General features: G+C 63.3%; 99 protein-coding genes and 2 tRNA genes (2 of these 101 only partly in view). 53 read left to right on the top strand and 48 right to left on the bottom strand.

The features are described 5' to 3' along the window. Positions 1–313: the final stretch of an alpha/beta hydrolase gene (locus BLQ92_RS04885; protein WP_090682208.1), read on the top strand. It extends 728 nt beyond the left edge of the window; only the last 313 of its 1041 coding nucleotides appear in the window; its start codon lies off the left edge, out of view; the stop codon is at positions 311–313. A 160-nt stretch (positions 314–473) separates the two neighbouring features. Further along, the gene (locus BLQ92_RS04880; protein WP_090682206.1) at positions 474–1943 is read left to right on the top strand and encodes an ATP-binding protein; all 1470 of its coding nucleotides are present in this window, start codon (positions 474–476) and stop codon (positions 1941–1943) included. Between the two features lie 85 nt (positions 1944–2028). Here BLQ92_RS04880 and BLQ92_RS04875 read toward each other — a convergent pair whose 3' ends face one another. Next, positions 2029–3837 (bottom strand): ATP-binding protein, encoded by a 1809-nt coding sequence (locus BLQ92_RS04875; protein ID WP_244106315.1) that lies wholly within the window; start codon positions 3835–3837, stop codon positions 2029–2031. Positions 3838–4147: 310 nt separating this feature from the next. Between BLQ92_RS04875 and BLQ92_RS04870 the strand changes: the two genes are divergently transcribed. Beyond that, complete coding sequence (locus tag BLQ92_RS04870; RefSeq protein ID WP_090682205.1) at positions 4148–5077, top strand: LysR family transcriptional regulator; 930 nt, start codon at positions 4148–4150, stop codon at positions 5075–5077. A gap of 124 nt (positions 5078–5201) precedes the next feature. Here BLQ92_RS04870 and BLQ92_RS04865 read toward each other — a convergent pair. The 7 genes from BLQ92_RS04865 to fdnG all read right to left on the bottom strand — a co-directional run bounded on the left by BLQ92_RS04865 (position 5202) and on the right by fdnG (position 14521). Next, positions 5202–5297 (bottom strand) — tRNA-Sec (locus BLQ92_RS04865). A gap of 42 nt (positions 5298–5339) precedes the next feature. Beyond that, positions 5340–7262 (bottom strand): selenocysteine-specific translation elongation factor, encoded by a 1923-nt coding sequence (gene selB / locus BLQ92_RS04860; protein WP_090682203.1) that lies wholly within the window; start codon positions 7260–7262, stop codon positions 5340–5342. Next, entirely contained in the window at positions 7259–8797 is a 1539-nt protein-coding gene (gene selA, locus BLQ92_RS04855) for an L-seryl-tRNA(Sec) selenium transferase (protein WP_090682202.1), read from the bottom strand. The genes selB and selA overlap by 4 nt, the downstream gene beginning before the upstream one ends. Before the next feature lie 16 nt (positions 8798–8813). Then, positions 8814–9746: a formate dehydrogenase accessory protein FdhE gene (fdhE, locus tag BLQ92_RS04850; protein WP_090682200.1), complete on the bottom strand. Its 933-nt coding sequence runs from the start codon at positions 9744–9746 to the stop codon at positions 8814–8816. A 137-nt stretch (positions 9747–9883) separates the two neighbouring features. Next, positions 9884–10510: a formate dehydrogenase subunit gamma gene (locus tag BLQ92_RS04845; protein ID WP_090682198.1), complete on the bottom strand. Its 627-nt coding sequence runs from the start codon at positions 10508–10510 to the stop codon at positions 9884–9886. Beyond that, positions 10497–11432 (bottom strand): formate dehydrogenase subunit beta, encoded by a 936-nt coding sequence (gene fdxH / locus BLQ92_RS04840; RefSeq protein ID WP_090682197.1) that lies wholly within the window; start codon positions 11430–11432, stop codon positions 10497–10499. The genes BLQ92_RS04845 and fdxH overlap by 14 nt, the downstream gene beginning before the upstream one ends. A gap of 17 nt (positions 11433–11449) precedes the next feature. Continuing rightward, entirely contained in the window at positions 11450–14521 is a 3072-nt protein-coding gene (gene fdnG / locus BLQ92_RS04835; RefSeq protein WP_143016510.1) for a formate dehydrogenase-N subunit alpha, read from the bottom strand. Positions 14522–14746: 225 nt separating this feature from the next. Between fdnG and BLQ92_RS04825 the strand changes: the two genes are divergently transcribed. Together BLQ92_RS04825 and BLQ92_RS04820 are read left to right on the top strand one after the other, a co-directional pair. Continuing rightward, complete coding sequence (locus BLQ92_RS04825; RefSeq protein ID WP_090682192.1) at positions 14747–16132, top strand: YhjD/YihY/BrkB family envelope integrity protein; 1386 nt, start codon at positions 14747–14749, stop codon at positions 16130–16132. 383 nt (positions 16133–16515) lie between these two features. Continuing rightward, a complete protein-coding gene (locus BLQ92_RS04820; protein WP_090682191.1) occupies positions 16516–17652 on the top strand; it encodes a porin in 1137 nt (378 codons plus the stop codon). 154 nt (positions 17653–17806) lie between these two features. Here the strand turns inward: BLQ92_RS04820 and BLQ92_RS04815 are convergent, their stop codons facing one another. The 6 genes from BLQ92_RS04815 to BLQ92_RS04790 form a co-directional block, all read right to left on the bottom strand. Further along, entirely contained in the window at positions 17807–18688 is an 882-nt protein-coding gene (locus tag BLQ92_RS04815; protein ID WP_090682189.1) for a proteasome-type protease, read from the bottom strand. Between the two features lie 73 nt (positions 18689–18761). Continuing rightward, positions 18762–19562: a transglutaminase family protein gene (locus tag BLQ92_RS04810; RefSeq protein ID WP_090682187.1), complete on the bottom strand. Its 801-nt coding sequence runs from the start codon at positions 19560–19562 to the stop codon at positions 18762–18764. Positions 19563–19574: 12 nt separating this feature from the next. Continuing rightward, entirely contained in the window at positions 19575–20525 is a 951-nt protein-coding gene (locus BLQ92_RS04805) for an alpha-E domain-containing protein (RefSeq protein ID WP_090682186.1), read from the bottom strand. 182 nt (positions 20526–20707) lie between these two features. Beyond that, a complete protein-coding gene (locus BLQ92_RS04800; RefSeq protein ID WP_090682931.1) occupies positions 20708–22117 on the bottom strand; it encodes a circularly permuted type 2 ATP-grasp protein in 1410 nt (469 codons plus the stop codon). Between the two features lie 406 nt (positions 22118–22523). Next, positions 22524–22973: an HU family DNA-binding protein gene (locus BLQ92_RS04795; RefSeq protein ID WP_074296156.1), complete on the bottom strand. Its 450-nt coding sequence runs from the start codon at positions 22971–22973 to the stop codon at positions 22524–22526. 375 nt (positions 22974–23348) lie between these two features. Continuing rightward, positions 23349–24872, bottom strand: a complete 1524-nt coding sequence (locus BLQ92_RS04790) for a peptide MFS transporter (protein WP_175772621.1) — start codon at positions 24870–24872, stop codon at positions 23349–23351. Between the two features lie 719 nt (positions 24873–25591). Between BLQ92_RS04790 and BLQ92_RS04785 the strand changes: the two genes are divergently transcribed. Next, positions 25592–26164 carry a helix-turn-helix domain-containing protein gene (locus tag BLQ92_RS04785; protein ID WP_090682928.1) on the top strand — a complete coding sequence of 191 codons (573 nt, stop codon included), beginning with the start codon at positions 25592–25594 and terminating at the stop codon, positions 26162–26164. Between the two features lie 97 nt (positions 26165–26261). On the opposite strand, the gene BLQ92_RS04780 is transcribed toward BLQ92_RS04785, so the two are convergent. After that, complete coding sequence (locus BLQ92_RS04780; protein WP_090682184.1) at positions 26262–27143, bottom strand: IclR family transcriptional regulator; 882 nt, start codon at positions 27141–27143, stop codon at positions 26262–26264. 305 nt (positions 27144–27448) lie between these two features. Between BLQ92_RS04780 and BLQ92_RS04775 the strand changes: the two genes are divergently transcribed. From BLQ92_RS04775 to BLQ92_RS04745, 7 genes are read left to right on the top strand one after another with little or no spacing between them, the layout of a single operon-like run. Then, positions 27449–28540, top strand: a complete 1092-nt coding sequence (locus tag BLQ92_RS04775; protein ID WP_090682182.1) for an ABC transporter ATP-binding protein — start codon at positions 27449–27451, stop codon at positions 28538–28540. Next, positions 28533–29480 carry an ABC transporter permease gene (locus BLQ92_RS04770; RefSeq protein ID WP_090682181.1) on the top strand — a complete coding sequence of 316 codons (948 nt, stop codon included), beginning with the start codon at positions 28533–28535 and terminating at the stop codon, positions 29478–29480. Before BLQ92_RS04775 ends, BLQ92_RS04770 begins: the two co-directional genes overlap by 8 nt. Before the next feature lie 23 nt (positions 29481–29503). Continuing rightward, positions 29504–30298: an ABC transporter permease gene (locus BLQ92_RS04765; protein ID WP_074296163.1), complete on the top strand. Its 795-nt coding sequence runs from the start codon at positions 29504–29506 to the stop codon at positions 30296–30298. A gap of 23 nt (positions 30299–30321) precedes the next feature. Continuing rightward, positions 30322–30726, top strand: a complete 405-nt coding sequence (locus BLQ92_RS04760) for a (2Fe-2S)-binding protein (protein ID WP_244106320.1) — start codon at positions 30322–30324, stop codon at positions 30724–30726. Then, complete coding sequence (locus BLQ92_RS04755; RefSeq protein WP_090682178.1) at positions 30723–32156, top strand: NAD(P)/FAD-dependent oxidoreductase; 1434 nt, start codon at positions 30723–30725, stop codon at positions 32154–32156. The genes BLQ92_RS04760 and BLQ92_RS04755 overlap by 4 nt, the downstream gene beginning before the upstream one ends. Beyond that, positions 32149–33282, top strand: coding sequence for an NAD(P)/FAD-dependent oxidoreductase (locus BLQ92_RS04750; RefSeq protein WP_090682176.1), 1134 nt, complete (start codon positions 32149–32151; stop codon positions 33280–33282). Before BLQ92_RS04755 ends, BLQ92_RS04750 begins: the two co-directional genes overlap by 8 nt. 20 nt (positions 33283–33302) lie before the next feature. Then, positions 33303–34349 carry an ABC transporter substrate-binding protein gene (locus tag BLQ92_RS04745; RefSeq protein WP_090682174.1) on the top strand — a complete coding sequence of 349 codons (1047 nt, stop codon included), beginning with the start codon at positions 33303–33305 and terminating at the stop codon, positions 34347–34349. 15 nt (positions 34350–34364) lie between these two features. Here BLQ92_RS04745 and BLQ92_RS04740 read toward each other — a convergent pair whose 3' ends face one another. From BLQ92_RS04740 to BLQ92_RS04705, 8 genes are all read right to left on the bottom strand, one after another. Continuing rightward, positions 34365–34664, bottom strand: a complete 300-nt coding sequence (locus BLQ92_RS04740; protein WP_090682172.1) for a hypothetical protein — start codon at positions 34662–34664, stop codon at positions 34365–34367. 124 nt (positions 34665–34788) lie between these two features. Continuing rightward, on the bottom strand, positions 34789–35724 hold the full coding sequence (gene panE / locus BLQ92_RS04735) for a 2-dehydropantoate 2-reductase (RefSeq protein WP_090682171.1): 936 nt from the start codon (positions 35722–35724) through the stop codon (positions 34789–34791). Between the two features lie 220 nt (positions 35725–35944). Further along, positions 35945–37129: a thiolase family protein gene (locus BLQ92_RS04730; protein WP_090682927.1), complete on the bottom strand. Its 1185-nt coding sequence runs from the start codon at positions 37127–37129 to the stop codon at positions 35945–35947. Between the two features lie 34 nt (positions 37130–37163). After that, positions 37164–38585: an efflux transporter outer membrane subunit gene (locus BLQ92_RS04725; RefSeq protein WP_090682169.1), complete on the bottom strand. Its 1422-nt coding sequence runs from the start codon at positions 38583–38585 to the stop codon at positions 37164–37166. Between the two features lie 20 nt (positions 38586–38605). Beyond that, a complete protein-coding gene (locus tag BLQ92_RS04720) occupies positions 38606–40177 on the bottom strand; it encodes a DHA2 family efflux MFS transporter permease subunit (protein ID WP_090682167.1) in 1572 nt (523 codons plus the stop codon). A gap of 34 nt (positions 40178–40211) precedes the next feature. After that, positions 40212–41336 (bottom strand): HlyD family secretion protein, encoded by a 1125-nt coding sequence (locus BLQ92_RS04715; RefSeq protein ID WP_175772620.1) that lies wholly within the window; start codon positions 41334–41336, stop codon positions 40212–40214. Between the two features lie 124 nt (positions 41337–41460). After that, positions 41461–41877 carry a MarR family winged helix-turn-helix transcriptional regulator gene (locus tag BLQ92_RS04710; protein ID WP_090682925.1) on the bottom strand — a complete coding sequence of 139 codons (417 nt, stop codon included), beginning with the start codon at positions 41875–41877 and terminating at the stop codon, positions 41461–41463. A 136-nt stretch (positions 41878–42013) separates the two neighbouring features. Next, the gene (locus tag BLQ92_RS04705; RefSeq protein ID WP_090682163.1) at positions 42014–42439 is read right to left on the bottom strand and encodes a MarR family winged helix-turn-helix transcriptional regulator; all 426 of its coding nucleotides are present in this window, start codon (positions 42437–42439) and stop codon (positions 42014–42016) included. Between the two features lie 213 nt (positions 42440–42652). Here BLQ92_RS04705 and fliD point away from each other — a divergent pair, with 213 nt between their 5' ends. Further along, positions 42653–44143 carry a flagellar filament capping protein FliD gene (fliD, locus tag BLQ92_RS04700; protein ID WP_090682161.1) on the top strand — a complete coding sequence of 497 codons (1491 nt, stop codon included), beginning with the start codon at positions 42653–42655 and terminating at the stop codon, positions 44141–44143. A 114-nt stretch (positions 44144–44257) separates the two neighbouring features. Here the strand turns inward: fliD and BLQ92_RS40550 are convergent, their stop codons facing one another. The 9 genes from BLQ92_RS40550 to BLQ92_RS04655 all read right to left on the bottom strand — a co-directional run bounded on the left by BLQ92_RS40550 (position 44258) and on the right by BLQ92_RS04655 (position 57902). Continuing rightward, positions 44258–46219 (bottom strand): S10 family peptidase, encoded by a 1962-nt coding sequence (locus tag BLQ92_RS40550; protein WP_425194940.1) that lies wholly within the window; start codon positions 46217–46219, stop codon positions 44258–44260. A 379-nt stretch (positions 46220–46598) separates the two neighbouring features. Beyond that, the gene (gene hutG, locus BLQ92_RS04690; RefSeq protein ID WP_090682159.1) at positions 46599–47567 is read right to left on the bottom strand and encodes a formimidoylglutamase; all 969 of its coding nucleotides are present in this window, start codon (positions 47565–47567) and stop codon (positions 46599–46601) included. Continuing rightward, complete coding sequence (locus BLQ92_RS04685; protein ID WP_090682157.1) at positions 47564–48331, bottom strand: amino acid ABC transporter ATP-binding protein; 768 nt, start codon at positions 48329–48331, stop codon at positions 47564–47566. Before BLQ92_RS04685 ends, hutG begins: the two co-directional genes overlap by 4 nt. After that, entirely contained in the window at positions 48328–48996 is a 669-nt protein-coding gene (locus tag BLQ92_RS04680; RefSeq protein ID WP_090682155.1) for an amino acid ABC transporter permease, read from the bottom strand. The genes BLQ92_RS04685 and BLQ92_RS04680 overlap by 4 nt, the downstream gene beginning before the upstream one ends. A 17-nt stretch (positions 48997–49013) precedes the next feature. Continuing rightward, positions 49014–49769: a transporter substrate-binding domain-containing protein gene (locus BLQ92_RS04675; protein ID WP_090682153.1), complete on the bottom strand. Its 756-nt coding sequence runs from the start codon at positions 49767–49769 to the stop codon at positions 49014–49016. Between the two features lie 82 nt (positions 49770–49851). Next, a complete protein-coding gene (locus BLQ92_RS04670; RefSeq protein WP_090682152.1) occupies positions 49852–50601 on the bottom strand; it encodes an IclR family transcriptional regulator in 750 nt (249 codons plus the stop codon). Between the two features lie 236 nt (positions 50602–50837). Continuing rightward, complete coding sequence (locus tag BLQ92_RS04665) at positions 50838–51728, bottom strand: transglutaminase family protein (RefSeq protein WP_090682150.1); 891 nt, start codon at positions 51726–51728, stop codon at positions 50838–50840. Continuing rightward, on the bottom strand, positions 51725–54367 hold the full coding sequence (locus BLQ92_RS04660) for a circularly permuted type 2 ATP-grasp protein (protein WP_090682148.1): 2643 nt from the start codon (positions 54365–54367) through the stop codon (positions 51725–51727). The genes BLQ92_RS04665 and BLQ92_RS04660 overlap by 4 nt, the downstream gene beginning before the upstream one ends. A gap of 28 nt (positions 54368–54395) precedes the next feature. Then, positions 54396–57902, bottom strand: a complete 3507-nt coding sequence (locus BLQ92_RS04655; RefSeq protein ID WP_090682147.1) for a transglutaminase family protein — start codon at positions 57900–57902, stop codon at positions 54396–54398. A 272-nt stretch (positions 57903–58174) separates the two neighbouring features. On the opposite strand from BLQ92_RS04655, the gene BLQ92_RS04650 reads away from it, so the two are divergent. The 3 genes from BLQ92_RS04650 to BLQ92_RS04640 all read left to right on the top strand — a co-directional run bounded on the left by BLQ92_RS04650 (position 58175) and on the right by BLQ92_RS04640 (position 63360). Beyond that, positions 58175–59440 carry a zinc-binding metallopeptidase family protein gene (locus BLQ92_RS04650; RefSeq protein ID WP_090682924.1) on the top strand — a complete coding sequence of 422 codons (1266 nt, stop codon included), beginning with the start codon at positions 58175–58177 and terminating at the stop codon, positions 59438–59440. 126 nt (positions 59441–59566) lie between these two features. After that, on the top strand, positions 59567–61960 hold the full coding sequence (locus tag BLQ92_RS04645; RefSeq protein ID WP_090682145.1) for a tetratricopeptide repeat protein: 2394 nt from the start codon (positions 59567–59569) through the stop codon (positions 61958–61960). A 176-nt stretch (positions 61961–62136) separates the two neighbouring features. Then, positions 62137–63360 carry an autotransporter strand-loop-strand O-heptosyltransferase gene (locus BLQ92_RS04640; RefSeq protein ID WP_090682143.1) on the top strand — a complete coding sequence of 408 codons (1224 nt, stop codon included), beginning with the start codon at positions 62137–62139 and terminating at the stop codon, positions 63358–63360. 39 nt (positions 63361–63399) lie between these two features. On the opposite strand, the gene BLQ92_RS04635 is transcribed toward BLQ92_RS04640, so the two are convergent. From BLQ92_RS04635 to phaP, 3 genes are all read right to left on the bottom strand, one after another. Further along, on the bottom strand, positions 63400–64674 hold the full coding sequence (locus BLQ92_RS04635) for a DUF3443 domain-containing protein (protein WP_090682142.1): 1275 nt from the start codon (positions 64672–64674) through the stop codon (positions 63400–63402). 10 nt (positions 64675–64684) lie between these two features. Continuing rightward, positions 64685–65134, bottom strand: coding sequence for a DUF2844 domain-containing protein (locus BLQ92_RS04630; protein ID WP_090682922.1), 450 nt, complete (start codon positions 65132–65134; stop codon positions 64685–64687). Positions 65135–65781: 647 nt separating this feature from the next. Then, on the bottom strand, positions 65782–66201 hold the full coding sequence (gene phaP, locus BLQ92_RS04625; protein WP_090682140.1) for a phasin family protein: 420 nt from the start codon (positions 66199–66201) through the stop codon (positions 65782–65784). Positions 66202–66585: 384 nt separating this feature from the next. Between phaP and BLQ92_RS41050 the strand changes: the two genes are divergently transcribed. From BLQ92_RS41050 to BLQ92_RS04595, 6 genes are all read left to right on the top strand, one after another. After that, positions 66586–68289: a methyl-accepting chemotaxis protein gene (locus BLQ92_RS41050; RefSeq protein WP_090682139.1), complete on the top strand. Its 1704-nt coding sequence runs from the start codon at positions 66586–66588 to the stop codon at positions 68287–68289. A 209-nt stretch (positions 68290–68498) separates the two neighbouring features. Continuing rightward, complete coding sequence (locus BLQ92_RS04615) at positions 68499–70064, top strand: sensor domain-containing diguanylate cyclase (RefSeq protein ID WP_090682136.1); 1566 nt, start codon at positions 68499–68501, stop codon at positions 70062–70064. Positions 70065–70219: 155 nt separating this feature from the next. Beyond that, positions 70220–70690: a hypothetical protein gene (locus BLQ92_RS04610; protein ID WP_090682134.1), complete on the top strand. Its 471-nt coding sequence runs from the start codon at positions 70220–70222 to the stop codon at positions 70688–70690. Positions 70691–70751: 61 nt separating this feature from the next. Then, the gene (locus BLQ92_RS04605; RefSeq protein ID WP_090682132.1) at positions 70752–71126 is read left to right on the top strand and encodes a DUF2784 domain-containing protein; all 375 of its coding nucleotides are present in this window, start codon (positions 70752–70754) and stop codon (positions 71124–71126) included. Between the two features lie 62 nt (positions 71127–71188). Further along, on the top strand, positions 71189–72775 hold the full coding sequence (locus tag BLQ92_RS04600) for an SH3 domain-containing C40 family peptidase (RefSeq protein WP_090682131.1): 1587 nt from the start codon (positions 71189–71191) through the stop codon (positions 72773–72775). A gap of 89 nt (positions 72776–72864) precedes the next feature. Next, positions 72865–73020: a DUF3309 family protein gene (locus BLQ92_RS04595; protein WP_090682129.1), complete on the top strand. Its 156-nt coding sequence runs from the start codon at positions 72865–72867 to the stop codon at positions 73018–73020. A gap of 133 nt (positions 73021–73153) precedes the next feature. On the opposite strand, the gene BLQ92_RS04590 is transcribed toward BLQ92_RS04595, so the two are convergent. Together BLQ92_RS04590 and BLQ92_RS04585 are read right to left on the bottom strand one after the other, a co-directional pair. After that, on the bottom strand, positions 73154–74047 hold the full coding sequence (locus tag BLQ92_RS04590) for a glycosyltransferase family 9 protein (protein WP_090682128.1): 894 nt from the start codon (positions 74045–74047) through the stop codon (positions 73154–73156). Next, on the bottom strand, positions 74044–75042 hold the full coding sequence (locus BLQ92_RS04585) for a glycosyltransferase family 9 protein (protein ID WP_244106314.1): 999 nt from the start codon (positions 75040–75042) through the stop codon (positions 74044–74046). The genes BLQ92_RS04590 and BLQ92_RS04585 overlap by 4 nt, the downstream gene beginning before the upstream one ends. Positions 75043–75400: 358 nt before the next feature. Between BLQ92_RS04585 and BLQ92_RS04580 the strand changes: the two genes are divergently transcribed. Next, positions 75401–76273, top strand: coding sequence for a hypothetical protein (locus BLQ92_RS04580; protein WP_090682126.1), 873 nt, complete (start codon positions 75401–75403; stop codon positions 76271–76273). A 10-nt stretch (positions 76274–76283) separates the two neighbouring features. On the opposite strand, the gene BLQ92_RS04575 is transcribed toward BLQ92_RS04580, so the two are convergent. The 3 genes from BLQ92_RS04575 to BLQ92_RS04565 form a co-directional block, all read right to left on the bottom strand. Next, positions 76284–76466 (bottom strand): hypothetical protein, encoded by a 183-nt coding sequence (locus tag BLQ92_RS04575; RefSeq protein ID WP_090682124.1) that lies wholly within the window; start codon positions 76464–76466, stop codon positions 76284–76286. Between the two features lie 70 nt (positions 76467–76536). Beyond that, a complete protein-coding gene (locus BLQ92_RS04570; RefSeq protein ID WP_090682123.1) occupies positions 76537–77502 on the bottom strand; it encodes a serine hydrolase domain-containing protein in 966 nt (321 codons plus the stop codon). 190 nt (positions 77503–77692) lie between these two features. Then, positions 77693–78121: a GNAT family N-acetyltransferase gene (locus tag BLQ92_RS04565; protein WP_090682121.1), complete on the bottom strand. Its 429-nt coding sequence runs from the start codon at positions 78119–78121 to the stop codon at positions 77693–77695. Positions 78122–78324: 203 nt separating this feature from the next. Here BLQ92_RS04565 and BLQ92_RS04560 point away from each other — a divergent pair, with 203 nt between their 5' ends. Both BLQ92_RS04560 and BLQ92_RS04555 read left to right on the top strand, forming a co-directional pair. Then, positions 78325–78741 (top strand): MarR family winged helix-turn-helix transcriptional regulator, encoded by a 417-nt coding sequence (locus tag BLQ92_RS04560; protein ID WP_090682918.1) that lies wholly within the window; start codon positions 78325–78327, stop codon positions 78739–78741. 68 nt (positions 78742–78809) lie between these two features. Further along, complete coding sequence (locus BLQ92_RS04555) at positions 78810–79094, top strand: hypothetical protein (protein WP_143016509.1); 285 nt, start codon at positions 78810–78812, stop codon at positions 79092–79094. 104 nt (positions 79095–79198) lie between these two features. Here BLQ92_RS04555 and BLQ92_RS04550 read toward each other — a convergent pair whose 3' ends face one another. Next, positions 79199–80746: an MFS transporter gene (locus tag BLQ92_RS04550; RefSeq protein WP_090682118.1), complete on the bottom strand. Its 1548-nt coding sequence runs from the start codon at positions 80744–80746 to the stop codon at positions 79199–79201. A gap of 163 nt (positions 80747–80909) precedes the next feature. On the opposite strand from BLQ92_RS04550, the gene BLQ92_RS04545 reads away from it, so the two are divergent. After that, entirely contained in the window at positions 80910–81815 is a 906-nt protein-coding gene (locus BLQ92_RS04545) for a LysR family transcriptional regulator (RefSeq protein ID WP_090682116.1), read from the top strand. A gap of 32 nt (positions 81816–81847) precedes the next feature. Here BLQ92_RS04545 and dhaL read toward each other — a convergent pair whose 3' ends face one another. The 3 genes from dhaL to BLQ92_RS04525 all read right to left on the bottom strand — a co-directional run bounded on the left by dhaL (position 81848) and on the right by BLQ92_RS04525 (position 84839). After that, entirely contained in the window at positions 81848–83551 is a 1704-nt protein-coding gene (gene dhaL, locus BLQ92_RS04540) for a dihydroxyacetone kinase subunit DhaL (RefSeq protein ID WP_090682115.1), read from the bottom strand. Between the two features lie 352 nt (positions 83552–83903). Further along, positions 83904–83980, bottom strand: a tRNA-Val gene (locus BLQ92_RS04530). Positions 83981–84206: 226 nt separating this feature from the next. Continuing rightward, positions 84207–84839 (bottom strand): hypothetical protein, encoded by a 633-nt coding sequence (locus BLQ92_RS04525; RefSeq protein WP_143016508.1) that lies wholly within the window; start codon positions 84837–84839, stop codon positions 84207–84209. A gap of 460 nt (positions 84840–85299) precedes the next feature. Here BLQ92_RS04525 and BLQ92_RS04520 point away from each other — a divergent pair, with 460 nt between their 5' ends. After that, a complete protein-coding gene (locus BLQ92_RS04520; protein WP_425194941.1) occupies positions 85300–85911 on the top strand; it encodes a hypothetical protein in 612 nt (203 codons plus the stop codon). Positions 85912–86083: 172 nt separating this feature from the next. Next, positions 86084–87781 (top strand): methyl-accepting chemotaxis protein, encoded by a 1698-nt coding sequence (locus tag BLQ92_RS04515; RefSeq protein ID WP_090682108.1) that lies wholly within the window; start codon positions 86084–86086, stop codon positions 87779–87781. 41 nt (positions 87782–87822) lie between these two features. Here BLQ92_RS04515 and BLQ92_RS04510 read toward each other — a convergent pair whose 3' ends face one another. Beyond that, positions 87823–88440 (bottom strand): TetR/AcrR family transcriptional regulator, encoded by a 618-nt coding sequence (locus tag BLQ92_RS04510; RefSeq protein ID WP_090682107.1) that lies wholly within the window; start codon positions 88438–88440, stop codon positions 87823–87825. An 83-nt stretch (positions 88441–88523) separates the two neighbouring features. Here BLQ92_RS04510 and BLQ92_RS04505 point away from each other — a divergent pair, with 83 nt between their 5' ends. From BLQ92_RS04505 to BLQ92_RS04435, 15 genes are all read left to right on the top strand, one after another. Continuing rightward, positions 88524–89651, top strand: a complete 1128-nt coding sequence (locus BLQ92_RS04505) for an MBL fold metallo-hydrolase (protein WP_090682105.1) — start codon at positions 88524–88526, stop codon at positions 89649–89651. 572 nt (positions 89652–90223) lie between these two features. Continuing rightward, positions 90224–91303: a hybrid sensor histidine kinase/response regulator gene (locus tag BLQ92_RS04500; protein ID WP_090682103.1), complete on the top strand. Its 1080-nt coding sequence runs from the start codon at positions 90224–90226 to the stop codon at positions 91301–91303. Positions 91304–91420: 117 nt separating this feature from the next. Beyond that, complete coding sequence (locus BLQ92_RS04495; RefSeq protein WP_090682101.1) at positions 91421–93217, top strand: PHA/PHB synthase family protein; 1797 nt, start codon at positions 91421–91423, stop codon at positions 93215–93217. A 10-nt stretch (positions 93218–93227) separates the two neighbouring features. After that, positions 93228–94631: a bifunctional enoyl-CoA hydratase/phosphate acetyltransferase gene (locus tag BLQ92_RS04490; protein ID WP_090682100.1), complete on the top strand. Its 1404-nt coding sequence runs from the start codon at positions 93228–93230 to the stop codon at positions 94629–94631. After that, positions 94628–95821, top strand: coding sequence for an acetate/propionate family kinase (locus BLQ92_RS04485; protein WP_090682098.1), 1194 nt, complete (start codon positions 94628–94630; stop codon positions 95819–95821). Before BLQ92_RS04490 ends, BLQ92_RS04485 begins: the two co-directional genes overlap by 4 nt. A gap of 8 nt (positions 95822–95829) precedes the next feature. Then, positions 95830–96591, top strand: a complete 762-nt coding sequence (fabI, locus tag BLQ92_RS04480; protein WP_208449375.1) for an enoyl-ACP reductase FabI — start codon at positions 95830–95832, stop codon at positions 96589–96591. 2 nt (positions 96592–96593) lie between these two features. After that, the gene (atpD, locus tag BLQ92_RS04475; protein WP_090682095.1) at positions 96594–98114 is read left to right on the top strand and encodes a F0F1 ATP synthase subunit beta; all 1521 of its coding nucleotides are present in this window, start codon (positions 96594–96596) and stop codon (positions 98112–98114) included. After that, complete coding sequence (locus BLQ92_RS04470; RefSeq protein WP_090682093.1) at positions 98111–98572, top strand: F0F1 ATP synthase subunit epsilon; 462 nt, start codon at positions 98111–98113, stop codon at positions 98570–98572. Before atpD ends, BLQ92_RS04470 begins: the two co-directional genes overlap by 4 nt. Beyond that, positions 98569–98949: an AtpZ/AtpI family protein gene (locus tag BLQ92_RS04465; RefSeq protein WP_090682091.1), complete on the top strand. Its 381-nt coding sequence runs from the start codon at positions 98569–98571 to the stop codon at positions 98947–98949. Before BLQ92_RS04470 ends, BLQ92_RS04465 begins: the two co-directional genes overlap by 4 nt. A 2-nt stretch (positions 98950–98951) precedes the next feature. Beyond that, positions 98952–99251, top strand: coding sequence for an N-ATPase subunit AtpR (locus BLQ92_RS04460; RefSeq protein WP_090682089.1), 300 nt, complete (start codon positions 98952–98954; stop codon positions 99249–99251). After that, the gene (locus BLQ92_RS04455) at positions 99251–99937 is read left to right on the top strand and encodes a F0F1 ATP synthase subunit A (protein ID WP_090682086.1); all 687 of its coding nucleotides are present in this window, start codon (positions 99251–99253) and stop codon (positions 99935–99937) included. Before BLQ92_RS04460 ends, BLQ92_RS04455 begins: the two co-directional genes overlap by 1 nt. Before the next feature lie 7 nt (positions 99938–99944). After that, on the top strand, positions 99945–100193 hold the full coding sequence (locus tag BLQ92_RS04450; protein WP_046564982.1) for a F0F1 ATP synthase subunit C: 249 nt from the start codon (positions 99945–99947) through the stop codon (positions 100191–100193). A 13-nt stretch (positions 100194–100206) separates the two neighbouring features. Further along, on the top strand, positions 100207–100956 hold the full coding sequence (locus BLQ92_RS04445; protein ID WP_090682084.1) for a F0F1 ATP synthase subunit B: 750 nt from the start codon (positions 100207–100209) through the stop codon (positions 100954–100956). Then, positions 100937–102490, top strand: a complete 1554-nt coding sequence (locus BLQ92_RS04440) for a F0F1 ATP synthase subunit alpha (RefSeq protein WP_090682083.1) — start codon at positions 100937–100939, stop codon at positions 102488–102490. The genes BLQ92_RS04445 and BLQ92_RS04440 overlap by 20 nt, the downstream gene beginning before the upstream one ends. Further along, the gene (locus tag BLQ92_RS04435) at positions 102487–103398 is read left to right on the top strand and encodes a F0F1 ATP synthase subunit gamma (RefSeq protein WP_090682081.1); all 912 of its coding nucleotides are present in this window, start codon (positions 102487–102489) and stop codon (positions 103396–103398) included. The genes BLQ92_RS04440 and BLQ92_RS04435 overlap by 4 nt, the downstream gene beginning before the upstream one ends. A 33-nt stretch (positions 103399–103431) precedes the next feature. Here the strand turns inward: BLQ92_RS04435 and BLQ92_RS04430 are convergent, their stop codons facing one another. After that, entirely contained in the window at positions 103432–104178 is a 747-nt protein-coding gene (locus tag BLQ92_RS04430) for a beta-ketoacyl-ACP reductase (RefSeq protein WP_090682080.1), read from the bottom strand. 96 nt (positions 104179–104274) lie between these two features. Further along, entirely contained in the window at positions 104275–104829 is a 555-nt protein-coding gene (locus BLQ92_RS04425) for an HPF/RaiA family ribosome-associated protein (RefSeq protein ID WP_341806950.1), read from the bottom strand. Positions 104830–104999: 170 nt separating this feature from the next. Between BLQ92_RS04425 and BLQ92_RS04420 the strand changes: the two genes are divergently transcribed. The 9 genes from BLQ92_RS04420 to BLQ92_RS04380 all read left to right on the top strand — a co-directional run bounded on the left by BLQ92_RS04420 (position 105000) and on the right by BLQ92_RS04380 (position 114295). After that, positions 105000–106631 (top strand): oleate hydratase, encoded by a 1632-nt coding sequence (locus tag BLQ92_RS04420; RefSeq protein ID WP_090682077.1) that lies wholly within the window; start codon positions 105000–105002, stop codon positions 106629–106631. A 116-nt stretch (positions 106632–106747) separates the two neighbouring features. Continuing rightward, positions 106748–107572 (top strand): universal stress protein, encoded by an 825-nt coding sequence (locus tag BLQ92_RS04415; RefSeq protein ID WP_090682075.1) that lies wholly within the window; start codon positions 106748–106750, stop codon positions 107570–107572. A gap of 260 nt (positions 107573–107832) precedes the next feature. Next, positions 107833–109173: a PAS domain-containing sensor histidine kinase gene (locus tag BLQ92_RS04410; RefSeq protein WP_090682074.1), complete on the top strand. Its 1341-nt coding sequence runs from the start codon at positions 107833–107835 to the stop codon at positions 109171–109173. Continuing rightward, entirely contained in the window at positions 109170–109817 is a 648-nt protein-coding gene (locus tag BLQ92_RS04405) for a response regulator (protein WP_090682072.1), read from the top strand. The genes BLQ92_RS04410 and BLQ92_RS04405 overlap by 4 nt, the downstream gene beginning before the upstream one ends. 192 nt (positions 109818–110009) lie before the next feature. After that, the gene (locus BLQ92_RS04400) at positions 110010–110441 is read left to right on the top strand and encodes a response regulator (protein ID WP_090682070.1); all 432 of its coding nucleotides are present in this window, start codon (positions 110010–110012) and stop codon (positions 110439–110441) included. Next, the gene (gene fnr, locus BLQ92_RS04395) at positions 110434–111222 is read left to right on the top strand and encodes a fumarate/nitrate reduction transcriptional regulator Fnr (RefSeq protein ID WP_090682068.1); all 789 of its coding nucleotides are present in this window, start codon (positions 110434–110436) and stop codon (positions 111220–111222) included. The genes BLQ92_RS04400 and fnr overlap by 8 nt, the downstream gene beginning before the upstream one ends. A gap of 28 nt (positions 111223–111250) precedes the next feature. After that, on the top strand, positions 111251–111625 hold the full coding sequence (locus BLQ92_RS04390) for a DUF3564 domain-containing protein (protein ID WP_090682066.1): 375 nt from the start codon (positions 111251–111253) through the stop codon (positions 111623–111625). A 120-nt stretch (positions 111626–111745) separates the two neighbouring features. After that, on the top strand, positions 111746–113680 hold the full coding sequence (locus BLQ92_RS04385; RefSeq protein WP_090682065.1) for an SMP-30/gluconolactonase/LRE family protein: 1935 nt from the start codon (positions 111746–111748) through the stop codon (positions 113678–113680). Between the two features lie 300 nt (positions 113681–113980). Next, positions 113981–114295, top strand: a complete 315-nt coding sequence (locus tag BLQ92_RS04380; protein ID WP_090682063.1) for a monooxygenase — start codon at positions 113981–113983, stop codon at positions 114293–114295. 153 nt (positions 114296–114448) lie between these two features. On the opposite strand, the gene BLQ92_RS04375 is transcribed toward BLQ92_RS04380, so the two are convergent. Beyond that, a protein-coding gene (locus tag BLQ92_RS04375; protein WP_244106313.1) for a putative bifunctional diguanylate cyclase/phosphodiesterase crosses the window boundary here: on the bottom strand, positions 114449–114667 show its final stretch. 2043 nt of this gene lie beyond the right edge of the window; 219 of the gene's 2262 nt are visible here — the last part of the coding sequence; the start codon falls outside the window, past its right edge; the stop codon is at positions 114449–114451.

The following is a 114667-nucleotide window of genomic DNA, read 5'->3' as shown; positions in this document are numbered from 1 at the left end:
GTTCCCCACCGAACGCCTGACCGACAAGACGGCGATGCCCCTCCATGCTACGACCGCCGATCTTGAAGGCCTCCCGGCTGCCCTGATCATCACGGCCGAACACGACGTGGTACGGGACGACGCCGAGGCCTACGCACGCAACCTGATGCGCGCCGGTGTTCAGGTCAACGCGACCCGCTATCTCGGCACGATCCATGACTTTGTCGTCCTCGAGGGACTCGCCGACACGTTCCTCACGGACGCCGCGCTCACGCAAGCGTGCACCACGTTAAAAAGGTCGCTGCGACTTGCAGCGAGCCAAGTGCTTTCCTAAAGGCACAAACGCGATTTGCATGTCATCAGAAAAAGATGCGATCGCCGCTTGATTCGATGAAGTCCATCAGCACCTGGTCCGTCCTGCAACGGGTCGACGCGCCAGCAGCTCACCAGGCCGCGCAGAACGTAGTTACTTTCCTTGATTGGGGCATTGCATCATGATGAAACTGGGACGCTTCGAGATTGATCTGGGGATGCGCCGCTTGCGGCTGGATGGCGAGTATGTCCGCCTCGGGTCCCGCGCCTTCGACATTCTGGCAGTGATCGTATCCGCACATGGACGCCTCGTGACACGAGACGAACTGATGAAGGCAGTATGGCCAGGCATCATCGTCGAAGAAGGCAATATCGATGTGCACTTGTCTGCCCTTCGCAAGGCACTCGGTGCAGATCGGGACCTCATCGTTACCGTACCTGGCCGCGGGTATCAATTGGCACAGCCTCCGATCCCTTCGGCGCCGGAACAACCTCGGGCAATGTCGACGATGAAACCCTCCCTGCCGGCCCGTCGGGCCGCGCTAGTCGGACGGGAGACCGCGACCCGCCAATTGTGCGAAGCCCTGGCGTGCTCGCAGGTTTTGACACTCACCGGCACGGGTGGCGTTGGCAAGACAAGTCTCGCGATTGAAGTGGCGCATCAGATGGCATCCCAGTTCGATGGACTCGTGTCGTTCGTCGAGTTGACTGCGCTAAACACCCAAGAAGCGGTGCTGCGCGCGATCGCCGAAAGCTGTCAGCTCCCCGTAGACAGCGCGAGCGTCACCGTCCCCGCACTCGCGGCGGCCCTCTCTGAAACGCCGCGACTGCTGTTCCTCGACAACGCAGAACATGTTGTCGGCAGCGTGGCGGAAATCATCGAGCCGTTGCTCGCGGGAAACAATGCGCTCCGAGTGCTGGTCACGAGTAGAGAGCCATTGCGCATCCGTTCGGAGGTGCTCTTCAAAGTCGACCCATTGGCGCTGCCGAAAACCCATTCCGACCACGAAGACATTCTGCAAAGTCCCGCCGTCGACCTATTCATTCAGCGCGCGAACTCGCTCCCGGCCAATGTCCGCACCGATTACAGCGAAATCTGTCTGATTGGCGAAATTTGCCGCAGACTGGACGGCATTGCGCTGGCCATCGAGTTGGCCGCGGCCAGGGTGGAAGCGCTGGGTGTCGAAGGCGTGCGTCGCCGACTGGATGACCGGCTGGCGATCCTGACAGGCGGCTACCGCACCGCGATGCCGCGCCACCGAACGTTGCGCGCCACCTTTGATGCGAGCTTTGCGCTATTAAGCGAAACCGCTCAATGCCTGTTCCAGCGACTCTCCCTATTCAACAACCCGTTCACCTTCGAGTCGATGCGCGCCGTCGTGTGTGATACGGAACTGTCGGAAGAGGACGTGATCGATGGAATAGGCGAGCTGGTCGCGAAATCGCTTGTCAATGTCAGTCTCAACGAATCGGAAGCAAAGTATCGGCTGTTCGAATCCACCCGCGCTTACGCCGCCGACAAGCTGCGCGAGAAAGCCGACATGTCGCGTATTGCGTCGCGCTACGCGCAATATTTTTCGATGAATGCCGACGCACGCTCCAACCGTGAGCTGGCCATTGCTGACGCGCCGGCGGATTTGCTGGCCGCGTGACAATGTGGATGAATCTCCGGCAGTTCAAACCCAGCGAGACAGGGTCAGAGGCATCACTTTGTCGCGAGGCAGTTGAAAGACTGCTTCACGCCGACTGCCGCGCCTTGATGGTCGCGCGATGTTCCACCGGCCTCGAGACGTGCCCGCCAGCATAAGGCAATGCAGAGGCGAGCGTAGCAAGCAGCCGCATTTCCGCACGAGTGTCGATCGATGCCGGACGCAATTCATTCAGTGAATTAATGGCCCGCTCGGCGCGCATGCAACATTCATCGATCAGTCCCGTCTCGAGTAGCACTTCTGCGAGACTTGCGGCCAGCCCCACGCCGACCTGGACATCGCCTTGCGCAGAGAACGCCCAATCGAAAGCACTGCGTGCATTCTCCAGCCACTCATTGAGATCCGCCTCCCGGCCGGATGGATCGGAAGGGCGGCCGGTCGATTGCGGGTGCCAGCAACGAGAAAGGTAAGACGCATGTCGCACAGCGATCAGCTTCTGCTCGCCTTCGGCGAGGAGCTTTTCAAGCGCATAGGCACGCGTCGATTCGGACAGGCGATAGAGGCTTACTGGTCCGTCGAACTCAACGTTGACCAGCGATTTCGCCACCAGATCGTTAATGCAGCTGATCGCGTCCGCTACAGCATAATTTTCGTCGCATACCACCCCGCACATCGCCTCGAAATTAAAGCCACCGCTGAATACCGCGAGACGCCCGAAGAGTAGCTGACTTGCCGGATTCAGCAGGGAGAAGCTCCAGTCGAAAGTCGCGCGCAAGGTTTGATGGCGGGGAAGCGCGGTTCGGTAGCCGCCCGTAAGCAATGAAAAGCGGTCGTTCAGGTAGCGATGAACCTGCTGCAAACCTAACGCTTCCACCCGTGACGCTGCCAACTCTATCGCCAACGGAAGGCCGTCGAGTCGACGGCAGACCTCGCCGACAAGATGAACATTCGCGCCGACCACATCCCTACTTCGTTGTAGCGTATTCGCGCGCAACAAGAAAAGTCGGACTGCTGAGCACCCCAAAATCTCGTCCTCGGTCGAACCCGGGGTAGGGACATCGAGTGGCTCAACCTTGTAGATCGTCTCCCCCATGATACGCAGCGGTTCGCGGCTCGTGACAAGCACACGCAGGTGCTCGCAGGCCGCTATGAGCCCGTCGACTATCCAGGCAACCGCGTCGATCACATGCTCAGCGTTGTCGAGCACCAGCAGCATCTTTTTACTGGAAAGTGCCGCAGCAAATTGCGTGATCTCGATCGCCGCGTCGGGACTGCGCAGCGCGCATGCTTCTGCGATCTTGAGCAAGACCGCATCGTGAGTGCTTACGGTGGCCAATTCGACGAAACACACCGTTCCGGAGAAGCCGTCCGCGACGCGGCGCGCTATCTCTTTGGCGAGGCTCGTCTTGCCAATCCCGCCTGCACCCACCAGCGTCAACAGATGCGCGGTTTGGAGCAACGTGCGGATTTCACCTACGGCGGTATCGCGACCGGTTAATTCCATGTCGCGGACCGCCAAGCCAGGTTTAAGCGATGCTCGGGAGTCGGCCACTGCCCCCCGAATGGCCCGTGGTCGTTGATTCAGGTGATAGCCGCGACCAGGGATGGTGACGATCAGGCCGCGGTCCGCACCAAGTGCTTTACGCAGCGCGGACAGTTGAACATGGATATTGCATTCGTCAACCACGGTCTTCGGCCAGACCGCGTCCATCAATTCGCTCTTCGTCACGATCCGCCCGGCAGCGGAAGCGAGCACGGCAAGAATCTCGAAGGCGCGCGATCCCAAGGGTACAATTTGGCCGCCCTGGTGCAACGCCCGAATTCCTAGATCGATTTGGAAGCGGCCCAACTCGATCACGTCAGCACCGGAGTTCGTACGTCGATTGGAATCCGTCATCTTCTTGCTCGTATTTGAGGAGGCAGATCCTTGTATCCGTTTGCACCAATATCTGATCGCATACAGACAGTAGGCACACGGGTCTGAAAAAGCACGACCGGTCGCAGCGTAAGCAGGCAAACGCCGAATTCCGTGGGCTTTCGAGCCCGACGTTAATGGGAATGTTTTTTGTTGAGCGTGAGCGCGCCTGTCGTCTGAGAGCCGCGCGTGCCACATCATTTTTTTTGCAACACCACGCTGCGAGTGTGCCCGCTTTACACGCGTCGAGATACGGGTCCATGAACAAATCTCTTTTGAACAAAGATCAACAATGAACATCACCCTCGACGAACTGGAAGCTTTCACCGCCGTAGCCAATACCGGGTCGATGACAGCGGCCGCCCGGCAGCTGGAGCAGACGGTGTCGGCAACGAGCCGCACGTTGGGGCGTCTCGAAGAAAAGCTGAAAACGACGTTAATGCGTCGAAATACGCGCAGGATGGTGCTGACCGAGGAAGGGCGTGTTTTCCTTCAACACGCTCGCTCCATCATCGATTCGGTCGAGAACGCTGAAGAGCAGATGGTCGCACGGCGTGAGAATCCGTCGGGACTCTTGCGGGTCAATGCCGCATCGCCCTTTATGCTGCACGTGATTGCCCCGCTTGTGAAAGGGTTCCGCAAGCGTTATCCGCACGTTCACCTGGAACTGAACACGAACGACAACATCATCGATCTGCTTGAAAGTCGGACCGACGTCGCGATCCGGATTGGTCAACTCAAGGATTCGACGCTGCACAGTCGCCTCATTGGCAGCAGCCGCATGCGTGTTCTTGCGAGCCGGGAATACCTTGAAGCGCACGGGTGTCCATGCGAGGTTTCTGATCTTGACAATCACGCCCTGCTCGGTTTCACACAACCGGAGTCGCTCAACGTATGGCCGTTGTTCGGGACCGACGGTGAGTCTTTTCGTATAGAACCCGTGGCTAGTTCGTCGAGTGGCGAGACGATTCGTCAATTGGCGCTCGAAGGCGTCGGTATAGTCTGCCTGTCGGATTTTATGACCGACCGAGACCGCGAAGCAGGGCGCCTTACTCAGATCCTGGCTTCTCAGACTAAAGATGTTCGACAGCCGATCCATGCTGTGTACTATCGCAATACAGCGGTTTCTTCGCGAATAGCCTCGTTCGTCGATTATCTGATTGAAGAAATTGCCGGCGCGGGGACGACGACGCATCAGACTAAGTGGGCGGGTCAAGTATAGATAAGCTACACAGCGCGGCTCGTAGCCTCGAAGATGGCAAAGTGGGGGTTCCCATAAACCGCTCTAAAATCAGCAGCCAGGAGGATGTCTGCGGAAGATATCGGAATTACCCGGAAGCCTTGACTGGCGGAAGGCAGCAGGAGTCGAACCTACCAGGGAGCGTCTGACACCCCCTACTGGGTTTGAAGCCCAGCCGCACCACCGGATGCGAATGCCTTCCATCATGGAAAGATGAACAACCAACGCATCAGCCAGGATGCGTTCAAAGCCCTTCAAGCAAGCGGCTATCAGCGCGCACGAAGCGAAGATCACGTTGAAACCGAGTATACCCAACGCGATCGAAGAACTCCAAAATCTGGATCGCACGCTTGCGGCCCAAACCACTCGCATCGCGGAACGCCGACGCGCCCAGCACCCCACCCTGTTCCAGCGCAAGCGAGGCCACCAGACCCGCCAGCTCGCGCACCGTATCTGGGTGATAGAACAGGTCCCGCACCACCTGATAGACAGCACCTCTCCGCGCCAGTTTGCGCAGGAGCTGCCGAACCTTGTCTTCCGGCGCTTGAGTCGCGCTCGCCAGATCACGCACCCACGGAGGATCGAAGCGGCCTTGGGCGATCAGAGGCAGTAGCGTCGCGGCCAACGCCTCTTCGCTCGCATCGAGCGACACCGTATGCTCCGGCAAATGCAGCCACGCACCGCTCCTCACCACCCTGCCCTCTGCCACCAGCGCGTCGATCAACGCGCGCCACACGCCCTCCGCCAGGAGCGGTGCCGCCATGCGCCGAAGGCGCGCAGCGTCCGGGCCTTGCTCGTCGGGCATACGTTCGTGAAACTGCCGCAAAACGCTCACGATCTGCACTGCAAGACGGTCCCAATGACGCCGCAGGAGTATCACCGCGTCATCGGCCGTCTTGCCGTTCAGCGGAACGATCAGCGTCGTGTCCGGCACGCTCAATAGCGAAGCGGGCAGCCCGGTCAGATGCATCAGCGTCGAACGCAGCATGCCGCGCGGCGCCTGTTCGAGCAGCGGTTCGATGGTGCCCTCGTCCAGCCAGACTCGCAGCGCATCGAGCCACGCGCGCCGCTCCGGCGTGCGCCGTTTGCGCGCCGGACCGAACGGATCGAGTACCCGGCCACCGCCGACCGTGCGGCTCGCCTGCGCATTACGCACAATAAAGCGATCGCCTGGCAAGGCGCATACCGGTTCATCGAACACGAGCTGTACGCGCGCGGCCTGCCCGGCGGACAGGGTGTCGCCATCCAGCAGCGCCACATGCGCGACCCTGTGCAGGGTGCCGATATGCACATGCAACGGACTCCAATGCTGCAGCGTCAGTCCGGCATCGGCCAACAGCGTGAGTTCGACATCGAGCCGCTCCGACGGCTCGGCAAGCCGCTCATCGACAATCCAGTCGCCACGCGCAATCGCGTCCTTGTCGATCCCCGCGAGGTTCAGTGCACAGCGCTGTCCAGCATGGCCCGTCTCGGCCGCGCGATTCTGCGCATGAATGCTGCGCACGCGTACCGGCGTCGCGGCCGGCGCGAGCCGCAGCGTATCGCCTACGCTCACGCGCCCGGCGAACACCGTGCCCGTCACGATCGTGCCTTGCCCGGCCAGCGTGAACACACGATCGATCGCGAGGCGAAACAGACCGTCATCGCGGCGCGCATGCCACGTCATCGCGACTTCGTGCAGGTACGCTTTGAACTGCGCCACGCCCGTATCGTCCGGCCGGGTGGCGTTAGTTTCGAACAAAGGTGCCTGCGCGAGTGGCGTTGCCGCCAGCCAGGCTTCAATTTCCGCGCGCACCTGGGCAAGCCGGGGCGCATCGACCCGGTCGGTTTTGGTCAACGCCACCGCGCCATGGGTCACGCCGAGCAGTTGCAAAATCGCCAGATGTTCGCGCGTTTGCGGCATCACGCCGTCATCGGCGGCGATCACCAGCAGCGCGAAGTCGATGCCGCATGCGCCTGCGGCCATCGTATGCACCAGTTTCTCGTGACCCGGGACATCGATCATGCCGAGCACCTCGCCGTTGGCGAGCGGCGTGTACGCATAACCGAGTTCGATCGAGATACCGCGCGCCTTTTCTTCCTTGAGCCTGTCGGTATCGACACCTGTCAGCGCACGCACGAGGGTCGTCTTGCCGTGATCGATATGCCCAGCTGTACCTACGATCATGCGTGCAACGCCTCACATTGCGTGAGGAACGCGGCTTCATCTGCGGCTTCCAGGCAGCGCAGGTCGAGCTGCAAGGCATCGTCCGCGATACGGCCAATCACTGGACGCGGCAATGCGCGCAGCGCCTTCTCAAGCGTCATTAAAGCGCGGCCGCTGCGTTTTCCCGCTGCATGACGCACCACCAGCCCGTAGCTCGGCAACTGCTCGACGGGCAACGCCCCGCTGCCGATCTGACTGAACATCGGTTCCGCGCTCACGCTGAAGCTATCCCCGAGTGCGCGCTGCAGGATCGGCAGCGCACGCTCCGCGAAGCCGCGCATCTCGGCCACGGGCCGGGTGAGCAGACGCAACGTCATCAGCCGTTCGCGCAGGAACTCGGGTGCCTGATAAAGACGCAATACCGGCTCAAGCGCCGCGAGCGTGAGCTTGCCGACGCGCAACGCGCGTTTGAGCGGATGCTTCTTGATCTTGCGGATCAAATCCGCCCGTCCGACGATCAACCCCGCTTGCGGACCGCCGAGCAGCTTGTCGCCACTGAAAGTCACGAGATCCGCGCCGGCGGCAATATTCTCGCTCACGGTCGGTTCACGAGACAATCCCCATTGGGTCAGATCGACCAGCGTGCCGCTGCCCAGATCGACTCCGACCGGCAGGCCGTGGCGCCGCGCGAGCGGCACGAGTTCATCGAGCTCGACCGTCTTCGTAAAGCCGCTGATTGCATAGTTGCTGCAGTGGACTTTCATCAACATCGCAGTTCGCGGACCGATTGCTTCTTCGTAGTCCTTTAGATGGGTCCGATTGGTGGTGCCGATTTCGTGCAGCCGGGCACCGGCTCGCGACATGATGTCGGGAATGCGGAACGCCCCGCCAATCTCGACCAGTTCGCCGCGCGACACGATCACTTCCTTCTTCGACGCCAGCGCGGAAAGCGTCAGCAGCACGGCGGCTGCGTTGTTGTTGACCACCGTAGCGGCTTCGGCACCGGTCAATTCGCAGATGATGCCTTCGATCAGATCGTCGCGATCGCCACGGCCGCCGGTCGCAAGATCGAACTCGAGATTCACCGGGTTGGTGAGCGCGTCGACAACAGCGCGCACGGCTTCGTCGGGCAGCAGCGCACGGCCGAGGTTGGTGTGCAGGACGGTGCCCGTGAGATTGAACACGGTCCGCAGACGGCTTTGGGCGCGCTGCGCCAACAGCACGGCGGCCTGCGCGGCGATCTGGCTTTCATCGCACGCAGACGCTAACAGCAAGCCAGCCCGCGACGTTGCAGGCGCCCGGTCTGCCTCTACCGGCGCCTTGCGAGAAGGCGTGATACCGGTCGTGGCGTGCGCAGCCGCGCCGGACTCGATCTGGAATTCGCCCGCTTGCAGATCGTGACGGAGCGAGTCCAGCGCCGCGCGCACAGCGGCCAGCACCTGGGTACGGCCGTATTGCGCGAGCAATGGCTGGACGGCGGCGCACGACATGACGCGCTCGACGGCCGGCACACGCGCCAGCAATGTGTTTAGCGGATTCCCCTGCACTTCACTCACGCGATGTATCTCCTGCTTATACGTCCGATGGCAGTTCGGGCCATAGCAGCGGATTGGGGCCGCTGCGCTGGTAGCCCGCTTCGTTCATTAACAGATCGAGCGTGAGGCTCGCAAGATCATCGGCGAGCGGTTCAAACTCGAAGTCTTTCTCCTGATAGCCGATCTTGCGATAGGTATGACATTCATCGCAGGACTCTGCTTTGAGCGCTTCGTTGCCGCCCTCGATACCATGATAGGCGATGCCTTTGGTCGAGTCGCAATTGGAGCATTTGGTGCGAACCACATGCCATTCGTTGGCGCACAGACCGCATTGCAGATAACGATAGCCCTGATATTGCCCCCCCACGCGCACGATGCTGGCGACCGGCAGCGCACCGCAAACGGGGCAGACGCCGGGCGTGCCGAGATACGGAATATCACGCGAATCGAGGCGGCTCGCAAGCTCCGTCCAGACAAGCTGCAGAGCCGCCATGATAAACGGTGCGGTGGCTGGGTTGATTTCGCCGTAGCGGTGGGCGAGCACGGCGTCCGCCTGGGCATCGAGTTCGGCAGGCGATTTTAGCCGCAAGGCATCGAGGACTTTGCCGAGGGTGGGCGTGACCGCACCGGCGGCTTCGACCTTATCGAGCAGGCGGTAAAGGATGTCGCGCCATGCCGGATCGCGGTCCGGGGAGAGAGCCGGGATGACCGGCATGGAGTGCTGTTGAGCGTGTTCGATCGCGTCGCGCGACGGACCTTTTGCGGCGAAGCCCGCTAGAAGTTGGTGCTGCGCGTAGACGAGCGTCGACATCAGTCTGACGTACCCGCCAATCGGGCTTGTCGCTGCGAGTTGGTTTAGTCGCGCTGCACGCGTGGCAAATACCGTCGCCCGTTCCGGCAAACGGATACGCGGAATCGCCGAGTGGTCCAGCGATTCAATCTGCGATGGGTCCAGGATTTTTTGCGGCATTGTCGGGCCTCGTTCTGTGCCGCGCACGGCTGGGGGTGAGTGGTCAAGTTTGGCTTCTTTCTGCGTTGCCGGCGGCGTTCGTTTGGATTTCCTAAGGCCAAATGTACAAGAACACGACCAGGCAAGCACGGCCCCAATCACTTGACACTCTCCCTGAACCACTTGGGATGATGCTTGCGCGCCCACCCAAGACTAACCGTTCCCCGCACCATAGCCCCAATGGACCCCTTGATCCAGAGCGCAGCATAAATATGGACGACAATCCCGACAATGAGCACAAACGCAGCGGCGGCATGAACCACCGCCGCGAGACGAATCACCCCAATTGGGAAGTAAAAGGAAAAATACCGCCGCCAGATCACCACGCCACTGCAGAGCAATAACAGCAGACACAGAACCATCGTAAAGAACAAAAGCTTCTGCCCAGCGTTATACCGCCCAATCTCAGGCAAATCCTCCTCGCGATTAGCGAGCACATCGTCAATCTGCCGCAGCCACTGCACATCGTCGCGATCCAGATAGTTGTGATGCCAGAACCGCACCGCGAGTATGAAGAACGACACAAACATCACCAAACCCACAAACGGATGCAGAATCCGCGTCCACTGCCCGCCGCCGAACAACGCCGTCAGCCAGAACATCGAAGGATGAAACAACGCCAGCCCAGAAAGCGCCAGCAACACAAACGTAATCGCCGTGATCCAGTGATTCGTCCGCTCATTCGCCGTGTAACGCACAATCAGATTCGGGTCATTTGACTTCATCGCTCTGCTCCTCGCGTTCGGCACGAATGCGCCGTGCCTCATCCTGGGCAGCCAGTTCGTCGTCTTCCGTCACTTCGTTCGGCCCCACCCGCGCGTAGTGGAAGAACCCGGACAGCGCCGCCAGCGCAATCGCCGCCACCGCCAGCGGTTTCGCCATGCCCTTCCACAAGAGCACCATCGGGCTGATCCGCGGATTGTCCGGTAAGCCGTGGTACAGCGACGGTTGATCCGCGTGGTGCAGCACATACATCACATGCGTGCCGCCAACGCCCGGTGGGTCGTACAGACCGGCGTGCTCGAAGCCGCGTTCCTTCAGGTCCTCGATGCGCTCCGCCGCGTGCTGCTTCATGTCCTCCTTGGTGCCGAACACGATCGCGCCAGTCGGGCAGGTCTTCACGCATGCAGGCTCCTGGCCCACCGCCACCCTGTCGGAACACAGCGTGCATTTATACGCCCGGTGGTCCTTCTTCGAAATACGAGGAATGTTGAACGGACAACCCGTCACGCAATAACCGCAGCCAATGCAGTTCTCTTCATGAAAATCGACGATGCCGTTCGTGTACTGCACAATCGCACCCGGCGACGGGCACGCTTTCAGGCAGCCCGGGTCCTCGCAGTGCATGCAGCCGTCCTTGCGGATCAGCCATTCGAGGTTGCCGTCCGGGTTCTCGTACTCGGAGAAACGCATCACCGTCCACGAGTGCTCGCTCAGATCCATCGGGTTGTCGTACACGCCGTGGTTGATCCCCACCTCGTCACGCAGGTCGTTCCACTCCATGCACGCCGTCTGGCAGGCCTTGCAGCCGATGCACTTGCTCACGTCGATCAGCTTCGCGACCGTGCCGGTCACCGGCTCGCGTACTGCCGGAGGCTGGACGGTGGTGGCCGACTGGCGCTTGATATCCAATGATTGCAGTGCCATTTTTTATCTCGCGCCCCCTATGCTTTCTCGACTTTCACCAGGAACGACTTGAATTCCGGTGTCTGCGAATTGCCGTCGCCCACCACGGGCGTGAGCGTATTCGTCAGATAACCGGGTTTCGTCTGCCCCTTGAAGCCCCAATGCAGCGGAATCCCCACCGTCTGCACCTTCTTGCCGTCGATCATCAGCGGCTTGATCCGTTTGGTCACCACCGCCACCGCGATCAGGTAGCCGCGGTTCGACGACACCTTCACGCGGTCGCCGGCCACCACCCCCACCTCCTTCGCGAGGTCTTCGCCAATCTCGACAAACTGCTGCGGCTGGATGATCGAATTCAGCCGTGCATGCTTGGTCCAGAAGTGGAAGTGTTCGGTCAGACGATACGTGGTGGCCGTATGCGGGAACTCCGCTGCCTTGCCGAAGGCCGCGCGATCGTCCGGGAACACGCGGGCCGCCGGGTTGCTGGTCGCCTGCGCGTTCTGCGGATGCAGCGTGTTGTAGCCGAGCGGTGTCTCGAACGGCTCGTAATGCTCGGGGAATGGCCCTTCGTTCATCATGTCGCGGGCGAAGAAGCGCGCCACGCCTTCCGGGTTCATGATGAACGGCCCCATGCCGTTTTCCGGCGGCTCGTCCACCTTGAAGTCCGGCACGTCCGCCCCGCTCCACGTGGTTCCGTTCCAGCCGATCAGCTTGCGGGTGGGATCGAACGGTTTGCCGCTCAGGTCGCACGACGCCCGGTTATACAGAATCCGCCGGTTGACGGGCCACGCCCATGCCCAGTTGAGCGTCTGGCCGATGCCGGTTGGGTCGGCGTTATCGCGCCGCCCCATCTGGTTACCCGCCTGGGTCCACGCGCCGCAGAAGATCCAGCAGCCACTCGAGGTCGAGCCGTCGTCCTTCAGTTGCGCAAAGCTGGCCAGTTGCTCGCCCTTCTTCACCAGCACCTTGGTCGGGTCCTTCGGGTCGGTCAGATCAGTAACCGCTTTGCCGTTGTACTCCATCGCCAGTTCTTCCGGCGTCGGGCTGGCCGGGTTCGCGTACGGCCAGGCCAGCTTGACGATCGGGTCCGGATACTTGCCGCCCTGCTCCTGATAGGCCTTGCGCATGCGCAGGAAAATCCCCGACATGATCTCCAGATCGCTCTTCGCTTCGCCTGGGCCGTCCGCGCCCTGCCAGTGCCATTGCAGCACCCGGCTCGAGCTCACCAGCGAGCCGCGTTCCTCCGCGAAACAGGTGGTGGGCAAGCGGAATACTTCGGTCTGGATCTTCGAGGCATCCACGTCGTTGTACTCGCCGTGGTTCTTCCAGAAGTCGGCCGTTTCGATGGCGAGCGGGTCCATCACTATCAGCCATTTCAGCTTGCTCAATGCAGAAACGGTTTTCGCCTTGTTCGGCGAGGACGCCAGCACATTGAAGCCCTGCGCGATATAGCCGTTCATCTTGCCCTGATCCATCAGCTCGATGGCCTGCAGCAAGTCGTATGGCTTATCGAGCTTGGGCAGATAGTCATAGCCCCAGTTGTTGTCGGCAGTGGCCGCGTCGCCCCACCAAGACTTCATGAAGCTGACGAAAAACGCGCCGTAGTTCTTCCAGTAGCTCAACTGGTTGGGACGCAACTGCTGCGTGGCGCGTTGCTTGATGTAGCCGCCATAGTCCTGCTCGGCTTCCATCGGCAGCGTCATATAGCCGGGCAGCAAGTTCGACATCAGCCCCAGGTCCGTCAGCCCCTGGATGTTCGAGTGACCGCGCAGCGCATTCATGCCGCCGCCGGCAATGCCGATGTTGCCGAGCAGCAATTGCACCATCGCGCCGGTGCGGATCATCTGCGCGCCGACCGAGTGGTGCGTCCAGCCGAGCGCGTAGAGGATCGTCCCGGCCCGGCCGGGCACCGCCGTGGTGGCCAGCATCTCGCAGACCTTGAGGAATTTGTCCTTGGGCGTGCCGCAGGTCTTCTCGACCATCTCCGGCGTATAGCGCGAGTAATGCTGTTTGAGCAGGTTGTAGACGCAGCGCGGATCCTGCAGCGTGGCGTCGACCTTCACAAAACCGTCGTCGCCGCGCTCGTAGTCCCAGCTCTCCTTGTCCGGATAGCTGTGCTTGTCCGCGTCGTAGCCGGAATAGATGCCGTCCTTGAAGACAAAGTCCTCGCGCACGATGAACGAAAGGTCCGTGTAGTTCTTCACGTACTCATGCTGGATCTTGTCGTTCGTCAGCAGATAGTTGATCACCCCGCCGAGGAAGATGATGTCCGTGCCGGTGCGAATCGGCGCGTAATAGTCCGCTACCGATGCGGTGCGCGTAAAGCGCGGGTCGACCACGATCAGGCGTGCCTTGCGGTGTGCCTTCGCTTCGGTCACCCACTTGAAGCCGCACGGGTGCGCTTCGGCGGCGTTGCCGCCCATCACCAGAATCACGTCCGCGTTCTTGACGTCGACCCAATGGTTCGTCATCGCGCCACGGCCAAACGTCGGGGCAAGACCTGCCACCGTCGGGCCGTGTCAGACACGCGCCTGGTTGTCGAACGCGAGCATCCCCATGCTGCGCACAGTCTTGTGCGTCAGATACCCCACCTCGTTGCTGGCTGCGGAGGCGGCCAGCATCCCGGTGGTCAGCCAGCGGTTGACCTTCTTGCCGTCCTCGGTGGTTTCGACGAAGTTGGCGTCGCGGTCGGCCTTCATCAGCTTCGCGATGCGGTCGAGCGCGTCGTCCCAAGAAATGCGCTGCCACTGATCCGCGCCGGCCGCCCGGTACTCGGGATACTTCAGGCGGCTCGGGCTGTGAATGAAGTCGATCAGGCTCGCCCCCTTCGGACACAGCGTGCCGCGGTTGACCGGGTGATCTGGATCGCCTTCTATATGAATGATGCTGGCTGTGGCGTTCTTCGCGCCGTCTCCCAGGCCGTACATGAGGATCCCGCAGCCTACCGAACAATACGGGCAAGTGTTGCGGGTTTCAGTGGTGCGCGCCAGTTTGTACTGTCGGACCTCGGCGAGCGCGGTGTCCGGGGAGAAGCCCATCAGGGCCAGGCTCGATCCGGCCAGCGTGGACGCTGTCACCTTCAGGAACTGACGCCGGGACATTTGCAGCATGGTCGCCCTCGGCTCTGGTGTTGTGGGGGAGCGCTTAAAACTATCAGGCGCTTCCTTAATAGAGTAGTTGCGCCAGCACATAGTCGGCACCGGACATACCCTGACTCGAGACTGTCCTTGGTATAGTCACAGGCACACTGTTTGCAAGCCGCGTAGGCATGCCCGTCGTCCCGCCGAAGCCAGGCCCGCGCAACAGCAGGCGGCACGATCCCGTCAAGAGACCCTATGGACATCGACACGCTATCCGTCGACAAATTGCACCACGCAGCCCGCCGGCAGGCCTCATGGGCGATCGGCGCATTCCGGAAGTTCGCTGAAGACCGCTGCGCCGCGATGGCGGCGGGCATTGCGTTCTACGCGGCGTTCTCGCTCGCGCCCACCCTGGTCATGGTGATCGCCGTGGCAGGCTGGGTCTTCGGGGCGCAGGCGGCCCGCGGCGAGTTGTTCTCGCACATCCACGGCCTGCTCGGCGACCAGGCCGCCGCAGGCGTCCAGGTCATCGTCCAGAACGCCCGCCACGCCGGCAGCGCGGGCGGCATCGCAGCCATCATTTCGTTCGGGCTACTGGCCATCGGCGCGTCGGCCACCTTCTCGTCGCTCAACAGCGCGCTCAATATCGTCTGGCCGCTCAGCGGCCCGCGCTCGTCGAGCGTGATCGCGCTGGTGCGGGTGCGGCTGATTTCGTTTGGGCTGGTGCTCGGGGTGGCCTTCCTGCTAATCGTCTCGCTCGTGCTCGATACCGCCATCACTTTTATCGGCCAGTGGCTGTGGGGCAACTCGCCGTACGTGGTGATCGGCAATCTGCTGCAGTTGCTGGTAGGACTGCTGGTGCTGGCCTTCGCCTTTGCCGCCCTGCTGAAATTCTTGCCGGACGCCGTGGTCCGCTGGCGCGATGCGATGGTGGGCGGCGTGGTCGCGGCCGTGCTGTTCTCGGCGGGCAAGAAACTCTTTGCACTCTATATAGCGCATGCCGGCATGGCGAATTCGTTCGGCGCGGCCGGCTCGCTGGCGGTGCTGCTGATGTGGCTGTACTTCTCGGCCGTCGTGCTGTTGCTCGGCGCGGAGTTCGCCGCGGCGCGCGGCAGGCTGCATGACCCGCGCGGCGCATGGGGCCAACTGGAAGAAGCGCCGGCGGGAAGCCGGGCGAAGCTGGCGTCGGTGCTGGCGGCGTCGACGATTCCCTCGCATGCGCCGCACAACCCGGCTGCGAGGGGCCAACTGGCGCAGGAGATGGCGGAAACGGGCGGCGCCGTCGGCGGCCATCCCGGGACGGCCACCGGCCATTCAGGCCATTCGGCCAGCGAGGCGAGCATGCGGGCTGAGCAACCGGAAGCCACCCGGCGCGGCGCGGCGGAGACCGCGGTCGATGTGCGCACCGTGGCCAGTATCGGCCGCAAAGTGATTCGCGCAGAAGATCAGGCAACGCGCGCGGCCGCTTCGACGCTGCTGGAAGCCGGCCGCAAAGCCGCGGCGGCGGACCGCTACGTCAAGCGCAATCCATGGCGATCGCTGTTGATGGCCGCCGGCGCGGCCTTGCTGGTGACCGCAGTAGCCGGGCGCCGCCGAGGCGGCGGCACATCCGCCGTTCAGGCGCGCGATGACGGGGATTGAAGCTTTTTCACATCGCGTACCAGGGAGAACACCCACATTCGAACTGAACTGTCCAGCGTCTAGATCAATTCTTGGTGCATGACAAAGCGGTGAACACGCCTCCTCGTGTTGCTTTTCGCAGACAACAAAATTACATCCAACTTTCAAATTGACGTTTGAATGACGAATGCCGGAGCATCCACTATCAACGAAACAACAATAATCCAGTTTTCGGCATGGAGTGTTGCCATATCAGCAATAATACTTAGTGAGCTTGCTACATAAGCGTTTTCGGGGGGTGTCACGTTTACGAGACACTCATTTTTTTTCAGTATTACCCTTCAGACGCCCTGCGCTATTCTCCTTTCCGCAACAACGAAACCAATCATCGCGTGGAGAAATGGATGAAAAAATTCGCACTGACTAGCCTCTCGCTGGCACTGCTGGGTGCAGCAGGTGCAGCCCATGCCCAAAGCAGCGTTACCCTGTACGGCGTTCTCGACAACTCGATCCAGTACATCAACAACAACAACGTTGGTGGCAGCAACAAGAGCTCGATCGGTCTGGCCGCTGGTAACCTCCAGGGCAACCGCTGGGGCCTGAAGGGTACGGAAGACCTGGGCGGTGGCCTGAAGGCTATCTTCCAATTGGAAAACGGCTTCAACCCGAACAACGGCAAGCTGGGCCAAGGCAACCGCGAATTTGGCCGTCAGGCATACGTTGGCCTGCAGAGCGACCAGTTCGGTACGGTCACGATCGGCCGCCAGTATGACCCGGTGGTCGACCTGGTCCAGGCAGTCACGGCTGACAACTACTGGGGCTCCACGTTCACCACGCCGAGCGACGTTGACAACAACGACAACAGCTCGCGTACGAACAACGCAATCAAGTACACCTCGAACACGTACGCTGGCTTCCAGTTCGAAGCAATGTACGCATTCGGCGGCGTCGCTGGTTCGACCGGTTCGGGTCAAACCTGGTCGGGCGCAGCAACGTACGCAAACGGTCCGTTCAGCGTCGCAGCAGGCTACATCCGCATGGATAACGCCGACTCGGCAGCAGGTCGCGCAGGCGGCTGGGCAGGCACGTCGGACGGCACGTTCAACTCGATCAACCTGCCGTACCAATCGGCCAAGTCGATCGGCATCGCTTCGGTTGGCGCTCAGTACGTGATCGGACCGGTCACCGCTGGCCTGCGTTACAGCAACGCACAGTACAAGCCGGACGCATTCTCGTCGTTCACCTCGACGGAACGTTACAACGTCGGCGCAGGCTTCGTGAACTACCAACTGACGCCGGCAGCATTGCTGGGTCTGGGCTACACGTTCACGCACGGTTCGGGCAACGGCGAGTCGGCATCGTATAACCAGGTCTCCTTGGGCGGTGACTACAACCTGTCGAAGCGTACGGACGTCTACCTGGTCGGCGCATGGCAACGCGCATCGGGCACGGGCGCAGTGGCTTCGGTTGCTGACTACGACTCCCTGTCGGCGTCGAACTCGCAAGCCATCGTCAGCCTCGGTATCCGTCACAAGTTCTAATCGACTTGACGGACAGCTAAAGCAGGACGCTGTCGAAAGCCAGCCACAGGCGATAAGCCGGTGGCTGGCTTTTTTCATTGGGGCGGGGATTGTTGTGGGGGCGGCGTGCAGCCGCGCGTGGGCCAACGCCCAGCCTCGCAGCCGCGCCAGCCCCCTACCGCTGAGCTTTGTTCTTCTCAGCCTGTGCCAGCGTCTGAGCCGGCTTCGTCGTTTCAACCGCGCCATCGCTACCCACTGGCGCACGGTGCATCACCAGCGCGCGCTCGCGGCGCTGCAGCGGCACGTTGGCCGACTCCTGCCAGTCGGGGTCCGGAATCTCCCCGAACACCTGACGCAGCCGCTCGCCCCACGTGCGGTGGATCATTTCGAAGTACGCGTTGTCGTGATCCACAGAAACGAAGCGCGTGACCTTCAGCGCGTCCTTTTCATACACCAGCAGATCGAGCGGCAGGCCCACCGACAGATTCGAGCGCAGCGTGGAGTCCATCGAGATCAGCGCGCACTTGGCGGCTTCGTCGAGCGGCGTGGTTGGGGTCAGCACACGGTCGATGATCGGCTTGCCGTATTTCGACTCGCCGATCTGGAAATACGGGTTCACCGCCGAGGATTCGATGAAATTGCCTGCCGCGTAGATCATGAACAGATGCGGCCGGCCCGCATGCGGCTTGCCGTTGGCGGCAATCTGCCCGCCCAGAATGAAGCTGCAATTGAAGTCGACGCCGAATTCCTGCAACGCCTGGGCTTCGCGCTGGTGCACCTCGCGCACCGCCTTGCCCACCACTCGGGCCGCGTCCGCCATGGTCGGCGCACTCCACAGCGTGGGCTGATCGGAGTCGTTCGGCTCACTGAGTTCATGCAGGACAGCCTGAGTCAGCGAGAGATTGCCCGCGCCGAGCAGCACCAGCACGCGCTCGCCGGGTTGCTCGAACACCGTCATCTTGCGCGCGGTGCTGATGTGATCGACGCCGGCATTGGTGCGGGTATCGGACAAGAAGACGAGTCCGTCGTCCACGCACATCGCCACACAGTAAGTCATAAAAAATATCCAGAAGACCAGCAAACGCCGCTATTGTAATGCGACGCTGCCGCGCCCCCTCGTGCGTTCGACCCTACTGTGGCAATTGCGCACTGACCGTCACGGAGACGTTCAGCTTCTCCTCCAGGCCGCCAATGCGCCGCCCGCGAACCGGCGCGGCCGCCTCGTAGTCGCGCGCCGCGGCGAGCCGGCAGTAGATTTCGCTGGCAAACGCGGCATGCGTGACGTCGACCGACGTCCAACCCGTACCCTCGAGCCAGACGTCGACCCATGCGTGACTCGCGCCATGCGGCACGTCGCCGGGCTCGATATAACCGCTCACGTAACGCGCCGGAATACCGCGTGCGCGGCAGCAGGCCAGCATCAGGTGCGCATGGTCCTGGCAGACCCCGTTGCCGAGCGCGAGCGCCTCAGCCGCCGTGCTGGTCACTTCCGTGATCCCCGGGCGGTATTTCACGCGCTGCACGATCTCCTCGGAGAGCTTGATGAGCCCGCCAGGCGTGGCCAGCGTAGGCACCGACTGGGCCAGTTCATGCACCGCTGCATCGGCTTCGGTGAGGCGCGTGGCGCAGGTGAAGTGCTCGAGCGGAACCGGGCCGACCGCGTCGCGCAGCAGGCCGTCGACGAGCGGAAACGTGTCGACCTCCCCGGCCACATGCACATGGATCTCGCTGTGGGGCTTGTTCAGCACCAGCGTATGCAGCACATTGCCGTACGCATCGAAGGTGGAATCGAGCTTGCCGGGGGCGTCGATGGTCCAGCGCCGCACTGTCTGCGACGCGCCGCTAGACGGCGTGAGGCGCAATTGCTGGATCGAATAGTGAACCGTCGCTTCGTAGCGATAGGCGGTGTCGTGGCGGATCGTCAGGTACATAAAAAAACTCCGTCAGGCGACTGGCAGCATCAGATAGGTACGCGCAACCAGATTGCCGAGTTCGAACACGCGGGCGAGGAATTGCGTCAGATAGGCGTGCAGACCGGCTTCGAAAATCTGCCGGATGTCGGAGTACACCAGTTCGGCGCGCAGCTTGCCGGCAAAGCGCTCGCACTGGTTGGAACCCGAAGTGCGCAGCATCGCCAGGTTGTTGCAAACGCCATCCACCGAGGCCAGCAGCGAACGCGGCATCTGCTGGTTCAGGATCATCAGCTCGACCACCCGGGCTGGCGTGACGACGTCGCGATACACCTTGCGATAGATCTCCAGCGCCGATACCGAACTGAGAATCGAGGTCCAGTAATAGAAGTCTTCGAGCTGGCGCGCGGCGTCGCGCGAATTCGGCTCGACGTCGGCAAAGCGCACGTCGAGAATCCGCGCGGTGTTGTCGGCGCGCTCCAGATAGGTACCGAGCTGCGTAAAGAAGAACGCATCGTCCTGCAGCGCGGTGCCGATCGTCACGCCGCGCGACAGGTGCGAGCGGAACTTGACCCACTCGAACAAGGAATCCGGGCTCGCGGTGAGCTGGCCAGCCGCAGTCCGCTCGTTGAATTCGAGCCAGGTGTCGTTGATGGTCTCCCACCATTCGGTGGTCAAGGTGCCGCGCACGGCGCGAGCGTTTTCACGCGCGGCCTGCAGGCACGAGTGAATGCTCGACGGGTTGGTGGCGTCCGCCACCATGAAATCGAGCACGTGTTCGCGCGTCGGCTCGTCGTAGCGCTGCGCGAAGGCCGTCTCCAGCTCGGAGATGCGCAACACCGAACGCTGTGCGCGAGCCTCCTGTTCAGGCGTCTGCGGCAGCAGCAGCGCCTTCAGGTTGATATCGAGCATGCGCGCGGTGTTCTCGGCGCGCTCCATGTAACGGGCCATCCAGAAGAGGTGGTCGGCAGTGCGGCTTAGCATGACGGCTTTCCATGATTGATGACGCTGGGCGTGGTGTGCCCGCGCTGGTTACCCGCTTGCGCCGGCGCGCTGGTACGTCGTTGGAACGTCACTGTTACGTCGCAGTGACGTTCCTTGCGCCGGCTTTCCTTGTCGCGGGTGCGGCCGCCGCGAATTTCACGGTGGCGGGACCCGCAACCCCTTCAGTCGACCATCCAGGTATCTTTGGTGCCGCCTCCCTGCGATGAATTGACCACCAGCGACCCTTCCTGCAAGGCGACCCGGGTCAGGCCGCCGGCGCACATCGTCACGGTCTTGCCGGACAGCACGAACGGGCGCAGGTCGATATGGCGCGGCGCGATACCGGCCTCCACGAAAGTCGGGCACGCCGACAAGGCCAGCGTGGGCTGCGCGATATAGCCCGCCGGCCGCGCGATCAGACGGGCGCGGAACGCTTCGATTTCCGCGGCGCTCGAGGCCGGTCCCACCAGCATCCCGTAGCCACCGGCGCCGTGCACTTCCTTCACCACCAGCTCGGGCAAGTGCGCGAGCGTGTAGGCGAGATCGTCCGGCTTACGGCACTGGAACGTCGGCACGTTATTGAGGATCGGCTTCTCGCCGAGGTAGAACTCGATCATCTCCGGCACGTACGGGTAGATCGATTTGTCGTCGGCAATGCCGGTGCCCATCGCGTTGGCAAGCGCCACCCGCCCTGCCCGGTAGGCCGTCAGCAGACCCGGCACGCCGAGTGCCGAATCGGTACGGAAGGCGAGCGGATCGAGAAAGTCGTCGTCCACCCGGCGATAGATCACGTCGACGCGCTTCGGGCCCTGAGTGGTCCGCATGAAGACGTAGTTATCGTCGACGAACAGGTCTTTGCCCTCCACCAGTTCCACGCCCATCTGCTGGGCGAGGAAGGTGTGCTCGAAATACGCCGAGTTGTACATGCCCGGCGTGAGCACCACCACCACCGGATCGTCGACGCCTTCAGGCGCCACCGAGCGCAAGGTATCGAGCAGCAGGTCGGGATAGTGCGCCACCGGCGCGATGCGGTTCTGGACGAACAGCTCCGGAAACAACCGCATCATCATCTTGCGGTTTTCCAGCATATAGGAGACGCCCGACGGCACCCGCAGGTTGTCCTCGAGCACGTAGAACGCACCGTCTTCACCGGCGCGCACCACGTCGACACCGGCAATGTGCGCGTAAACACCGAGCGGCACGTTGACGCCCTGCATCTCCGGCCGGTACTGCGCATTGGTATAGACCTGCTCGGCCGGCACGATGCCGGCACGCACGATGTTGCGGTCGTGATAGACGTCGTGGATAAACAGGTTGAGCGCCTGCACGCGCTGCCGCAGGCCCGCTTCGAGAGTCTGCCATTCGCCGCGCGGAATGATCCGCGGGATCAGATCGAACGGTATCAGCCGTTCCGTGCCGGACAGGTCGCCGTTGACCGCGAAGGTAATGCCCACGCGGCGAAACAACAGGTCCGCCTCCGCGCGCTTGCGCGCGATTGCCTCGTTGCCCTGCTTGACCAGCCAGCGTTCGAAGCGTGCGTAATGAGGCCGCACGACTTCATCGTATTGACGCATCTCGTCATAGCATCGCATCTCACGCCCCGCTCTTGTTGTCGGATAGAAGGCGAATGCGCTGCGCATTCGGTGTTCGACAAGCTTCAAAGCAAGCGCTATGCCATTGGCTTTCCGCACGCAAACCCCAATGGATGCACACGAACAGCGCATAAGGCCGGCACGGCTCCGGCATCATCGTACTGCGGCGGCTCGCAATGCGCTACTGCGGTGCATCGAATCCCTTGTAGCGGGCGTGCAGCGGCAAGACGCAGCCGGCTCGGCGCGATCGAGCACAGCCCTGCACCCACGGACGCCAAGCGCGCGGCAATAAAAAATCCCCGCGGATTGACACCCGCGGGGATTTTGCACTTTCTGAACTTCGCGCAACTCAGAGCGGCACAGCACCGTCCGCCGTTCGAAAACGACGCGGCGCCATGCACGTTCTTTACGCTGCTGCTGCGTCCTTCAGCTTCTTCAGCGGACGTGCCTTGATGCGCACGCTAGCCGGCTTAGCCGGGAACCAACGCTCTTCGCCCGTGAACGGGTCTTTGCCGAAGCGCTTCTTCTTCGCCGGCACAGCTTGCACGACGATCTTCAGAAGACCCGACAGCGTGAATTCGCCAGCACCCTTCTTGTGGACTGCGCCGAGGATCGTGTCTTCGAGCGCGGCCAGCACAGCCTTGGCAGCCTTCGGTTCAACAGCAGCACGTTCTGCGACGTGTGCAGCCAGCGAGGCCTTCGTGAAGGTGTCCTTGATCGGCGACGGTGCGCCGGACGCCTTCACGGCGACCTTCTTAGCTGCGACGACTTTCTTCGCAGGAACTTTCTTCGCAGCAACCTTCTTGGTCGGTACCGTAGCAGCCTTCTTGGCCACCTTTTTTGCGGAAGTCGGCATGTTTCTCCTACCTGTTGTTGGTCAGTGAATGCAAGAAGCGTCCGCGGTATGCGCACGCTTCAAGGCCGGATTCTACAAGCGCTGTGGCATTTTGCGCGACTCTTTTGTGTATAACCGTTACTGTTTGTTGCGCGGCGCTGACTCCGCAACACTTTTTAACCCGTATTTCAGGGGGTAAACGCGATTCCGAGAGTGCCGGCGATGGAATGCGTCGTTTCGATCGACGCACGCAAACGCGTCGTCAGGCACACTCGAAAAGACAGAAAAGACCTGCACGTATGCAGGAAAGCTGCCGTAAACGGAACAGGGCGCGCCGGCCTGGCGCGCCCTGTTCCGTTCATCCGGCGGGATCCGCGAAGGACTCCCGCCTGGCTTTTACTCCGTGGCGGCCGAGAGTTGCCCCTCACGCCGCGCGTTATCGCGGGCTTCGCTGGCACAGCGATGATGCTCACGCGACAGGCGGTTCATCAGCGGCAGCAGCACCACGGCGACCAGGGCGCCGAGCGCCGCGAGCCAGCCGAGGCCCATGAACAGCTTGGTGTAGAGCGGCAACGACTGCAGCGGATCGAGATCGCCGGACGGCATCTGCGCGAAGTTCGCTACCACGCTGCCCAGGTAGCCCGAGACGCCGCTTGCCACGAAATAGGCGCCCATCAGGAAGCCGCTCATGCGCGCCGGCACGTAGCGCGCAATCATTGCGAGACCCAGGCCGCTCACCAGCAGTTCGCCAAGCGAATACAGCCCGTAGCCGCCCACCATGAACCACGACGAGACCCGGCCGTCCACCGCAAAGCGGCCGCTCACCGCGTACACGAAGAAGCCCAGCGCCACGACCGCGAAGCCGATTGCATACTTCACCGCTACCGACACGTCGTTGCCGCTCTTCGCCGCCTTCGTGTACAGCACCGCGAGAATCGGGCTCAGCATCATGATCCAGATCGGGTTGAGCGCCTGGAACTGGGCCGCGCTCCACGTGAAAAGCGTGAGCCCGAACAGCGTGAAATGCGGATCGACGTTACGCAGCGCGAATAGCGTGAGCGAGGTCGACATCTGCTGATAGAACACGAAGAACAGGATGGCCTGCAGCGTCAGAACCAGCGCAGCGATCAGACCCGCGCGTTCCGACTGCTCGCACTTGGCGAGCATGTAGCCGAAGATCGCCAGAATCGCGACACCTGCCGTATAGACGCAGGCCACCGCGATGGCCTTATGCTGCAGCACGAACATGGTTGCCGCGCCGAGCGCGACGCCGCCGAGCAGCACCGCACCCACACGTCCCCAGCGGATCGGTTCGGCGTCCGGCGCGGAACCCACATGCGCGAGCGTGCGGAACATGATGAAGTAATTCAGCACGGCGAGCAGCATGCCGCCACAGCACACGGCAAACGCCGCATGCCAGCCCCAGTGATCCTTGATCCACGGCGTGGCGAGCATCGACACCGTCGAGCCGATGTTGACTGCCATGTAGTAAATCGTGAACGCGCTGTCGATGCGCGCATCGTCGCCTTCATAGATGCGGCGCACCAGGTTGGCGGCATTCGCCTTGAACAAGCCGTTGCCCACCACGATCACGCCGAGCGAGGCGTACATGTAGTTGAGCTGCTCGTTCGGCATGGCCAGCATCAGATAACCACAGGCCAGCACGAGTGCGCCGAACACCATGGTGCGGCGCGCGCCGAGAATCTTGTCGCCGATCCAGCCGCCGACCGATGGCGCAGCGTAGACCAGCGCCGTGAAAGCGCCCCAGGTGAGCGTGGCGTGACTGTCGGTGAAGCCGAGCTTGTCGATCATGAACAGGACCAACAGCGCGGCCATCCCGTAGTAGCCGAAACGCTCCCACATCTCGATCAGGAAGACCGTCGAAAACGATCGAGTCTGGGATACGGTTGAATTCATCATGTGCCTCGTGTTCTTGCGATTGCGGCGGCGCGCCCGTTGATGAGCGCGTCGCGGGAAACTGGGTGTGGAAACAGGGTCAGGAAACGTCGGGATGCCGTCTTACCGATGTGCGACGGCATGAGTAGAGTGGCGGCAGGCAGCGGCCCGTGCGAGCGGGCGTTGGAGGAGGTGCGGCGATACGGATCAACGGTGATATTCATCTCAAGTTGGCGGCGCAGACAGGGTAAGCCGCGCCGCTCACGGTTCCACACACAGGATCGCTGCGAATGGGATAGCAAACAGCCGGCGGGGCGAAAGTCGAAGTCGTCCCGCAAGCGCCCGCGATTCTCCAGAGCATAGGGCCCGCCGTCACTCAGGGAATTCACTGATGCCCGCCACGCCACTCAAGCGCAATCGCACATTTTGCCGCGGCGTGCCACGCGATATCATCCATGGATTCCAAATGCATCAATTTATTTAAGTGCGCGATCCGTTGATCGTACGAATTTAAAAAGGCTAAAAAAGCGCGACCTAATATCGCCTTACCCGCGTCCGCCTGATTTCGGCACTCACCCGCCAGGTAGCGAACTGCACGCCCGATTGGGCTTCTGGCAACATAGCGGGTCGTTTCGAAAAATAATGCCTACCGGGCATACTCACGTTATTGCGATGGTCCACAAGACTATCAAACTTTGTTTACTAACATCAAACATATTTTTGACGGGCTGATTCATCTCGCTATGGTCACGAAAACTGAAAACAAAAATCCGGCCCTCGAGCTGGGTAGCAAGATACGCGCGCTCAGGCAGCGGCTGAAGCGCACGCTCGATGACACAGCCACCGCGGCGCGCATTTCCAAACCCTTCCTGTCGCAGGTGGAGCGCGGCCTCGCCACCCCGTCCCTCACGTCGCTGGCGGGGATTGCCAGCGCCCTTGGCGTCACCGTGCAGTATTTCGTCGACACCCCCAGCGAAGAGCGCTCGGTCAGCCGTGGCGACCAGTTGAAATTTTTCGGTTTCGCCGATTCCGCGAACCTGTTCGCGCGTCTGACCAACCTGACCGGCGGCCGCCAGCTCGAGGCGATCCTCGTCAAGATGCCACCCGGCCAGAAGCGCTCCGAGGTCAACACGCATGCGGGCGAAGAGTTTCTGTATGTGATCAGCGGCAAGGTTTCGCTGACGCTGGAAGGCAAGACGTTCGCGCTGAAAGCGGGCGACAGCGCGCATTACGAGTCGACAGTGCCGCATAGCTGGGCCAACACGGCACGCTCCGAAACGCTCGTCGTCTGGGTGGGGACCCCACGACTGTTCTAGGCAGCAGGCGCTCTTGCGGATGGGGTATCCGCGTGGAGACCGCCTGTTTTCTCCATCTTCAGGACTACTGCTCACCCACCGCCAATGGGGCCGAGACTCAGGAGGCGATCCGCTCGGTCGTCATGGCGCGTGAGAGGCCATGCATCGGCCGGCGCAAGGCGACATCGAACGGATTGATCTGCGCTCCGAGCGTCTGCGCCTGGCGCCGCAGCAATTCGACCACCATCGGCAGGCGGTCGTCGCCAAGCCGCGCGGCCAGCGTGCCGACGCTAAGCGCGGCGACGGCGACGCCGGTGCGGTCCAGAATCGGCACCGCCACGCCAGCCATGCCATCCAGCAAGCCGCTATTGCGCCCCGCGTAACCCAGTTGCCGCACCCGCTCGATCTCGGTGCGCAGGTAGACCTCGTCGAGCACGCCGTAACCGCGAATCCGCGGCACGTTAAAGCGGATGATCTCCTCGCGCTCCGCTTCCGGCAGAAACGCCAGAATCGCCAGACTCCCCTGGCCGACGCCGAGCGCCACGCGCCCGCCGATATCGCCGGTAAACGAGCGAATCGGGAACGGCCCTTCGCAGATATCGAGGCAGACCGCGTCGAAGCTGCTTTTGACCAGCAGGAAAATCGTGTCGCCGAGGCTCGCGCACAGGCGCAGCAAGGCCGGGCGGCACAACGTGCGCATGCCGCTCGGGTTGCCCGCCTGCGCCGCGAGCGCGAAAAATTCGACGCTCAGGCGGTACAGCTTCGAGTTTTCGTCCTGCTCGACCATGCCCTCGGCGATCAATGCATGCAGGATGCGGTGCACGGTGCCCTGGGTCAGCCCGACCGCTTTCGCGAGCCGTGTGACACGCCCGCCATCGGGCTGTGCGTCGGCCAACGCGCGGATCACCGCAAACGAGCGCTGCAGCATGCCGGTGCCGGGCGCCTCCGAGGTATCGGCCGAGCCGGACTCTACAACTTCTCGTTTTGCGGCAGCTTTCATGGTTTTTCCTCAAACTTATTCCATTTTACGGAACACTATATGGCGTTTTACTCTCTAATGGAATAGTGCCACGACGCTGGCCGCAGCGGTTCGGGTTGTGCTTTGTTAGGGATTCCTCGTACTTCACGCAATGGAACAAAGTCCAAGGGCATTCCCCAACTCATTTCATTGAACGGAATTTTTCCAATCTTTATACCGCCAAACGGAATTTGCATTTGACGACGCACAATATGGCTAGCTAGAGTCGGCTCCACCAGAGAGATTTGTCGATTCAGCCGGTGCCCATGCACCGAAAGGCCAGACCCATGTCGTTCCTCACGCTCACAGACGTAGCGAAATCGTTCGGCGAGCTGCAAGCCGTCGCCGACCTCAACCTGTCGGTGGAAAAAGGCGAGTTCGTTTCGCTGCTCGGTCCGTCCGGCTGCGGCAAGACCACCACGCTGCAAATGATCGCGGGCTTCGTCGAAACCACCCGCGGGCGCATCACGCTCGATGGCCGCGACATCACCCATACCAAGCCTAACCAGCGCGGCCTCGGCATCGTGTTCCAGAGCTATGCGCTGTTTCCGCACATGAGCGTCGCGCAGAACGTTGCCTTCGGTCTGGAGATGCGCGGCATCGGCAAGGCCGAGCGCAACGAACGGGTGCGGGAAGCTCTGGCCCTGGTGCGGCTAGATACGCTCGCCCACCGCTTTCCGCGCGAACTCTCCGGCGGCCAACGGCAGCGCGTGGCGATTGCGCGCGCCATCGTGATTGCGCCGCCCGTGCTGCTGCTCGACGAACCGATGTCGAATCTCGACGCCAAGTTGCGCGAAGACATGCAGTTCGAACTGCGCGCGATCCAGCGCAAGATCGGCACGACCACCATCATGGTCACGCACGACCAGTCGGAGGCACTCTCGATCAGCGACCGCGTGGTGGTGATGGAAGCGGGCCGCATCACCCAGATCGATACGCCGTACCGCGCCTACGAACGCCCCGAAAACCACTTCGTGTCGCAGTTCATCGGCAAGGCCAACATGCTGCCGGGCACCATCGTCGCACGCGACGGCGACGCCATCCGCATCGACCTCGGCCACGACCTCGCCGAAACCGGCAACACCGCGCAACTGCCGATGCGCGAGCGCGTCGTGAACATTGGCGACGCCGTCACGCTGTGCATCCGCCCCGAAAAACTGCGGCTCTGCGCACCGGATGCGGGCCGCCTCGCGGCCACCGTCACGAGCCGCTTCTTCCTTGGCAGTCAGTGGCTCTACCGGGTCGATTCGAAGCTCGGCGAGGTGCTGGTGTGCTGCCAGAACGAAGGCACGGAGCCGCTCGCGGAAGGGGCGGCGGTCGGCGTCGACTGGAATAGCGAGGCGATTCGCTTCGTGCAGCGGGAGGCGCGTCATGGCTAGTACGCTGCCCATCTCCACTGACAACACCAACGGCAACAACGGCGATAGTGGCCAAAGTGGTCAAAGCAGCCGCAGCACGCGCCGCGCGTCCTGGCATGCCTTTCTGCCGCTATGGCTGATGTGCGCGCCCGCCTTCCTGCTGTTCGCGGCGCTGGTGCTGATTCCGCTCGCCATGACGCTGGTCCTGACCTTCTATCGCTTCGATCCCTCGAGCGGACCGATCGCCGCGTTCCAGTTCGGCAATTACGCGGAAGTGCTGAAATCGAGCTACTTCCACACGATCTTCCTGCGCACGTTCGGTATCGCCTTCCTGACCACCCTGCTATGCGTCGTGATCGGCACGCCCGAAGCCTATGTGCTCTCACGCATGCGCGACCCATGGCGGTCGCTCTTCCTGCTGGTGATTCTGGCGCCGCTGCTGGTGTCTGTCGTAGTGCGGGCCTTCGGCTGGAGCATGCTGCTCAACTCCAACGGCCTCGTGAATCAGGCATTCGGCCTCGTCGGCATGGGACCGTACAAGCTCGAATACACGACCTTCGCGATTGTCATCGCCCTCGTGCATGTCATGTTGCCGTTCATGGTGATTCCGGTCTGGACGGCCTTGCAAAAGCTCGATCCGCAAACCGAGAACGCGGCCCTCTCGCTGATGGCCTCGCCGGCCACGACGCTGCGGCGCATCGTCTTGCCGCAACTGACGCCCGGCATCCTGTCCGGCAGTCTGATGGTGTTCGGCCTGTCCGCGAGCGCCTTTGCGATTCCCGGCCTGCTCGGCGGGCGACGCCTGAAAGTCGCCGCCACTGCCGTCTACGACGAATTCCTCAGCTCGCTGAACTGGCCGCTCGGTGCCACCATCGCCGTGCTGTTGCTAGTCGCCAACCTGATCGTGATGCTCACCTACTATCGGCTGCTGGAACGCAAGTACGCCCGGAGCATCGGCTAAACCCACGCGACGACGAGAATACGATGAGAAAAAACGGCCCTCTCGCGCTGATCTTTCATGCGCTCGTGATCCTGTTCGTGCTGGCGCCGCTCGCGATCGTGGTACTGGTCGCCTTCACGCCGGACGAAACCCTGACGCTGCCCACGCACGGCTTCTCGCTGCGCTGGTTTCGCGCCATCCTCGACTATCCCGACTTCATCTCGGCGTTCTTCAATAGCCTGAAGCTCGCCTTCGCGTCCGCCACGCTGTCGCTGATCGTCGCACTGCCGGCCGCATTGGCGATCGGCCGGGCACGCTTTCCGGGGCGCGGCTTTCTGAACGGCCTGCTGCTGTCGCCGCTGGTGATTCCCGGTCTCGTGCTGGGCATCGCGTTGCTGCGCTTTTTCGCGCTGATCGGCGCGACCGGCTCGTTTGCGTGGCTGGTGCTCGCACACATGATCATCATCACGCCGTTCGTCATGCGGCTCGTGCTCGCTTCGGTGAGCGGCCTCGACCGTAGCGTCGAGCATGCGGCGGCGTCGCTCGGCGCCGATGCCTGGACCACCTTCCGCCGCATCACCTTCCCGATGATCCTGCCCGGCATCACCGGCGGGTGGCTGCTCGCCTTCATCAACAGCTTCGACGAACTGACGATGTCGATCTTCGTCACCTCGCCGCAAACCGTCACGCTGCCGGTGCGCATGTATATGTATGCGACCGAATCGATCGATCCGATGATGGCCTCCGTGTCTGCGCTCGTGATCTTCATCACGGCCGGCGCGATGCTGCTGCTCGACCGCGTGTATGGACTCAACCGCATTCTGATCGGCCAGCACTGATGACTTCCCCTGCCCTGTCCCCTATGCCCGGCACGCCGTACCCGCCCGAGTCCTCCGCCGAGCGCGGCCCGCAGTTCGTGCGCGTCGCGGAGCTGCAGCGTGCGCCGCTGCCCTTCGTGTTGGATGGCCAAGCAGTCAGCGCATTGCGCGGCGACACGGTCCTGACGGCGATCCTCACGCAGCAACGGCAGCTACGCCACAGCGAATTCAGCGGCGAGCCGCGCGCCGGCTTCTGCCTGATCGGCGCCTGCCAGGACTGCTGGGTGCGCAGCGAAGATGGCGCCCGCTTGCGCGCCTGCTCCACCTTGCTGGCTGAAGGAATGCGGATCGTGACGCGCAGTGCCGCGCTCGATGCCAGCGCGGCCTTGGCCAGCACGAACTCCGATGGTGTGACCCATGCGGCCAGCGCCGACGGAGTCGCACCATGAACCAGGAATCAAGCGTGGTGATCGTCGGCGCTGGACCGGCTGGCGTGCGCGCCGCCGAAACGCTGGTCGCGGCGGGCGTGCGGCCGGTCGTACTCGACGAAAACGCCCGCTGGGGCGGCCAAATCTATCGCCAGCCGCCCGCCAACGCGACGTTCGAACGCTCGAAGCAAACGCTGTATGGCTTCGAAGCCCGCAAGGCCAATGCACTGCACTCGACGATGGCCGCCCTGCTGCCGCATCTCGACTACCGGCCCGACACGCTCGCCTGGGCCTGCGGACGAGGCCGCCTCGATACGCTGCACGCCGGGCGCGAAATCGGCCTGCCGTTCTCGCATCTGATCATCGCTAGCGGTGCAACCGATCGCGTGCTGCCGGTGCCCGGTTGGACTCTGCCGGGCGTCTATACGCTTGGCGGCGCGCAGGTCGCGCTGAAGTCGCAAGGCTGTGCGATCGGCCGGCGCGTCGTGCTCGCCGGTACGGGACCTTTGTTGTACCTCGTCGCGTATCAATACGTGAAAGCCGGCGCGCAGGTCGCGGCCGTGCTTGACACCAGCGCCTTGTCGCAACAGATCGCGGCGGCGCCGAAACTCTTGCGGCAGCCCGCCACGCTGGCAAAGGGGCTTTACTACGTGGGCTGGCTGCAGGCTCGTGGCGTGCGCATCGAGCGCAATGTGACGCTCGTCGGCATCGGCGGCGCGCGTCATGTCGAAGCCATTACCTGGCGTGCCACCCACAACGGCACGCCGAACCAAACGCTTGCCTGCGACGCGGTTGGCCTCGGCTTCGGCTTGCGCCCGGAGACCCAGCTCGCCGATCTGGCCGGTTGCCGCTTCCGCTTCGACGCGCATAACCGCTGCTGGCTGCCCGAACTCGACGCCGCCGGACGCAGTTCGGTGCCAGGCATTTATCTCGCTGGCGACGGCGCCGGGATTGCCGGCGCGGATGCCGCCGAACTGGCCGGGCGCCGCACGGCCCTCGCGGTGCTCGACGATCTGGGCGTCGCTCACCCGCGCGGTTCCAACCTGCCGGACGCGGCTTCGCTCGAACGCGGCTTGCGACGTATCGCGATCTTCCGCCAAGGCCTAGAAACCGCCTTCGCGCCCCCCGCCAACTGCGCATCGCAATGGCCCGACGAGATGACCGTATGCCGCTGCGAAGAAGTCGGCGCAGGAACACTGCGCCACTGCATCCGCAGCGGTGGGGCGAGCGAGATCAACCGTCTGAAAGCGCTGACGCGTGTCGGCATGGGCCGCTGCCAGGGCCGCATGTGCGGTGAAGCGGCGCTTGCCCTACTGAGCGCGGAAACCGGCAAGCCGCTCGAAGCGGTCGGCCGCTTGCGCAGCCAGCCGCCGGTCAAGCCGATTCCGATCTCGCCCGCCCTCTATGCCGACGGCGTCGCCGCGATTCCGGAGGAGGCGCGCGATGAATAAGCCTCTGCACTACGACGTGGCGATTGCCGGCGGCGGCCTGGTGGGCGCCTCGGCGGCGCTCGCGCTCGCCAAAGCCGGCTTGCGCGTTGGCTTGTTCGAGCGGCGCTTCTGCGGCGCTCAGGCAAGCGGGGTCAACTACGGTGGCGTGCGCTGCCAGGGACGCCCTGTCGAACAAATGCCGCTCGCCATGCGTGCGCGGCGCGTCTGGGACCGCTTGCCGGAACTGATCGGCACCGACGGTGAGTTCATCGTCTCCGGCCATTTGCGGCTCGCGCGCAGCGAGAGCGATCTCGCCGCCCTCGAACGCTGGGCGCAGATGGCGCGCGAACATGGACTCGAGCCGCAACTCATCGGCGGCGAGACCTTCCGGCGCCGTTATCCATGGCTGGGCGCTGCGGCAATCGGCGGCTCGCTGTGCGCGAGCGACGGTCATGCGAATCCGCGCCTCGTCTCGCCAGCCTTCGCTCGCGCGGCACAAGCGGCCGGGGCGGAGGTCCGCGAGCAGACCGAACTCAGCGAAATCAGCCATGACGGTACGCGTTTTCAACTCCGCGCAGGCGCTCAGCATTTCACTTCGGACTGGTTGATCAACTCCGCCGGCGCGTGGGCCAACAAGGTCGCGGCTTCGTTTGGCGAAACCGTGCCGATGAAGCCGATCTACCCGAACATGTGGGTCACCGAGCCGCTGCCGCTCTTCATCACCCACAACCTCGGCGTGTATGGCGGCGGCATCTATGCGCGGCAAGTCGCCCGCGGCAACTGCGTGGTCGGCGGCGGCCGCGGACAAGGCGACGGCGAATACGGCCAGCCCTCCACCGACACCACCCGCGCCGTGATGCGCGACGCCTGTGCACTGATGCCCGCGCTGCGCGACGCGCTGCTGATCCGCACATGGAGCGGCGTGGAAGGCGAGACGCCGGATAGCAACCCGGTGATCGGCGCGAGCCGCACCGTGCCGCGCCTCTTGCACGCATTCGGCTTTTCGGGCGGCGGCTTTCTGCTCGCGCCGGGCGTCGGCGAGGTGCTCGCCGATCTCGTCTTGCGCGGCTCGACAGCCACGCCGCTCGATGCGTTTGCGATCGATCGTTTCATCACCGTCCCTACCCCTAGCCTGCACGCTCTCTAGACAAACCCAGGAGATCCACCATGAAACTGTTCCGAACCATCGCGGCGCTCGCCGCATTGTGTGCATTCGGCGCCGCGACGCCCGCGTGGTCGCAGACCAAAACGATCTATATCGGCATGAACGGCGGCCCGATGGAGAAGGCTTATACGAGCCAGGTACTGCCCGACTTCGAGAAGGCCAACAATGTGAAGGTGGTCGTGGTGCCCGGCACCTCGTCGGATATTCTCGCCAAGCTGCTCGCCAACAAGGCCAATCCGCAGATTCACGTGGTGTTCCTCGACGACGGCGTGATGGCGCGCGCAGTCAGCATGGGCGTGTGCCAGAAGCTCGACGATGCGCCGGTCCTCAAGGAGTTGTACCCGTTTGCGCGGATGAAAGACGACATGGGTGCAGGCGTGCAACTCGGCATGACCGGCATTGCGTACAACAAGAAGCTGTTTGCCGAAAAAGGCTGGGCGCCGCCGACCTCATGGATGGATTTCGCCGATCCGAAATACAAGGGCAAGGTGGTGTTCCAGTCCGAGTCGAGCAGCACGTTCGGGCTGCATGGCTTCCTCGCGATCAATCGTCTGATGGGCGGTAGCGAACAGAACGTCGAACCCGCTTTCACGAAATGGTCCAGCACGGTCGGGCCGAACGTGGTCGAGTACATTCCGAACTCCGCGAAGATTTCGGAGATGGTGCAGACGGGCGAAGCCGGCCTGTTCCCGCTCACGCCGACAGGTGTCAGCGACCTGCAGGACAAGGGCATTCCGGTGGCTTACGTGAATCCGAAGGAAGGTCCGGTGCTGCTGCTGGTCGACCTGTGCGTAGTCAACAACAACCCAGACCCGGCGCTCGCCCAGAAGCTCGCGCAGTTCCTGTTGTCAGCTCCGGCGCAGACCAAGGCGGCCGATGCCGGCAAGCAGATCCCCACCAACCGGTTCGCCAAGATGCCGCCCGCGATGCAGCAAAGCCTGGGCAATATCGACGATCTGTTGCGCAAGGTGACCGTGGTGGACTGGGACGCGATCAATGCGCACCGCGCGCAGTGGGATACGCGCTGGAACCGGCAGATCGAGCAGTAACGGTGACCGGCCGGGTCAGAAAACAATAGAGAGCGTGACCGCGAGCCAGATCGCGCTCACGCCACTCAGGAACAGACGCCGGGCCACGCGAATCCCGGCGTCGCTGCTTTCCGGCTCGACCGAGCGGGTCGCCATCCACGGCACGAGACCGAGGCAGGCGAAGCCGCCGAGCGCGAACAGCACTACCAGTGCATCGGCGAACTTCCACGGCGCGGGCTCGTGGATCCCCCAATAGCCGAGATACACGATGCCGATCGAAAACGTCGTCGCCGACGCCGAACTCAGCGCCACCACCGACCCGGTTGGACTCGGCATCCTGCCCTCCTGTTGAACGTCCGCCGCAGCATTTGCGGCGTGGTCGATTCTACTGCATGGGAGGTGCTGCCCTGGGGGCGTGGCGGCCCGCGCATTGGGCCGCGCATTGGCCGACTAGCAGCCGTTATGCGGCCCTTGCCTGGCGAGCCTCGTAGGCCTTTAGATGGCTATAGGCAATGCGCAGCAGCGACAATCCCGCATCGCGCTGCTGGGCCGCACCGCCGCGCTGGATCAGGTCGCCCAGAATATGGTCGGCCTCGGTGCGCGAATGGTTTTCGACGTCGCGCAACATCGAAGCCGTCAGCGGCGACGGCGTGAAAAGCGTCTGATTAGCGCGCGCGTCGAACTGCGGCCCCATCGTAAAGCCGTTGTGCTGCGCCACCGCACGGCATTCGCCGAGCAGCCCTTCGATCACGCGGCGGCCGTCCGGCGCGCTCAGAATATCGCCCACCGAGCTGCGCAACAGGCAAGTGCTGGCCGCCAGCGTCGCCAGAAACACCCACTTCTCCCACATGCCCAGCAGGATATGTTCGCTGGTCGCCACATCGAAACCGGCGCCCGACATGACTTCGCCAATCGCCCGTACGCGCTCCGATACACCGCCTTGCAGTTCGCCGAAGGCGATGGCATGCATCTCATTCAGATGGACGATCTCGCGCTCGCGGTTGAGCGTCGCAGCAATCACGCATTGCCCGCCCAGCACCCGCGCGGCGCCGAATTTCTCAGTGAGGACATCGATATGGCGCATGCCGTTGAGCAGCGGCAGGATCAGCGTGGACGGCCCGACCAGCGGCTCGAACGAGGCGATCGCATCGTCGAGGTTGTAGGCCTTGCAACTCAACACCACCAGATCGAACGGTTCGGCGCTCTCGCCGGCCTGCACGGTCTTGACGTCGCGCAGCGTCAGGTCGCCGCGCGGGCTCTTGATGACAAGGCCGGCGCGGCGCAGTTCGTCGCCGCGGGCTGCGCGTACGAGGAACGTGACGTCACGTCCAGCCTCAGCCAGACGGCCGCCGAAGTAGCCGCCTACCGCACCTGCACCTACTACTAGAATTCGCATTGCATTGTCTCTTGGAGGATGGGTTGTTCAGTTCGCAGCGCTTCGCGCAGGTTCGCGGGCGATGAGCCGCCCGGCGCTCATGGCGCGCAGGACGCGAACCAGGCGTCTGTGTGAATGTAGCAAAGATTCCCGATTCGCATCGGCGCGGCGGGCGGCAGGCCGCGCGCCGCAACGCTGCCTCTCCACGCCTGCCCCGCCTCTGCCGCGCCCGCGCCTCACATCAGAGGATTTCGAGCGCCAGCGCGATGCCCTGCCCGCCGCCGATACACAACGTGACGATGCCGCGCTTGAGCCCGTCGCGGCGCATCGAGTGGAGCAGCCGGGTGGTCAGCACTGCGCCGGTCGCACCGATCGGATGGCCGTGCGCGATCGCTCCACCCTCGACGTTGACAAGCTCTTCGTCGAGCCCAAGCTTGCGCGCGACCGCAATCGGCACCGCAGCAAAAGCCTCGTTGATCTCAAAGCGCTCGACATCCTTCAGTTGCCAGCCGGCGCGCGCCAGCGCCATCTCCACAGCCGGCACCGGCCCGAGGCCGAACATGCCGGGCTCGACTGCGGCAACGCCGTAAGCGGCGAGCCGCGCGAACGGTTCGATGCCGTGGACCTCGGCAAAGCCGCGCTCCGTGACCAGCATCGCCGCGGCACCGCTATTCAGACCCGGCGCGTTGCCGGCGGTAATCGTGCCGTCGGGGCGGAACGCCGGACGCAGTTTGGCGAGCGTCTCGACCGTGGTATCGGCACGCGGCTGCTCGTCGCGGGCGAACGGCTGCGGTCCCTTGCGGCTCTGGACCGTCACGCTCACCAGCTCGGCGTCGAACAGGCCGCGCTCCTGCGCCGCGGCAAAACGCTGCTGCGAACGCGCGGCCCAGCGGTCCTGGGCCTCCCGTGTGATCTCCATCTGCGTCACGAGGTCTTCGGTGTGCCAACCGGAATGCTCGCCGGAGAACGCATCCACCAGGCCATCCCGCAGCATGCTGTCGTGCACCTGCGCATTGCCCATGCGGTAGCCCCAGCGGCCGCCGTCGAGCAGATAGGGCGCGCGGTCCATATTCTCCATGCCGCCCGCCACCGCAGCGTCGCCGAGACCCAGCCAGATTTCGTTAGCCGCCGAAGCAATCGCCTGTGCGCCCGAGCCGCACACCCGGTTGACCGTCAGCGCCGGCACGGCGACCGGCACGCCGCCGCCAATTGCCGCCTGGCGCGCCGGGTTCATCCGGTTACCGGCCTGAATCACATTACCCAGCACCACCGAGCCAAGTTCCGCGCCAGCCAGACCGCTGCGCCGCAGGGTCTCGCGTACGGCGGCGGCGCCGAGGTCGGTGGCCGGCACCTCCTTCAGCGTGCCGTTGTACGCGCCGATCGGCGTTCTCACAGGGTTGCAGATCACTACGTCTCGCTTGTTCATCATTTGCCTCTCGCAGTTAGAGCACAACATCACCTCAGTTCGCGGCGACCGCCGCTGGTGCATCCCATCCGCCACCCAACGAGCGGTACAGCGCCACGGCCGCCAGCGCGTGTTCGCGTTTCGCCTGATTCAAAGCCTCGGAGTCGCGCAGATACGCCTCCTGCGCCGCCAGCACGTCGAGAAAACTGGAGGCGCCGTCCTTGTACAGTTCGGTGGAGAGCCGCAGCGCGTGATCGGACGCGTCCAGCGCGCCGCCCAGACGATCGACCTGCACGGCGTCGTTGACCAGATCGCTGCGGGTGTCTTCGACTTCCTTGAGCGCCTGCAGCATCGTCTGCTGCAGGCCGAGTTGCGATTCGCGCAACTTGCTTTCGCTCTCGTCGATACCGGCCGTGATCCGGCCGGCGTTGAAGATCGGGCTAGTCGCGCTCAACGCCGCGCTGAAGAGGTTGTTGGTCAGCGTAGGCAAGCCGAGATACGACGACGCCAGCAGACCGTCCGCCAGATTCAGCCTGAACTGCGGATAGCGTTGTGCCCTCGACGCGCCCACTTCCGCTGCGCGCTGCTCGACGCTGGCGTAGGCGGTGCGCACATCGGGCCGGCGCAACAGCGCTTCGGACGGCAGAATCTGCGGCACGCTTTGCGCCGGCACCGGAATGTCGCGCGCGTCGCTCAACAGCAAGCTGCCGACGCTTTCCGGCGTGCGGCCCGAGTAAACCGCGATCAGGCTGAGCTGATGCTGGATGCGCGATTGCACCTGCGGAATCTGCGCCTGCAGATCCTGCAACTGGTTCTGCGCACGCGCGACGTCGAGCTGCGTGGACAGGCCGTAGTGCAGGCGCTCTTGCGTCAGCTTGAGGGCGCGGTTTCTGATCTGCTCGTTGTCGCTCAGAATCTGCAACTCCGACTGCGCCCAGCGCAAGTCGATATAGGCGGCGGCCGTGTTGGCCGCGAGCGCCAGCCGCAGTTCATCGAGCGCAGCCGCACGGCCCGCCGTCTGCGCCTGCGCGGCCAGCACGGCAAGCCGCTCGCCGCCGAACACATCGGGCGTCCAGCTAGCCGCCACACCCACGCCGGCCTGCCGCACATAGCCGAGCGGCGGTGGCGCATTGATCCGCTGGTCCGCTGCGGTGGCGGTCGCATCCAGTTCGGGCAGCAGCGCCGAGCGTTGCTGGGTCGTGATGGCCTGCGCCTGTTTGACGCGTTCAACGGCGGCCTGCACATCCAGATTGCCGGTCAGCACGTCCTCGATCAGTTGACGCATGACCGGGTCGCCGAAGCGCGCCCACCACGCGTTCGCATCCGCGCTATCTTGCGGCGCCGCGACACTCCATGCCGTAGGCGCCACGGCTTGCACGGCGTGCGGCAGATCCGCATGCTGGGCCGGCGGCACGGCGCACGCAGCGAGGCTCAGAAGCAGCAGACTCGCCATGCCTTTCGCGGTGATATATTTCATATCGCTATCCTTATTATTTTCTAGTGAGCGTCAGGCGGCGGCGCGGTCAGCCCGAACGGACGCGAAAACGCCACACTCAGCAAACCCACCACAAAGCACAACGCGACCGCGAGAAAGGTGTCGGAAAAAGTCAGCACCAAGGCTTCGCGCATCAACAAGGCATGCAGCAGATCGAGACCCGCATGCGCCGCGTTGAGCGTGTCGCCCCCCACCGCCGCAAGCCGCGCGGCCTGCTGCTGCAGCAAGCCTTCGACCAGCGGCCGCCCTGCCGTCAGGTGCTCGTCGAGCCGTTCGTAATGGAGGTTCAGGCGGTCGTTGAGCATCGTGCTGCTGACCGCAATGCCAATCGCACCGCCCAGATTGCGCATCAGGTTGAACAGGCCGCTCGCCGAGCGCAGCCGCGAGGGCGGCAGCGAGCCAAGCGCCATCGTTACGATCGGCGGCACGCAGAACTGCTGGCCGATGCCGCGCAAGGCCTGCGGCAGTAGCAGTTCCTGCCAGCCCCACTGATTGGTCAGTGGCACGTACAGATAGCAACCCAGACCGAAGCACACGAGCCCGAACACCAGCAGCCAGCGCATATTGACGACGCGCGCCAGCAGCGCGTAGGCCACCAGCGCCATGAGCTGAAAACACCCCACCGACAAGAGCGCCAGGCCGATCTGCAGCGAATCGAAACCGCGCACGCGCCCGAGAAACACCGGGGTCAGAAACACCGTACAGAAGATGCCCACTCCCGTGATAAACGACAGCAGGCAGCCGACGCCGAAATTGCGAATCGCCAGCGCGCGCAGATCGACGATCGGCTCCTTGGCGGTGAACGCGTGCACAAGGAACAGAAAGCCGCAGATCACGGAGATCCAGGTGCACAGGATGATCGCGTCGTCGCCGAACCAGTTCTTGCGCGGCCCTTCTTCGAGCACGTACTCGAGGCAGCCGAGAAAGCCGGACATCAGCAGCATGCCGAGGTAATCGCCCTTTTTCAGCAGCGACAGATCGACTTCATCGATATGCACGAACTTCGGCACCAGCAGCGTGACGAACACGCCCGGCACGAGGTTCAGATAGAACAGCCAGTGCCAGGACCATTGCGAGGTGATCCAGCCGCCGATCACGGGTCCGACGGTCGGCGCGAGCGAAGCCAGTGCGCCGATGGTGGTCGAGGCAATCAGCCGCTGCTTGCCGGGGAACAGCACGAAGGCCGTGGTGAATACGGTGGGAATCATCGCGGCGCCGAGCGCCCCTTGCAGGCCGCGAAACAGGATCATCGAATTGATGTCCCACGCGAGTCCGCACAGCATGCTGGTAATCGTGAAGCCGAGCGCCGAGAAGGCAAACAGCCAGCGTGTCGAGAAGACCCGTGTGAGCCAGCCCGACATCGGAATCACCAGAATCTCGGCGATCAGATACGAGGTCTGCACCCACGACAGTTCATCCTGGCTGGCGGACAGCCCGCCGCCAATATCGCGCAGAGAAGACGCGACGATCTGGATGTCCAGCGTCGCCATAAAAAAGCCGAGGCACATCAGCGCGAACGCCAGCACCTTGGTGCGGGTCGGCTGGTTGGCGGGGTTCAACGGAGGGTGGGTCATGGCAGGCCTGAAGCGAAACGCGAACGCGGCGTGGTTAGGAATGCGCTGCGGCGCTGGCGTTCGCGCTGGTCGTGTCAGTGCCCGTGCCCAAATGCACCTTCACGGTCGCCGAAAGACCGGGCCGCAACACGCCTTGCATGTCCTGCGGCGCGTCGAGGCGAATCCGCACCGGCACGCGCTGCACGATCTTCGTGAAGTTGCCGGTGGCGTTTTCCGCCGGCAGCACGCTGAAGGTCGCGCCGGTGGCGGGCGCCAGACTGTCCACCACGCCGTGCAGCGTTTTGCTGGAGGCGTCGAGCGTCACCTCGGCGGTGTCGCCCGCGTGCATCTTCTTCAACTGGTCTTCCTTGAAGTTGGCGTCGACCCATAGGCCAGTCGAGGGCACCACCGTCAGCAGCGACACGCCGGTATTGGCAAGCAACCCGACCTGGGCGGTCCGATTACCGACGTAGCCATCCACCGGCGAGCGGATCGTGGTGTATTCCACATTCAGTTCGGCCACGCGCTGCGCCGCCTGTGCCGTCGCCACCCGGGCTTGCGCCGCGCCGATCTGCGCATCGAGCACGCTGATCTCGCGTTGCGCAGCGAGCAAGGCGGCGCCGCTGCGGTCCACCGCGGCGTGCGCCTTGGCGAGGTCCGCATCGGCCCGCTCGACGATCTGGTTCGACACCGCCTCGTCCTTGACGAGTTCGCGGTAACGCGTTTCGTCCTGGGCGCTGCGGGTCAACTCAGCCCCCGACGCCTTCACCTCGGCCGCCTGCTCGTCGATGGTGGCCAGTTGCAGCGACTTTTTCGCCTGCAGCTCGGTCACCGCGGCCTGCGCGCTCTGCACGTCGGCGCTGGCCTGGGCGAGCCGCGCGTCGTAATCCCGCGCGTCGAGCCGGATCAGCACCTGATTCACCTGCACGTGCTGGTTGTCGCGCACCAGCAGATCCGTCACAAAGCCGTTCACCTTCGGCGCCATCACCGTCACGTCGCCGCCCACGTAGGCGTCGTCGGTGCTTTCGACAAAGCGGCCGACCAGCAGCCAGTACGACAGCGCGCTCGCCAGCACCACCAGCACGACGATCACCGCGAGCAGCATCCACGGCGTGCGCCGGGCCGGTTGAGCGAGACCCGCGGCGCTGGGCGGAGCGAGAGTCGAAGGAGTAGTGGACATGATTGGATGTGCGTATGCACTTAACGATATTGAAAATGAGCGTGACCGGCACGCCACCCGTGACCTGGCCTTTCAGGACGCCCGGTCCGCTTGCGACAAAAACGTCTGACTCAAACCCTCTCGATCAGGCCTTCGTCATGTCCAGCAACTCGCGCCGCAGCGTTGCCGCGCGCTCGGCACCGAAGCGCTGTTCGAAATCTTCCTGTGCCGCATCCCAGTGAGCCCGCGCGGCGGCATACTTCGCCTCGCCGGCCGGCGTCCATCTGAGCGACAGCTCCCTGCCCTTGGTTGGCGCGCTCCGGCTCGACAGCAGGCCATCGCGCTGCAAGGGCTGAATTGCCCGCACCAGCGTGGTCCGCTCCATCACCATCGCGTCGGCGAGTTGCTTCATCGTCAGCAACCTGCCGCCGTGAAACCGGCCGAGGATCGAGAACTGCGTGATCGTCAGTCCGACCTGCGCAAGATGCCGGTCGTACAACTGCGAGACGTAACGGGCCGCCTGGCGAATCGCAAAACAGTCGTCATCGGGTAGCAATTGCATCGTGTCGGGTTCCATTCTGAGTGCATACGCACTTGTCATCTTAAACTTTCAAACCGATTCCTTTAGCTTCCGACTCCATGTGCCGGCGCTCCACGCTGTAATCCGCGCGTGCCTCTTCGTGTCCTTTAGTGACGCCTCACTCGGCGGTCAGGCCGAACAGTTCCGCGCGCAGTGCCTTGGCTCGCGCGCGGCCGAACTTCCCTTCGAACTCGGCTTGCGCGTTACGCCACGCGATGGCCGCCTCGGCAAATGTCGCCTTGCCACTCTCCGACAAACTGAACAGATAAGTCCGGCCGTCATGCTCCGACGCCTCGCTGATGACGTAGCCGTCGCGCTGCAGCGGCTTGAGCGCCCGCACTAGTGTGGTGCGGTCCATCACCATTGCCTCGGCCAGCTCCACCATGGTGGCAGGCGCCTTACGGGCCAGCTTTGCCATGATGCTGAATTGCGCAGCCGTCAGCCCCACCTCGCCGAGATGGCGCTCGTAAATCTGCGTGACGTAGCGCGCCGCCTGGCGCAGTGCGAAGCAGTTGCACTCGTCGTAAGAGAGAGGTCCGTTCATGTGATGCAGTCTATATGTGCGTACGCACAGCGTCAACCCGCACGGTGTCCAGCAAGCAAATCGAAAATATCTTGTAATCTTCACACATAAGTTATTACAATATCTTACATTTCGATCTGTAAGGGTTCGAAACCAGCAGAAGCGCTTGCCTGAGCGCCTGCTGACTGCCGCTTTCCAATCACTAATTATGCTGACGCGAGGGGCCAACACGTCATGTCAACGGTATCCAACACCACCGCTTCCACCGCTGCGACTACGTCGATTCAGGACGCTGCGCAATCGATCATCAGCGGGGCAACGAAATCGAATACCGACGTGAACGCGCTCGTCAGCGCGATCGTCAATGCGAAAGTGGCCGGCAAGAATGCCATGCTGGCCGGCAGCGCGAAGCGCGACAACGATCAGCTCACCGCGATCGGCACGCTGAAGTCGGTGCTCTCGCTGATGCAAAGCGCGTTGGCGCCGCTCGCCGACGGTACCGCTTTCTCGACCTTCACTGCCAGCGCCAGCGGCAAGGGCCTCACGGCGAGTGCCGGCAAAGGCGCGGTGGCGGGCAGCTATGCCATCGACGTACACAGCATTGCCACCTCGCAGTCCATCACCTCGGGCGCGTTCACCAGCAAGGCGGCGCTCGGCGCCGGTTCGCTGACCTTGTCGCTGGGCGGCAAGAGCACCACCATCACGATCCAGTCCGGCAAGAGTACGCTGGCGGATATCGCCTCGGCCATCAACTCGGCGGCCGGCAATCCGGGCGTCTCGGCCACGGTCGTCAACGGGGTGGACGGCGCGCACCTGATGCTGCACGCCAACACCACCGGCCTCGCTAACGGCATCAATGTCCAGGTCAAGTCGGGCGACGCCGAGTTCAACAAGCTAAGCGTCAAGTCCAGCATCTCCACCACCACGCCTGCCACCACCGTGGTGGACGACTCGGGCAACTGGAAGCAAAGCGTCGCGGGTCAGGATGCGCACCTCAGCATCTCCGGCATGGAGGTCTCGAGCCCGAGCAATATCGTCACCTCCGCGATTGACGGCCTCACGCTGAACCTGACGGCCGACGCCGTGAGCAGCAGCCCGCAGACGCTCACGATCGCCCAGGACGTGACCGACCAGAAGACCGCGATTGGCGCCTTCGTCACGGCGTACAACAACTTCGTCACAACCGCCGCTTCGTTTACCGGTTTCGATGCAACCAAGAAACACGGTTCCCAAGGCGGTGCGCTGCTCGGCGATGCGACGATGAACGCGATCCGCAACACGCTCTCGGGAGCGATGAGCGGCGGCCTGAAAGAAAGCAGCGGCGCGGCCACCCTCGCGGGCATCGGCATCACGTTCCGCAAAGACGGCACGTTGAAAACCGACGACCTCGCACTGACCAATGCATTGACCAACAACTCGACCGGAGTTGCCGCATTGTTCAATTCGAAGACCGGTCTCGCTGCCTCGTTGAACACCTCGCTGACGTCGTTCCTGAAAACCGGCGGCACGCTCGATATGCACAGCAACAGGCTGACCACCGACCTGAAGTCGCTAGCCGACCAGCAGACCCAGCTTAACGATTACACGGACAAGCTGACCAAGGGCTATAACGCTCAGTTCACGGCGGTCAACCGGCTCATGTCGCAGATGGCCAAGAACGGCGACTATCTGACCGCGTTGTTTGGCGGGAAGAATAGCGCTGGGGCGATGGCGAGCAATAAGTAAAGCCGCTATCGCGCCAGGACGCCTCGAACTGGCAATCGAAACGAAACGCCCCGGGACACAGCAGCGTCCCCGGGGCGTTGTTCATTTACCGGCCACGCGTATCTCAACCTTCAATCACGAGCGCGGCGGCGTTTGCTGATGCAGCTTCTGCAAGGTCTGCTTCTGCCGCTGCATAATGCGTTGTGTCGCGCTCGGCGTAGTCGCAGCATCGTAGAACGCACTGAGGTTGGTCTTCATCGCCGTGCGCGAGGTGCCGTCGAGGTAGATCATGTGGCCCGAAGGATAGTAGGTCGTGGTCAGATTGCTTCGCAACGATGAGGCGATCGGCATGTTCTGCAAATCGAGATCCGTTTGATGGAATGGCGTCACGCTATCGTAGTAACCGCTTTCCTGCATGACCTTCAGATCGGGATTCAGGCTCATGGTGGCGGCAAGATCGCCCGCCGTGTAGAGAATGGTATTCCCGTTGGCATCGATCCCCTTCTGTGTGCCGGTAGGATCCATGTGCGAAAAGGACCAGTTATTGAAAACCGCATTATTCAGGTCGACAAAACTCGAAGCCGTCGTGTACTTCAGGGTTTGATTCAGGTAGCTGTTCCACATGGCGGTGTAGACACCGGCGACGGCCGTGATGCTCGGATCGTTGCTGCCAGAAAGCGGGCTGACGTTTGCCGCAATACCGCCATTGATCGACGACACGCGTCCGTCATAGCTGCCAACCAGCAGACCCTGGCTTTGCAGCAGATCCTCCTGGAACGAGGTGTAGTTCTGACTAATGCTCGACCCGCGCGCGGAGAGGTTAAGACCCGGCATGTCACTGTTGATCAACGCAACCGGTATGCCAATGTCGTTGCTGACCTGCTGAACCATGCCAGGAGACGGAGCGGGAAGCTGGGCGAGTGCGGCAAAGTCCTGCTGGAGCTGGGTTGCGTTTGCGACGGTCGTAGCGGTAGAGCCCGTTCTGGAAATGAGGTACGTGAGGTAGCCGGACCAGCTAATGCTGCTCCACTGGCTTCCGAGCTGATTGACTGCTGCATTGATATCAGCAATGTTGGGATTGGTCGATTGAGTGCCCGGTGATGACGGAAAGAGCGACTGTTCCAGACCCTGCACCTGGGAATTGAGGGTGGCAGCCTGCGCCGTAGCGGCAGCAAACGGCCCGTCGGCAAACTGCGTCACCGTCTTCATATAGCCGGCCAAGGCGCTGCTGGCCGAATTGGTCGTGGACTTGTTGTAATACCAGGCAACGGCCGCCCAGGTGGGCAAGATGCCCGCACTGTTGCCCGTCTGCGAGTAGTCCAGGATGGACGACTGCAGCGTGACGCCGTTCAGGTCAACGCCATCCTCGTGAAGATCGTATGCCAGCATCGCGCTACGCGCAGTTCCATACGATTCGCCGTAGAGGAATTTGGGTGAATTCCAGCGCCCGTTTACCGTCAGGTAGCGTTTGATAAACTGATCCAGCGAAGCCGCATCAGGATCGCTGCCCCAGAAGTCCTTGTTGACCTTCGGTGCAATTGCCGACGAATACCCTGTCCCCACCGGATTGATAAATACCAGATCTGACTTGTCGAGCAGGCTATCGGCATTGGTCTCCATCGCATATGGAGCAGCCGGGGTGAAGGCCGGCATATTCGTTTTTATGCGCTCGGGAGCAAACGAGCCCAGCATGAGATACACCGATGACGAACCTGGCCCGCCGTTGTAGAAAAACGTGACAGGACGCGATCCGGGAGCGGCGCCGTCCTTGGTAAAAGCGACATAGAACATGGTCGCCCCAGGCTGGGACGTGCTACCGTCAACGATCGTCAGATGACCTGCGGTGGCCGTATAGGGGAAGGTCTGCGCACCAAGCGTAATCGTGTGATGCGTCACCGCCGCACTTTCGGATACGGCTGCGGCCGGAAGAGAACCCTGCGGGTCCATACTGTAGGCAAGCGTGTCGTTGTATGCCTGATCGGGCACGGCGGCAGGGGTATTACTTGTAGATGAGCCTCCTCCGCACGCGCCCAGAGCAAGCGAAGCAAACAGTGTCGTTACGCCGTAGACCGGTTTGAATCCAGACAGTCGATTCACAGAACCTCCTCATAGCAAGTTAGTTTTATTTTCCATGCCACATAGTTAGTTAACCTAACTTATTTATAATGAATAATTGAGACAATTGATCAAGGCCTGTCATACCCATTTTATTTCGACCACAGTGATTGCCCCATCACACCTTCATGCGATCAATCACTGATTCGGAAAGCTTAGCAAGATCTCAAGAGAAACAGTAATTCTGCGTAATATTTTGCAAATGTCACGCACTCCGGGGAGAGTCAATGCGTTTTACATTTCTCACCGACGGTTTCGTTCGATTTTTAAAAAGGGAGATTTTCAGAAGAGGGGCCGTCGCAATCGGGCTGCGATTGACCCATGCAAACCCAGCGTGGCGGGAATAGCGCCAGAGAAGCGCCTATAGCAGCCTGTGCGCAAGTCGCGCCGCGACCCGGGCGGTGCGCTTGTCCTGATCGAGTGAAGGGTTGTACTCGGCGATATCCGCTGCGCGCAGCTTGCCCGTTGCGCGCAGCCTCACCACCATCGCTTCGACCACCGCCAGCGGCACGCCCAATGCCGCTGGCGCCGATACGCCCGGCGCGATCGAGCCCGGCAGCACGTCCAGATCGATAGTCAGATAGATATCGTCCGCAGCGTCGAGCCACTGGTCCAGTTGGGCCAGACGCCGCTCGAGCTGGGACTCCTGCATGTCCGTATCAAGCGCGTACTGCACGCCGAGCTGCTGCGCCCGCGCGAACAGCGCCGCCGTATTGGCAAGGTCGCTGATCCCCAAGCAGACATAGTTGAACGGCACGCCACGTTCAGCACAATCGCAGGCAATCTGATCGAAGGGCGTACCCGAATTCCCAGGGCGGGTCTGGCGTAAATCGAAGTGCGCGTCGAAGTTCACAATCAACAGTCGACGCTCAGCGCTTGCGCCTAGATGCGCGCGCAAGCCGCTATACGTGCCCCAAGCCACTTCATGGCCGCCGCCGAACACCAGCGGGCGGCCGCCACACGCAAGAATCCCGGCGACGACGCGACCCAACTCGTGCTGCGCCGCTTCCAGATTGCCGTCGTCGCAAAGCACATCGCCTGCATCGTGCAGCGCCGTCAGTGCTTTGGCCGGCAAGCCCGCAAGCGCCCGCCGCAACTCCTTCGGGGCATGCGCCGCGCCGATACGCCCCTGGTTGCGGCGCACACCTTCGTCGGAGCCGAAGCCGACAATCACGGGCGTTCCGTCAACAAGCCTTTCGCCCGTGAGCCCGTCGCCGGTTAGCCCGTCGCCGGCAAACCGCGACACCTGATTGAACACGCGCCGCGTATCGCCCGGCTCGCCGTCGTCGCAGCGGCCGCTCCACACCTTGTCGTCGAACGGAACTCTCATGCTCGCGACAACACCGCCTGCAGAAAGGCGCGCGTGCGTGGCTGCGTCGGCGCCGAGAAAATTTCCGAAGGCGGTCCAGCTTCGACAATCACACCGCCGTCCATCACCACTACGACATCGGCAACTTCCTTGGCAAAGCCCATTTCGTGCGTGACGACTACCATCGTCATGCCCTCGCTCGCCAGCAGCTTCATGACTTGCAGCACCTCGCCAACCAGTTCCGGGTCGAGTGCCGAGGTCGGTTCGTCGAACAGCATCACGCGTGGCTGCATCGCCAGCGCGCGGGCAATCGCCACGCGTTGTTTCTGGCCGCCCGAGAGGCTCGCCGGCATCACATGCGCCTTGTGCGCGAGGCCGACTTTCTCGAGCAACGCCATTGCTGCGGTTTCCGCATCGGCTTTGCTCAGGCCGCGCAGCATGCGCGGGCCGACGGTAATGTTATGCAGCACCGACAGATGCGGGAACAGATTGAACGACTGGAACACCATCCCGACTTCGGTGCGCAGCGCGTTGAGCGAACGCTCCTTGAGCATCACACCGTGGTCCACCAGACGGTGACCACAGATATCCACAGTGCCGCCCTCGGCCTGCTCGAGCCCATTGCAGCAGCGCAGAAAAGTACTCTTGCCCGAGCCGCTCGGCCCGATCACGACCACCACCTGTTGCGGCTGAATGTCGAAGTCGATGCCGTTCAACACGACGTGCGAGCCGAACGATTTGGTCAACCCGCGAATCTGCACGATAGGTTGCGACACGCTGTTCATTGCACCATCCCTCCTGCACGCAAACGACGCTCGACGCGATGCAGCGCGTAATTGGTCGCCTGGGTCAGCACGAGATACACCAGCGCAATGGCCAGGTACACTTCGAGCGAACGGTACGACACGCTGATGATTTTCTGGCCTTCGTGCATCAGGTCGTCGATCGTGAGCAGCGAAACCAGCGCCGAGTTCTTGATCAGCGCGATGAATTCGTTGCCGAGCGGCGGGATCATCCGCACCACGGCCTGCGGCAGGATGACCGCGCGCATCGCCTGACTCGAGGACATGCCGATCGACCGCGCGGCTTCCATCTGCCCACGGTCAACCGACTGAATCGCTCCGCGCACGATCTCCGACACATACGCCGCCGAATACAGCCCAAGCCCCAGCACGCCGCACACGAACGCCGGCAGCAGAATGCCGAACTGAGGCAAGCCGAAGAACAACAGGAACAGTTGCACGAGCAAGGGCGTGCCACGGAAGAACGTCAGGTATGCGGTGCAAAAGCCGTACAGCAAGCGGCGGCGCGGCGTGAGACGGCCGATGCCGATCAGGAGACCGAGCACGCAACTCAGCGCGAGCGCCGCGGCGGTCACTTCCACCGTGACGAGCGCCCCGTGCGCGATGTCGGTCCAGCCGGCAATGACCGGCGAGAAATCGAGTTCCATCTGTTTGACCCAGCCGGTTATTGCGCGTCAGCGCCGAACCACTTGTGGACGATCGCCGCGTAGGTACCATCGGCCTTGATCCTGGCGAGCGCGGTATTCAGCGCGGCCTTCAACTCGGGCTCATCCTTGCGCACGGCAATGCCGTATTGCTCGGTGGTGAGCTGCTGGCTGATCACGCGAAAGCCGCCGCGCGTTTTCGCCAGTTGGTACGCCGCGGGCTTGCCGGTGACAGCAGCATCCGCGCGGCCGATACCGACCAGGTCGAACATCTCCTGATTCTTCTCGACTTCGACGCGCTGCACTTGCGGGTAATTGTCACGCAGGAAGTTGACCGATTTCGTGCCCACCTGCACCGAGACCTTCTTGCCGTTGAGGTCGGCAAGCGCCTTGATCGGCGAATCGGTTTTCACCAGCGCAACAAGGCCGCCCGCGTAGTACGGGTCGGTGAAATCGACCACCTTGGCGCGCTCGTCCGTGATGTAGATTGCCGAGATTGCGACGTCGAAGCGATGCGCAATCAGGCCAGGAATCAGGCCTTTAAAATCGATGTCCGTCCACTGCACGGTCTTGCCCATCGCCTTGGCCAACGCATTCATCATGTCGATGTCGAAGCCGGTGCGCGCGCCGTTTTCGGTGAACTCCATCGGCGGGAAGGTCGCATCGGTGGCGACCTGCAGCACGTTCGCGCCTTGTGCCGAGGCGGAACCGGAAAAGCCTGCGAACGTAACGGCGAGCGTCAGGCAGGTGAGAGACAACAGGCGGTGCAGTTTCATGGCGCAGCTCCTTCAAAGGATCAAGGCAAGGATCAAGGCGAGGATCGATACGACCATCCGCGCCGAATCAGAATCACGTCGTTCATTCGCTTTGCAGATGCTCGGAAATCGCGCGGGCCGTGCGTAGCGTCCCGTCGATAAACTGGTTTTCGTGGCCTGCGGCGCGGGTCGACGGCGCCATCAGGGTGATCGAGGCGCTGCAGCCGGCGGCGCGTCCCGCGCGATGGAAGATCGGCGCGCTCACGCCCCACACTCCCGGATCCACTTCGCTGTCGCTGACCGCATAACCTTGCGCACGCACACGCGCCAGTTGGGCTTCTAGCGCGGCACGGCCGCTTGCGTCATCTTCGAACATGCTGTCGAGCACTTCGGTTCGCGCCTTGTCGTTCATGAAGGCCAACAGCGATTTGGCCGACGCGCCGGCCTTCAAGGGCACGGCTCGCCCCTTTTCGAAGGAGCAGCGCAACGAGTGCTGGCTCTCCACCATCTCGAGACACATCACCTGATTCTTCACCGCGACCACGAGGCCAATGCTCTCTTGCGACGCCCGCGCCAACTGCTGCATTTCACTTCGGCTCGCTTCGACGAGCAGCGAGTTGACGTCGAAGCCGAGCGCGAGCTGCAGACTGATCGGGCCGGGTGCATAGTGACCGGCGTTCTCCGCGACAAAGCCCCAGCGCTTGAGCAGCGCGATCTGCCGGTAAAGGGTGCTTTGCGCGAGTCCGGTGATGGACTGCAGGTCCCGCACCGAAAGCGCCTTGCCATGACTGGCCAGCGCTGCGAGGACGAGCAGCACACGTTCTGCGCCGGTGACATTCTGTTCCGCGTTCACAGCGACGACACCACGAATGACGATGAAGTCAGGATGCCAGAACGTTCTCAGATTTCAAAAATCGATTTCCCACGCGGTGAGAATGAATGAGGAGGGTTTTCCCCGAAGGCGAATCGATCCTGCACGTACGGAGCGGCGTGTGCGAATCGTGCGGGTGAATAGAACAGCCGGACGCGCTGCGCAGATTTGCGCAGCGGTAAGATCTGACGAAAGAGAGTCCAGTGAGGCGGCGCCGCTCACAGCGCCAGCACGCTCACCCCAACATCGACGCGGTGCGCACCGCCACCCAGAATCATCCCGCGCAGCAACGACACATCGCTGTAATCGCGGCCAATCGCGAGTGTCACGTGATCCATATCGGCAAGCACGTCATTGGTCGGATCGAGGTCGATCCAGCCGCTGCCGGGGCAATACACGGAAACCCACGCATGCGAAGCGTCCGCGCCGATCAAGCGCGGCTGGCCCGGCGGCGGGTCGTTGCGCAGATAGCCGCTCACATAGCGTGCCGGCAAGCCCAACGAGCGCAGGCAGCCGATCATCACCTGGGCAAAGTCCTGACACACCCCGCTGCGCAACTCGAAGGCGCGTTCGGCCGGCGTATCGAACATCGTCGCTGAAGGCTTGTAGTCGAAGTCGCGATAGATGCGATGCATCAGATGAATCGCGCCGGCCGCGATCGGCGTGCCCGGCGTAAAGCTCGGCAGCGCATAGGCACGCAAGGCCGGCCGCAGCGTGATGTTCGGCGAGGCAAAGCAGAATTCGACCTCGGGCCGGAACTCGCCGCCCACGCGAAAGCGCAACGCCTCGGCCACCTCCTCCCATGCCGGCGTGGTTTCCGGATCGAGCCTGGTCCAGCGCGGCGTCAACTGCACGGTGGTCTCGCTGACCATCTGCAGCCGTTCGTGCGGGGCGTCGATCGTAAAGTACAGCACGTCATTGCCGAACGCATCGATCCTGCTATGCAGATACGACGGCGCCGGTTCGATCGTTTCCTCATGCGAAATCACGCGCTGCCATGCGCACACCAGCGGCCGGATGGTCGCAAGATGCTGGGCGGTCTCGACGAAGGTCGAATAGCGATACGTGGTGCGGTGCGAAACCGACAGGATGGTCTGTGCGGTCTTCATGACGAAACCTGCGAGGCAAGCGTGTTGGCGTGGCTGAAGTAGCGCGCGCTGATTTCATTGGCGGCGGCAGCGGCGAACGCGCCCAGGTCGTCGCACACCTGGATCAGTACGGTGTAAGCGCCGTGTTCGTCGGTTTCGCACAGCCGTTCGAGCGACGGCAGCGTATCGGGCGGCGGCATCAGGTCGACAAACGCGCGGTGCCGCGTGCCACCGGCCGCAATCGTGATCTCGTCGAGCTTGCCGCACAAACGCTCATAGACACCGTACAGGCCGCGCGGATTGGTCGGCTCGACCACCAGCAGGTCGAGCAGCGCCGGCACTTCAAGACGCCCCGGGTAGAGCGAGCGGTAGGTCAGGGTGCTGTCGAATAGCTGCAGCAGCAGGTCGAAGCCTGCCGGTGTCGCAAGCTGCCCCTTGTCGGCCACCACGCGCAGGATCGAGGTCATCGCCGCGACCCGTTCGATATGGCGGCCCGCGAACAGCAGGCGCCACGCTTCGTCGCGCGTCATGCGGTCGCCTTGCGCGCCACTGATCGCCGAGAGCTGTGTCGCCAGGTGTTCGAGCGCGTCCATCAAGGTGACCCGGTCGTAGCGGTCATGCCGGCTGCTGCCCGCCGCAGCGGCCGCGCCATTTGCCCCATTGGCGCCATTGCCGTTCGCAGACGAGGCGCTAGCGGGCATCAACTTCTGCAGCGCGTCGCGGAAGTCGTTACGCGCGGCGAGAATCGTGCGCCAGTGGTCGTTCGAGAGCCGGCCGCGAATCTCGCCGCTCGCCCGTACTTGCGCGCCCAGCACCTGGCCGACACTGGCGGCGCCATTGGACTCGTGCAGATTCGCAACTAGCGTGCGCTCGAAGGCCTGCAGCGAATCGTCGCTGCGCACGTCGCCGTATTGAACCAGCCCGCAGTACAACGCCAGTTCGACCAATGTCTCGAACATCGCGTCCGCGTCGTTGCTCTCCAGCGAACCGAGAATCAGGCGCAGCAGCCGCACGTTGTTCTCGGCGCGCTCGCTGTAACGGCCGGCCCAGAACAGATTCTCGGCGGCGCGGCTCGAGACCGTGCGATGCTTGCGCGCGAGGTCGGCGGGCTGCATCGGCGAGGGCAACAGCGTGAAGGTCGAGATCGGCTGGCTCGACAGCACCCAGGTATCGACGCTGCTGCCGCCGAACTGCATCGAGACGGTGGCCTGCCGTTCCGCCGCAAGGCGCGTGAAACCGCCCGGCATCACATGCCAGCCGCCGTTGAAATCCGCAATCGCATACACGCGCAGCACCGATGGCCGGCGCCCGAGCGTGCCGTCCTCATAGCGCGGCGCACATGAATACGGCAACGGCAACTGAATCGTGAAGTTATCGGGCAGCGCTTCGACGCGGCTGCGCCAGGCCGCGAGCCGCTGCACGCCCTGCGCCATCCCGGGCGCGCTGTCGCGCTGCGCCGCGGGCCAGGTCGGGACCAGAAAGGCTTCGTCGAGCCGCGCGAAGGCATGCTCGCGCGCCGCTTCCTCGCCGCACCACCAGGTCGGCACGCCCGGCAGCAACAGGTCTTCGCCCAGCAGCGCCTCCGCGATGCCCGGCAGAAAGCCATGCAAGGCCGGCGATTCGACAAAGCCCGAACCCGGCACGTTCGAGACGATCACGTTGCCGGCACGCATCACCTGCAGCAGGCCCGGCACGCCTATGCTCGAATCCGCGCGCAGTTCGACCGGATCGCAAAACGCGTCGTCGAGCCGCCGCAACACCACATGCACCCGTTCGAGACCGGCAAGCGTCTTCAGATACAGCATGTCGTCGCGCACCGTGAGGTCTTTGCCCTCGACCAGCGTCACGCCCAGGTAGCGCGCCAGAAACACATGCTCGAAATAGGTTTCGCTGAACGGCCCCGGCGTGAGCAGCGCGATGTGCGGCGAGCTGTCCTCCGCATCTCCGTGCATCGCGGCGCGGGCCGACTGAACCAGGGTGGCGATCAGTTGCGAGTAGGTAGGCGCGAGCCGGCTCACGTGCAGCGAGCGGAACGGCTCGGCGAACTGGCTCGAGACGATCAGCCGGTTCTCCAGCGCGTAGCCGAGGCCCGACGGCGCCTCGGTGCGATGCGACATGACCGTCCAGCCGCCGTTGGGCGCGCGTGCCAGATCGACGGCGACAACCTGCAGATATTGACCGCCCGGCGGCGTGAAGCCGCGCACCGAACGCAGATAACCGGGATGACCGAACACCAGCGCCGGTGGCAACTGGCCGCGCTGCAACAACGTCTGCGGGCCGTAGACGTCGGCCACCACCGCGTTGAGCAATTGCGCGCGCTGCATGACGCCCTGCTCGATTTCGGCCCATTCGGCCTCGTCGATCAGGAGCGGCAGCAGATCGAGCGCCCACGGCCGCGGCTCGCCCTTGTCCGCGTAGACGTTGTAGCTGATGTCGTTATCGCGGATCTGCTGCGCGACCGAGGCGGTGTTGTTCTCGAGCCTGGCTATGCCGTCTTCGCCAAGCAGGTCGAAAAACTGCCGCCACGGTTCGCGCAACGACCCGGACGAATCGAGCAACTCGTCCCAGTGCCCGTCGCGGACCGGCAGCACCCGCAGGAGCGACAGCGCATCCGCGTGAGCCGCGGTTGCCTCAAAGGGAAAAGTCGATTGAAAGGCCAAGGTCGTATCGGGTTAATTGTTCTTCAGGTCACCAGTAGCGTAAGTCCAACGTGAACGGGAATTCCAGACTGCGTTGCGGCGCTTCGGCCACGAGCGGTCCAGGCGTGTGACCCATCGTGAAGAAGCGCGCGCGCCGCCGGCTTTCGGCCTCGTACGCGTTGACCGGGAAGGTCTGGTAATTGCGCCCACCCGGATGAGCCACATGATACTGGCATCCGCCGACGGATCGGCCGGTCCATGTGTCAACAAGGTCAAAAGTGAGCGGTGCGTCCACACCAATCGTCGGATGCAGCGCCGACGGTTGCGACCAGGCCCGGAACCTCACCCCCGCCACGAACTCGCTGACGCGGCCGGTGGATTGCAGCGGCAAAGGCACGCCGTTGACGGTGATCACATGGCGATTGTCGTTCAGCCCCAGCGCGCGCACTTCGAGCCGCTCCACCGACGAATCCACATAGCGCACGGTGCCGCCGGGCGCCCCCTCCTCGCCCATCACGTGCCACGGTTCGAGCGCACTGCGGATGGTCAGCGTGACACCGTTGGTCGTGGTCTCGCCCACCAGCGGGAAGCGGAACTCGAAATGCGGCGCGAACCACGAGCGGTCGAAGGCATAGCCGGCCTCGGCGAGGTCGGCCAGCACGTCGTCGAAATCCATCTCCACAAACGTGCCCAGCAGGAAACGGTCGTGCAGTTCGGTGCCCCAGCGCGTGAGCCGCGTGGTGTACGGCGTCTTCCAGAAGCGCGCCACCAGCGCGCGCAGCAGCAACTGCTGGACGAGGCTCATGCGCGCGTGCGGCGGCATTTCGAAGCCGCGCAGCTCCAGCAGTCCGAGGCGGCCGGTCGGGCCATCGGGCGAATAGAGCTTGTCGATACAGAACTCGGCGCGGTGCGTATTGCCGGTGACGTCGATCAGGATATTGCGCAGCGACCGGTCGATCATCCATGCCGGCAGTTGGCCGCCGTGGCGCCCGCCGAGCAGATCGATCTGCCGCTGCAGTTCGCGGAACGCGATCTCCAGCTCGTAGACCTGGTCGTTACGCGCCTCGTCGACGCGCGGCGCCTGGCTCGTCGGCCCGATAAAGAGCCCGGAGAACAGGTACGACAGCGACGGATGGTTGAGCCAGTACGCCACGAGGCTCGCGAGCAGATCCGGGCGGCGCAGGAACGGGCTGTCCGCAGGGGTCGCGCCGCCGAGCACGAAGTGATTGCCGCCGCCCGTGCCGGTGTGGCGGCCGTCGGTCATGAACTTCTCGGTGCTCAGATAGGTTTCATGGGCCGACTGGTACAGGTACTCGGTGTGGTCGACCAGTTGCTCCCAGTTCGAGGCCGGATGGATGTTGACTTCGATCACACCCGGGTCCGGCGTCACCTGCAGCATCTTCAGGCGTTGATCGCGCGGCGGCGGGTAGCCTTCAATGACGATCTTCATGCCCAGTTCGGCGGCGGTGGCTTCGACGGCAGCGAGCAAGTCCAGATAGTCGTCGAGCTCGGTGAGCGGCGGCATGAAGACGTGCAGCATCTTGCGGCCGCTGCCGAAACTCTCGGTTTCCACCTTCGGACCCGCTGCGCGGGCCGGGTCGCGGGCTTCGACACACAGCGCCGTGCGGGTGATCCAGCTAGCCGATTCGCCGCGCTCCGGTACGCGCAGCAAGGCTGTGTCGACATCGGCGCCGCCGGGGCCGCTGCCGGCGCGCAGTGCAGCCGCGCTGCCCGCACCAGCCACGCCGCCACTGCCCGGGCCGCCCGCGCCCTCGCCATGCACCGCGCCGGTGGCATCGCCCCCATGACCCGCGGCACCTGTGCTGCCTTCATACTGCATGCGCAACTGCGCCGCGCTACGCAGCGGCGCAGGCGGGGCGAACGGATCGTGTGCGTGCTGGTACGGATAGTCCGTCTCCGAGACCCACGGCAGCGCATCGAGCGGCAAGCGGTAGCCCATCGGCGAATCGCCGGGGATCAGATACATGCGATCGCCGCGGAAGTACCACGGCCCGGTGACCCAGCGCGGCCCCTCCAGCGGCAGGTCGCGTTCGCGCGAGAGCGGCAACACGTAGCCCGTCACCGAGGCGAGGCCGCTATCGTAGACACGCCGCAAGCGCACCCGCTCCATCTCGTCGTCGAGGCGCGAATCGAACGGATCGACGTTGACCGGCAGGCGGCGCTCGCGCCACAGGTAGTACCACGTGTCCTCGTAGCCAGCCTTGATGAACTGCGTATCGAGCGCGAGCTTGCCGGTCAGATGGGTCAGGAAGCGCCGCGCATCTTCCGCGGTATAGCTGCCCGGCTGACGCTCGTCGGCAAACAGCGTATGGTCCTGCCAGCACGGCTCGCCGTCGGCACGCCAGTACAGCGAGAGCGCCCAGCGCGGCAATTGCTCGCCCGGATACCACTTGCCCTGGCCGATGTGCAAAAAGCCGTTCGCGCCGTAGCGCGAGCGCAGCTTGTCCATCAGCGCGACCGCATAGCTGCGCTTGGTCGGTCCGAGGGCGTCGGTGTTCCACTCGGCGGCGTCGCGGTCGCGCACCGCGACGAAGGTCGGCTCGCCGCCCATCGTCAGGCGCACGTCCATCGCCTCCAGTTCCTGGTCCACGTGAGCGCCCATCTGCAGCACATCGGACCAGACTTCCTCGGTGTACGGCTTGGTGACGCGCGGGGTTTCCAGCACCCGCTCGATCGACATCGTGTGTTCGAACTCGACTTCCGACTCGTCGACCGCGCCCGAGATCGGCGCGGCGCTGCCCGGTTCCGGCGTGCAGGCGACCGGGATATGCCCCTCGCCCGCCAGCAAGCCGGAAGTCGGATCGAGGCCGATCCAGCCGGCGCCCGGCAGATAGACCTCGCACCACGCGTGCAGGTCGGTGAAGTCGACTTCGGTGCCGCTCGGGCCGTCGAGCGACTTGGTGTCGGGCGCGAGTTGCAGCAGATAACCCGACACGAAGCGCGCCGCCAGTCCCAACTGGCGCAGCGTCTCGACCAGCAGCCAGCCTGAATCGCGGCAGGAGCCCGCGGCCGTTGTAAGCGTCTCTTCGGGCGTCTGCACGCCGGGTTCCATGCGGATCAGATAACGGATCTCGCGCTGCAGGCGCTGGTTCAGCTCGACTAGAAAATCCGCCGTTATCTTGGGCGAACGGTCGATACTCGCTACAAATTCGGCAAAGCGCGGCGTCGGCTCGCGCTTGACCAGATAAGGTGCAAGCTCGGCGGCGAGGCCCGGTGCATACTCGAACGGGTATTTCTCGGCGGACGGTTCGAGAAAGAAGTCGAACGGGTTATAGACGGCCATTTCGGCCACCAGGTCCACCGTAATCTTGAACTCGCGGGTCTTCTCGGGAAACACCAGCCGCGCCTGGTAGTTGGCAAAGGCATCCTGCTGCCAGTTGATGAAATGCTCTGCCGGTTCGACCCGCATCGAATACGACACGATCGGGGTACGGCAATGTGGCGCGGGCCGCAGCCGCACGACCTGCGGCGACAGCCCGACGAGGCGGTCATAACGATAATGTGTGACATGGTTCAACGCGACACGTATAGACACACCGGACTCCTGGGCGAAGGATGGCAGCCCGCCAAAAAGCAAGCTTCATGCCGTTGGTAGAAAAACTTGCCGAGCCCGGCCTCGCGGCCGGAAAACAAACCCTGTGTACACAGGCACGCACCAAAGCGGCGCAGTCCACATGCCCCATCATGCACGTAATGTGCGTTAAACCAGTGACGTCTGGCAAATGCGGCATGAAGATTGCGGTGGATGTCGCGCCCCCTGAGTCTGCCATCTCAGCCCTGTTTCAGCTCCCGTTTGAGGCCCACGCCATGCGAACCTTCAACTGCAATCGCTGCGAGCAGCTCGTGTTCTACGAAAACGTCCGCTGCGAACGCTGCGAGGCGTTGCTGGGCTATGTGCCGGAACTAGGCGAGCTGAGCGCCTTCGAAGACGCGAGCGACGGCCGCTGGCGCAGCCTGCATCCGCGGGCCAACGGCGCGCTGTATCGCCAATGCCACAACTACGCCGTCGAAAACGTCTGCAACTGGATGATCCCGGCCGACCAGCCCGACACGCTGTGCCGCTCCTGCCAGTTCACGCGCACCATTCCAAACCTGGCAGCGCCGGACAACCGGCTCTACTGGTACCGCCTCGAAGTCGCCAAACGGCGCCTGCTCTATACGCTGACCGCTTTGGGCATCAAGGTGGCGTCGCGCCACGACGATCCGCAGACGGGGCTGGAATTCGAGTTCCTCGAAGAGAACCCGGACGGCGGGAAGGTCCTGACCGGGCACGACAACGGCTTGATTACGCTGAACATCGCGGAAGCCGACGACGCCTACCGGGAGCGCACCCGCACCGCGATGCACGAGCCCTACCGGACGCTGCTCGGGCATTTCCGGCACGAGACCGGGCATTACTATTTCGACCGCCTGGTCGCCGGCACGCCCTGGCTGGAGCCCTTTCGCGCGCTGTTCGGCGACGAGAGCGTCGACTACGCCGAGGCGCTCGAAACCTACTACCGCGACGGCGCGCCGGCAGACTGGACGCAGTCGTATGTCAGCGCCTACGCGACGATGCACCCGTGGGAGGACTGGGCGGAAACGTGGGCGCATTACCTGCTGATCGTCGATGTGCTCGACACCGCGACTTCCTACGGCGTCGCGCTGATCCCGCGCGACCCAGGTGGGCCGACGCTGACTGACCAGACGCCGGTGGAAGACGCCAGCTTCGATAACCTGATGAAGCGCTGGTTTCCTCTGACCTATGCGCTGAACAGCCTGAACCGCAGTCTTGGGATGGCCGACGGCTATCCGTTCACGCTCGCGCCGCTGGTGATCGAGAAGCTGCGGCTGGTGCATAAGGTGATTGCAGCGCAACCGGCGGGGCAAGCGGGGGCACAACCCATGTCGCAAGCGGAGACCGCTGCGGCGCTGGTTCCCGGGGCCGATGCCAGCCTCACTGCGACGCCGAATCCCACTCCCGATGGTTCGCCGGAGCCAGCGCCGGCTCCCACGCCCGATACCACCGCAGTGTCGACGCCGGCGGCCCCATCCGCTCCTGCGGTCGATTCGACAAACGTTACCGAGTCGTAATTTTTCGTGATGATTGGTAAACATCGGTAGTGAGGCCGCGGCTATTCTGCTCGTTCGACCGGACAGCCGCAGCCTCGGCCGGCGCGCTCCGCACCATCGCCCCCTTTGGAACAAGGCAAGACCTCGATGCGGACCGACCAGTGTCTGGCGTTGGCCAAAGAACGCCATCTCGCCGGCGACCTCGCAAGCGCACGCACGCTCTACGAAACCGTCCTCGCCGACGAACCAGCCAATGCCGACGTGATGTTTCGCCTCGGCGTGCTCGGGCTGCAATGCGCGACCTACGATGAAGCACTGACGTGGCTCGACCGCGCGCTCGCACTGGCGCCGCAGGAGACCCGCTACCATTTCGCGCGCGGCCAGGTGCTGTCGGCGCTGGGACGCTTCGCTGATGCCGTCGCAACCTACCGGCGACTACTCGCCTTCGACGCCACTTCGGCCGATCTCTGGTTCGCGCTAGGCAGCGCGCTGCAGTCGAGCGGCGATCCACAGGCCGCCGCAGCGGCCTTTGAGTCGGCAGCCGCGCTCGACCCGGCGCAGGTCGACGCCTTGAACAATCTGGGTAACTGCCATCGTCAACTCGGCACGCCGGAGCTCGCCGAAGCCGCTTACCGCCGCGCCCTCGCCATTCAACCTGACCACGCCAGCGCACTGACGAACCTCGGCACGCTGTTGCAGGCGCAAGGACAAATCGACGCCGCCATTGAACGGCTGAGCGAGGCGCTGCGCAGCGCGCCTGACTCGCCCACGTGCCTCCTCAACCTCGGCGTGGCCCTGTGCGAGCGCCGCCAGTTCGCGCAAGCCGCGGCGCTCCTTACACGCACGCTCGAACTGGAGCCGCACTTCCCCGAAGCCGCCTACAACCTCGGCAACGCGCTGCACGCACTCGGCCGGCGCCGCGATGCACAAGCGCAATACCGCAACGCGATCGCACTCGACCCGCAACACGCGGATGCGCACAACAACCTCGGCAACGTCAGCAAGGAACTGGGCGAATACAAAGCTGCCGCAGAGGCGTTCAATGCCGCCATCCGCGCGCGGCCGGGTTTTGTGGCGGCGTATAACAACGCGGGCAATCTGATGCGCACCCTGCGTCACACCACCGATGCGGAGGCGCTGTTCGAAGCGGCGCTGCGCATCGATCCGGCGCATTCGGCCTCGCACAACAACCTCGGCAATGTGCTGAAAGACTGTGGCGTGCTCGATGAAGGCATCGACCACTATCGCCGCGCGGTGGAGTGCGACCCGGGCAACGTGGTCGCGCATAGCAACCTCGCCTACGCGCTGACGTTTCAGGCCGAGCATGGCGCAGCGGTTCTGGAGGAATGCCGCCGCTGGTCGGCGCAGCATGAAGCGCCGCTGCGCGCCGCCCGCCAGCCGCATACGAACGACCGTAGCGCCGCGCGGCGACTGCGCATTGGTTATGTTGGGGCGGACTTTCGCGATCATTGCCAGTCACTCTTCACGGTGCCGTTTTTCTCGCATCACGATCACGCGCAGTTTGAGATCTACTGCTACGCGAGCGTCGAGCGGCCTGACGAGCTGACCCGGCGTCTTGCCGGTTATGCCGATGTATGGCGCGACGTGCGCGAACTCGACGACGAGCACCTCGCGCAGCAGATTCGCGCAGATGGCATCGATATCCTCGTCGATCTGGCAATGCACATGGCCGACGGCCGGCCCTTGCTGTTCGCCCGCAAACCGGCGCCGGTGCAGATGGCCTGGCTCGCCTACCCCGGCACCACTGGAATCGAGGCAATCGACTACCGCTTGACCGATCCTCACCTGGACCCGGTCGATCCGGCGGATCCGTCCGGTTCGCTTGCGTCAACCACGCCCGACAATCACTACACCGAACGCTCGCTACGCTTGCCCGACTCGTTCTGGTGCTATGACCCGTTGACGGACGAACCCGCCGTGAATGCATTACCAGCGCTGACGGCAGACCGCTTTACGTTCGGATGCCTGAACAATCCGTGCAAGCTCACCGACCGTACACTGGCTATGTGGAGCGCTGTGCTGCGCGAAGTGCCGCAGTCACGCCTGCTGCTGATGGCGCCCGCAGGCAACGCGCACCAGACTCTCGCGCTGCGGATCGAACACCAGGGCATCGACATGCAGCGGATCGGCTTTGTGCCATTCCAGCCGCGCGCCGACTATCTGCGCACCTATCACGAGATCGACCTTGGACTCGACACGTTTCCGTACAACGGCCACACCACGAGCCTCGACTCGCTGTGGATGGGCGTGCCGGTCGTGACGCGGGTCGGCGAGACGGCCGTGGGACGCGGCGGGTTGAGTCAGCTCGTCAATCTGGGCATGAGCGAACTGGCGGCGGATTCAGACGACGCGTTTGTGCGTATCGCGGTCGAACTGGCTGCGAACCGGCCGCATCTGGCGGAAATGCGGCAAGGCCTGCGGCCCCGCATGGAACAGTCGCCGCTGATGGACCGGGCGCGCTTTGCTCGTCATGTCGAAGCGGTGTATCGGCAGGTGTGGCGGGAGTGGTGTGCGGGGTAAGAGATGAGGCCCGGTTTTCCGGGTTTTTTCAGGATGACTTACGTGCCATAATCGCCGACTTCGATATTCGTTGCTTGGTTTCGGTCAACAGTCCTAAGGCTGGATCAACGCTCAGCAGGCAAGGAATGCTGATAGATGGAATGCGTCTCCAGAAGGCGCCAAGTTGATCGAACACCATGACCGCGCCTTTCTCTTCAAATCTGCAACGCGGCCCTCACGATGCGTTTTTTGCGAATGTCGGCACACCGGCGTTGCGTGGCCCCGAGGGCATTTTCTACGACTTCAACTACGGCTGCCGCGTACAGGTCCCTGTTAGCGGCTGGCGCGTCGTCATGGTCGACCTCGACACCCACAATACCGTACTCGACGAAGTGCTCGAAGCCGGTGTCATCGTCGCAAGCCGGCGCAAGTACTTCGTACGCTTCATGCTGTGCGTGTTCGATGGCGAGCGCATCGTGTTTACCCATAGTTTCGACGCGGCAGGCCAGCGCGTATTCGTGCGCACCGGCGAGTCGGCGCTTGGGGACTCCCTCGCATGGATACCCGCCGTCGAGGCGTTTCGGCGCGAGCATCGCTGCGAGATCCATGTGCAACTGCCCGAGTATCTGCATGAGCTTTTTAAGGCGGGCTATCCGGACTTGCACTTCGTGACGAGCGATGTCCCCGCTGCTTCGCTCGGCACGCTTTACGCGACTTACTATCTCGGTTTCTTCTCGCCCTATGCGGAGCGCGACCACCAGCCGACCGACCCGCGCGTGAGCAATCTGCAGGATGTGGCGTCGTATATCCTGAATGTGCCTGCGGTAGAGCGTCGCCCCACTGTTGTGGTGGCCGATACCCTCCGCAGGATCGAGGAGCCCTATGTCTGCATCGCAGCTCAGGCCAGCGCCCAACGCAAGTATTGGAACAATCCGGCGGGCTGGCCCACCCTGGTCGCGCATCTGAAGCAGCAGGGCTATCGCGTTTTGTGCATCGACCGCGATCGGGACTGTGATCGCTCGGGCACGCGCAATTCGATACCTGTCGGCGCGGAAGACTTTACCGGCAACCTCCCATTGCAGGAGCGCGCGAGCCTCTTGCTGCATGCAGAGTTCTTCGTCGGCCTTGGCAGCGGACTTTCATGGCTCGCATGGGCAGTCGGCACGCCGGTCGCGATGATCAGCGGCTTTTCTCATCCCAAGACCGAGTTCCGTACACCTTGGCGCATCATCAATTTTCACGTTTGCAACAGTTGCTTTAACGACACGCAGTTCGAGGCCGATTCGCACAATTTCAACTGGTGTCCGCGCTATGAAGGCAAACCGATGGCGTACCAGTGCACCTCTTCGATTACGCCGCAGTTTGTAGCACGCGTGATTGACCCGCTCATTAAAGCGTCTCGCGGTGGACAGCCCTCTTGACGAGGGCTGTCCGCTCCATCGTTGTTCCAAACACTGCGATCAATACGCCACATACGGCCCGGTGCCGCCCGGTGTCGCCTGCTGCTCGATCGCCGCATACACATTACGGCCGTAGAAGAACGGCAACCCCCAGTCGAAAATGGTCGACGTAACGAACGCCGGCCCGGCAAGCAGCGGCATTACCGCATTGCCGCTGTAGGTCTGCGATAGCGACGTGGCATTGCCCACGTTGAACGACACCGAACTGTTGATGCCATTCACCCCTTCGATCACCGCGCTCAACTGCGTGGTCGAGGCCGGACAATAATACGAATTGCTCGGGCTGGCACAAGTGGGCAACGCACCGGTCTGGAAGAACAGGCCAGTCGAACCGCTGTCCACAATGCTCCTGGTGTAGGTCGTGCCGTTTTCCACTGTCGTAAAGGTCCCGTTGCTTGGACTGACGCCAATCACCTGGGCGCTCCCCAAGCCATTATTGCTCTGCGTGCCGATGCCGAACACCAGTTGCCCGGTCACCGACGCTTCGCTATTCGACGTTACCGCCGGCAACATCAGGATCGAGCCGTTGTTGTCGGTCGCGAAGTAGGGAATCGGATTCGCCACCTGCAGATTTTCAGCCACCGCAAGCGACGTGCAAGTGGTCCCCGCGCAACCGTAATAAGTCGCGGGGATAGCCTGTTGCACGCAGTTGGCGCCGCAGTCGTGCTTGAACACGCCAATCCCAAGCACGCCGTTGGCAGCCAGCGTGGTGGGCGTGTTGCGCGAAGCGCCCACGCTGCTGCAATCGGACGGCACTGCGCTGTAGTTCGGATCGATCACCTGAATCGGCAGCGAGGCCGCTTTTTCGCCGCCGATCTGCACGTCGGCGAGCCGCACCGAACCCCACGTATAACCATCGAAGAACTGCATGCATTCGGCCAATTGATTGCCGGCGGCATCCTGCTGCTGCGGCAGCGCGACGGAAGCAGGCAATTGCGACGCGAACAGGCGCAGGCCCCACGAACCGGTATCGACCAGCACGTGGTCGATGGTTTGACACTGCGTCGTACCCGGCGTACAGACGGTGACGCTGACGAAAGGCATATTCGGCACACCGATTACACCCCAGTCAACCGTCACGGCTGCCGCATTGGCGGCCAGCACCGGCGCAGACGTCACCGTATTGGTGACCGGCTGGGTCGGTGTCGACGCGTTCGAGTTGCTGGTGGTCGCACTGCTGCTGCCCCCACCTCCGCCGCCCCCGCCGCAGGCGGCGAGCAACAACGCGAGAACGGCAGCGCCGAGTAGCTTAAGGAACGAATCTGAAGAACGCATGATCGCTCCGTTATTGAATGACGCTGACATCGACGCCCGCCGGCACCGCTTGCGGCAGATACGCGTGGCCCGCGAAGGCGCGCAAATGGCCGCCCGAGACAACCACCAGATCGCTGTTCGATACGGCAACCGGCGTGGCGCGGCGCGTCGCCGTGGCGGCCACGTATTGATCGAAGGCGGCGCCCAGCGTCGTCTTCAGATCCGGCAAGGTGGGCCCTTCCCATGCCACGCCGAACACCGTGCCGCCCGGCGCGACATACTCGCGCACCACCGTGCCCGAGGGCAGCGTAATCAGATGAACCGTGTACGCAGCCTGCGAAGTCGCGCTATGTGCCGTGGCATGCATGAGCACCTGATCGTTAGCGATACTGCCGACGTTCTGCCCCAGGGCGGCCTGGGCGGGCAAACAGAAGACACAGCTTGCCCCGAGCATTGCGCAAGCAATGCTGGTATGAAGCATCGTTTTCAAGTGATTTCCTTCGAGGTGAAACCGCTCGTGATCCACCGTGGCGATCGCGAACGACGAACAAGGGGCGCACTCCTCGACCGGCGGGTACCGGTGCTTCAATCACGCCGGAAGAGGTTGCGTGAATGCGTCTACGGAGTGGCGGCGCGAAACTTTAGGGAGGGAAAACGGCGCTCGCAATCGTTTGGCATGGATTCCAAACCGACATCAGGCCCCATGCCGTTTGAATAGAAGGATGAGCGCCATGACCGGCGGTGCCTGCACGCCGATTCGCCCCTGCTGGGGCGTTTTAAGCAAACCGCATCGAAAAAAATAAGGGCCGCAGCAAAAAAAGTCACTGCCGCAAGCAGGCGCGTTCGCCGTATTAAGCAGACATTGAATAAACCAGCCGAATTTCGGCTTGTCTCATACCGCTTGTCTCATACCTTTCGTTCTGCGAACTTTCCACCCTGTAAGAAGAATGAAACCCGCACGGCAACGTCGCGGTGGACTGATTCCAGGCGCGAAACGAAGGTTCGAATTTGCGAATGCTCGTGCTGAAATGAAAAATGCCGACGCTAACCGAATTTCTCGGTCAGACGCCGGCATCGGGTGCGACCCGCGCGCATCGAATGCACGCGTGGGCCGGCACCGCCGTTCTGTTACTTCTTCGGTTGCAAAAGAGTCTTGAGTTCCTGCACGTTCTCTTCGACGCGTTTGGCGATCACGGCATACGACTCGGCTTGCGACTGATACGCCGCTTGCGCGAGCTGTTGCATGTCGGCCAAAGCCTTATGCAAGGTTTGCTGCACCAGTTCGGCCGTTTGCGTGGTCGCCCCGCCGGTGGCGGAGAACTGGCCGGCCAGCGACTGCAGTTCGCCCAGCGTCGAACGCAGCATGTCGGCCTGCTTCTGCGCGAGCGACTGCATGCCCTGCAAGGCTGCCTGATTCGCCGTTACCAGCGCCTCGACGTCCTTGCGTCGCGCTTCCATGATGGCGGGCACGTCGAAGCCGGGTAGCTTGAACTGCTCCAGCATTTTGGTGAATTCGCCAAATGGATTGGCGGCGTCCGGTCGTTCCATGCTTGTTCCTCCTGGGCAGATAGATACAGTCCAACCGTGCGGCGACGATGGTCCGCAGACCGATGAATGCACACCGGTTGGTCTCGCGTGTGCCTGCAGGTCATGCCAGCACATGTCTCCATCATGCGCCTTCTGCACCCGTTGCGCCAGCTAAGGGCCAGACCCAGCGCGCCTGCAATCGCGCGCCTCAGTAATGCAATGAAAGAAACCGCCGGGTCTTTTTCACGAGTTCGTGCAAATCTGCCACGCATACCTCAAGAACTGATCCCACATGTCGTTTACACAAGTACACCCCTGCATAGCGTGCGGTTCTCGTCAGACAAAACGCCGCGCGCAATCGCCCTCCGCAGTGATCGTTTTTCCCCATCGTGTACAGGTATCTGAATGAACAAGCTGACGAACACAATCAAGTTCAAGATCATTCTCGCGCTCGGCGCGTGCATCGTCTTGATGATCGGCATCGGATTGATGGGCGTTCGAGGCCTCGCGACCCTAAGCTCGGACATGAGCTCGATGTACACCGATAGCACGGTACCGATCGAAGACCTCGCTGCCACGCAAGCGAACGCGCTGAAGATTCGTCTGACGTTGAGCCGTCTGCTCACCATTCACGATCCGGCCGAAGCGAAGCAGGCAAGCGATCGTATCCGCGACCTGCAGAAAAAACTCAACAGCGCGTGGACCGACTACTACCCGGCCAAAGTCTCCGCTGACGACGAGCGCAAAATCGCCGATCAGATCGCCACGCAGTTCGTCGACTTCAAGTCGTTGACCGATACGGCGCTCGCCGCCATCGACAGCGGCAATATCGACGCCGCCGCCCCGTCTCTCAACAAGATGCGCGACGTGGGCAATGCGCTGTCCGACACGGTCGACCGCGACATCGACATCAACGCCACCCAGGTCAAGCAGATGGCCGACCAGGGCACGGACACGTATCACGCACTGCTGTGGGTCTCGATCGGTGCGATCGTGCTGGGCCTGTGCGTGGCCATCGGTGCCTCGGTGTATCTGATGAGGGCCATCATCACGCCGCTGGGTTCGGCAGTCGACGTCGCGCAGCGCATCGCCGAAGGTCAGCTTGAAAACCCGCTCACGATCCATTCGAAGGACGAATTCGGCGATCTGCTCGGCGCGTTGAAGCAGATGGACACGCAACTTGCCGATATCGTCCGTGGCATCAAGACCTCGAGCGAATCGATCATGGTGGCCTCCAGCGAAATTGCTGCCGGCAACATGGATTTGTCCTCGCGCACCGAAGAGCAGGCCGCTTCGCTGGAAGAAACCGCGGCCAGCATGGAGCAGCTCACCGCCACCGTCAAACAGAACTCCGAAAATGCCCGCCAGGCCACCACGCTGGCCGGCAATGCTTCGGACGTGGCGGACAAGGGCAATGCAGTGGTGGAGCGCATGCTGGTAACGATGGGCGACATCACGGCGAGCTCGTCGAAGATTGCCGACATCACCACACTGATCGAAGGCATTGCTTTCCAGACCAACATTCTCGCCTTGAACGCGGCGGTGGAAGCGGCACGCGCAGGTGAACAAGGACGGGGCTTCGCCGTGGTTGCCGGCGAAGTGCGCAGTCTCGCGCAGCGCTCCTCCAGCGCGGCAAAGGAAATCAAGGATCTGATCCAGAGCTCGGTGGCGACGATTCACAACGGTTCGTCGCAGGCGGAAGAAGTGGGCCGCACGATGGCCGAAGTGCAGCAGGCCATCAAACGGGTCGCCGACATTAACGCGGAAATCTCCGCGGCGTCCGACGAACAAAGCCGTGGCATCGAGCAGGTGAATCAGGCCGTCGGGCAGATGGACGAGGTCACGCAACAGAACGCGGCCCTCGTGGAAGAGGCATCGGCGGCGGCGCAATCGCTCGAACAACAGGCGGCGCAGCAAAAACGCGCGGTGTCCGTGTTCAAGGTCAGCGAGAGCAAATCGGCAGCAGCAGCACCGCGCGCCGTCGCCACTGCGGCCAGGGCACGCGCGCCGCTCGCCCGTCCGGTAGCGAAGCGCACGCCAACAGTCGCTGCCAAACCGGCCGTGGCACTCGCCGAAGCCGGTGGCTCCGAGAGCTGGGAAACGTTCTGACGCGTGAGGAACGCAGTGCGCAATCGCCGCATTCGCGATTGCGCACTGCCCGCGAAAACGCGCCTCGCGCGAGTTCTCCTCCTGACTGGGCCCGGAAGATTCTGTAAGATTCCGCCGATATACTCGGGCCGCCCGCTAACCGGCATTTCAAATCCCTTGTCGAGCCGTGACATGTAAAGCGCTCGCAATGAGCCGGCCCATCAGACCTTATGCAAACCAGTGATCGCGCCCCACCCCCGCCTGTGCGGGGCTTACAACGTCTGCACAGGTATCTCGGGGCTCGTGTCACCCGGGTCGCCGTGCTGGCGGGACGCCATCCGCTGGCCGTCGGGGCGCTCGGCAGCCTGCTCGCGCTGGGCGCGTTCGCGCTCACCCTGGTCACGCTGGCCGCCGGACGACAGGACGCACTCGATCATGCGCGCGATACCTCGCGCAGTGTGATATCCATGCTGAGTAACGACGTCCAGCATAATTTCGAACTGGCCGATCTCTCCCTGCAGGCGGTCGCAGCGGGATTGCGCGACCCGCTCGTGATGCAGCTCGACCCGAATATCCGCCATAAGGTGCTGTTCGACCGCACCAGCACCGCGCACGAGATCAGTGCGGTATCCGCGCTGGATGCGAACGGCAACGTCGTCGAATACGGTGCGGGCACTCCGCCCAAAGCGAATCTCGCGGATCGCGATTACTTTTATGTGCACCAGCAGAGCCGCGACCTCGGCCTCTACTTCTCCAAGCCGTTCCACTCGCGGCTGCGAGGCGGCGCAAGCTCGATCGCGCTAAGCCGCAGGATCGACCACGCGGACGGCTCGTTTGCCGGGGTGGCCGCGATCGCCATCAGCCTCGACTATTTCCAGCAGGTTCTCGACAAGCTCGAGGTCAGCCCTCACGGCATCAGCATGATCGTGCGCGCAGACGGCACCATCGTCGCGCGCAGCCCGCAGATTACGAGCTCGACGCGCTTTCTCATGGTTCGCTCGGCGCCGTTTCTACGACTCCTCCAAGGCGAGAGCGGCTCGTTTTCCGCGGTCTCGCCGATCGACGGCATCACCCGTCTCTACACCTTTGCACGCATCCCCGGCACGCCGCTGATCGCCGTGATCGCGCCGGCCGAACAGGACGTGCTCGCCGAGTGGCAACGCCGCTCCGAAATCGTCGGTGCGTCCGCGCTGCTCGTGTCCGGCACGTTTATCGTGGTGATCTGGCTGCTTGCCTTCGCCTTGCGTGACCGCGGCGCGATGCAGTCGCGCCTGGAACACATGGCGCAGACGGATTCGCTCACCGGCCTCAATAACCGGCGCGCCCTCGACAGAGTGCTGCTGACCGAATGGCAACGGATGCAGCGAACAGGACGCGAGTTGTCGGTCCTGTTCATCGACGCGGATCACTTCAAGCGCTACAACGATCAGCACGGCCATGCCTTGGGCGACCTGGCGCTGCAACGCATTGCTGCTGCGCTCGCGCGCCATCTGCGGCGCCCCGGCGACACGGTCGCCCGTTACGGCGGCGAAGAGTTCGTGGCGGTCTTGCCCGATACGGACGAACGCGGCGCGCTCAACGTCGCCGAAGCGATTCGCCGCGACATCGAGGTGTGCCATAGCATCGACGCCAAACGGCGCATTCCTGCGGTGACCGTCAGCATCGGCTGCGGCACGGCGCGCCAGGGCCGCGACACCTCGCTCGATGCTTTCATGCGGCGTGCCGATGCCGCGCTCTACGTCGCCAAGACCTCCGGGCGCAACCGCGTCGCGGCCGCCGGCGCGGCGAATCTCTGAGCACCGGCGCCCGTCCAAGGGCCTAAGGGCGGCAGCGCGCAAGGGTCTGTAAGTTACGGACAGGCTGCAGTAACCCTACAGAACCTCATCTCGACTATCGTGTAAAAGTGCTCGGCGCACTGTCGCGCCGGCCCTGACCCGATGGAATCGACAACATGAAAAAGGCCATTCCGACCGCGGCGTTGCGCACCACCTTGACCGCTGCTTTGACCGTGCTACTGAGCGCCGCCGCATCCTCTGCAATCGCCCAGGACGCCCCGCCGCCGGGCCCGCCGGGCCACGGCCAGCCGCCTCGCTTCGATGCCATGCCGCCGCGCGGCGCCGGCTTTGCAGCCGTCAACGATCTCGAACAACTGCGTCGGCTGTACGCCATGACCGGACGCGAAAGCGAGATCATCGCGGTCTATCATGATGTCTTGAACAAGACCCAAGACCCGATGTTGCGGCACTACGTTTATGACTCGCTGGCGCGCGAGCAACTGAAGCCGGCCAACCCGGATCAGGCGATCGCAACGCTGCGCACGAGCCTCGCTGAAGATATTGCTGCGGCAAACCGCGCTCCTCATGGCGATCACCCGGACGACCACCCGGCCGCCGATGCGCCGCCGCCACCCCAGCCGCAATAAGCGAGAGCCGCATCGTCCCGCGCGGCAAGCGAGCGTTTGCCGCGCACCGTTTGAGGACATCATGCTTGCTCTCGCGGATGCGGTACTCACCGTGCATGCCCTGCTCGCCGCGTTCATCGTCTGCGGGCTGCCCGCCATCTGGATCGGCTCGCTGCTGAGCTGGAGATGGGTGCGCAACCGGACGTTCCGCTTCGCCCACCTGTTCGCCATCGGCGTGGTGGCGCTGCTGTCCGTGCTGGATATTGCCTGTCCATTGACCGTGCTGGAAGACTGGCTGCGCACCGGCGCAGTCGGCTCGCAGGGCTGCATCCAGCGTTGGGTGGGCCGGCTTCTGTTCTACGATCTGCCGGCCTGGGTATTCACCCTCGCCTACGTGGCGTTCGCCCTGCTGGTGCTGATGACCTGGTGGCGCGTGCCGCCACGGCAACGCACATAGTCTTCAACTCGACACGCAGACCATCGTATGATCTGCACCTTGGCCACCCACTGTCGAGCACCATGCCGTTTGCCGCATTGCCTTGTATCGAAGCCGCTGCCCTGAAGCTGCGCCGGCTAGCCCTGCCGCCTTCATGGCGCATATCAGCCCACACCCGCCTGCGTCTCACCGCCGCTGTGCTGTGCCTCGCCCTCGCGGCATGTGCCACGCCGCCGGCGCCGCCCGCCAGCGAGGCACGCATCGATCCGGTCAGCGTCTTCCCGATGGACGCCTACGACCAGAATGTCGATCACTGGCTCGACCCGGCAAGCAGCGGCTACGACCAACCGTTTCTGAGCGCGGCGGACCAGCAGACCCACTACGAAGCGCTGCGGACCCGCTACTTCGGCGCCGCCGCCGCGGATCCTTCGCCGTGGAACCCCAGCTTTGTCGACACGCGCGTCTACCGCGATGGCGGGGCCGATATCGCCGCGTTGCAGCGCCGCCGCATTGCGCAGTACGACAACACCGGCAAAACCGCTCGCGAACTCGGCTACGGCCAGAACTTCCGCCCGCACACGCAAGCCTGGATCGACGCGATCGAGCAGAACATGGACGTCGGCCAGTTCGAACATGCGCCTGGTTATGCCGCCGCGCACCGCGCCATTGCTACGGACAACGCGCTGATCCGCGAACTGCCGACCATAGACCCATCGTTCTACGACCACCGCCTCGCCGGCGAAGGCTACCCGTTCGATAACCTGCAGGTCTCGGCGGCCCGCCCCGGCACACCGCTCTATGTTCTGGGCAGCAGCCGCGATGGCGGCTGGTACTACGTGCAGACGCCGGATGTGCAAGGCTGGGTCCGCAGCGACAAGGTCGGCATGGTGAGCGCCGCGTTTGTCGATATCTGGCGCAGCGCGGCGCGCAATGGGCTCACGGCGGTGATCGCCGCATCGGCGCCGGTGCGCGATAGCCTGGGCGCGTTCCGCTTCGATGCGCCGGCCGGCACCTTGCTGCCAGTCGCGCCTGGCGACAACCCAGGCGTGCGCAGCGTCATGGTCCCCGCCCGCGACGCCAACGGCAATGCCGTCGCACGTATCGCACAACTGAACGATACGCAGATCGCCACGGCGCCGCTGACCGCCACCCCGCGTCACCTGGCGGTGCTGCTCAAGGCCTTGATCGGGCGTCCCTACGGCTGGGGCAATATGGACTTCTACAACGACTGCTCGTCGGAGACGCAAAGCATCTTCGCGGCCTTCGGCATCTGGCTGCCGCGTCATTCGTCGACGCAGATGAGCGCCGGACGCATGACCGACCTGTCCGCCGCCACGCCGGCCGAGCGCCTCGACTATCTCGTCAAGCATGGCGTGCCGATGCGCACGCTGATCTATATCGGCGGCCACGTGATGCTGTATCTGGGCAACACCACGCACGACCATCAGTTGGTGCCGCTGGTCTATCAGGACGTGTGGGGCTTGCGCCCGGCGGACAACAGCCGGCGCGCGATCATCGGCGGCTCGGTGATCCTGCCGCTGCTCGTGCAATACCCGGAAGATCCGAGCCTGCAATCGCTGGCGGCAACGCCGGTCTTCCAGGTCAGCGTCATCGGCGCGCCGGCCGAAGGCACCCCCGTTCAACCCGACGACGACAATCCCGCCGGTTGAGCCTGCGGGCATGCGAATTGCGTTAGTGCTTGTCAAGCGCGGGGGCCGCCGGCCCTCGTCACGATCAATCACACGTATTCGGAGGCGTTATGTTGGGAACCATTCTTCTGATCGTTCTGATCCTGCTGCTCATCGGCGCCTTTCCCGCATGGCCGCACAGCCGCTCGTGGGGCTACGCGCCGTCGGGCACAGTCGGCATTGTGGTGATCGTCGTGCTCATCCTGGTCGTCATGGGCCAGATATAACGGCCGGTCACTGTGACATTGCAGAACGCGCAGCCCGTCAGTTTGAAGCCTTGTTTGTAAAACCGGCGGGCAAATTCACCGCTTCAATCTCGGCTGCGCACCGCTTGAAGAGCGGTATACGCAACGCCAGACGCTAGCTGGAGCGCGGCCCTTCCTGGAGGCGCAAGCGGTCGAACGAGCGCAATACGCGGCTTCCGGTCAAGGCCAGTTTCCAGTAGCGCTCTTTCAGCGCGCCGACCACAAACAGGTTATAGGGCAGCACAACTTCGCCGCGCCCCCAGTTGGGCCGCCAGGTGCGCGCAATGCCGCGGCGCATGAATAGCGACAAGGTCGGCACGCCAAGCGCGGAGGCGAGATGCCCGAGACCCGAATCGTTGCCGATAAACCAGCCCGACTCGGCGATCCACGCCGCCACGTCGGCCAGCCGGTCGAACGAATGAAGCCGCTGCGCCGCGTCGCGCTCCGTCAGCCACGTCTGCCGCTCGCACGGCGCCACCAGCAAGGTAGGTTGAAAATCGCGTTGCACGAGTTTGCGCACCAGCGCGACGAACTTCTTGCGCGGCCACATTTTCTCGATGTGACTGCCGGTCGGATGAATCGCCACCCGCCGTTCGCAGGCCCGAAACCGGATCCAGTTCGGGACGGTGATGCCGTTGTGCCGCGTGACGTCGGCAAGTCCGAACGCGTCGCGCGCTACCGCGACGATCATGTCGATCATATGCCCGGGCGCCTGAAAGGCTTCGCAGCGAACGATCTCGCACACCTGGCCGTCGGCGGCGAGCGACGCCCCGGACGCGGTTGCGCGTAGCTGAATCACCAGCTCGAACGGTTCGCACACGTCCTGCTCGTCACGCACATCGATACCCGGGAACCAGTCGATCAGATCCTTCACCACCCAGCTAAAAACCGTGGGCCGGTAGCCATTGCGGATCAGATTGTTGACCAGCACCATCATCAAGAGCGTATCGCCGATTGCCGCCGGCATCACGACGGCAATCGATGCGGCACCTTCAAGCTTCGTCTTCATCTTTCAGACCTCTGCGCTGAATCAATCGGCCGGGACTGCCCGGCGACACGCAAACGAAGGGCGCCGAACGCCTTCATGACCCGCCCGGCGCTAATGCTCTCGCGCCACCAGCGCTCTTTCAAACCGGCGGTCGGCACCCACCACGACGGCAACACAATGTCCCCGGTGGTAAAGCCCGGACGCCAGCGCTGCGCCACCCCGCGCCGCCGGAACACGGTGAGAGTCGGAATGCCCAGCGCCGACGCGAGGTGCCCAACGCCCGAGTCGTTACCGATGAACCAGCCGGATTCATAAAGCCATGCGGCAAGCTGAGCCGACGAGGGGAACGAGCGCAGTGGCGGCAAATCGCTCGCGAGCTGCCCCCAGCGCGACCGCTCACGCGCCTCGAGGACGAATTCGACCTGCAGGCCAGCAGCCTGCAAACGGCGGGACAGGTCAACAAAGCGCTGGGGCAGCCAGCGTTTGTCGGGGGTGCTGGCCTCGGGATGGATCGCCACGCGCGAAGCGTGCTTGCGAAAGCTCAGGCCCGCGGGCGCACGCATGCCGTTCGATGTCTCGGCATCGTGCAGGCCGAAGCGTGCGGCGGCAAAATCGGCGAAGCGCTTCGCCATGCAATGAGGACTCTGCGCGTACTCGGCTTCATGCAGATCGATGAAGCCGGCATGCCAGCCGCCTAACTGCGCGAGCGGCCGGTCGCGGTGCATCTGGACCACATACGGGTAGCGTGCGAGCACTTCGCGAGCCTCGTCCGGCGTCAACGCAGGTGCGATGCTGAATTGGGGAAACCAGGCTGCAAGCGCGTAGGCATGATCGCCGAACACATCGACGCGCCAGCCCGCGCGCACGAGATTTTGCGCGACGATCAAGAGGTTCAGAGTGTCGCCCAGCGCAGGCGACATCACGAAGGCGGCAGTGCTCGTAGCCGATTGAGCGTCAGGCATGCCGGCCCCGACCGAATCGGTGCGATTCGCCTGTTGCGCCTGATCATTGCCCATACACTCAATCCAGCCAAAGTCGATTCGAGCGGATGTTGCCACACAATCGGTAAATCCCGGGTTTCCAAGTCTTGCAGCATATTTCTGGTCAAAACGGCTGAAATGGGCGCCCCGTCGACAACCGCGCTGCCTGGGCGATTAGATTTCGAAGCATTTCCTGGGATGTTCCGTGACCGAGTGCCGAGTAGCGGGGGATACCGGCCGCCGGGCGAGTGCTGAGGCCAGTTCGTTGAATCGGCTCCCTGCCGGACCGGGTGTTTTCTTCGGCTGGCCCGTGAAATTTTCCGTAAAAGTCTGGCCCGCGCATCCGGCCCGTCTTCATGCACTATGCCGCTGAATTCGACCGCCCTTTCCAATCATGCAAGTTGCCGTATGCCTGACCTCGTTCAATCGTACTGATTGCGCGCGCATCTCCATGGAGATCATCAAGCTGAACTGGGCCCGCCAATGGCCCGTTGTGCACGCCTGCTCCGATGCCGGCTACACGGCTTATATCGAAGACGTGCTGGTCAGGCGCGAACCTCGTCCGCTGACCGTAGGCGCGGCCGATCTGTTGCTCGCCTCGATCAATGCCGCAGTCACCGATTTGAAAGTGGACTATGTGATTCATCTCGAGGCGGACACCTGGATCTTCAACCAGAACGTCATCAAGCGATATCTGGATCAGCTTGCCGGGACTCCCGGCGCGGTCATCGCCGCCTCGTCGTGGAGCACCGATTGCGTGCCGGCGTGGAAGCGCTCCCCGCGATTGGGACGGCGTTTGCGTGCCCGGCTTGCGGGCGTGCTCAGACCATTTGGTCTGCGCTACGGGATTCGCGAGACCAAATCGCTCTCCACGCAATTCTTCATCGCCAAGGCGACACCGGACTTTCTGCAGATGCTGTCCACGATTCGCGTGAAGGACGACGATTTCCTGGAGAAGGTTCTGTATACCGCGGTAGTCGAACGTTTCGGACGCCGAGCCATTGTCGACATGCCGGAACGCGAGCCGGTTCACCCGCGTTTTCGCCACGCCTGCGAGCCGCTTAGCCTGTTCTGCCAGCACTGGCCGAGCGCGGAAGACGCGCCCTCAGCCGAGACTCACCCCGATCTGACTCTGGCCGACCGGCTGCGCGGAAAGAAAGAATGCCTGGCGAGCGCCTCCCTAAAACGACACGGCCCCTACATGCAGCAACTGCTCACAAGCAGCGACCTGGGCTATTACAACGGCAACGCCAAACGCTCGGGATGAGGCGAAACGCTCAACGATCCGGCAGGAAAACGAACAACACGACCAGGGTGACCGCCGTCGACAGATGCAGCAGCACGTGCAAGGTGTTCGGCACCATACCGTTGCGCATGGGCAGAAACGAGTGCGTGTTGCCGAACATGATCCGGTAACGCGCGGCCCGTTTTGCATCGGGTCGAACCAGGTAAGTTTCCATATTCGAGTCGTGTCTTTGCCGGGTTAAACGGGTTATTTTCAGGCGAAGCGATCGTTGCAGGACGTCACGCTTACTGCGCGATCGCACGCTCCATGATTTCCAGAAGCTGCGGCCGGCCCTGGCGAGCGGTCGTGAAACCGGCTAGCGCGATACCGGTGTTGGGCGAATAGTAAGCGGCTGTGCCCCAAAAGCCGAGATGCGAATAGCATTCGCGCCCGGCGACGGACGTCACCGAGATACCCAGCCTATATTCCTCCGCCTCCTGATGGCTGCCCTTGCGCAGCATTTCAGCCAGGGTCTCGGGGCGCTCGAACACGCGTCCCTCAAACAGGTCTGCCGTGAACGTCGCCAGGTCTCGCGCAGAGCTGACCAGTCCACCGCCTCCGTACAGATCCATCGTGGCGTTGATGTCGGTCACATCGACCTCGCCCAGAAACTGGCGGGCACGCGGCTCGGCGCCAGACGGTTGCGGCTCGACGATTTCCCACCAGGTTGAGGTCATGCCCCGGCTATCGAAACGCAAGGCTTCCCGCACGACGGCAGCCAAGGGTTGAGCGGTCACACGCTCGAGGATATCGCCCAGCAGGACGTACCCCGTGTCGGAATAACGAAACGCCGCCCCTGGCTTGCCCGGTGACGGCGCATAGGCGACCGATAAACGCACCAGCTCCTCGCGTGTCCATGCGTGCGCAGGATCCGCCAGCACGGACTCCATGAATCTCGGATCGTCGCCGTGATCGTAAAGCCCCGAGCTGTGACTGAGCAGGTGGCGTATGGTCATCGCGGCCGTAGCGTAACCATGCGTGCTCAACACGCGCTCCAGTCCTGGCGAGAGCAGAGACCCAATGGGCGCATCGAGATCGAGGCGGCCTTGCTCCCATAAGCGCAAGACCGTTGCCGCCACGAAGGTCTTGGTGTTGCTTGCAATCCGCAAAGGGGTGTCGACACCCAAGGGCCTGCCCGCGGACGCATCCGCCAGGCCGACTGCCACGCCCGCAGGTTTGGCGATGCTCTTACCCGCAACGAATACAACCATTGGCGTATGCGAATTGCTTAGGCTCACGCTTAATTTTTCAAACGGCAATTGGTGTCTCCCCATGATTTTTATTCGATTATCCTGCGCCGAAGAAATTTGAAAAGTGATTCAGGTGAACGGCGGAGCCGAACGCGGCCGGTGACGGGGGGACGCCCACCCAAGGCGGCCAAGGCCACCGCGACCTAAGGCTTCAGGCAAGCGCTTTCGTCATGAAGACGCGGCTCGTCCCGGGCGGATCGCATGCGACCTCGCCGAAGGACTGCCAGCCGTGCTTCCTGTAGAAATCGGGCGCCTGAAAACTGATCGTATAGAGCACGGCTGCGCGACACCCGCGCTTGCGGCCTTCGGCCTCGGCGGCGTGCAAGATCTCGCTGCCGATTCCCGAGCCGCGCAATTGCGGCGGCAGATAGAACAGGTCCACAAACATCAGCCCCAGCGACGTGCGGCCAGTGAGACCGCCGATTACCCGATGCGTGTCCGGGTCTTTGACCAGCACTGCAAGGGGGCGATTGTCGTCGCAGCCGGTTTGCTGCAGATTGAACTCGGTAAGACCGTCGCCGATGAGCTCGATCTCGTCCGGGCCCGGTGCATCAGTCACGATGATGGAAGGTGTTGGCATGTGTCGTCGATCAGGTTTATGTCTGACGCGCAACGAGCCGGCCCCACGACAACCGGATCACCCGCACGCAGCCAATCTTAACGCCGTTGCGCGTTGAGGGTTCGCGTCGTGCACCACAAGCGCATCGCTGCCGCGTTGCCGCAAGCCCTCGATGAGGCGCAAAAATAGTTGCCATGCTAACCATCATGCGCTTTAATACCGTCATGTTCGATCACTGCCTCTACTTCAACTCGGTCGCACTGGCCCGCCAGGTCGAGCGGGAATGGGCGGCTGTCTATGCCCGCTTTGGCTTGACGCCGGCGCAAGGTTTTGTGCTGCGCGTCGTGCTGGCCTCGCCCGGATGCCTGAGCAGTCAGGTCGCTGATGTATTGGGCATTGCCCGCCCCACCGCTACCCGGCTTATCGACACGCTTTGCGAGAAGGAACTGGTCGAGCGCCGCCAGGGAGAGGCGGACGGCAGGGAATGGAGCGTCTATCCCACCCGCACGGGCAAAGCGCTTGACCGGCCCATCAATGAGGCCAGCGCCGACATCGCCAAGACTTTGCGCAGAAAAGTCGGCCCCGAACTATTCGAATCCACTGTCTCCAACATGCACAACGTAAGAAAGGCGCTTGATTAAACCGCCTTGGGTTGTTTTGTCATCACGCAGTGCAGATGGTTGTCTTGCTAATCAAATTGGGAATCCATATGGAAGAGCTTTCGGCACCGGGTATGAACGCCTGCGAGGCTGCGCAGCTGCGCGCCCGCAAGGCAGAAGAGAAACGGTATTGGAGCGTCGGCATCGCGATCACGCTGCTGCTGGTCGGCTTGTTTGCGGCGGCGCTCCACTTTGCGGCGCCGAGCGCTCGCGCGAACACTACGCTCTGTCTTCAGCAATTCGCAAACGACGAGCACGTCAGTCTCGAAGCGTTCTTTCAGAACCCCGCGCAACAGGATGCCTTCGTCCAGGCCATGACCGTATGCTCACGCTAGGCAAACCAGACAAAAGCGCGGCGCGCCAGGCCAGTCGACTTGCGACGGCTTGATCGCACCGCGATGCCGCATTCCGCCAGGAAACCTGACGGATTGGCGAAGACCTAGCCGACGTAGTTCGCTGCAGCGCGTGGCTGAGCGCCAGGGCCGAAAGTCAATGCACTAAGCATGGACAGAACCCACGCACCCAAGGCGCCATACAGCATCACCAGCCCGAAACCATGCACCAGCGCCGCGTGAGCGATTGCACCGTGCGGATCCAGCACTGTCAGCGCCGGAGTGCTTTGGCTTAGCAAGCTCATATCGCCGGCCGCCACCTTCTCGGCGAGCAGGCGCAAGTACCCGCCATCCGCACCTTCCGGCGCCGAACGCTTCAGGTAAGACAGCACGCCCTCGAGCAGGATGAACCCCATTACGGCGATGTTGATGGCGAGACTGATCAGCCTCGCACTCATATCGATGCCCGAGGCCATGCCCACCCGGTCCGGCGAGACCGCCCCGGTGGCCGTATTGGTCACCGGGGTGTTGGTCAGGCCGAGTCCGATCCCGCACAGCAGGCAACCCGGCAACATCGTGAGCCAATCGGCATGCTCCGCGCTGCTGCCGAACTTCATCAGGATGAAGCCGAGGCCGATCGTGAACATGCCCAGCGGAATCACCCGGCGCGCTTCGAAGCGCAGCACGAGCCGCTCGGCCAACGGTGGGACCACAAGCGTAGGCAACGTATAAGCAAGCAACGACAGACCGGCGCTAACGCTCGCATAGCCGAGCGCGCCATGAAAATAGATCGGCAGGTAAATCATGAACGGCCAGAAGCTGAAGTTCATCCCCATCGAGCCGAACAGCGCGCCCGAAAAGCTGCGGATGCGCAACACCGAAAAGTCGAACATCGGCCGGGGACTGCGCTTTTCGACAATCAGAAACGCAATGAAACTCAGCGCCGCCACCGCGATGATGCTCATGGCAGGGACGCTGCCGAAGCCGAGATCCGGTCCTTGCGTGATGTAGTAAACGAGGCCGAAGCACGCCACCGAAAGCGTGACAACGCCGGGTACATCCAGATGTTGCGCATGCGGATCGCGCGACTCCTGGACACCGGCGAACACCAAAGCCAGCGCGACGATCGAAACGAACACGTGGATCAGGAAGACCCATTGCCAGTTCGACACGGCGACGATCAAGCCGCCGATGATCGGACCGAAGCCAAGGCCAATGCCGAAGATGATCCCCCAGGCGGCAAACGCGCGACTGCGTTCACGGCCCTCCTGGAACTGATGCGACAGCACCGCCACCTGGCAGATCAGCATCGCGCCGCCGCCGATGCCCTGAAGAAAGCGGCTCACGATCAGTACGGACACGCTTTGCGCCAGTCCGCACAAGAGCGAAGTGAGCGCGAACAGCACGATGGTCGCAAGGTACATGCGGCGCCGGCCGAAGCGATCGGCCAGCGCGCCGGTCGCCATCAGAACGGTGGTACATGCAATCGTGTACGCGTTCATGATCCATTGCATCGACTTGAAATCGCCGTGCAGCACGGTTTGCAGGGTTGGCAGAATGGTCGGCACACTCGATATCTCAAGGCCGAACATCAGTGAGGTCAGGCACACCGCCGCGAGGGCGAGCGCGTTTTTTGGAGAACGGGAAAGCGTCATGGATATCGCCTGAAGTGGATAGAGTCCGATCGCACGTTCATGGCGGGCTTGACGGAAAGCGCCACGCCACTCGATTTGCGCGACTTCAAGGACTAATATATCGGGAACACACGTCCCGATTGATGAGGTTTTTTCCCGTGAATTATTCCTGCATGGACCCAATATGACCGACAGACTCGATGGCGTGACGACCTTCGTCCAGGTCGTCGAAGCGGGTAGTTTCACACTTGCGGCCGAGCGCATGCATCTCACGCGCTCGGCAGTGGGGAAAGTGATTACGCGGCTCGAAGCGCGTCTCGGCGCGCGCCTCCTGCATCGCACCACGCGCAGCCAGACGCTGACCGAGGCTGGTCAGGCGTATTACGACCGCTGTGTGCGGGCTCTCGCCGAACTCGAGGCGGCGGAAGCCGACCTGGAGAGCGAACGCACCGAACCGCGCGGCCGTCTGCGAGTCAGCGTGCCGATTGCCTTCGGTCATCATTGCGTCGCGCCGGTGCTGTTCGAACTGGCTCGGCAACACAAGCAGTTGCAGATCGACATTTCGTTTAGCGATCGAGAGGTGGATCTGATCGAGGAAGGTTTCGACCTCGCGGTGCGCATCGGCGAGTTGCACGACAGCACAAGTCTCGCCGCGCGCCACCTCGGCGTGCAGCATATGAGCATCGGCGCCGCGCCGTCGTATCTGGCGAAATACGGCGTGCCCGTGGACCTCGACGACCTCCACGGGCATGCGGGGATCGCCTACTCGCGCGGTGGCGTGCTGGCGCCCTGGCGTGCACTGAATAGCGAGGGCCAGGCACAGGAGCTGCGCATCACGCCGCAACTGAGCCTCGACGATATTCAGGCCATCGCCGATGCCGGCATTGCCGGTTTTGGACTCGTGCAGTTGCCTTGCTGGCTGCTGGCGCGCCATGCCCAAACCGGTCGACTGGCTTACGTCAGGGAACGCTGCGGCGTACGGGCCCAGGACATCCACGCGGTCTGGCCGCAGACGCGCTATCTGCCGCTCAAGACGCGTTGCGCGATCGACGCCCTCGTGGCGGAAATCCCCGAGATGATTCGCGCTTGAGCCGCTTTTAATTCCCGCGCAGTCACTCCCGGTCAGTCACGCAAAGCTGCACGGACTGCGGCAAGCCAAAGTCCCACTGCATGCGCGCCGGGATCTGCGAAGCCAAGCGCGCGACCACCCACGTAGCTGGAGCGCCCCAAGCGCGGCTTCATCGCAGCGGTCTGCGAGGCGCCGGTTGTCGCGGCATCCACCGCGGCCAGCAACGCCTCATCTGGGTTAGCCGCTTGCGCGAGCGCGGCTTGCAGGGCGTCGGCGGCCGGCAGCAACGCATCGACCATGGTGCGATCGCCAGCATGAGCGCCGCCGAGCTCCATCAGCGCGGTGACACCGGCGCTGAACGCATCGGCCCAGCGCTGCGCGCTTGCGCCGCCTGCTTGATCAAGAACGCTGCCGGCCCGCAGCAACATGACCGCGTAGAGCGGCCCCGAGGTGCCGCCGACCACGCGCCGCACCGTCGCGGACATCGCCCGTAATACGGCTCCCGGCGCCGCTTCGCCGGGATAGCTGTCCAGCTCTTGCAGGATGCCTCGTGCACCGCGTGCGAGGCTGATACCCAGGTCGCCGTCGCCCACGCGCTGATCCATCTCGGTCAAGAGGGATTCTGCATCAATCAGACGGGCGCAGACCGCTTCGATTACGCGGCGCAACGGCGCTTGGCGGCCGAGCCGCGCAGCATGGGTCTCGCCGGGCGCAACCGGCGCTTCCTTGATTTGAGCCGGCGTCACGCGGCCGCTCAATGCCGGCCATGCGGACGTATGAGCGGCCGCATCGAGCCACGCGAGCCGCTGATCGTCAAGGCGCAACAGCGTGAGCGATACGCCTGCCATTTCAAGCGCGCTCAGGAACGTGCCGGCCCATGCGCGCTCCACCGCAATGCGACGCCCGGCAAGATAGCGCAGCGCCGAGGCGGCGACGATGTTCAGTTCGCTCGGCGGCGTGCCGCCCAGGTTGTTCACCAGCAGCGCCACCCGCTCATCCGCTCGCAGCGCGAGATCGTCGACGATCTTCGCCAGCAGGCGTGCAACGATGGCATTCGCAGGTTCGAGCGCGCCACGCTCGACGCCGGGCTCGCCATGAATGCCCAGGCCCCACTCGATTTCGCCGTCGCCCAGCTCGAAGCCCGCCTTGCCTGCCGCCGGTACCGTACACGGTGTCAGCGCGACGCCCATGGTGCCGAGCATCGCGGCCGCCTCTCTGGCGGCCTGCGCCACCTCGCTGAGCGGACGACCTTCGGCGGCTGCCGCGCCGGCAATCTTGTGGACCAGCACGGTGCCCGCGAGACCGCGGCGCCCCGCGTGGTCGCCGCTCGCGGAGAGCGCGACGTCGTCGGCAACGATCACCATCTCCACCGCAATGCCTTCGGCGCGGGCGATCTCGGCAGCGAGGCCGAAGTTGAAACGATCGCCGGTGTAGTTCTTGACGATCAGCAGCACGCCTGCGGGACCGGCTACTGCGCGGATCGCGTCGAGCACCGCGTCCGTCGACGGCGACGTAAACACTTCCCCGGCCACTGCCGCGCTCAGCATGCCGTGCCCCACATAGCCGGCGTGGGCCGGCTCGTGGCCGGCGCCGCCGCCGGAGATCAGCGCGACTTCACCGCGCCGGGCAGCGGCTTCGCCGTCGGCGCGCACGATGATCGTGCCGCCCTGCAGTAACGAAAGACCGGGATTGAGTGCGGCGAGTCCGTCCAGCATCTCCGGGACGACCGCGGAAACATCGTTGATGAGCTTTTTCATGTGCGCCAGCTTCCTTAAAAGCCGCGGGCTCTTCGCCAGGAGTCCCTTGCGGCTGGGGTTGCGAGACTGTGATGAGACAGTGGCAAACATCAGCGGGACCCTGACTTTACCGCGCCTTGGCCGCGAGCGCCGCATGGCGATGCAAGACGTGAGAAAGCAGGCAGACGGGAACAGGCTTGCGAATGAAGCGAGGAGCCAAGCGGAGAGGTCAAGCCGAGCACTTAGCGGAAACGCCAGGAGCAAGAACTAACAGGAAGAACGAAACGGAGAGTGAAGCGAGACACGACAGCAGACAGAGACTGAAGCCATTGAAGCCTCAATGGAACAGCATCTATCTGCGCCGAATGTGCGTTGGTAGGCTCGATTGGATTCGAACCAACGACCCCCACCATGTCAAGGTGGTGCTCTAACCAACTGAGCTACGAGCCTTTAGAGGCGCGAATTATAGAGACTCTCTTTACGCAGCACAAGCCCTTGGTGCAATCGATCTTCGCTCTGCATGGCCGGGGGCCCACCGACGAGCAGGTGGCAGCCCGCCCGGAACTCGCTGAAGAACGCGAGCGGCCGATGATATTGCTGGTGTCGGCGCACGGCTGATCGACGCAGCGAAACTGGCGGATAGGTGCATGCCCCTCCGCCTTTGCCCCCTTTCGAATCAACTACCCGTCAACTCGCGCAAGCTATCCACGTTTTCCGAATAGGTGCCCGTCTGCCCGTTCGCAGTGACGGAAATATTGACCGTCGAATTGCTGCCCGGCGTGATGCTCTCCACGGCGTTGTCCCCCGACAGTTGAATCACGCCGCCTTGCACGACACCGTTGCTGATCGTGACCGGCGTCGGGGTAGCGACGCCGAATGCCATCACCGCGTCGCTCGCCTGCACACTGATCGCGCCGCTCGTCAACACCGTATCGCCGGAAGGGTCCGAATCATGCACGCGTGAGTAGTTAAGCGAAGTAATCGTGATCGTGCCGTTGACGTTTCCTGATGTCACAGCCTGGGTGATATTGAGCGTCACGGTTGGCGCGCTCGCGGTGGTCGTAGTGACGCCGGTCGCGGCGTCGTAGCTCATCGAGAATGTGGCCGTGCCGTTTACCACCGTCGTGCCATTCGACGAAGCCAGCGTGAGGTTGTTGGCGGTTTCGACTGCCGTATACGACCAGTTCGCCGCATCGTTACCCACCACCCCTTGCGCGTTTTGCACCTGCACCGTCACGGAACCGCTGACGGCCGCGCTGCTCGACACACCAGGCGCGCTCACTTGCCCGACACATTGACTGAAGTTCACCGTCTCCGTTTCGCCGCTTTGCAAACCGGAAGAGCCAGCATTTTGCGTCGCCACCACGATCGAACCGCTACCCGGACAAGATACCGAAGGCCGCTGCATCGTGCACCCTTTGATCAGATGAATCGACCTGCCTCGCGCTCCGTGTGCAACCCGAACAGGTCGATGAGTGAAGTGATTATCGAAGCGAGGCACGGCAGGCAATCTAACGAATAAGCCCTTAAACACGGCTCTAATCTGTTCAGTAAACCGAATCATCCAACGATCCGGCAAGACTTACCCGCAGAAAATTCCGCTTCTGCGAACTCACGGCTCACGATTTCGAACTGCTGTGTGATTGCCCCGTTGTTCACGCATTTGAACCACTCGCTCAAACCGTAAAGTCTGCTCCACGAACAAATCCCTTTACGGAGAAGGTGCGGTGAAAAAGGTTAAACAGGCGGCTCTCGTCGCAGCAATCGCGATGCTCGCGGCAGGCGCCGCACAGTCGCAAGAAGTGTATGTACAGGGTGGCACGCTCGGCGCGGGCGTCGGCGCCGCAATGCCGCTCAACTCGTGGGCTGGCGTGCATGCCGAACTCGAAGGCCTCGGTTTCTCGCACTCGGTGAACGTCGACGGCAATCAATACGATGGTCGTCTCACGTTGTTGCAAGGCGGCCTATACCTGGACCTCTTTCCGTTCCCGTCGAGCGGCTTTCGCGTGACGACCGGTGCGCTGATCAACGGCGACAAGTTGCAAGCAAACGCCGCCCCCAACGCGGACGGCAACTATAAGATCGGTAACGACTACGTGCCTGCTGTCGGCGCTGCGCCGTCCGCCACGGCAACGCTGCCGCACGTCATGCCGTATCTCGGCGTCGGCTATGGACACAAGCCCGTCAGCAAGGGCTTTGGTCTGACGCTGGATCTCGGCGTTGCCTATGGCCGGCCCCGTGTGTCGTACAGCGTGCCGCAGATCTACACGCTCTTCACGACGCAGACCAACATCGACCAGGAAGAACAGAACCTGGACAACAAAGCCTCTCGCTACAAGCTCTATCCCGTCGCCCAGATCGGCGTGACCTATCGGTTCTGAAAGATGCGAACGAGATCGCGCAGCAGCGCCCGGATAACAGTTCACACGTGGAAACGCCACATAGGTTTCCACTGACTCAAGTTACACCGTGATATTCCGACAATCCGTATAGCATCGCGCCGGCCGACATCACGCCTCGCCACGCATTCATCTGATGATTACAGGAGCGATCATGGAAATTCGCCGCAAGCTGCAGGTTTTTTCGTTGATCACGATTGTTTCGATGGGAGCCGGCCTGCTCGTCACGACACTCGGGTTGAACATCGCCATGAAAGCGGAGGACCGCTCGCACCTGCTGGAAAAGCAGGTGCAGGGCATCACCGAAATCAAGGCAAGCGCGCTGTCGACCATTCAGCTCGACCCGACCTCGTCCGACACGACGAAGATTTTCTCCGACGCGGAACACAACATCGACACCTGGTCGCAGACCTTGCGCCCGATGTTCGATACGCCTGAGCGCGCCGAAAAATTCCGTACCGTGAGCGAAGGATGGAAAGCATACGACCAGAAGTCGCATCAGTTGTTCGAGCTCGCCACGCATGACGCGAAAAGCGCGAACGATCAGACCACCACGCTGTACCACACCGATTTTCAACCCTTTCAGGCAAATCTCGAGCGGATGGCGGGCGATCTGAACCAGCTCGCGGCCGACGCCAACGACCGGGCCCACGCAGTCGTCACGCAACTCTTCATGACGGTTGTTGCGTGCATGCTGCTCGGCATGGCGGTAGTCTGCGTGATGGTGTTCTTCCTCGCCCGCGCGCTCAATCGCAGCGTGTCGTCGCTGCAAGGCGCGATCGAGCAGATCAGCCAGTCGCACGACTTCACCTTGCGTGCTCCGGTACTTCAGCGTGACGAAATCGGCCGCACCGCGGAGGCGTTCAACAGCCTGATTGCACGCGTGGCCGCAGCGCTTCGCGAGGTGCTGAGCACGGCAGAGTCGGTCGGCACCGCAACCCGGCAAATCGCGGCAGGCAATACCGATCTGTCGAGCCGCACCGAGGAACAGGCGGCTTCACTCCAGGAAACCGCTGCAAGCATGGAACAGTTGACCGCCACCGTGCGGCACAACACCGATAACGCCCAGCAGGCCGCCACGCTGGCCGGCAGCGCCTCGCACATCGCGCAGCGCGGCGGCGATGTGGTGGGACGGGTGGTCGAAACCATGCACGGCATTACCGACAGTTCCTCCAAAATGGCCGAGATCATCAGCGTGATCGAGGGCATTGCGTTTCAGACCAACATCCTCGCACTCAACGCGGCGGTCGAAGCCGCGCGCGCCGGCGAACAGGGCCGCGGTTTTGCCGTGGTGGCCGGCGAGGTGCGCACGCTCGCGCAACGCAGCGCAACTGCGGCCAAGGAAATCAAGGAGCTGATCGGCGATTCGGCGAGCCGGGTCGAAGCCGGTTCACGACTGGTTGCGGAAGCCGGCAACACGATCAATGAGATCGTCGATTCGGTGAAGCGCGTGACCGATATCGTGAGCGAAATTTCGGCGGCATCGCAGGAACAGAATACCGGCATCCAGCAGGTCAACCAGGCCGTCACCCAGATGGACCAGATGACCCAGCAGAATGCGGCCCTCGTCGAAGAAGCCTCGGCCGCGGCGCAATCGATGGCGCAGCAGGCGCAAGGCTTGCGCCAGGCGGTGTCGATCTTCAGGCTCGACGAGACGCGGGCTGGGGCGTCGAATCCGGCCGTCACACGCAGCGAACCGCGCAGCGTGACGCCGCGAGCCCGTCTGCCGGTGCGTGCGCCTGCGGCGAAACCGAAGGCGTTGCCCGCAGCTAAAGTGGAGCCACGTCCTGCCGAGCGCCAAGCCAGCGCTACCAGCACCGCCAGCGCCGATGCCAACTGGCAAACGTTCTAGAAGGCGGCCATTACCGTCGGCTACAAGAGCGCGCCGCTCACCTACGACGCGTAGCGCGCCAGGAACATATCCGCAGCCGATTCCGCCACCTGTTTCTGCTGCTCTTTCGTCAGGGGCGGCTGCCCCATCGTCACCTGTGGCCAGAACGCGAATGCTTTCACGAGGCCCTGCAATTGCTGCGAAGCGAAGGTCGGATCGGTTGTGTTGAGACGGCCGTCGGCAGCGGCTGCGCGGATCCACACGGTTAGATCCTCTTCGCGCTCGCCCATGCGCGCCACCATGTCGCGCGCGCGTTCCGCCGAATGAATGCCGGCCGCGATAGCCACGCGCGCGAGCGAGAGAAACGCCTCGTCGTGTAACAGGCTCAGCTTCTTCGACAGCAACTGCAGCAACTGCGCGCGCAACGGCTTGCTGGCCGAGTAAGCCGGCGCTTCGCCCGTGTCGCTCGAGTCCCATAGCTGCCGCAGAATCGCGGCAAACAACGCTTCCTTGCTCGGGAAATGGTTATAGACCGTGCGCTTGGAAACACCCGCGCGGGCAGCGACGCGGTCCATGCTGGTGGCGTCGAAGCCGGCGGCGAGGAATTCCTCAATGGCCGCGGCGATCACGGCGGCGCGTTTGCGATCGGTCAGGCGAAGGGATTGGGGGCAGGCGTCCATCAATAAATTTTACACCAGGCAGTTTACTTTTTTCCAGGATAAACTACACTGAACGGTCTACTTTTCGCATCGGGACGTCTCACATGGCATCGTTCAGCGCATCTATTCGTCGTACTTTAGGCCTCACCGCCGCGCGGCGCGGGCGTGAGGCGTTCCGTGCCTCGGCGCAGCACGACGGCGAACGCTTTCGCAACGTCAAGCCGCGTCCCGCCGAAGGAATCGGCAAGACCCTGGGCATCATGTGGAACATGCTGCTCAACAAGCCGGACGACACGGTGCCGGCCAGCGCCCTGCCCGTCGATGCGCTGACGCGCGAACAGCTCAACGCGGCGCCCGACCGCAGCCTGTACCGGCTTGGGCATTCCACCATGCTGCTGAAGCTGCGCGGCCAGTTCTGGCTGACCGACCCGGTTTTCGCGGAACGCGCATCGCCGTTCCGCAACCTCGGCCCGAAACGCTTTCACGCCCCGCCGATCGCGCTCGCCGACTTGCCGCCGCTGCATGGCGTGATTCTTTCGCACGACCACTACGACCATCTGGATCGCGAAACGGTGCTCACGCTCGCCGCGACCACGGGCGTGTTTCTGACGCCGCTGGGCGTCGGCGACCGGCTGATCGAATGGGGCATCGACGCCGCGAAGGTGCAACAGTTCGACTGGTGGCAAGGCGTCGAAATCGACGGTCTTTCGTTCACGGCCACACCGGGGCAGCATTTCTCCGGCCGCAGCCTGTTCGACGGCAACAGTACGTTGTGGGCGTCGTGGGTCATCGTCGATGGCGACCTGCGGGTGTTCTTCAGCGGCGACACGGGTTACTTCGACGGCTTCAAGAGCATCGGCGAGCGGCTTGGCCCGTTCGACGTGACACTGCTGGAAACGGGCGCCTACGACGCACAATGGCCCTATGTGCATATGCAGCCCGACCAGACGGTGCAGGCCCATGTGGATTTGCGCGGCCGCTGGCTGGTGCCGGTTCACAACGGCACCTTCGATCTCGCGATGCACCGCTGGCAGGAACCGTTCGAGCGCGTCATGGGACTCGCGGCTGCGCGCGGCATCCTGCTCTCGACGCCGCGCATGGGCGAGCGGCTGGATCTGGCCGCGCCGCACCGCGGCCAGCGCTGGTGGCGCGCAGTGAGCGAGGTGGTGGCCGAACCCAGGGCGGCGCGTCGCTGGTTCTCGTGCCGCGATGCCGGAGAAGGAAATTCGTAGGATTAAAAGACGTCGGCTATTTGCTTGCCGATTTCTCACTCGAAGTTCGGCAACAAGAGATAAAAATTATCTCTATCAAAAAGCAGTACATAGAACACCTGATTAAGGCGTCAGGCGCGACACAAAAGTAAAATATAAGCGCCGACGCCTGATGCAAACCGCCCGCACACGAAGAGGCAAGCGCACTGCCGCTACTCAGCCGGATCGCAATAGACGACATTATTTAACATTTCACGCAATAACAATTAACCATCCTTAACATTGGTCAATCTCCCAGCGGGAGCGGACTATCTTAAAATTGTTTGCCCGCCGCGAATTGTCAATCGCGCGATCTCGGCATCGACCTTTTCAGTTACGCGATTTTTGACGCGTCAGTGGACGTTCTGCACCTTCTCCATGTCACGGCACGCGCACACCTCGGGCTAGCGGAGATTGACGCGACAAGTCGGTTCCCACGCCAGATCCGCTCCTGCCGCGCCTGGGCAATACCCCGAATTCGCGGCGCACGGATGCGTTGAACGTGCCGATATGACCGGGCATCTCGCCTCAACACCAGATTGTCTATCGTCACCATGACTACAGTTCCGACTTCCATGGCCCCAGCGGCGACCGTACTGCTGGTCGATGATCAACCGATTGTCGGGGAAGTGATCAGACGCGCCCTGGAAAGCGAAAGCGGAATTCATCTGCATGTCTGCACGGACTGGCGTGAGGCGCTCTCCATGGCGTGCCGGGTGAAGCCGACCGTGATTCTGCAGGACCTGATCATGCCTGGGACCGATGGACTGGATCTGGTGCGCAGCTATCGCGCAACGCCTGCCGTTGCCAATGTGCCGGTCGTGGTGCTTTCGTCGCGCGAGCAGCCTACCGTCAAGAGCGACGCCTTCGTTGCCGGAGCCAACGACTATCTGGTCAAGCTGCCGGATGCCATCGAACTGATTGCCCGCATCCGCTACCATTCGGCCTCCTACATTAGTTTGCGCCAGCGCGACGATGCCATGGACTTCCTCTCTCATGACATGCGTTCGCCGCAGACCTCCATCCTGGCGCTGCTGGCGTTGTATCGCACGGAACACGGGACGCTGCCGCCTCTTCTCGAACGTATCGCCACGCATGCCACCCACACACTGGAGTTGGCGGACGGTTTTCTGCATCTGGCACGCGCCCAATCGGAATGGCGCCAGTTCGAAATGGTCGACCTCAACGAGATGGTGGTCGATGCGGTCGACCAGCTCTGGGAGAAGGCGGTCGCCAAGGGCTGTCAGATCCGCATTGAAGCGCCGGACACGACGCTCACCTATTTCGCCGACAGGCTGCTGCTGAGCCGTCTCGTCACCAACCTGCTCGACAATGCCCTGAAATACGGCCCCGAGGCCGCGACCGTGCGCTGCAGTCTCGCGGATACGCCGGAGGGCATCCTGATCGGCGTGGAAGACGAAGGTCCGGGCATTCCGGCCAAAGAGTCCGACCGGGTTGCGGAACGCTTCGTCCGGCTGCCGTCGGGCGTGGTCGATGACGAGAGCGGCTTCGGGCTGGGGCTCGCATTTGTGAATTTCACCGCGGCCAAGCACCGGGGCCATATCGTCATGAAGCGCACGCCGCGAGGATTCATGATCGGCGCGCTGTTACCCAAACACCAGCAGCGCGCATAAAGCCGCCTCACCTGAATCGAGCTACCTCACTCCGTTGACCCAGATCAAGGGCGCCGGCCGTCTGGAGACTAGAGTCCTCACTGCGTAGTAACCGCAGAAAACACTGAGGAACGCAAAATGGATACCCGCTCCAAGCTGGTCACGGTCGACGCTCGCACGCTTCAGAACACGCCTGACGTATCCGCTGCATCCACCCCCTTTCGCGCGCTGGATCACGCGAAAGAAGCCATGATCGCGCGCCTGACCGGGGGCTTGTCGCCCGCCGCGCTGCGCGCGGCGCTGTCCGACTGGCTGATTCATCTCGCCGCCGCACCCGGCAAGCAACTCGAACTCGCCTCGCTCGGCATGCAGAACGCACGACGCATAGGCGAATACGTGGTCCGCACCGCACTCGGCCAGTACGCACCACCGCTCGCCGATCCGTCAACCAGCGATAGCCGGTTCGTTGGCGATCTATGGCAAACCGAACCGTATCGCTTCTGGCAACAAAGCTTCCTGCTCACCGAGCAGTGGTGGAATGCCGCCACGCGTGACGTGCCCGGTACAACGCGCCATCACGAGAACGTGGTGTCGTTCGGTGCGCGTCAGTTGCTCGATATGTTCGCGCCAACCAATTTCCCGCTTAGCAACCCCGAGGTCTCGCAGCGCGCCGCTTCGACCTTCGGCATGAGCCTTCTCGAAGGCATGCGCAACGCGCTTATCGACACCAGCCTGCAAGCGGGCGGTCAGCCGCCGGCCGGTCTCGATCAATACAAGGTGGGGGTCAATCTCGCCGTCACCCCCGGCAAGGTGGTGTTTCGCAACCATCTGATCGAACTGATCCAGTACAGCCCCGCCACCAGCGAAGTGCTCGCCGAGCCCGTGCTGATCGTGCCGGCGTGGATCATGAAGTACTACATCCTGGATCTCTCGCCGCAGAACTCATTGATCCGCTATCTGGTCGAACAGGGACACACCGTGTTCTGCATCTCGTGGCGCAACGTGGACGCCGACGACCGCGATCTGAGCCTTGAGGACTACCGGCAACTGGGCGTGATGGCCGCGCTCGACGTCATCTCGAGCATCGTGCCCGAGCACAAGATTCATGCGACCGGCTATTGCCTCGGCGGCACCTTGCTGTCGATTGCCGCCGCGGCGATGGCGGGTTCGGGCGACGAGCGGCTGGCATCGGTCACGCTGTTTGCGGCGCAGACCGACTTCACCGAACCCGGCGAACTGCAGCTCTTCATCGACGACAGCGAGGTCTATTTCCTCGAAAGCATGATGTGGTCGCAGGGCTATCTGGCTGCCAATCAGATGGCTGGCGCGTTCCAGTTGCTGCAGTCCAACGACCTTATCTGGTCGCGCGTCGTCCACGATTATTTGCTGGGCGAACGCGCACCGGCGATCGACCTGATGGCCTGGAACGCCGACGCCACCCGCATGCCCTACCGCATGCATTCGGAGTATCTGCGGCAGCTCTTCCTCGATAACGATCTGGCCTGCGGCCGCTATCAGGTCGGCGGGCGTCCGGTCTCGATCCGCAACATTCGCGCGCCGCTTTTCGTGGTGGGTACGGAGCGCGATCATATTGCGCCGTGGCACTCGGTCTACAAGATTCACAACCTGTCCGACACGGAGGTCACCTTCGTCCTGACAAGCGGCGGTCATAACGCCGGCATCGTCAGCGAGCCGGGGCACGCACACCGGCATTACCGTATCGAGCGTACCGCTGCGAACGATCTGCGCGTGAGTCCCGACGAGTGGTTCGCTTCTGCCTCACAGCAAGAAGGCTCATGGTGGCCCGTGTGGAGCGACTGGCTCAAGGATCATTCCAGCGCGAAGCGCATCGCACCGCCCAAGGCCACAGCTACGGCTGACTCGCAGCACGAGCCGCTCGCCGATGCGCCCGGCAGCTACGTTTTCCAGCACTGAAGGGACACTGATGAACGACAATCTGTTGCGCAATCGAACTTTCGATCAGCTCGAGGTCGGCGAGTCCGCCTCGCTTGTCAGAACCGCTGGGCAGAACGACATCGACCTGTTCGCCGCCATGTCCGGCGACGTCAATCCGGCTCATACCGACGCCAGGTTCGCCGCCGGCGATCTGTTCGGCCACGTCGTCGTGCAAGGCATGTGGACCGCCGGTCTGATTTCGGCCCTGCTCGGCACGAGACTGCCGGGCCCCGGCACGATCTACCTCGATCAGGACCTGCAGTTCCGCCACCCGGTCGTGCCGGGCGATGTGATTACCGCGACCGTCACCGTGAAGGAAAAGCGCGCGGAAAAGCGCATCGTGCTGCTCGATACGGTTTGCACCAACCAGAAAGGTCAGGCGGTGCTGCTCGGCATCGCCACCGTGGTCGCGCCGAATGCGTCGATCGCCTGGCCGCAGATCGACCGCCCGGACGTGTCGGTGCGGCATCATGACCGCTACGACGCGATCATCCGCGAGGCTCGCTCACGTGCGCCGCTGCGCACCGCCATCGTGCACCCGTGTTCGGTGGATGCGATCAAGGCGGCCATCGAAGCGCGCGACGAAGGTTTGCTCGATCCCGTGCTGATCGGTCCCGAAGCCAAGATTCGCGCGGCCGCCGAGGAAGCGCTCGTGAGCCTCGCAGGCATCGCGATCGAAGCGGTCGAGCACAGTCATGCCGCTGCCGCACGCGCGGTCGAGCTGGGCGCGGCCGGCAAGGTCGGTGCCTTGATGAAAGGCAGTCTGCATAGCGACGAACTGCTCTCCGCCGTCGTCGCTGCATCGTCGAATCTGCGCACCGCGCGAAGGATCAGCCATGCCTATGTGATGGACGTACCAGCCTATGCGAAGCCGCTGATCGTCACGGACGCCGCCGTCAACATTGCGCCAACGCTGGAGCAAAAGCGCGACATCTGCCAGAACGCAATCGACCTGCTGCATATCCTCGGTGTCGAGCGGCCAAGGGTCGCCGTGCTGGCCGCAGAGGAAACCGTCAACCCGAAGATGCCGACCACGCTCGACGCCGCCGCGCTCACCGTGATGGCTACACGCGGACAGATCACCGGCGCGCTGGTGGACGGGCCGCTCGCCTTCGACAATGCGATCAGCCTCGCTGCAGCGCAAGTCAAAGGTATCGCTTCGCCGGTCGCGGGTCAGGCGGACATCCTGCTGGTGCCCGATCTGGAAGCCGGCAACATGCTCGCCAAGCAGTTGATGTACTTCGCCGGTGCGGACGCCGCGGGCCTCGTGCTCGGCGCGCGCATCCCGATCATCCTGACGAGCCGTGCCGACAGCCTGCGCGTGCGCCTCGCTTCCGCAGCCCTCGCCAAACGGGTCGCGGAACATAGCGAAACGGGAGCGCTGCGCTCATGAGCACACCCCTGCTACTGACTTTCAATCCGGGCTCGTCGACGGTCAAGATCGGGCTCTTCAGCGTCGTCGCCGGCACCGCCGTGAGAATCGGCCAAGGGATGATCGACTTTCGGCGCCAGCCGCTGCGGCTTCATCTCAGCAACGGCGACAAGAAGATCGACGTCCCGCTGCATGCGCCGGTCACCGAAGACCTGCACGAAGTGCTCGATGAAACGCTCGGCTGGTTTGCCGCGCATTTCCCGCTCGACGATCTCGTTTCGGTGGGTCATCGCGTCGTGCACGGCGGCGATCGTTTCGCCGGACCGGTGGCGATCGACGACGATACGCTCGCCGCGATCGAAGAACTGGTGCCGCTCGCGCCCCTGCATCAACCGCAGAGCGTCCGGCTGATCCGCGCGATTCGCCATCTGCGGCCGCATCTTGTGCAGTCGGCCTCGTTCGACACCGCGTTTCACCGCACCCAGACGGATCTGGTGCGCCGCTTCGCGATTCCGCGCGCGCTATTCGACAAGGGTGTGAAGCGCTACGGCTTTCACGGCCTGTCGTATCAGTTCGTGATCGGCCAACTCGGGCGGCAGTTCCCACATCTCGCGCGCGGCAAGGTAGTCGCCGCGCATCTCGGCAGCGGCGCAAGCCTGTGCGCCTTCGCGGACGGCAAGAGTTGCGACACCAGCATGGGCTTCTCGACGCTCGACGGCATTCCAATGGCGACCCGCTGCGGTGCCCTCGACGCCGGTGTCGTGCTGCACCTGCTCGAGCAGGAGGGCCTCAGTGCGAAGGAGGTCGAAGAGATCCTGTATGCGAAGTCCGGCTTGCTCGGCGTCTCGGGGATCAGCGCGGATAGCCGCGAACTGCTGGCCAGCCCGCGGCCCGAGGCGCGCGAAGCCCTGGAGTTGTTCGCCTTCCGCATTGCCGGCGAAGTGGCGCGGCTCGCCACAACGCTCGGCGGCCTGAATACCCTCGTGTTCACAGCGGGAATCGGCGAACACCAGCCTGAGACCCGCCACGCCGTCTGCGAGCGGCTGGCGTGGCTCGGCGTCGAACTGGATGCGCCGGCGAATCAGGACAACGCGCGTGTCATCAGCAGCGCCGCCAGCCGGGTCAGTGTGCTGGTGTTGCCCACGGACGAAGAACAGATCATTGCCGACGAAGCGGTTGGCGTGCTCCATCAGGAAGAGGCAAGAACATGAATTCCATCATCGATCTGGCCGGCAAACGCGGGCTCGTCGTTGGCATTGCTAACGAGCACAGCATCGCCACCGGTTGCGCCACGATGTTCCGCGCGGCCGGTGCGGAGCTGGCGCTCACCTACCTGAACGACAAGGCTGAACCCTATGTACGGCCGGTTGCCGAGGCACTGAACGCAACGCTGCTGCTGCCGTGCGACGTCCGCGTTCCGGGTCAGTTGGAGTCGGTCTTCGAGCGTATCGCTCAGGAGTGGGGGCAGCTCGACTTCCTGCTCCACTCGATCGCCTTCGCGCCGAGCGACGCCTTGCACGCGAGCCTCGTCGACTGTTCGGCCGACGGTTTCGCGCTCGCCATGGACGTGTCCTGCCACTCGTTCATCCGCATGGCCAGGTTCGCGCTGCCGTTGATGTCGGACGGCGGCAGCCTGATGACGGTGAGCTTTTACGGCGCCGAACGGGCGGTCGAACACTACAACGTCATGGGGCCCGTCAAGGCCGCGCTCGAGTCGAGCGTGCGCTATCTCGCGGCCGACCTGGCGGCACATCGCATCCACGTCCACGCCATTTCCGCCGGTGCGGTCAAGACGCGTGCCGCCTCCGGCATCGATCACTTCGACGCCTTGCTCGACGACGTGCGTGCCCATACTCCAGCTCGGCATCTCGTCACCATTGAGGAAATCGGCCGGATCGCCGCGGTGCTCGCCAGCGATGCCGGCATGACGCTGACCGGCTCGACGATCTATGCTGACGCCGGCTTTCACGTAACGGCGTAACCATGACGAACCCGCTCGGCGCCGCCGAACCCCTCGCGCACGATGTGCAGGACCCTACGCCTGTGGCAAAGCCGCTCAAGGCTCCCGCGGGCCGCCTGATTGCGGTTCGCGGCGCCGTGGTCGACGTGGAGTTCGACGGCGCGACGCTGCCGCTCATCGACGAGTCGCTCTCGATCATCGCCGATCAGGGTCCACCGATCATCGCGGAAGTGCAGGCCCATCTCGACACCACCACGGTCCGCGCGCTCGCGCTGCAGGCGACCAACGGGCTGCGCCGCGGCGCCCCGGTTGAGGCGTCCGGCGCGCCGATTCAGGTGCCGGTCGGCGAAGCGATGCTCGGCCGTCTGATCGATGTCACCGGCACGCCCGGCGACCGCGGCGAGCCCTTGCCCGCCGACGTGCCGCTACGCCCGATCCATCGCGCGGCGCCGCCGCTTGCGTCGCAAGGCGCCGCCACCGAGATCTTTGCCACCGGCATCAAGGTCATCGATCTGCTCACGCCGCTCGCCCAAGGCGGCAAGGCCGCCATGTTCGGCGGCGCCGGAGTCGGCAAGACCGTGCTGGTGATGGAACTGATCCACGCGATGGTCGAGCGCTATCAAGGCATCTCCGTTTTCGCGGGTGTGGGCGAGCGTTCGCGCGAAGGTCACGAGATGCTGCTCGATATGCGCAACTCCGGCGTCTTGCCGCGCACCGTCCTCGTGTATGGGCAGATGAACGAGCCGCCCGGCGCACGCTGGCGGGTGCCGCTCACCGCGCTGACGATTGCCGAGTACTTTCGCGACGAACGGCACCAGAACGTCCTGCTGCTGATGGACAACATTTTTCGTTTCGTGCAGGCGGGTGCCGAGGTGTCGGGCTTGCTGGGACGGCTGCCGTCGCGCGTCGGTTATCAACCGACCCTCGCCAGCGAAGTGGCTGCGTTGCAGGAGCGCATCGTTTCGGTCGGCAACGTCTCGGTGACGGCCATCGAAGCCGTGTACGTGCCGGCGGACGACTTTACCGACCCGGCAGTCACCACCATCGCCGCACACGTCGATAGCATGGTGGTGCTGTCGCGCTCGATGGCGGCCGAGGGCATGTACCCGGCGATCGATCCGATCGCCTCCTCCTCGATCCTGCTCGACCCGCTCGTGGTAGGCGCAGAGCATGCCGCCGTGGCAACCGAGGTACGGCGCACCATCGAACATTATCGCGAGTTGCAGGACGTGATTTCGCTGCTGGGGGTCGAGGAGCTCGGCGCCGACGACCGGCGCATCGTCGGCCGCGCGCGCCGCCTGCAGCGCTTTTTGACCCAGCCGTTTGCGGTCACCGAAGCGTTCACGGGTGTGCCCGGACGCTCCGTGCCGGTGGCCGACACGCTGGCCGGCTGCAAGGCGATTCTGGCGGGCGAATGCGATACGTGGCAGGAAAGCTCGCTGTACATGGTCGGCACGCTCGAGGAAGCACGCGAGCGGGAAAACGCTTCTCATGCAGCAACGCCGGCCAACGACGGGGGCGCGCCGCAGCGCGCAACTGCATGAGTGCCGCGCTCAGTCTGACAGTGGCCACCCCCGCCTGCGTGCTGGTCGATAGCGCGCAGGCGGTGGCGCTGCGCGCCGAGGACGAAACTGGCAGCTTCGGCATCCTGCCCGGTCACGCGGACTTCCTGACCATACTGACGCCATGCGTGTTGCGCTGGCATGGCGCCGATCAGGTGCCGCACTTCTGCGCGGTGGAAGAAGGCGTACTGCGGGTGGCGCAGGGCAAGACGGTGACGGTCGCCTGCCGCGACGGCGTGCTCGGCGAGACACTCGATACGCTTGAGGCACAAGTCCGCCTGGCTCGCGCGAAACGCCTCGATGTGCTGCGCGGGGCGCGCGTCGAACAGACCCGCCTGCATGCGCAGGCGGTGCGCCAACTGCTGCGCTATCTGCGCCCGGGTGCGCCTGCGGCGGTGGCCCGTGTCGATGGCCATGGGGACGCGGAGGATGTGTCATGAGCCGCGATGAACCCAAACCGGATGATAGGAAGCGTGACACAAGCGGGCCTGACGCGACCGGCCGTGTCTCGTCCGAGCGTGACGCAACCAGCCGCGTCTCATCCGACCGCGTCGAACACGCCGCCCGCCAGGCGGTTGAGCGCAAACGCGCCGCAGAGGAAGAACCCGAACCCTCGCTCGGCGCCCGCCTCGGCCAGATCGGCATTCTCGGCTGGACGATCGTGGTGCCGACCTTGCTGGGCCTCGCGCTCGGCCATTGGCTCGACCGCACGTTCGGCACGCGCGTGTTCTTCTCCGCGCCGCTCTTGATGATCGGCGCAGGGGTCGGCCTGTGGTCGGCGTGGAAATGGATGCATCGGCAAACCCGGAGGAAATGATCATGGCAGCCCATTCGCAAATAGCCGCTTATCTGGCAACTGCGCTGGCAGCTCAGCTCGCGCTCGGTTTGAGCGTTGGCCTGCTCGCGGGTCTCGTGCATTTCACGCTGCTGCGCTGGAACGTGCGCCTGCTGACGAGCGGCGCATCCGCCAGGGCGATCGGCTTGCAACTCGCACGCCTCGCCGCAGTGGCTGCAATTTTCTTCGTACTGGCCCGCATCGGACCGTGGGCGCTCCTGTCCGGCGCCGGCGGATTGCTGGTCGCCAGAGGCGCCGTGATGCACCGGATGAGGAGCGCGTGATGATGCACTCCCCGCTCGCCACCGAGCCGCTGTTTCATCTCGGCCCCGTCCCGGTCTCGGCGCCGGTCGTCACGACATGGGTCATCATCGTGCTGCTGACGGCGGTCTCAGTGCTGATCACGCGACGCCTGTCGCTCACGCCGTCGAAAGCGCAAACGGTACTGGAACTGCTGGTGAACACAATAGACGCGCAGATCCGCGACACCATGCAGACCGAACCGCAACCGTATCGCGCCCTGATCGGCACGCTGTTTCTGTTCATCCTGATCGGCAACTGGTCGTCCCTGCTGCCCGGCGTCGAACCGCCCACCGCCCACGTGGAGACCGATGCCGCGCTCGCGCTGCTGGTGTTCTGCGCGACGATTTACTACGGCGTACGCACCCGTGGACTGCGCCGCTATCTCGCCACGTTTGCCGAACCCACCTGGGTGATGATCCCGTTGAACGTGGTCGAACAGATCACCCGCACTTTTTCGCTGGTGGTGCGCCTGTTCGGCAACGTGATGAGCGGCGTGTTCGTGGTCGGCATCGTGCTGTCGCTCGCAGGGCTGCTGGTGCCGATTCCGCTCATGGCGCTCGACCTGCTCACCGGTGCGGTGCAGGCCTACATCTTCACTGTGCTCGCCATGGTCTTTATCGGCGCGGCCCTCGCCGAGGGTTCGGAAACATCCTCAAATCAACAATAGGCTCGTCATGAACAATCTTATCCAGGTCGTCAGCATTCTCGCCGCAGCGCTCGCAGTGTCGTTCGGCGCCATCGGCCCCGCGCTCGGCGAAGGCCGCGCCGTCGCCGCCGCCATGGATGCGCTCGCGCGCCAGCCGGAATCCGCCGGTACGATCTCGCGCACGCTGTTTGTCGGGCTCGCGATGATCGAAACCATGGCCATCTATTGCCTCGTGATTGCGCTGCTGGTGCTGTTTGCCAATCCGTTCATCAAATAAGACCGAGACCGTCATGCATATCGACTGGTGGACGCTCGGGCTGCAGACCGTCAATGCGCTGGTCCTGATCTGGCTGCTGGCACGCTTCCTGTTTCGCCCGGTCGCCGAGATGGTCGCCGAGCGTCAACGCGCGGCGGCAGCGCTGATGAGCGAGGCGGCAGCCGCCAAGGCGGCCGCCGTCAGCGAGCAGCGCCAGGCCGCTGCCGAGTTGGCGCGCTTCGCCCAGCAACGTGCCCAACTGCTCGACGCGGCCAACGCCGAGGCGGCTACGTTAAAGGCCTCGCTGGAACAAGCCGCACACGCCGACGCCGAGCGTCTGCGCACTGCCGCCCATGGCGAGATCGACGCCATGCGTCGCGATGCGGCTCAGGCCGATGCCGATCGAGCCTCGCGTTTCGCGCTGGAGGTGACGGCGCGGCTGCTCGAACGCTTACCGCAGGAGGCGCGCGTGGCCGGTTTTATCGAAGGTCTTGCTGCCGAACTGGCGAAGCTGCCGGCTAACACCCGGGCGCAATTGAGCGACGCCGCCGGCACGCTGCGGCTGATCGCACCACGCGCGCTGCAACCGGACGAACTGGCCGCGTTGCGCACCGCACTGGCCAAGGTGCTGGCTCACGTACCGCCCATCGAGGTGGTGGTCGATGCGACGGTGATTGCCGGCCTCGAACTGGAAGCCGCGCATGCGATCGTGCGCAACAGCTTCCGCAACGACCTGACGCGCCTCAAAACGGAGCTGCTCGCGCATGACACAGTCCCCGCCTGATCCCACCCAAGACGCCTGGCTTTTGCGCAGCCGCGCGACGCTGGCCCGTACCCGGCTGGCGCCGCACGCCGAGGCGGTCGGCCGTGTCGAGCACGTGGCCGACGGTATCGCCCTGATCTCCGGCTTGCCGGACGTTCGGCTTAATGAACTGTTGCGCTTCGATGGCGACCGGCTGGGTTTCGCGCTCACCCTCGATGCCGATACGATCGGCGCCGTGCTGCTCGACGATAGCGACGCCATCGCCGCCGGCAGCCGTGTCGCCGGTACCGGCCAGGTCGTGGAGGTGCCGGTGGGACCGGGCCTGCTCGGCCGCGTGGTCGACCCGCTCGGCCGGCCGCTCGATCGCGACGAGGCCGTACCGGCCGAAGCCCACATGCCGGTCGAACGTCCCGCGCCTGCCATCATCGAACGCGATCTGGTCGCGCAACCGGTCGCCACCGGCATTCTGCTGATCGATGCCCTGTTCGCCATCGGACGCGGCCAGCGCGAGTTGATCATTGGCGACCGCGCAACCGGCAAGACCTCCATTGCGCTCGACACTATCGTCAACCAGAAGGACTCCGATGTAATCTGCGTGTATGTGGCGATCGGTCAACGCGCCACGGCGGTGCAGCGCGTCATCGATGCCGTGCACCGCCACGGCGCGCCGGAGCGCTGCGTCTTCGTGGTCGCATCGGCCGCGGCCTCGCCCGGTTTGCAATGGATCGCGCCGTTTGCCGGTTTCACGATCGCCGAATACTTCCGCGACCGTGGACAACACGCGCTGGTGGTCATCGACGATCTGACCAAGCATGCCGCCACCCACCGCGAACTGGCGCTGCTCACGCGCGAACCGCCGGGCCGCGAAGCCTATCCCGGCGACATCTTCTACCTGCATGCACGGCTGCTGGAGCGCGCGGCCAAGCTCGCGCCCGAACTAGGCGGCGGCTCGCTGACCGCCTTGCCGATTGCCGAAACCGACGCCGGCAATCTGTCGGCCTATATCCCGACCAATCTTATCTCCATCACCGATGGGCAGATTGTGCTCGACTCCGGCCTCTTTGCCGCCAACCAGCGTCCTGCGGTAGACGTGGGCCTGAGCGTGAGCCGGGTCGGCGGCAAGGCGCAGCTCGCGGCGCTGCGCAAGGTCTCGGGCCGCTTGCGTCTCGACTATTCGCAGTTTCTGGAGCTGGAGATGTTTACCCGCTTCGGTGGCCTTACCGATGCCCGCGTCAAGGCCCAGGTAACGCGCGGCGAGCGCATCCGCGCGCTGATCACCCAACCGCGCTTCGCGCCGTTACGGCCGGTGGATGAGATCGCGTTGCTAGCGGCACTCGCCGAAGGGGTATTCGATGCGCAGCCGGTCGAATGCATCGAGGCGGTCCGCCCGCGCCTGGCCGCTCATCTCGATGCACATGGCGGCACGACGGCCGCCGCGGCGCTCGCCGGCAGCGGCAAACTCGATGCGGCGGCCGAGGCCGCGCTGGTGGCGGCCGTGCGCGAACTCGCACAGCAGCTCGCTGCGGCGCCGGCAAGCGGCGAGGCCACATCATGAGCAACCGGCTCAGCGAGGTACAGGCGCGCATTTCGACCGTGCATGAGCTGGAGTCGGTGGTCAGCGCGATGCGCGGCATTGCGGCGGCACGCTCGCGGGAAGCCCGCAGCCGGCTCGACGGCATCCGCGCCTGCGCCGGCGTGATTGGCGCCGCCATCGGCGATGCGTTGATGCTCGACGAGCGCAACAGCGCGCCGTCGCGCTCCCCGAGCGGCAGCACGAACGCCGATGGCGACGGCCACGGCACTCATGTGGTCATCGTGCTGTGCGCCGAACAGGGTTTTGTCGGCACCTTCAACGAGCACGTGATCGAGGCAGCCGCCCGGTTACGGCACCCGCAGAGAAACGACTACTTCGTGATCGGCGACCGCGGCGTGGTGGTGGCACAAGAGCACGGCCTCACAGTCGGCTGGTCCGCGCCGATGGTCGCGCATGTGGATGAAGTGCCGGCACTGGCCGATCGCATCACCGGCGCGCTCTACGAGCGCCTCGACGGCGGCCGCGCGACGCGTGTGACCTTGTTGCATGCGGTGCCGCAAATCGCCACCGCCATCGAAATCGTCCAGAACGCCCTGCTGCCGTTCGACTTCGAGCGCTTCGCCGTGCCGAAGCGCCAGCTCGCGCCGCTCGTTACGCTGCCGCCCGCCAGGCTGCTCGCCCGGCTCGCCGAAGAGTACGTCTTCACGCAGTTGTGTGAAGCGATCATGCTCTCATTCGCGGCGGAAAACGAAGCGCGCATGCGGGCGATGATTGCCGCGCGAACCAATGTGCACGACACGCTCGATCAGTTGATCGGGGATTCGCGCCGCCTCCGTCAGGAAGAAATCACCGCTGAAATTGTCGAGCTGTCCGCGGGCAGCCTTGCCGCCAGCACAGGCTCCGTCAAACAAAAGCGCCCACCGAAGTGAGTCAAGCGGCGCGGATCGAACGCGACCAGCGCGTCATCGCATATGCATGCCGCCATTGATCGCGAAGTTGGCGCCGGTGACGAAGCCCGCTTCATCGGAACACAGGTACGCCACTAGCGCGGCCACTTCGCCGGGATTGCCGAGCCTTCCGACGGGAATTTGCGGCAGGATTTTCGTTGTGAGAATCTCGTGGGGCACAGCGTCGAGCATGGAAGTGGCCAGATAGCCCGGGGACACCGTGTTGACCGTCACACCCTGCTTCGCCACTTCGAGCGCGAGTGCCATCGTGAAGCCGTGGATACCGGCTTTGGCGGCGGCATAGTTGGTTTGTCCGAAGGCGCCGCGCGAACCGTTCACCGAGCCGACGTTGACAATCCGCCCGAAGCGACGCGTCACCATAGCGCCGAGCAGCGGCTTGGTCATGTTGAACACAGGATCCAGATCGTTGCGCATCACGAGATCCCAGTCGCTCTTGCTCATCTTCGCAAAGGTCGAGTCGCGCGTGACCCCCGCGTTATTGATGAGTATGTCGACACCGCCAAAGTCCTTCAACAGGCGCTCGGCACATTGCGCGCAGGAGTCGAAGTTCGCCACGTCGACCTCGTAGGCGTAAAAGTTGCGGCCGGCATCTCGCTCATGCATCAGCCATGTCGCCACGTGATCGTTGCGCTCCGAATGCGAGACCGCCACCTCCATACCGGCATCATGCAGCCTGCGACTAATCGCGCTGCCGAGCCCACCCATTCCGCCTGTGACGAAGGCGACCCGTTTAGTTTTCATGACGCTTTCCTTGTGCCGACGCGACGCTGGTGTACATCCCTGCCTCCTCATTGAACGTTGAAAAAGACTGAGCGCATCGATCGAAGCGGGCCGCGCTCAATGTCGCGCTCCCACCGCGCCGCACTCGAGCTGACGTTCGGCTTTGTCGAATGCGGTCCGTACTGCCACATTCGGGTCGGCATGCATGCAATGCTCGACCGGAACGAGATCGCCGTCGCGGGCAATCAGATCGAGTCGCGCGTCGAATAGCAGCCGGGGGCCAAACATGCCGCCGATGGCGTCGGCGCTTGCAGCGCTAACGCGGGCGAGCAGGGCCGGACGCTCGCGCAGCGCTTCAATAGCCAGGTGACAACCTGCTATGGCATGGCCAAACCGCTCCAGACGCACGAACTGAACAGCCGCCGCCGATTCGATTTGCGCAGACCCTGCGAAGCCGACGTATGTGATCTGCATGTGGATTCCCATGTCACCTCCTCTGGCGTGCCGGAAGTCATGCGGCGCCACCCGTTGAACCGAGGAAGGATTACCAAGGTATGCATAATGATCGGCGCTATCGGCAGGCGGCAATTGACGTGTATCAAGGCAGCGAAAAGGGGCACCGCATCTTTCCCATTTATCGAAGCTCGGGGACGCAGCGGTATCGATCGGCACGACATGCGCCGGGCCGCACCCGGCTTGCACAGGCGGAGCCAATCAAACGGAGTGTCGAATGAGCGGCCGAGATGGCCGGTATTTGATCCAACGCAACGGCCTAACCCGCCACGCAGGTAAGTTGGTTCAACCCTCGCCAGCCGAGCACTACAACGAAAAGGACCCACACCGTGAACAACACTCCCTATGGCTCCGCTTCCCGGTCCGCGACCGGCCATCGCAACGAGGTGAAAGAGGAGGGCCGCTTCTACCTGGTCGGCGCCGGCATCGCCTCGTTGGCGGCAGCGGCGTTTTTGATTCGCGACGCGGATATTCGCGGCTGCAACATCACGATTCTCGAAGCACTCGACAAACCCGGCGGCAGCCTCGACGGCTCCGGCTCCGCAGAGGCGGGCTACGTCGTGCGCGGTGGGCGCATGCTCGAGGGCCACTACCAATGCACCTACGACCTGTTTGCATCGATTCCCACCCTGGACGGCCGCCAGAGCGTGACGCAGGAAATCTTCGACTGGAACGAAACGATGCGGACCTCGTCCAAAGCGCGCCTGTTCCGCGACGGCAAGCGCGAAGATGCGCCTGCTTATGGACTGGCAGAGGCCCATCTGCTGACCCTGGGCCGGCTTTCTTTCGAGCCGGAACGCCTGCTCGGCGACAGCCGCATTTCGGACCACTTCGACGCCAGCTTCTTCGCGACCAACTTCTGGCTGATGTGGTGCACCACGTTCGCCTTTCAGCCATGGCATAGCGCTGCAGAATTCCGCCGCTATCTGCTGCGCTTCGCGCATATGGTGTCGGGCTTCAACCAGTTGCACGGCATCATGCGGACCGTCTACAACCAGTACGACTCGATGATCCGGCCGCTGCGCCAGTGGCTCAACGAGCGCGGCGTGAATTTTCAGGCGAACACACGCGTCGTCGACCTCGTGTGTGACGAATCCGCGGAGCAAAACCGGGTGACGGGTATCGTCTGCGAACACGCGGACCGGCGCAGCCAGATTGCCGTCGGCGCGCTGGACCATGTAATCGTCACGCTGGGTTCCATGACGGCCGGCTCGACGCTGGGCGGCATGGACCGGCCCGCCGCGACGAATGCGGGCGATGCGAGCGGAGCGTGGGCACTGTGGAAGAACCTGGCAGCGGGCCGTCCCGGGTTCGGCCATCCTTCGGTCTTTGCCGATCATATCGACGAGTCGAAGTGGCTCTCGTTCACGACCACGCTGCACGACCCCACCCTGTTTCGCCTGATCCGCAACCTGACCGGCAACGTGCCCGGCGAAGGCGGTCTGATCACCTTCGCACAATCGAACTGGCTTGCCTCGATCGTGCTGCCGCATCAGCCGCATTTCATCGGCCAGCCCGAAGGCGTGGAGGTATTCTGGGGCTACGGCCTGTTCGTAGACCGGCCCGGCAATTTCGTCAACAAGCCGATGTCCGAGTGCACCGGCCGCGAGATCATGAGCGAAATCCTCGGACATTTGCGCATCGAGGCCGAGTCCGCGCAGATTCTCGAGCATGCGAACTGCATTCCTTGCCATATGCCGTACATCACCAGCCAGTTCTTGCGGCGTCACGCGAGCGACCGGCCGCAGGTGGTGCCGGACGGCTGGGCCAACCTCGCGTTCACCGGCCAGTTCTGCGAGCTGCCAAACGACGTGGTGTTCACAGTGGAGTACTCTGTACGTTCCGCGCAGACTGCGGTGTACACGCTGCTCGGCATCGACCGGGACGCCCCGCCGGTCTACAAGGGACAGCACGACCTGCGCGTCATCTACAGCGCGTTTTCGACCTTGCGCGAGCGCTAGCGGGCCGCGGCGCCGCTGATCTGCCGCCGTTGATCTGTATCAATGGCGGCGCCCCCTTCCCTCGTAGACTCAAGTTCACGTATCCGCCCGCTGTTCCCTCCTCTGGAGCGACCGTCATGAGCTACAAAACCATCCTCGTCCACCTCGATACGAGCAAGCGGGCACATCCGCGGCTCGAACTCGCCCTGCGGCTGGCCAGGCAGTTCGGCGCACACCTCACGGGGGTGTACGCGGTATTTACGCCGGAGTCCCATGCGCTCTACGTGAACGCCGGCACTGCCGAGTACTACCTCGCACACGAGCAGTTACGCACCGAGCGGCGCGCCGCGCTGGAGCGGCTATTTCATGCCGAGCTGGAACGTGCCCAGGTACCTGGCGAATGGATTGCCGTCGACAGCCCCGCCAACCTCGCCGTGCCGCTGCACGCCCGCTGCGCCGACCTGGTGGTGGCGAGCCAGGACGACCCCGACGATCCGGAAGCGTATGTCGGCGACTTCTTCCCCGAAAATCTGGTCATGTCGTCCGGGCGTCCGGTCCTGCTGCTGCCGCGCGCAACCTCCGTGCTGACACCCGGCAGCCACGTGATGGTGGCGTGGGACGGCAGCCGCGAAGCCGCTCGCGCGGTGCACGACGGGCTGCCGTTCATGCAGGCTGCGAAGCTCACCACCGTCGTCATCGTCAATGGCGCGCAGCGCGAGCTGCCGGGCACGGACATCGTGGCGCTGCTCGAACGGCATGGCGTGAGGGTTGAAGTGAATCGCACCGAGGTGGGTAACGGCGTACCGATCGGAGAAATACTGCTCTCCCGGGCCGCCGACAACGGCGCCGATCTGATCGTGATGGGCGCTTACGGCCACGCCCGCTGGCGCGAGCTGATCATGGGCGGCGCCACCCGCACCCTGCTTCAGTCGATGACCGTGCCGGTATTGATGTCGCACTGAAGCAGGTCAGGGCGATCACGGAGGAGACAACCCGCACTGGAGGCCTGGGCGGCGTGTGGCCGAGGGCGGCGCCGCCGCCCGCAGCAGCCCGGCGTGCTGGCAAGACGGGCTCAAATCGCGCACAATACGCGCCATGCACACGTTGTAACCGTCTAACGACAAGGCTTGGCGCAAGATTTGCACGGGGCCTGCTTCCCAATCTGCGCGCATCTTTGCGGTTGCCGAGCGTTGCGGATTGCCCTCCATTCCATGAGGTGCTCATGCCCCTTCGCGGTAAAACGCATGGCGCCGCCAACCCGCCATTCTCCATGTTCCACTCGATGCGACAACCCGCACTGGCCGCCGCTGCGACCTTTCTGGTTGCGTTCATCGTCACGTTCGGCGTGCGGCACTGGATCGACCCCACCCTGATCGCCCAACTCGCCGTTGCCGGTCTATGCGCGGCAGCCGTTTACCTGATTGTGCGCGGACGCAATCAGTCCGTTGACGCCGTTGCCGCCGTCGCCGAGGCACACAGCGAGAAGAGCCTGAACGAAGCCCGCATGATGGGCATCATCCGTTCGTCGATGGAAGCGATCATCACCATCGACGAACAGCAGCGCATCGTCATCTTCAATCCCATGGCGGAGCAGTTGTTCGGCTGCAGCGCCATGGACGCGATCGGCACGTCGTTGTCGCGCTTCCTTCCCGAGCGGTTTCGCGCCGCTCACGCGAAGCATGTGGAGCAGTTCGGCGTAACCGGCGTATCGGACCGGCAGATGGGCAAGCAGCGCGTGCTTTACGGCTTGCGCAGCAACGGTGAAGAGTTTCCGCTAGAAGCGTCGATCTCGCAGATCCGCGACGGCGGCGCCAAGCTCTACACGGTGATGCTGCGCGACATCACCGCACGCGTCAAAGCAGAGAGCGCGCAGCGCCACGCCCGCGAGGAGTTGCGCGAACTGTCGGCCAATCTGCAGAACATCCGCGAAGAAGAAAAGACCCGCATTGCTCGCGAGTTGCACGACGACCTCGGCCAGCAACTGACCGCACTGAAGATGGACATCTCGTCGGTTGAGCAGGCGCTCGATGCTTCGACCGCTCCGGAAGTCCGCGATCAACTGCGCGGCATGCGCCGGCTGATCGACGCAACTGTCGCGTCGGTGCGCCGCATCGCCGCCGATCTGCGGCCGGTCATGCTGGACGACCTGGGTCTGATCGCGGCAATCGAATGGCTCGCCAACGACTTCACCAACCGTTACGGCATCGATGTGGAGCGGCGCATCGACGTCGGCGAAACGACCTTTGCCACGGCAGGTGCGACGACGCTGTTTCGCATCGTGCAGGAGGCGCTGACCAATGTAGCGCGACACGCGGAAGCGACGCTCGTCACCCTGACCCTGCGCATCGAAGAAAGCGAGTGCATCTTGCGCATCGCCGACAACGGCCAGGGCGCGAAACGCCTCGCCACCTCGGCCGAAAAATCGTTTGGCCTGCTCGGCATCCGTGAACGCGCGCATATGCTGGGCGGCACCGTCAGTATTCAAACCGGTGATGGCGGCGGCTTTGTCCTGACCGTCACCCTGCCGGTCCAGGCTGTACAACAGCAGGAGATGCAAGCATGACCCGAGTGTTGATCGCCGACGACCACGCCCTCGTGCGTGATGGCCTGCGTCACATCCTGCGCGGCGCGAGCGGCTTCGAGGTGGTCGGCGAAGCCTGCGACGGCCCCACCACCATCGCGCTGATCCGCGCCCATCCCGCCGACGTACTCGTGCTCGATCTCTCCATGCCGGGCCGCAACGGCGTGGAACTGATCAAGCAGATCAAGGACGAGCAACCGGCGCTGCGCATCCTCGTGCTGACCATGCATGCGGAACAGCAGTATGCGGTGCGCGCCTTCAAGGCCGGCGCCTCGGGCTACCTCACCAAGGAGAGCGCCAGCGCGGAACTGGTCGCGGCGGTCAGCAAGGTCGCGGCCGGCGGGGTCTACGTCAGTCTGGCGATGGCCGAGCGCTTCGCCCAAAGCCTGAACGAGCCCGCTGACACGCTGCCCCACCAGCGTCTCTCGGACCGCGAATTCGACGTCTTCCGGAGGATCGCGGCCGGCCAGACCATTACCGAAATCGCCGCGGAGCTGTGCGTCAGCAGCAAGACCGTCAGCACCTACAAAACCCGCATCCTCGAAAAGATGCAGATGCCGCACGAGGCGGCGCTGGTGCGCTACGCACTGCGTCACAAACTGCTCGGCGACGACGACGAGCTGTAGCCCCGCGGGCCCCGCCCCTATTCCGCTCCCCGGCAGCGCCGACGCAGCCGGTTGCGACGCTGCGCGTATCCCGCCTCACTCGCGACCTCAGCGAAGCGTGTAGGAATCCCCCTACACAACTTCGCACATCCCTACTCGAACTTCGTTCCGCGCCGATTTTATTTCGAGATAGCGGCAGCGATACTTCGAGCCATGAACTCCACTGCCTCACGCCCCCCGCTGAAAGTGTTCCTCGTCGACGATGCTGCTCCGATCAGGCGACGCATGGCCACGCTGTTGGGGTCGATCGAGGGGGTCGAGATCGTGGGCGAGGCCGAAGAGACGGGCGTAGCGCTTGCGGGTATTGAAGCGAGCGCCGCTGACCTCGTCGTGCTGGAGTGGCATCTGACGGGCAGTACCGGCATGGATCTGCTGGCACGGCTCGCCGAGCGCACGACACCGGTCATCGCCATGGTGCTGTCGAATCATTCAGGTACGTGTTTTCGGCAAGCCTGCTTGTCGAGCGGCGCACACTACTTCTTTGACAAGACGAGCGAGTTCGAACTAGCGCGCAACACGATTGAGCGGATTGCCAACGAACGCTGCGCGCGCGGCTTTGCCGATACAGGAGCACACCATGTCTGACGTCGTCGATTACCCCGCAGTCACGCTGCCGGTCACCACGCTGCGGACATCACAACCGGCCGCGCCAGCCACAGGGGCGGAGCGCCTCTCGCGCAAGGACGCCGTGCGCTGCACGAACTGCTCGATGCGCTCGATCTGCATGCCACAAGGCCTGACTGCGGCCGAACTGGAGCGAATGGAAGCGTTGATCTGCCCCTCGCGCACCATCAAGCAGGGCGAGTCGCTGTATCGTGCCAACGACTCGTTCCAGAGCATCTACGCGGTGCGTGCCGGCTCGTTCAAGACCCAGGTCATGCATCGCGACGGCCGCGAGCAAGTCACCGGTTTTCATCTTGCAGGCGACTCGCTCGGACTCGACGGCATCTGCTCCGGGTACCATCGCTGCGACGCAGTGGCGCTCGAAGACAGCAAAGTGTGCATGATCCCGTTCCATCTGCTCGAAGCGATGTGCCGCGATGTCAAGGCCGTCCAGCAGCATGTGCACCGCATGATGGGCAGCGAGATCGTGCGCGAGTCTACGCAAATGATGTTGCTCGGCACGATGACGGCCGAACAACGGGTAGCGGCGTTCCTGCTTAATCTCTCGGAGCGGCTCAAGCTACGCGGTTATTCGCCGGCTGAATTTCACCTGCGCATGACCCGCGAAGAAATTGGCAGCTACCTCGGCATGAAGCTTGAAACCGTCAGCCGCATGCTGTCGAAGTTTCAGCGCGACGGTCTGGTCGATACACGCGGCAAGAACATCAGGATTCTCGATCTCGAAGGTCTCGCGCGAGTCTGAACGCGCAGGCATGTTTTGGAGAATGGTCATGCGTCTCACCGTCCACCTCGACACGTTCAATCGTGTCCATCCCATGGCGTTTGCGATCCTGTGGCTCGACAAGGAGACACGTAAATGGTCGCGCGAAGGCCATCTCGGGCTCGAGTTGCCAGCGTGGGGATTGCTGCGCATGGATTGCGGCAACACCCTGGTGTGTGGGCCGGAGGATGGGATGCCCGTCTGTGTGCTCGAAGGACTCGATCTAAACCACGCGCAGGGGCCGTTCGAAGGCGAGACCGGACGTGCGCAGTGGTGCACCGAACGCGCACGCACGCTGATGAGCGGCCACTGGCACGTGCAATGTGTCGATAACGAAGCGATCGAGCCGGAACATGGGTTGTTCGCGGTTGACGATGGTGCGTGAACGAGGCGGGCACTCAAGCAACGGCCTGTTCGCTGACGCGGCATATTTTCAGATTTTCTGACCATCCTCGCAAACAGCGAGTTACATTTTTGAGTGACTGCCATCCGGAGGGCATCACTCATGGTCCAGAAACAAATCCGCGCTGCACTGCTTGGCGTACTGATCGTGCTGAGCGCGGCAAATGCGCTGATTGCATCACCCTGTCAGGCGCAGTACAGCACCGACTGGTTGGCGAACACCTTTGGAACCCTCGCCACGCACGTGGGCAACACGGCGCGCTCGATGTGGGTCGCGCCCGAAGGCGTTATTTATACCGCATCGTTCTGGGACGAAAGCGAGGGCGGCGTCGCCATCTACCAGAACGGCGCGAGCATCGGCTCCATCGGCATCCACAGCGAATTCCAGGGTGGCGCCATTACCGGCAATGCAACGTCGATCTTCGCAGCGTTGCAGTACAGCACGTCGTACGGCAGCGGTTCGGTCGGGCGCTACAACCGCGTCACTCAGAAACGCGATCTCGTCATCCCCGTCAGCGTGTGGAATGCTGTAAGTAAGGCCGATGTCATCACTGGACTCGCTACAGCGGGCTCACTCCTTTATGCGAGCGATTTTTTTAGCAATCGCGTCCGCGTCTTCACCACCGACGGCGTCTGGCAGCAGGACATGAAGGTCTCGACTCCGGGCGCGCTTGCCGTGGATAGCGCGGGGAATATCTGGGTCGCACAGAAGAATGCCGCCGCAATCGCCGAATTCAGTCCGGGCGGTGCGCCGCTGAACATCATCCAGATGCCGGCTGCCTCGCGACCGTCCGCGCTGTATTTCGACGCATCCTCCGGCCAGCTGATGGTGGGCGACGAAGGCCCCGACATGAACATCAAGCTCTACAACGTCTCCGGCACGCCCGCTCTGGCCGGCACCTTCGGCGTTCAAGGCGGTTATCTCGACACCACCAGTGGCATCAAAGGCCAGGTGGGCGACAAACGCTTTACCCGCATTGTCGGTATCGGCAAAGACGCCGCCGGCAATCTCTACGTGCTCAACAACCCTTGGGGCGGCGCCTGGGATCTTGGCCGCAATGGCGGCACCGACATTCACGCCTACAACAGTGCCGGCGCCCTGCAATGGCAGCTCCAGTCCCTCAACTTCGAGGCGCTCGCCGCGCCCGATCCGTCCACCGACGGTGCCTACTTCTATGGCGGCACCAACATTTACACGGGCAGCGCCGGCGGCACCTTCGTTGCGAACACCGTCGATCCGTTCGACTACCCTTCCGACCCTCGCCTGAACATGGACGACACCCAGCGCGACGAGCACTTCGGTCAACTCGTGACGGTCGGCGGAAACCGGATTCTTGTGGCGACCGGCCAGAACCCAGGGATCTTCTACTTCTTCCACTTCAATCCGGCCAATGGCTACATCGCGATCCCGGACGCATCGATTCCAGGCCCCGCGTTCAATACCACCTTGCAGGTCACGGGCGGGTTTTGCATCGACAGCAGAGGCGATGTATGGGCAAGCGTCGATAGGACCAACCGCATCTATCACTACCCGCTAACCGGCTTCGATGGCAACGGTAAGCCGACGTGGGGCGCAGGAATCGTTACCTCGATCCCTGAGAGCATCCGGCCGTTGACGCGCATCATCTACCTGGCGGATACCGACACCATGATTCTTGCGCAGGGCGTCGCCGGGAGTTGGGACTGGACGGCGATGAAAGCGAGGATCGAGGTTTATCACGGCTGGAGCGCGGGCAATATCAGCAAACCCGATCCGGTGATCAACCTCACCAGCGCCAATCCCAAGTCGATTACGGCAGCCGGAAATTATCTTTTCGTTGGGTATGTCCACACAGTGCCGAATGTCGACGCATTCAATCTCACGACAGGTCAACTGGATACGACGCTGATCAACTCGAGTCCGGTGACGGTGGATGTCGGGAATGATGTGGATTCGATGTATGGGCTCAGGGCGTATCTGAGGTCGGATGGGGTGTATGTGGTCACGAAGGATAACTACAACGGGTCTAGTGTTGTGGTGTATCGGTGGATGCCGTGAGGGGCGAAATCCTCCTCGGCAGGAAGAGATACATAGTCGCGAAACCCTTCAGCCAGATCCCGGGGAAAGATCTCCTTAACAGGCGCAGCGAGGCGCGCGTACGCGTCAGGCTTGTTCTGATGAAGCGCCTCCGACGAAATATGCTAATCGCATTGAGTGGCGCGCGACCGGAAACGATCGGTCGGTATGGAAGCATGAATTCTCGACGGTCGTTACTATTTAACACATAACGTCCGCGTTAAAGCCGCGGGCATCAAGGGCAAGATATCTAACCGTCTCCACAACGAAGTGAGAAATCCAATGATCACTGTCATCACATCATTTCAGTTGCCAAAGCCGATTACACGGGAAGAGGCACAAAAGCTCTTCCTGAGTACAGCTCCGAAATATCTGGGCGTAGCGGGTCTTCTCCGTAAGTACTATGTCCTGTCGCAAGACGGGAGCGCAGGCGGCGGAATCTATCTCTGGAACTCCCGCGCCGAAGCTGAGGCGGTGTACACCGACAGCTGGAGGGCTTTAGCACGGGAGAAGTACGGTTCGGATCCTTCGGTCACGTACTTTGAAAGCCCCGTCGTGGTTGACAACGTCTCGCACGAGATTCTCTCGGACGAGTAACCTGGAGCTTTACGTTCGGCTGCTCGCAACAACGTCGCAGGTTAGTGATCGCGCAGATGAACTCGTGGAACAGACTAGCCAAGCCGTTCGCGTTTGGCCTGGCGAGCTCCGGGCTGGCTGATTGCTAAGCTACACAGAGGATTGTGCGCACGCCTACTCTTCCGCGATAGGCCCCGCGCACGGCGCAATGTGGCCTCGGCGCAGGAGCTCGCTGGCTCGAGCGGCCCCCACCGCTTCGCTGAAACGGAAGCCTTGCGCGCTCGTCGCCCGATTCGTCGAGGCCAGCAGCGCACGTTGTTGCTCGGTCTCCACACCTTGGGCAATGACCCCGATCCCGATACTGTGCGCAAATTTGACGATGGCACGAATCGT

Source organism: Paraburkholderia phenazinium, assembly GCF_900100735.1.
Classification (GTDB): Bacteria; Pseudomonadota; Gammaproteobacteria; order Burkholderiales; family Burkholderiaceae; genus Paraburkholderia; species Paraburkholderia phenazinia.
The sequence above is the reverse complement of the archived record's forward strand: the minus strand, read 5'-3'. Positions and strand labels throughout refer to the sequence as shown.

What these genes read in the sequence shown, in the direction of transcription:
- dhaL (WP_090682115.1), bottom strand. Translation starts at nt 83,551, where the DNA reads ATGAAAAAGCTCATCAACGATGTTTCCGCGGTCGTCCCGGAGATGCTG.
- BLQ92_RS04515 (WP_090682108.1), top strand. Translation starts at nt 86,084, where the DNA reads ATGGAAATTCGCCGCAAGCTGCAGGTTTTTTCGTTGATCACGATTGTT.
- BLQ92_RS04760 (WP_244106320.1), top strand. Translation starts at nt 30,322, where the DNA reads ATGCCCGGCACGCCGTACCCGCCCGAGTCCTCCGCCGAGCGCGGCCCG.
- BLQ92_RS04765 (WP_074296163.1), top strand. Translation starts at nt 29,504, where the DNA reads ATGAGAAAAAACGGCCCTCTCGCGCTGATCTTTCATGCGCTCGTGATC.
- BLQ92_RS04875 (WP_244106315.1), bottom strand. Translation starts at nt 3,837, where the DNA reads ATGACGGATTCCAATCGACGTACGAACTCCGGTGCTGACGTGATCGAG.
- BLQ92_RS04490 (WP_090682100.1), top strand. Translation starts at nt 93,228, where the DNA reads ATGAACGACAATCTGTTGCGCAATCGAACTTTCGATCAGCTCGAGGTC.
- BLQ92_RS04800 (WP_090682931.1), bottom strand. Translation starts at nt 22,117, where the DNA reads ATGCGATGCTATGACGAGATGCGTCAATACGATGAAGTCGTGCGGCCT.
- BLQ92_RS04630 (WP_090682922.1), bottom strand. Translation starts at nt 65,134, where the DNA reads ATGCTTCATACCAGCATTGCTTGCGCAATGCTCGGGGCAAGCTGTGTC.
- BLQ92_RS04845 (WP_090682198.1), bottom strand. Translation starts at nt 10,510, where the DNA reads ATGAAGTCAAATGACCCGAATCTGATTGTGCGTTACACGGCGAATGAG.
- BLQ92_RS04710 (WP_090682925.1), bottom strand. Translation starts at nt 41,877, where the DNA reads ATGCAATTGCTACCCGATGACGACTGTTTTGCGATTCGCCAGGCGGCC.
- fnr (WP_090682068.1), top strand. Translation starts at nt 110,434, where the DNA reads ATGTCTGACGTCGTCGATTACCCCGCAGTCACGCTGCCGGTCACCACG.
- BLQ92_RS04590 (WP_090682128.1), bottom strand. Translation starts at nt 74,047, where the DNA reads ATGAAGACGAAGCTTGAAGGTGCCGCATCGATTGCCGTCGTGATGCCG.
- BLQ92_RS04485 (WP_090682098.1), top strand. Translation starts at nt 94,628, where the DNA reads ATGAGCACACCCCTGCTACTGACTTTCAATCCGGGCTCGTCGACGGTC.
- BLQ92_RS04790 (WP_175772621.1), bottom strand. Translation starts at nt 24,872, where the DNA reads ATGATGAATTCAACCGTATCCCAGACTCGATCGTTTTCGACGGTCTTC.
- BLQ92_RS04440 (WP_090682083.1), top strand. Translation starts at nt 100,937, where the DNA reads ATGACACAGTCCCCGCCTGATCCCACCCAAGACGCCTGGCTTTTGCGC.
- BLQ92_RS04615 (WP_090682136.1), top strand. Translation starts at nt 68,499, where the DNA reads ATGCAAACCAGTGATCGCGCCCCACCCCCGCCTGTGCGGGGCTTACAA.
- BLQ92_RS04470 (WP_090682093.1), top strand. Translation starts at nt 98,111, where the DNA reads ATGAGTGCCGCGCTCAGTCTGACAGTGGCCACCCCCGCCTGCGTGCTG.
- BLQ92_RS04715 (WP_175772620.1), bottom strand. Translation starts at nt 41,336, where the DNA reads ATGTCCACTACTCCTTCGACTCTCGCTCCGCCCAGCGCCGCGGGTCTC.
- BLQ92_RS04725 (WP_090682169.1), bottom strand. Translation starts at nt 38,585, where the DNA reads ATGAAATATATCACCGCGAAAGGCATGGCGAGTCTGCTGCTTCTGAGC.
- BLQ92_RS04405 (WP_090682072.1), top strand. Translation starts at nt 109,170, where the DNA reads ATGACCCGAGTGTTGATCGCCGACGACCACGCCCTCGTGCGTGATGGC.
- BLQ92_RS04720 (WP_090682167.1), bottom strand. Translation starts at nt 40,177, where the DNA reads ATGACCCACCCTCCGTTGAACCCCGCCAACCAGCCGACCCGCACCAAG.
- BLQ92_RS04755 (WP_090682178.1), top strand. Translation starts at nt 30,723, where the DNA reads ATGAACCAGGAATCAAGCGTGGTGATCGTCGGCGCTGGACCGGCTGGC.
- BLQ92_RS04610 (WP_090682134.1), top strand. Translation starts at nt 70,220, where the DNA reads ATGAAAAAGGCCATTCCGACCGCGGCGTTGCGCACCACCTTGACCGCT.
- BLQ92_RS04575 (WP_090682124.1), bottom strand. Translation starts at nt 76,466, where the DNA reads ATGGAAACTTACCTGGTTCGACCCGATGCAAAACGGGCCGCGCGTTAC.
- BLQ92_RS04795 (WP_074296156.1), bottom strand. Translation starts at nt 22,973, where the DNA reads ATGCCGACTTCCGCAAAAAAGGTGGCCAAGAAGGCTGCTACGGTACCG.
- BLQ92_RS04565 (WP_090682121.1), bottom strand. Translation starts at nt 78,121, where the DNA reads ATGCCAACACCTTCCATCATCGTGACTGATGCACCGGGCCCGGACGAG.
- BLQ92_RS04810 (WP_090682187.1), bottom strand. Translation starts at nt 19,562, where the DNA reads ATGTACCTGACGATCCGCCACGACACCGCCTATCGCTACGAAGCGACG.
- BLQ92_RS04410 (WP_090682074.1), top strand. Translation starts at nt 107,833, where the DNA reads ATGCCCCTTCGCGGTAAAACGCATGGCGCCGCCAACCCGCCATTCTCC.
- BLQ92_RS04560 (WP_090682918.1), top strand. Translation starts at nt 78,325, where the DNA reads ATGTTCGATCACTGCCTCTACTTCAACTCGGTCGCACTGGCCCGCCAG.
- BLQ92_RS04785 (WP_090682928.1), top strand. Translation starts at nt 25,592, where the DNA reads ATGGTCACGAAAACTGAAAACAAAAATCCGGCCCTCGAGCTGGGTAGC.
- BLQ92_RS04665 (WP_090682150.1), bottom strand. Translation starts at nt 51,728, where the DNA reads ATGAAGACCGCACAGACCATCCTGTCGGTTTCGCACCGCACCACGTAT.
- BLQ92_RS04650 (WP_090682924.1), top strand. Translation starts at nt 58,175, where the DNA reads ATGCGAACCTTCAACTGCAATCGCTGCGAGCAGCTCGTGTTCTACGAA.
- BLQ92_RS04825 (WP_090682192.1), top strand. Translation starts at nt 14,747, where the DNA reads ATGGACATCGACACGCTATCCGTCGACAAATTGCACCACGCAGCCCGC.
- BLQ92_RS04685 (WP_090682157.1), bottom strand. Translation starts at nt 48,331, where the DNA reads ATGAACAGCGTGTCGCAACCTATCGTGCAGATTCGCGGGTTGACCAAA.
- BLQ92_RS04555 (WP_143016509.1), top strand. Translation starts at nt 78,810, where the DNA reads ATGGAAGAGCTTTCGGCACCGGGTATGAACGCCTGCGAGGCTGCGCAG.
- BLQ92_RS04600 (WP_090682131.1), top strand. Translation starts at nt 71,189, where the DNA reads ATGCCGTTTGCCGCATTGCCTTGTATCGAAGCCGCTGCCCTGAAGCTG.
- panE (WP_090682171.1), bottom strand. Translation starts at nt 35,724, where the DNA reads ATGCGAATTCTAGTAGTAGGTGCAGGTGCGGTAGGCGGCTACTTCGGC.
- BLQ92_RS04460 (WP_090682089.1), top strand. Translation starts at nt 98,952, where the DNA reads ATGGCAGCCCATTCGCAAATAGCCGCTTATCTGGCAACTGCGCTGGCA.
- BLQ92_RS04870 (WP_090682205.1), top strand. Translation starts at nt 4,148, where the DNA reads ATGAACATCACCCTCGACGAACTGGAAGCTTTCACCGCCGTAGCCAAT.
- BLQ92_RS04445 (WP_090682084.1), top strand. Translation starts at nt 100,207, where the DNA reads ATGCATATCGACTGGTGGACGCTCGGGCTGCAGACCGTCAATGCGCTG.
- BLQ92_RS04520 (WP_425194941.1), top strand. Translation starts at nt 85,300, where the DNA reads ATGCTCGCGGCAGGCGCCGCACAGTCGCAAGAAGTGTATGTACAGGGT.
- BLQ92_RS04780 (WP_090682184.1), bottom strand. Translation starts at nt 27,143, where the DNA reads ATGAAAGCTGCCGCAAAACGAGAAGTTGTAGAGTCCGGCTCGGCCGAT.
- BLQ92_RS04815 (WP_090682189.1), bottom strand. Translation starts at nt 18,688, where the DNA reads ATGACTTACTGTGTGGCGATGTGCGTGGACGACGGACTCGTCTTCTTG.
- BLQ92_RS04680 (WP_090682155.1), bottom strand. Translation starts at nt 48,996, where the DNA reads ATGGAACTCGATTTCTCGCCGGTCATTGCCGGCTGGACCGACATCGCG.
- BLQ92_RS04705 (WP_090682163.1), bottom strand. Translation starts at nt 42,439, where the DNA reads ATGAACGGACCTCTCTCTTACGACGAGTGCAACTGCTTCGCACTGCGC.
- BLQ92_RS04635 (WP_090682142.1), bottom strand. Translation starts at nt 64,674, where the DNA reads ATGCGTTCTTCAGATTCGTTCCTTAAGCTACTCGGCGCTGCCGTTCTC.
- BLQ92_RS04675 (WP_090682153.1), bottom strand. Translation starts at nt 49,769, where the DNA reads ATGAAACTGCACCGCCTGTTGTCTCTCACCTGCCTGACGCTCGCCGTT.
- BLQ92_RS04640 (WP_090682143.1), top strand. Translation starts at nt 62,137, where the DNA reads ATGACCGCGCCTTTCTCTTCAAATCTGCAACGCGGCCCTCACGATGCG.
- BLQ92_RS04605 (WP_090682132.1), top strand. Translation starts at nt 70,752, where the DNA reads ATGCTTGCTCTCGCGGATGCGGTACTCACCGTGCATGCCCTGCTCGCC.
- BLQ92_RS04390 (WP_090682066.1), top strand. Translation starts at nt 111,251, where the DNA reads ATGCGTCTCACCGTCCACCTCGACACGTTCAATCGTGTCCATCCCATG.
- BLQ92_RS04385 (WP_090682065.1), top strand. Translation starts at nt 111,746, where the DNA reads ATGGTCCAGAAACAAATCCGCGCTGCACTGCTTGGCGTACTGATCGTG.
- BLQ92_RS04580 (WP_090682126.1), top strand. Translation starts at nt 75,401, where the DNA reads ATGCAAGTTGCCGTATGCCTGACCTCGTTCAATCGTACTGATTGCGCG.
- fdhE (WP_090682200.1), bottom strand. Translation starts at nt 9,746, where the DNA reads ATGCCGCAAAAAATCCTGGACCCATCGCAGATTGAATCGCTGGACCAC.
- BLQ92_RS04570 (WP_090682123.1), bottom strand. Translation starts at nt 77,502, where the DNA reads ATGGTTGTATTCGTTGCGGGTAAGAGCATCGCCAAACCTGCGGGCGTG.
- fdxH (WP_090682197.1), bottom strand. Translation starts at nt 11,432, where the DNA reads ATGGCACTGCAATCATTGGATATCAAGCGCCAGTCGGCCACCACCGTC.
- BLQ92_RS04505 (WP_090682105.1), top strand. Translation starts at nt 88,524, where the DNA reads ATGGCATCGTTCAGCGCATCTATTCGTCGTACTTTAGGCCTCACCGCC.
- BLQ92_RS04775 (WP_090682182.1), top strand. Translation starts at nt 27,449, where the DNA reads ATGTCGTTCCTCACGCTCACAGACGTAGCGAAATCGTTCGGCGAGCTG.
- BLQ92_RS04380 (WP_090682063.1), top strand. Translation starts at nt 113,981, where the DNA reads ATGATCACTGTCATCACATCATTTCAGTTGCCAAAGCCGATTACACGG.
- BLQ92_RS04545 (WP_090682116.1), top strand. Translation starts at nt 80,910, where the DNA reads ATGACCGACAGACTCGATGGCGTGACGACCTTCGTCCAGGTCGTCGAA.
- BLQ92_RS04510 (WP_090682107.1), bottom strand. Translation starts at nt 88,440, where the DNA reads ATGGACGCCTGCCCCCAATCCCTTCGCCTGACCGATCGCAAACGCGCC.
- BLQ92_RS04500 (WP_090682103.1), top strand. Translation starts at nt 90,224, where the DNA reads ATGACTACAGTTCCGACTTCCATGGCCCCAGCGGCGACCGTACTGCTG.
- BLQ92_RS04740 (WP_090682172.1), bottom strand. Translation starts at nt 34,664, where the DNA reads ATGCCGAGTCCAACCGGGTCGGTGGTGGCGCTGAGTTCGGCGTCGGCG.
- BLQ92_RS04750 (WP_090682176.1), top strand. Translation starts at nt 32,149, where the DNA reads ATGAATAAGCCTCTGCACTACGACGTGGCGATTGCCGGCGGCGGCCTG.
- BLQ92_RS04770 (WP_090682181.1), top strand. Translation starts at nt 28,533, where the DNA reads ATGGCTAGTACGCTGCCCATCTCCACTGACAACACCAACGGCAACAAC.
- BLQ92_RS04745 (WP_090682174.1), top strand. Translation starts at nt 33,303, where the DNA reads ATGAAACTGTTCCGAACCATCGCGGCGCTCGCCGCATTGTGTGCATTC.
- hutG (WP_090682159.1), bottom strand. Translation starts at nt 47,567, where the DNA reads ATGAGAGTTCCGTTCGACGACAAGGTGTGGAGCGGCCGCTGCGACGAC.
- BLQ92_RS04435 (WP_090682081.1), top strand. Translation starts at nt 102,487, where the DNA reads ATGAGCAACCGGCTCAGCGAGGTACAGGCGCGCATTTCGACCGTGCAT.
- BLQ92_RS04880 (WP_090682206.1), top strand. Translation starts at nt 474, where the DNA reads ATGATGAAACTGGGACGCTTCGAGATTGATCTGGGGATGCGCCGCTTG.
- BLQ92_RS04495 (WP_090682101.1), top strand. Translation starts at nt 91,421, where the DNA reads ATGGATACCCGCTCCAAGCTGGTCACGGTCGACGCTCGCACGCTTCAG.
- BLQ92_RS04595 (WP_090682129.1), top strand. Translation starts at nt 72,865, where the DNA reads ATGTTGGGAACCATTCTTCTGATCGTTCTGATCCTGCTGCTCATCGGC.
- BLQ92_RS04730 (WP_090682927.1), bottom strand. Translation starts at nt 37,129, where the DNA reads ATGAACAAGCGAGACGTAGTGATCTGCAACCCTGTGAGAACGCCGATC.
- phaP (WP_090682140.1), bottom strand. Translation starts at nt 66,201, where the DNA reads ATGGAACGACCGGACGCCGCCAATCCATTTGGCGAATTCACCAAAATG.
- BLQ92_RS41050 (WP_090682139.1), top strand. Translation starts at nt 66,586, where the DNA reads ATGAACAAGCTGACGAACACAATCAAGTTCAAGATCATTCTCGCGCTC.
- BLQ92_RS04585 (WP_244106314.1), bottom strand. Translation starts at nt 75,042, where the DNA reads ATGGGCAATGATCAGGCGCAACAGGCGAATCGCACCGATTCGGTCGGG.
- BLQ92_RS04465 (WP_090682091.1), top strand. Translation starts at nt 98,569, where the DNA reads ATGAGCCGCGATGAACCCAAACCGGATGATAGGAAGCGTGACACAAGC.
- BLQ92_RS04550 (WP_090682118.1), bottom strand. Translation starts at nt 80,746, where the DNA reads ATGACGCTTTCCCGTTCTCCAAAAAACGCGCTCGCCCTCGCGGCGGTG.
- BLQ92_RS04430 (WP_090682080.1), bottom strand. Translation starts at nt 104,178, where the DNA reads ATGAAAACTAAACGGGTCGCCTTCGTCACAGGCGGAATGGGTGGGCTC.
- BLQ92_RS04820 (WP_090682191.1), top strand. Translation starts at nt 16,516, where the DNA reads ATGAAAAAATTCGCACTGACTAGCCTCTCGCTGGCACTGCTGGGTGCA.
- BLQ92_RS04400 (WP_090682070.1), top strand. Translation starts at nt 110,010, where the DNA reads ATGAACTCCACTGCCTCACGCCCCCCGCTGAAAGTGTTCCTCGTCGAC.
- BLQ92_RS04805 (WP_090682186.1), bottom strand. Translation starts at nt 20,525, where the DNA reads ATGCTAAGCCGCACTGCCGACCACCTCTTCTGGATGGCCCGTTACATG.
- atpD (WP_090682095.1), top strand. Translation starts at nt 96,594, where the DNA reads ATGACGAACCCGCTCGGCGCCGCCGAACCCCTCGCGCACGATGTGCAG.
- selB (WP_090682203.1), bottom strand. Translation starts at nt 7,262, where the DNA reads ATGATCGTAGGTACAGCTGGGCATATCGATCACGGCAAGACGACCCTC.
- fliD (WP_090682161.1), top strand. Translation starts at nt 42,653, where the DNA reads ATGTCAACGGTATCCAACACCACCGCTTCCACCGCTGCGACTACGTCG.
- BLQ92_RS04455 (WP_090682086.1), top strand. Translation starts at nt 99,251, where the DNA reads ATGATGCACTCCCCGCTCGCCACCGAGCCGCTGTTTCATCTCGGCCCC.
- BLQ92_RS04415 (WP_090682075.1), top strand. Translation starts at nt 106,748, where the DNA reads ATGAGCTACAAAACCATCCTCGTCCACCTCGATACGAGCAAGCGGGCA.
- BLQ92_RS04450 (WP_046564982.1), top strand. Translation starts at nt 99,945, where the DNA reads ATGAACAATCTTATCCAGGTCGTCAGCATTCTCGCCGCAGCGCTCGCA.
- BLQ92_RS04645 (WP_090682145.1), top strand. Translation starts at nt 59,567, where the DNA reads ATGCGGACCGACCAGTGTCTGGCGTTGGCCAAAGAACGCCATCTCGCC.